Source organism: Streptomyces sp. V2I9, from assembly GCF_030817475.1.
In the GTDB taxonomy this organism is placed as follows: domain Bacteria; phylum Actinomycetota; class Actinomycetes; order Streptomycetales; family Streptomycetaceae; genus Streptomyces.
Genome location: NZ_JAUSZJ010000002.1, coordinates 2830001 through 2944997, shown reverse-complemented (window position 1 = coordinate 2944997; position 114997 = coordinate 2830001). Strand labels below are relative to the sequence as shown.

The 114997-nt window shown below is 73.2% G+C and carries 100 protein-coding genes and 2 pseudogenes (1 of these 102 only partly in view); 61 read left to right on the top strand and 41 right to left on the bottom strand.

From position 1 onward, the window contains the following. Both QFZ71_RS12830 and QFZ71_RS12825 read left to right on the top strand, forming a co-directional pair. Nucleotides 1-68: the end of an aminoglycoside phosphotransferase family protein gene (locus QFZ71_RS12830; RefSeq protein ID WP_373465193.1), read on the top strand. It extends 856 nt beyond the left edge of the window; only the last 68 of its 924 coding nucleotides appear in the window; its start codon lies beyond the left edge, outside the window; the stop codon is at nt 66-68. Between the two features lie 248 nt (nt 69-316). Next, nucleotides 317-4222 carry an FG-GAP-like repeat-containing protein gene (locus QFZ71_RS12825; RefSeq protein ID WP_307668365.1) on the top strand — a complete coding sequence of 1302 codons (3906 nt, stop codon included), beginning with the start codon at nt 317-319 and terminating at the stop codon, nt 4220-4222. Between the two features lie 178 nt (nt 4223-4400). Here QFZ71_RS12825 and QFZ71_RS12820 read toward each other — a convergent pair whose 3' ends face one another. Then, complete coding sequence (locus QFZ71_RS12820; protein ID WP_307668364.1) at nt 4401-5594, bottom strand: NAD(P)-binding protein; 1194 nt, start codon at nt 5592-5594, stop codon at nt 4401-4403. A 102-nt stretch (nt 5595-5696) separates the two neighbouring features. Between QFZ71_RS12820 and QFZ71_RS12815 the strand changes: the two genes are divergently transcribed. Continuing rightward, entirely contained in the window at nt 5697-6380 is a 684-nt protein-coding gene (locus QFZ71_RS12815) for a pentapeptide repeat-containing protein (protein WP_307668363.1), read from the top strand. Between the two features lie 55 nt (nt 6381-6435). On the opposite strand, the gene QFZ71_RS12810 is transcribed toward QFZ71_RS12815, so the two are convergent. The 5 genes from QFZ71_RS12810 to QFZ71_RS12790 form a co-directional block, all read right to left on the bottom strand. After that, nucleotides 6436-6933, bottom strand: coding sequence for a hypothetical protein (locus tag QFZ71_RS12810; RefSeq protein WP_307668362.1), 498 nt, complete (start codon nt 6931-6933; stop codon nt 6436-6438). Nucleotides 6934-7031: 98 nt separating this feature from the next. Continuing rightward, on the bottom strand, nt 7032-8090 hold the full coding sequence (locus tag QFZ71_RS12805) for a methyltransferase (RefSeq protein WP_307668361.1): 1059 nt from the start codon (nt 8088-8090) through the stop codon (nt 7032-7034). 69 nt (nt 8091-8159) lie between these two features. Next, nucleotides 8160-8987, bottom strand: coding sequence for a helix-turn-helix domain-containing protein (locus tag QFZ71_RS12800; protein ID WP_307668360.1), 828 nt, complete (start codon nt 8985-8987; stop codon nt 8160-8162). An 85-nt stretch (nt 8988-9072) separates the two neighbouring features. Next, nucleotides 9073-9735, bottom strand: a complete 663-nt coding sequence (locus QFZ71_RS12795; protein ID WP_307668359.1) for a response regulator transcription factor — start codon at nt 9733-9735, stop codon at nt 9073-9075. Further along, the gene (locus QFZ71_RS12790) at nt 9732-11069 is read right to left on the bottom strand and encodes a sensor histidine kinase (RefSeq protein ID WP_307668358.1); all 1338 of its coding nucleotides are present in this window, start codon (nt 11067-11069) and stop codon (nt 9732-9734) included. The genes QFZ71_RS12795 and QFZ71_RS12790 overlap by 4 nt, the downstream gene beginning before the upstream one ends. A 265-nt stretch (nt 11070-11334) precedes the next feature. Here QFZ71_RS12790 and QFZ71_RS12785 point away from each other — a divergent pair, with 265 nt between their 5' ends. The 4 genes from QFZ71_RS12785 (at nt 11335) to QFZ71_RS12770 (ending at nt 15396) form a co-directional block, all read left to right on the top strand. After that, complete coding sequence (locus QFZ71_RS12785; protein ID WP_307668357.1) at nt 11335-11892, top strand: heme-binding protein; 558 nt, start codon at nt 11335-11337, stop codon at nt 11890-11892. A gap of 38 nt (nt 11893-11930) precedes the next feature. Continuing rightward, nucleotides 11931-12527 (top strand): ankyrin repeat domain-containing protein, encoded by a 597-nt coding sequence (locus QFZ71_RS12780; RefSeq protein ID WP_307668356.1) that lies wholly within the window; start codon nt 11931-11933, stop codon nt 12525-12527. After that, nucleotides 12524-13786 carry a YncE family protein gene (locus tag QFZ71_RS12775; protein ID WP_307668355.1) on the top strand — a complete coding sequence of 421 codons (1263 nt, stop codon included), beginning with the start codon at nt 12524-12526 and terminating at the stop codon, nt 13784-13786. Before QFZ71_RS12780 ends, QFZ71_RS12775 begins: the two co-directional genes overlap by 4 nt. 209 nt (nt 13787-13995) lie before the next feature. After that, complete coding sequence (locus QFZ71_RS12770; protein ID WP_307668354.1) at nt 13996-15396, top strand: M1 family metallopeptidase; 1401 nt, start codon at nt 13996-13998, stop codon at nt 15394-15396. 193 nt (nt 15397-15589) lie between these two features. On the opposite strand, the gene QFZ71_RS12765 is transcribed toward QFZ71_RS12770, so the two are convergent. Further along, complete coding sequence (locus QFZ71_RS12765; protein ID WP_307668353.1) at nt 15590-16165, bottom strand: TerD family protein; 576 nt, start codon at nt 16163-16165, stop codon at nt 15590-15592. A 235-nt stretch (nt 16166-16400) separates the two neighbouring features. On the opposite strand from QFZ71_RS12765, the gene arfB reads away from it, so the two are divergent. Further along, nucleotides 16401-16835, top strand: a complete 435-nt coding sequence (gene arfB, locus QFZ71_RS12760) for an alternative ribosome rescue aminoacyl-tRNA hydrolase ArfB (protein ID WP_307668352.1) — start codon at nt 16401-16403, stop codon at nt 16833-16835. A 42-nt stretch (nt 16836-16877) separates the two neighbouring features. Here the strand turns inward: arfB and QFZ71_RS12755 are convergent, their stop codons facing one another. Next, nucleotides 16878-17384: a flavin reductase family protein gene (locus tag QFZ71_RS12755; RefSeq protein WP_307668351.1), complete on the bottom strand. Its 507-nt coding sequence runs from the start codon at nt 17382-17384 to the stop codon at nt 16878-16880. A gap of 424 nt (nt 17385-17808) precedes the next feature. Here QFZ71_RS12755 and cdgB point away from each other — a divergent pair, with 424 nt between their 5' ends. Beyond that, the gene (gene cdgB / locus QFZ71_RS12750) at nt 17809-19464 is read left to right on the top strand and encodes a diguanylate cyclase CdgB (RefSeq protein WP_307668350.1); all 1656 of its coding nucleotides are present in this window, start codon (nt 17809-17811) and stop codon (nt 19462-19464) included. 143 nt (nt 19465-19607) lie between these two features. Next, nucleotides 19608-20624, top strand: a complete 1017-nt coding sequence (locus QFZ71_RS12745) for a carbohydrate-binding protein (protein ID WP_307668349.1) — start codon at nt 19608-19610, stop codon at nt 20622-20624. A 42-nt stretch (nt 20625-20666) separates the two neighbouring features. Here QFZ71_RS12745 and QFZ71_RS12740 read toward each other — a convergent pair whose 3' ends face one another. The 3 genes from QFZ71_RS12740 to QFZ71_RS12730 all read right to left on the bottom strand — a co-directional run bounded on the left by QFZ71_RS12740 (nt 20667) and on the right by QFZ71_RS12730 (nt 23789). Next, nucleotides 20667-21593, bottom strand: a complete 927-nt coding sequence (locus tag QFZ71_RS12740; RefSeq protein WP_307668348.1) for a 1-phosphofructokinase family hexose kinase — start codon at nt 21591-21593, stop codon at nt 20667-20669. 145 nt (nt 21594-21738) lie between these two features. Further along, the gene (gene nagA / locus QFZ71_RS12735) at nt 21739-22896 is read right to left on the bottom strand and encodes an N-acetylglucosamine-6-phosphate deacetylase (RefSeq protein WP_307668347.1); all 1158 of its coding nucleotides are present in this window, start codon (nt 22894-22896) and stop codon (nt 21739-21741) included. Next, entirely contained in the window at nt 22896-23789 is an 894-nt protein-coding gene (locus QFZ71_RS12730) for an ROK family protein (RefSeq protein WP_373465192.1), read from the bottom strand. The genes nagA and QFZ71_RS12730 overlap by 1 nt, the downstream gene beginning before the upstream one ends. Before the next feature lie 430 nt (nt 23790-24219). Between QFZ71_RS12730 and QFZ71_RS12725 the strand changes: the two genes are divergently transcribed. After that, nucleotides 24220-25497 carry an extracellular solute-binding protein gene (locus QFZ71_RS12725; RefSeq protein ID WP_307668345.1) on the top strand — a complete coding sequence of 426 codons (1278 nt, stop codon included), beginning with the start codon at nt 24220-24222 and terminating at the stop codon, nt 25495-25497. Between the two features lie 213 nt (nt 25498-25710). Then, entirely contained in the window at nt 25711-25929 is a 219-nt protein-coding gene (locus QFZ71_RS12720; RefSeq protein ID WP_307671441.1) for a DUF3263 domain-containing protein, read from the top strand. Nucleotides 25930-26120: 191 nt separating this feature from the next. Here the strand turns inward: QFZ71_RS12720 and QFZ71_RS12715 are convergent, their stop codons facing one another. Beyond that, nucleotides 26121-26801 (bottom strand): phosphotransferase, encoded by a 681-nt coding sequence (locus QFZ71_RS12715; RefSeq protein ID WP_307668344.1) that lies wholly within the window; start codon nt 26799-26801, stop codon nt 26121-26123. A gap of 316 nt (nt 26802-27117) precedes the next feature. On the opposite strand from QFZ71_RS12715, the gene QFZ71_RS12710 reads away from it, so the two are divergent. Together QFZ71_RS12710 and QFZ71_RS12705 are read left to right on the top strand one after the other, a co-directional pair. After that, nucleotides 27118-28497, top strand: a complete 1380-nt coding sequence (locus QFZ71_RS12710) for a carbohydrate-binding protein (protein WP_307668343.1) — start codon at nt 27118-27120, stop codon at nt 28495-28497. 220 nt (nt 28498-28717) lie between these two features. Further along, on the top strand, nt 28718-29593 hold the full coding sequence (locus QFZ71_RS12705; protein WP_307668342.1) for a carbohydrate-binding protein: 876 nt from the start codon (nt 28718-28720) through the stop codon (nt 29591-29593). Between the two features lie 106 nt (nt 29594-29699). On the opposite strand, the gene QFZ71_RS12700 is transcribed toward QFZ71_RS12705, so the two are convergent. Further along, entirely contained in the window at nt 29700-31400 is a 1701-nt protein-coding gene (locus tag QFZ71_RS12700; protein WP_307668341.1) for a bifunctional 3'-5' exonuclease/DNA polymerase, read from the bottom strand. Between the two features lie 108 nt (nt 31401-31508). On the opposite strand from QFZ71_RS12700, the pseudogene QFZ71_RS12695 reads away from it, so the two are divergent. Both QFZ71_RS12695 and QFZ71_RS12690 read left to right on the top strand, forming a co-directional pair. Then, nucleotides 31509-32691 (top strand): annotated as a pseudogene (locus QFZ71_RS12695) (DUF2786 domain-containing protein). 36 nt (nt 32692-32727) lie between these two features. Then, on the top strand, nt 32728-34854 hold the full coding sequence (locus QFZ71_RS12690; protein WP_307668340.1) for an FUSC family protein: 2127 nt from the start codon (nt 32728-32730) through the stop codon (nt 34852-34854). 57 nt (nt 34855-34911) lie between these two features. Here the strand turns inward: QFZ71_RS12690 and QFZ71_RS12685 are convergent, their stop codons facing one another. Then, the gene (locus tag QFZ71_RS12685) at nt 34912-35436 is read right to left on the bottom strand and encodes a hypothetical protein (protein WP_307668339.1); all 525 of its coding nucleotides are present in this window, start codon (nt 35434-35436) and stop codon (nt 34912-34914) included. Nucleotides 35437-35691: 255 nt separating this feature from the next. Between QFZ71_RS12685 and QFZ71_RS12680 the strand changes: the two genes are divergently transcribed. After that, complete coding sequence (locus QFZ71_RS12680) at nt 35692-35934, top strand: DUF397 domain-containing protein (RefSeq protein ID WP_030114590.1); 243 nt, start codon at nt 35692-35694, stop codon at nt 35932-35934. A gap of 234 nt (nt 35935-36168) precedes the next feature. Here the strand turns inward: QFZ71_RS12680 and QFZ71_RS12675 are convergent, their stop codons facing one another. Beyond that, complete coding sequence (locus QFZ71_RS12675; protein WP_307668338.1) at nt 36169-36675, bottom strand: ATP-binding protein; 507 nt, start codon at nt 36673-36675, stop codon at nt 36169-36171. Between the two features lie 358 nt (nt 36676-37033). On the opposite strand from QFZ71_RS12675, the gene QFZ71_RS12670 reads away from it, so the two are divergent. The 6 genes from QFZ71_RS12670 (at nt 37034) to QFZ71_RS12645 (ending at nt 42691) form a co-directional block, all read left to right on the top strand. Then, nucleotides 37034-37897 (top strand): helix-turn-helix transcriptional regulator, encoded by an 864-nt coding sequence (locus QFZ71_RS12670; protein ID WP_307668337.1) that lies wholly within the window; start codon nt 37034-37036, stop codon nt 37895-37897. A gap of 58 nt (nt 37898-37955) precedes the next feature. Beyond that, nucleotides 37956-39413 (top strand): aldehyde dehydrogenase family protein, encoded by a 1458-nt coding sequence (locus tag QFZ71_RS12665; RefSeq protein WP_307668336.1) that lies wholly within the window; start codon nt 37956-37958, stop codon nt 39411-39413. A 218-nt stretch (nt 39414-39631) separates the two neighbouring features. Further along, on the top strand, nt 39632-40273 hold the full coding sequence (locus tag QFZ71_RS12660) for a PadR family transcriptional regulator (RefSeq protein WP_307668335.1): 642 nt from the start codon (nt 39632-39634) through the stop codon (nt 40271-40273). A 95-nt stretch (nt 40274-40368) separates the two neighbouring features. After that, nucleotides 40369-41367 carry an ATP-binding cassette domain-containing protein gene (locus QFZ71_RS12655; RefSeq protein WP_307668334.1) on the top strand — a complete coding sequence of 333 codons (999 nt, stop codon included), beginning with the start codon at nt 40369-40371 and terminating at the stop codon, nt 41365-41367. Beyond that, entirely contained in the window at nt 41364-42191 is an 828-nt protein-coding gene (locus QFZ71_RS12650) for an ABC transporter permease (RefSeq protein ID WP_307668333.1), read from the top strand. The genes QFZ71_RS12655 and QFZ71_RS12650 overlap by 4 nt, the downstream gene beginning before the upstream one ends. A gap of 149 nt (nt 42192-42340) precedes the next feature. Beyond that, on the top strand, nt 42341-42691 hold the full coding sequence (locus QFZ71_RS12645; RefSeq protein WP_307668332.1) for a hypothetical protein: 351 nt from the start codon (nt 42341-42343) through the stop codon (nt 42689-42691). Between the two features lie 123 nt (nt 42692-42814). On the opposite strand, the gene QFZ71_RS12640 is transcribed toward QFZ71_RS12645, so the two are convergent. Continuing rightward, on the bottom strand, nt 42815-44242 hold the full coding sequence (locus QFZ71_RS12640) for a glutamate decarboxylase (RefSeq protein ID WP_307668331.1): 1428 nt from the start codon (nt 44240-44242) through the stop codon (nt 42815-42817). A gap of 421 nt (nt 44243-44663) precedes the next feature. Between QFZ71_RS12640 and QFZ71_RS12635 the strand changes: the two genes are divergently transcribed. Further along, the gene (locus QFZ71_RS12635) at nt 44664-45380 is read left to right on the top strand and encodes a DedA family protein (RefSeq protein WP_307668330.1); all 717 of its coding nucleotides are present in this window, start codon (nt 44664-44666) and stop codon (nt 45378-45380) included. 121 nt (nt 45381-45501) lie between these two features. On the opposite strand, the gene QFZ71_RS12630 is transcribed toward QFZ71_RS12635, so the two are convergent. Together QFZ71_RS12630 and QFZ71_RS12625 are read right to left on the bottom strand one after the other, a co-directional pair. Then, nucleotides 45502-47205, bottom strand: coding sequence for a threonine/serine exporter ThrE family protein (locus tag QFZ71_RS12630; RefSeq protein ID WP_307668329.1), 1704 nt, complete (start codon nt 47203-47205; stop codon nt 45502-45504). 228 nt (nt 47206-47433) lie between these two features. Continuing rightward, complete coding sequence (locus tag QFZ71_RS12625; protein ID WP_003968257.1) at nt 47434-47928, bottom strand: inorganic diphosphatase; 495 nt, start codon at nt 47926-47928, stop codon at nt 47434-47436. Nucleotides 47929-48014: 86 nt separating this feature from the next. On the opposite strand from QFZ71_RS12625, the gene dacB reads away from it, so the two are divergent. The 6 genes from dacB to folE all read left to right on the top strand — a co-directional run bounded on the left by dacB (nt 48015) and on the right by folE (nt 55658). Next, on the top strand, nt 48015-49490 hold the full coding sequence (gene dacB / locus QFZ71_RS12620) for a D-alanyl-D-alanine carboxypeptidase/D-alanyl-D-alanine-endopeptidase (protein ID WP_307668328.1): 1476 nt from the start codon (nt 48015-48017) through the stop codon (nt 49488-49490). Between the two features lie 71 nt (nt 49491-49561). Further along, complete coding sequence (locus tag QFZ71_RS12615) at nt 49562-50695, top strand: zinc-dependent metalloprotease (RefSeq protein ID WP_307668327.1); 1134 nt, start codon at nt 49562-49564, stop codon at nt 50693-50695. A gap of 196 nt (nt 50696-50891) precedes the next feature. Next, nucleotides 50892-52004, top strand: coding sequence for a tRNA lysidine(34) synthetase TilS (gene tilS, locus QFZ71_RS12610; protein WP_307668326.1), 1113 nt, complete (start codon nt 50892-50894; stop codon nt 52002-52004). A gap of 108 nt (nt 52005-52112) precedes the next feature. Beyond that, entirely contained in the window at nt 52113-52652 is a 540-nt protein-coding gene (hpt, locus tag QFZ71_RS12605) for a hypoxanthine phosphoribosyltransferase (RefSeq protein WP_030194046.1), read from the top strand. Nucleotides 52653-52834: 182 nt separating this feature from the next. Continuing rightward, nucleotides 52835-54886, top strand: a complete 2052-nt coding sequence (ftsH, locus tag QFZ71_RS12600; protein ID WP_307668325.1) for an ATP-dependent zinc metalloprotease FtsH — start codon at nt 52835-52837, stop codon at nt 54884-54886. A 166-nt stretch (nt 54887-55052) separates the two neighbouring features. After that, complete coding sequence (gene folE, locus QFZ71_RS12595) at nt 55053-55658, top strand: GTP cyclohydrolase I FolE (RefSeq protein WP_307668324.1); 606 nt, start codon at nt 55053-55055, stop codon at nt 55656-55658. A gap of 68 nt (nt 55659-55726) precedes the next feature. Here folE and QFZ71_RS12590 read toward each other — a convergent pair whose 3' ends face one another. The 6 genes from QFZ71_RS12590 to QFZ71_RS12565 form a co-directional block, all read right to left on the bottom strand. Continuing rightward, nucleotides 55727-56212: a DUF3180 domain-containing protein gene (locus tag QFZ71_RS12590; RefSeq protein ID WP_307668323.1), complete on the bottom strand. Its 486-nt coding sequence runs from the start codon at nt 56210-56212 to the stop codon at nt 55727-55729. A 74-nt stretch (nt 56213-56286) separates the two neighbouring features. Then, nucleotides 56287-56898, bottom strand: a complete 612-nt coding sequence (gene folK / locus QFZ71_RS12585) for a 2-amino-4-hydroxy-6-hydroxymethyldihydropteridine diphosphokinase (RefSeq protein ID WP_307668322.1) — start codon at nt 56896-56898, stop codon at nt 56287-56289. Beyond that, the gene (folB, locus tag QFZ71_RS12580; protein ID WP_307668321.1) at nt 56895-57254 is read right to left on the bottom strand and encodes a dihydroneopterin aldolase; all 360 of its coding nucleotides are present in this window, start codon (nt 57252-57254) and stop codon (nt 56895-56897) included. The genes folK and folB overlap by 4 nt, the downstream gene beginning before the upstream one ends. A gap of 251 nt (nt 57255-57505) precedes the next feature. Beyond that, nucleotides 57506-57973: a nuclear transport factor 2 family protein gene (locus QFZ71_RS12575; protein WP_307668320.1), complete on the bottom strand. Its 468-nt coding sequence runs from the start codon at nt 57971-57973 to the stop codon at nt 57506-57508. After that, complete coding sequence (gene folP, locus QFZ71_RS12570; RefSeq protein ID WP_307671440.1) at nt 57970-58767, bottom strand: dihydropteroate synthase; 798 nt, start codon at nt 58765-58767, stop codon at nt 57970-57972. The genes QFZ71_RS12575 and folP overlap by 4 nt, the downstream gene beginning before the upstream one ends. A 103-nt stretch (nt 58768-58870) precedes the next feature. Then, on the bottom strand, nt 58871-60700 hold the full coding sequence (locus QFZ71_RS12565; protein WP_307668319.1) for a phosphatidylglycerol lysyltransferase domain-containing protein: 1830 nt from the start codon (nt 60698-60700) through the stop codon (nt 58871-58873). Nucleotides 60701-60952: 252 nt separating this feature from the next. Here QFZ71_RS12565 and QFZ71_RS12560 point away from each other — a divergent pair, with 252 nt between their 5' ends. Continuing rightward, on the top strand, nt 60953-62083 hold the full coding sequence (locus tag QFZ71_RS12560; protein WP_307668318.1) for an esterase family protein: 1131 nt from the start codon (nt 60953-60955) through the stop codon (nt 62081-62083). Nucleotides 62084-62292: 209 nt separating this feature from the next. Here the strand turns inward: QFZ71_RS12560 and QFZ71_RS12555 are convergent, their stop codons facing one another. Next, complete coding sequence (locus QFZ71_RS12555) at nt 62293-63474, bottom strand: ABC transporter ATP-binding protein (RefSeq protein WP_307668317.1); 1182 nt, start codon at nt 63472-63474, stop codon at nt 62293-62295. Nucleotides 63475-63697: 223 nt separating this feature from the next. Here QFZ71_RS12555 and QFZ71_RS12550 point away from each other — a divergent pair, with 223 nt between their 5' ends. The 4 genes from QFZ71_RS12550 (at nt 63698) to QFZ71_RS12535 (ending at nt 67420) form a co-directional block, all read left to right on the top strand. Continuing rightward, nucleotides 63698-64465, top strand: coding sequence for an ABC transporter permease (locus QFZ71_RS12550; RefSeq protein WP_307668316.1), 768 nt, complete (start codon nt 63698-63700; stop codon nt 64463-64465). Nucleotides 64466-64468: 3 nt separating this feature from the next. Beyond that, nucleotides 64469-65143 (top strand): ABC transporter permease, encoded by a 675-nt coding sequence (locus QFZ71_RS12545; protein ID WP_307668315.1) that lies wholly within the window; start codon nt 64469-64471, stop codon nt 65141-65143. A 68-nt stretch (nt 65144-65211) separates the two neighbouring features. Then, entirely contained in the window at nt 65212-66183 is a 972-nt protein-coding gene (locus tag QFZ71_RS12540) for an ABC transporter substrate-binding protein (protein ID WP_307668314.1), read from the top strand. Nucleotides 66184-66301: 118 nt separating this feature from the next. Continuing rightward, complete coding sequence (locus QFZ71_RS12535; protein ID WP_307668313.1) at nt 66302-67420, top strand: hypothetical protein; 1119 nt, start codon at nt 66302-66304, stop codon at nt 67418-67420. Between the two features lie 63 nt (nt 67421-67483). Here the strand turns inward: QFZ71_RS12535 and QFZ71_RS12530 are convergent, their stop codons facing one another. Next, a complete protein-coding gene (locus QFZ71_RS12530; RefSeq protein WP_307668312.1) occupies nt 67484-68626 on the bottom strand; it encodes an NADH-quinone oxidoreductase subunit D in 1143 nt (380 codons plus the stop codon). 106 nt (nt 68627-68732) lie between these two features. After that, complete coding sequence (locus tag QFZ71_RS12525) at nt 68733-69710, bottom strand: SAM-dependent methyltransferase (RefSeq protein ID WP_307671439.1); 978 nt, start codon at nt 69708-69710, stop codon at nt 68733-68735. A gap of 190 nt (nt 69711-69900) precedes the next feature. On the opposite strand from QFZ71_RS12525, the gene QFZ71_RS12520 reads away from it, so the two are divergent. Continuing rightward, on the top strand, nt 69901-71103 hold the full coding sequence (locus tag QFZ71_RS12520; protein WP_307668311.1) for a sensor histidine kinase: 1203 nt from the start codon (nt 69901-69903) through the stop codon (nt 71101-71103). A 60-nt stretch (nt 71104-71163) separates the two neighbouring features. Further along, on the top strand, nt 71164-71844 hold the full coding sequence (locus tag QFZ71_RS12515; protein ID WP_307668310.1) for a response regulator transcription factor: 681 nt from the start codon (nt 71164-71166) through the stop codon (nt 71842-71844). A gap of 68 nt (nt 71845-71912) precedes the next feature. On the opposite strand, the gene QFZ71_RS12510 is transcribed toward QFZ71_RS12515, so the two are convergent. Beyond that, on the bottom strand, nt 71913-73025 hold the full coding sequence (locus QFZ71_RS12510) for a DUF5937 family protein (protein ID WP_307671438.1): 1113 nt from the start codon (nt 73023-73025) through the stop codon (nt 71913-71915). Nucleotides 73026-73130: 105 nt separating this feature from the next. On the opposite strand from QFZ71_RS12510, the gene QFZ71_RS12505 reads away from it, so the two are divergent. Beyond that, nucleotides 73131-73274 carry a hypothetical protein gene (locus tag QFZ71_RS12505; protein WP_307668309.1) on the top strand — a complete coding sequence of 48 codons (144 nt, stop codon included), beginning with the start codon at nt 73131-73133 and terminating at the stop codon, nt 73272-73274. A gap of 136 nt (nt 73275-73410) precedes the next feature. Here the strand turns inward: QFZ71_RS12505 and QFZ71_RS12500 are convergent, their stop codons facing one another. Continuing rightward, entirely contained in the window at nt 73411-74562 is a 1152-nt protein-coding gene (locus tag QFZ71_RS12500; RefSeq protein ID WP_307668308.1) for a low specificity L-threonine aldolase, read from the bottom strand. 191 nt (nt 74563-74753) lie between these two features. Here QFZ71_RS12500 and QFZ71_RS12495 point away from each other — a divergent pair, with 191 nt between their 5' ends. The 10 genes from QFZ71_RS12495 (at nt 74754) to QFZ71_RS12450 (ending at nt 83308) form a co-directional block, all read left to right on the top strand. Beyond that, nucleotides 74754-75704, top strand: coding sequence for a Rossmann-like and DUF2520 domain-containing protein (locus QFZ71_RS12495; protein ID WP_307668307.1), 951 nt, complete (start codon nt 74754-74756; stop codon nt 75702-75704). A 290-nt stretch (nt 75705-75994) separates the two neighbouring features. After that, nucleotides 75995-76987: a pantoate--beta-alanine ligase gene (gene panC, locus QFZ71_RS12490; RefSeq protein WP_307671437.1), complete on the top strand. Its 993-nt coding sequence runs from the start codon at nt 75995-75997 to the stop codon at nt 76985-76987. After that, complete coding sequence (locus QFZ71_RS12485) at nt 76984-78666, top strand: L-aspartate oxidase (protein WP_307668306.1); 1683 nt, start codon at nt 76984-76986, stop codon at nt 78664-78666. Before panC ends, QFZ71_RS12485 begins: the two co-directional genes overlap by 4 nt. A gap of 137 nt (nt 78667-78803) precedes the next feature. Beyond that, on the top strand, nt 78804-79841 hold the full coding sequence (nadC, locus tag QFZ71_RS12480; RefSeq protein WP_373465191.1) for a carboxylating nicotinate-nucleotide diphosphorylase: 1038 nt from the start codon (nt 78804-78806) through the stop codon (nt 79839-79841). Further along, complete coding sequence (locus QFZ71_RS12475; RefSeq protein ID WP_228993013.1) at nt 79841-80638, top strand: type III pantothenate kinase; 798 nt, start codon at nt 79841-79843, stop codon at nt 80636-80638. Before nadC ends, QFZ71_RS12475 begins: the two co-directional genes overlap by 1 nt. A 160-nt stretch (nt 80639-80798) precedes the next feature. Further along, nucleotides 80799-81386, top strand: a complete 588-nt coding sequence (locus QFZ71_RS12470; protein ID WP_307671436.1) for a hypothetical protein — start codon at nt 80799-80801, stop codon at nt 81384-81386. A 95-nt stretch (nt 81387-81481) separates the two neighbouring features. Continuing rightward, a complete protein-coding gene (locus tag QFZ71_RS12465) occupies nt 81482-81661 on the top strand; it encodes a hypothetical protein (protein ID WP_307668304.1) in 180 nt (59 codons plus the stop codon). Between the two features lie 131 nt (nt 81662-81792). Next, nucleotides 81793-82251 carry a BlaI/MecI/CopY family transcriptional regulator gene (locus QFZ71_RS12460; RefSeq protein WP_307668303.1) on the top strand — a complete coding sequence of 153 codons (459 nt, stop codon included), beginning with the start codon at nt 81793-81795 and terminating at the stop codon, nt 82249-82251. A 9-nt stretch (nt 82252-82260) separates the two neighbouring features. Next, on the top strand, nt 82261-82830 hold the full coding sequence (locus tag QFZ71_RS12455) for an amino-acid N-acetyltransferase (RefSeq protein ID WP_373465111.1): 570 nt from the start codon (nt 82261-82263) through the stop codon (nt 82828-82830). 142 nt (nt 82831-82972) lie between these two features. Further along, nucleotides 82973-83308: an Lsr2 family protein gene (locus QFZ71_RS12450; protein ID WP_073771916.1), complete on the top strand. Its 336-nt coding sequence runs from the start codon at nt 82973-82975 to the stop codon at nt 83306-83308. Here QFZ71_RS12450 and QFZ71_RS12445 read toward each other — a convergent pair. Further along, nucleotides 83287-83889: an SCO3374 family protein gene (locus QFZ71_RS12445; RefSeq protein WP_307668302.1), complete on the bottom strand. Its 603-nt coding sequence runs from the start codon at nt 83887-83889 to the stop codon at nt 83287-83289. The genes QFZ71_RS12450 and QFZ71_RS12445 overlap by 22 nt on opposite strands. 471 nt (nt 83890-84360) lie before the next feature. On the opposite strand from QFZ71_RS12445, the gene QFZ71_RS12440 reads away from it, so the two are divergent. Beyond that, complete coding sequence (locus QFZ71_RS12440) at nt 84361-86889, top strand: ATP-dependent Clp protease ATP-binding subunit (RefSeq protein ID WP_307668301.1); 2529 nt, start codon at nt 84361-84363, stop codon at nt 86887-86889. Nucleotides 86890-86966: 77 nt separating this feature from the next. Here QFZ71_RS12440 and QFZ71_RS12435 read toward each other — a convergent pair whose 3' ends face one another. Together QFZ71_RS12435 and QFZ71_RS12430 are read right to left on the bottom strand one after the other, a co-directional pair. After that, nucleotides 86967-90263: a serine protease gene (locus tag QFZ71_RS12435; RefSeq protein ID WP_307668300.1), complete on the bottom strand. Its 3297-nt coding sequence runs from the start codon at nt 90261-90263 to the stop codon at nt 86967-86969. Nucleotides 90264-90352: 89 nt separating this feature from the next. Next, nucleotides 90353-90700 (bottom strand): annotated as a pseudogene (locus QFZ71_RS12430) (trypco2 family protein); the annotation flags it as partial. Nucleotides 90701-91155: 455 nt separating this feature from the next. Here QFZ71_RS12430 and QFZ71_RS12425 point away from each other — a divergent pair. Next, complete coding sequence (locus QFZ71_RS12425; protein WP_307668299.1) at nt 91156-91857, top strand: M23 family metallopeptidase; 702 nt, start codon at nt 91156-91158, stop codon at nt 91855-91857. A gap of 230 nt (nt 91858-92087) precedes the next feature. Here the strand turns inward: QFZ71_RS12425 and cseC are convergent, their stop codons facing one another. The 5 genes from cseC to QFZ71_RS12400 form a co-directional block, all read right to left on the bottom strand. Further along, complete coding sequence (gene cseC, locus QFZ71_RS12420) at nt 92088-93425, bottom strand: two-component system sensor histidine kinase CseC (protein ID WP_307668298.1); 1338 nt, start codon at nt 93423-93425, stop codon at nt 92088-92090. A 30-nt stretch (nt 93426-93455) separates the two neighbouring features. Further along, entirely contained in the window at nt 93456-94169 is a 714-nt protein-coding gene (cseB, locus tag QFZ71_RS12415; protein ID WP_307668297.1) for a two-component system response regulator CseB, read from the bottom strand. A 150-nt stretch (nt 94170-94319) separates the two neighbouring features. Then, entirely contained in the window at nt 94320-94988 is a 669-nt protein-coding gene (locus QFZ71_RS12410; RefSeq protein ID WP_307671434.1) for a hypothetical protein, read from the bottom strand. A gap of 152 nt (nt 94989-95140) precedes the next feature. Beyond that, on the bottom strand, nt 95141-95809 hold the full coding sequence (locus QFZ71_RS12405; RefSeq protein WP_307668296.1) for a SigE family RNA polymerase sigma factor: 669 nt from the start codon (nt 95807-95809) through the stop codon (nt 95141-95143). Between the two features lie 273 nt (nt 95810-96082). Beyond that, a complete protein-coding gene (locus QFZ71_RS12400) occupies nt 96083-97000 on the bottom strand; it encodes an A/G-specific adenine glycosylase (RefSeq protein WP_307668295.1) in 918 nt (305 codons plus the stop codon). Nucleotides 97001-97303: 303 nt separating this feature from the next. On the opposite strand from QFZ71_RS12400, the gene QFZ71_RS12395 reads away from it, so the two are divergent. Further along, nucleotides 97304-98032 (top strand): hypothetical protein, encoded by a 729-nt coding sequence (locus tag QFZ71_RS12395; RefSeq protein WP_307671433.1) that lies wholly within the window; start codon nt 97304-97306, stop codon nt 98030-98032. Between the two features lie 252 nt (nt 98033-98284). On the opposite strand, the gene disA is transcribed toward QFZ71_RS12395, so the two are convergent. Continuing rightward, nucleotides 98285-99409 (bottom strand): DNA integrity scanning diadenylate cyclase DisA, encoded by a 1125-nt coding sequence (gene disA, locus QFZ71_RS12390; protein WP_003968311.1) that lies wholly within the window; start codon nt 99407-99409, stop codon nt 98285-98287. A gap of 80 nt (nt 99410-99489) precedes the next feature. Then, entirely contained in the window at nt 99490-100902 is a 1413-nt protein-coding gene (radA, locus tag QFZ71_RS12385; protein ID WP_307668294.1) for a DNA repair protein RadA, read from the bottom strand. A gap of 212 nt (nt 100903-101114) precedes the next feature. Here radA and QFZ71_RS12380 point away from each other — a divergent pair, with 212 nt between their 5' ends. Further along, nucleotides 101115-102998, top strand: a complete 1884-nt coding sequence (locus QFZ71_RS12380; protein WP_307668293.1) for a hypothetical protein — start codon at nt 101115-101117, stop codon at nt 102996-102998. A gap of 138 nt (nt 102999-103136) precedes the next feature. On the opposite strand, the gene QFZ71_RS12375 is transcribed toward QFZ71_RS12380, so the two are convergent. Further along, nucleotides 103137-104000: a hypothetical protein gene (locus tag QFZ71_RS12375; RefSeq protein ID WP_307668292.1), complete on the bottom strand. Its 864-nt coding sequence runs from the start codon at nt 103998-104000 to the stop codon at nt 103137-103139. A 61-nt stretch (nt 104001-104061) separates the two neighbouring features. On the opposite strand from QFZ71_RS12375, the gene QFZ71_RS12370 reads away from it, so the two are divergent. The 4 genes from QFZ71_RS12370 (at nt 104062) to ilvD (ending at nt 108912) form a co-directional block, all read left to right on the top strand. After that, on the top strand, nt 104062-105012 hold the full coding sequence (locus QFZ71_RS12370; RefSeq protein ID WP_307668291.1) for a Ppx/GppA phosphatase family protein: 951 nt from the start codon (nt 104062-104064) through the stop codon (nt 105010-105012). 271 nt (nt 105013-105283) lie between these two features. After that, complete coding sequence (locus tag QFZ71_RS12365; RefSeq protein ID WP_307671432.1) at nt 105284-106138, top strand: sugar phosphate isomerase/epimerase; 855 nt, start codon at nt 105284-105286, stop codon at nt 106136-106138. Then, nucleotides 106135-106851, top strand: coding sequence for a TetR family transcriptional regulator (locus tag QFZ71_RS12360; RefSeq protein ID WP_307668290.1), 717 nt, complete (start codon nt 106135-106137; stop codon nt 106849-106851). Before QFZ71_RS12365 ends, QFZ71_RS12360 begins: the two co-directional genes overlap by 4 nt. Before the next feature lie 210 nt (nt 106852-107061). Continuing rightward, on the top strand, nt 107062-108912 hold the full coding sequence (ilvD, locus tag QFZ71_RS12355) for a dihydroxy-acid dehydratase (RefSeq protein ID WP_307668289.1): 1851 nt from the start codon (nt 107062-107064) through the stop codon (nt 108910-108912). 52 nt (nt 108913-108964) lie between these two features. On the opposite strand, the gene QFZ71_RS12350 is transcribed toward ilvD, so the two are convergent. Next, a complete protein-coding gene (locus QFZ71_RS12350) occupies nt 108965-111130 on the bottom strand; it encodes a PQQ-binding-like beta-propeller repeat protein (RefSeq protein WP_307668288.1) in 2166 nt (721 codons plus the stop codon). Between the two features lie 132 nt (nt 111131-111262). On the opposite strand from QFZ71_RS12350, the gene QFZ71_RS12345 reads away from it, so the two are divergent. From QFZ71_RS12345 to proC, 5 genes are all read left to right on the top strand, one after another. Continuing rightward, nucleotides 111263-111586, top strand: coding sequence for an SH3 domain-containing protein (locus QFZ71_RS12345; RefSeq protein ID WP_307668287.1), 324 nt, complete (start codon nt 111263-111265; stop codon nt 111584-111586). A 120-nt stretch (nt 111587-111706) separates the two neighbouring features. Then, nucleotides 111707-112249 carry a hypothetical protein gene (locus QFZ71_RS12340; protein ID WP_307668286.1) on the top strand — a complete coding sequence of 181 codons (543 nt, stop codon included), beginning with the start codon at nt 111707-111709 and terminating at the stop codon, nt 112247-112249. A gap of 117 nt (nt 112250-112366) precedes the next feature. Continuing rightward, on the top strand, nt 112367-113164 hold the full coding sequence (locus QFZ71_RS12335) for an ABC transporter ATP-binding protein (protein ID WP_307668285.1): 798 nt from the start codon (nt 112367-112369) through the stop codon (nt 113162-113164). Continuing rightward, nucleotides 113161-113883 (top strand): ABC transporter permease, encoded by a 723-nt coding sequence (locus tag QFZ71_RS12330; RefSeq protein ID WP_307668284.1) that lies wholly within the window; start codon nt 113161-113163, stop codon nt 113881-113883. Before QFZ71_RS12335 ends, QFZ71_RS12330 begins: the two co-directional genes overlap by 4 nt. Nucleotides 113884-113962: 79 nt before the next feature. Further along, nucleotides 113963-114772: a pyrroline-5-carboxylate reductase gene (proC, locus tag QFZ71_RS12325; protein WP_307668283.1), complete on the top strand. Its 810-nt coding sequence runs from the start codon at nt 113963-113965 to the stop codon at nt 114770-114772. Nucleotides 114773-114997: the final 225 nt, after the last annotated feature.

The window sequence follows — 114997 nt, the reverse complement described above, 5'->3', positions numbered from 1 at the left end:
CCGGGGGCGGGGAGGTCCGCGTCGCCCCGGACCACGCGGAGATCGCGCGGCGGCTGCTGGGGCGGTGAGAGGGGGACAGGTGCGTCGTCGTGGCGGCCGGGGCGTCCGGCCGCGTCACCGGGCGTCAGCGGAACATCAGTGAAACGGCAGCGCGGGGAGCGAAGCTTTGCTTGGCCACACCGATCGTCTTCCCCGTACGTGCCGTGCCCGCCGCCCGGGCGATTCCGGCCGTGGGACGGGCGAAGCCGCGCGGCGCGGCCGGCGGGACCCGATCCGACGGTGGCCGACAGCTGAACCGACCATCGAAGGAACGCACATGAGACGTCTTTCCGGCTACCGCCGAAGACGACCCCTCGACGCGGTGGGAGCGGAGGGCGACCGGCCCGCGACCCCCGCGCCCGCCCGCCGACGTGCCCGCCTCGGCGCGCGGCTGATCGCCGCCTCCCTCGCGGGAGCGCTGCTGGCCTCGGTCACGGCAGTGGTGGGGTCGTCCCCCGCCGTCGCGGCCCCGGGCGATCCGGCGGCCGGCCCGCCCGTCGACACGACCGTGGTCATCCAGAGCGTCGGAGACGACGTGGAGGGCGCGGGGGGCGGCGGTTACCAGATCTCCGGTACCGAGCTGCTCCACCGCGCCACGCCCCCCAAGGGCGACGAGGACAACCAGTGGTGGTACCTCCAGGCATCGGCAGGCGGCACGTACAAGGTCAGGAGCCGCACCCTGGACGACCGGTGCATGGGGCGGGACGCCGACGCCGAAGGCGCAGCGCGGCTGGCCTTCCGCGACTGTGCCGGCCCCGGCACGGACTGGGAGTTCCACCGGTACAAGGGGGATCAGTACAAGATCCGCCCGGTGGGACACGTGGAGTACCTGCAGACCCCGGCGAAGGTCGACAAGGAGGACCGGGAGAACGGGGGCGACGTGACGTTCGGCGCCTCCCTGGACGAGGGCGAGAAGCAACTCTGGTACGTCACCCGCGTGTCGCCCACGAAGCAGGCGATGCCTGCTGATCCGACGTTCGACCAGCGGACCTACCTCACCGCGCACAACGCCTTCTACAACCAGGACGACGCGGACGGCGCGGCGCCCATGCCGAACCAGTCCCACTCCATCCGGCAGCAGTTGGCCAACGGCGTACGCGGTCTGATGCTCGACGGCTACCAGCACAACGGCAGAGTCCGGATGTGCCACGAAGTGTGCATTCCGACCAGCCGGCCCATGTCCGACGTGTTCACCGACATCGCGGACTTCTTGAAGGACCCGGCCAACGGGAACGAGATCGTCACCGTCTTCCTGCAGGACGCCACCTCGTACGACGAGCTGAACGCTGAGATCGGGGACGACCTCGGGCCCGGTGGTCAGCTCGCCGGCATGGTGTTCAACCCGTCCTCGGAGACGATCCCCGGCTGGTCCTCGGACATCGCCTGGAACGTGAAGGCGAACGGGTGGCCCAAGGTCTCGGACATGGTCGAGCGCGGTAAACGGCTCGTCCTGTTCACCAGCGACGGCGAAACCGCCAAGGAAGACGAGAAGGACAGGCTCAAGCGGCACCGTCTCAGTTTCCAGCACGACAAGGACTGGACGGCCGAGAACTACTGGTCGATGGGTGCGGGCATCGGCAACTCGGACTGGAGTTGCCGCACTCGGTGGGACGAGATCCCGCTGGCGAAGGAAGAGCCGAAGTTCCGCCGGCTGTTCGTCATGAACCACTTCCGGGACGCCGCGTACGAGGACACGGCCCGGAACGACAACGCGAAGATCGTCAATCGGGCGCAGCGGTTCTGTTCACCCGCCGCCCGCAAGAAGCCGAACTTCATCGCGGTGGATCAGTACGACACCTCCTGGGCGCAGCCCGTACCGGAGAGCGACGCGTTGGCGGCCGTGAACGAGCTCAACACGTACACGTACCACGACGACACCCCCGGCCAGGGCGGGACGCCCGACGAGCTGGGTGTGGACTGGAAGGTCCCCCGCCTCACCGTCATGCCGCTCGGCGACTCCATCACCGAGGGGGCGGGCAGCTCCACCCGGTCCAGCTACCGGGCCGCCCTGTGGCCCCGGCTCGTACCGCGGGCGGGGACGCTGGACTTCGTCGGCTCGCTGAAACACGGCCAACTGCCCGACCTCGACCACGAGGGCCATTCGGGGTGGTTGATCGAGGGCCTGTCGGCCAACATCGACTCCTGGATGGACCAGGCCAAGCCGAACGTCGTGCTGCTGCACATCGGCACCAACGACATGGACCGTGACCACCAGGTCGCCACCGCCCCCGCCCGGCTGGCCGGGCTGATCGACCAGATGATCGCGGCGTCCCCGGACACCACGATCGTCGTCGCCTCCCTGGTCCCGTCCACCTCCCCGGCGGTCCAGGCGCGGATCAACGCGTACAACGCGGAGATCCCGAAGATCGTCGCCGAGCGGCAGGCCCAGAAGCACAAGGTCGCGTTCGTCAGCATGGCCTCCCTCACGCACGCCGACCTGAAGGACCGGCTCCACCCCAATGACCAGGGCTACGTGAAGATGGCCGACGTCTTCGCGGAGGGCATCTCGCAGGTCGCCCGGAAGGGGTGGATCAGCGAGCAGGTCGTCGTGAAGCCCGCTCCGGCCCGTACGGGCCTGGGCGACTACCAGGTGGACCTGAACGCCGACGGCCGCGCCGACTACCTCGTGGTCGACGCCAACGGGGCGGTAAGCGCCTGGCTGAACAAGGGCGGTGACGGCCGCGGCGGCTGGACCTCCGCCGGGCAGGTCGCCTCGGGTGTGGACCTGGCGGGAGGCCGGGTGCGGTTCGCCGATCTGAACGGCGACGGCTACGCCGACTACCTGGTGGTGGACGCCAACGGCGCGGTGCGGGCCTGGCTGAACAAGGGCGGCACCGGCGTCAGCGGCTGGACCGCCGCCGGACAGGTCGCCACCGGCGTGAACCTCGCCGGTGGCCAGGTGCGGTTCGCCGACCTGAACGCCGACCGGTTCACCGACTACCTCGTGGTCGACCCGAACGGCGCCGTGCGGGCGTGGCTCAACAAGGGCGGCACCGGCACGGCGGGCTGGACCGCCGCCGGGCAGATCGCCTCCGGGGTCGGCGTTCCGGCCGACCAGGTGCGGTTCGCCGACGTCAACGCCGACGGCTTCGCGGACTACCTGGCCGTGGCCGCCGACGGGGCCGTCCAGGCGTGGCTGAACCAGGGCGGCAGCGGCATCGGCGGCTGGACCGCCGCCGGGCAGATCGCCACCGGCACGGGTGCTCACGGCTCCTGGGTGCGCTTCGCGGACGTCAACGCCGACCGCAGGGCCGACTACCTCGTGGTGGACGCCAACGGCGCGGTACGGGCCTGGCTCAACGGCGGTGGCGACGGCGGCGGCGTGGGCGGAGGCGGCTGGACGCCCGTCGACCGCTTCGCGGCGGGCGCGGGCGCCCCGGCGGACCAGGTCCGCTTCGCCGACATCGACGCGGACCGCAGGGACGACTACCTCGTCGTCGCGCCGGACGGCTCGGTGCGTGCCTGGACCAACAACGGCGCCGCCGGGGGCTGGACCTCCGTCGGCCAGATCGCCGTGGGCGTGGGCGCCCCCGGCTCCTCGGTGCACTTCGCCGATCTGAACGCCGACGCCCGCGCCGACTATCTGGTCCTCGGCGCGGACGGCTCCGTACAGGCATGGCTGAACAACGGCGGTGACGGCAAGGGCGGTTGGACGGCCCTCGGTACGTACGCCGCCGGCGTCGGCGCCCCGGCCGCCCAGGTCCGGTTCGCCGATGTCAACGCGGACGGCCGGGCGGACTACCTCGCGGTGGCCGACGACGGTTCGGTGCGCGCGTGGCTCAACCAGGGGGGAGACGGCAGCGGCGGCTGGAGCGGTGTCATCCGTCTCTCCACCGGTGCCGGGGCCCCCGGAAGCCAGGTGCGGTTCGCGGACCTCGACGCCGACGGCCGGGCGGACTACCTGGTGGTCGCCGACGACGGTTCCGTGAAGGCGTGGCTGAACAAGGACGGCAACGGGAACTGGACGACGCTCGGTGTCTACGCCCCCGCCATGGGCGTCCCCGGCGCACAGGTGCGGTTCGCCGAGGCCAACGGCGACGGCCGGGCCGACTACGTCGCGGTCGCCCCGGACGGCTCGGCGCGTGCCTGGCTGAACAACGGCGGTGAGATCAAGGGTGGTTGGTCGGGTCTCGGCCTGATCGCCTCCGGTGCGGGAGCCCCGGCGTCCCAGGTCCACATCTGACCCGGATCGCGCACCACCGGGTACGTGACACCGGGCGCAGGACGCCTGACGTACCGGAAGCATCTGGTGCCTCACGTACCGGAAGAACGGGCCGCACGCTGTCACCCCATCGGTGGCAGCGTGCGGCCCTCCGTACGTGGTGGCGGTGGCGGTCTCGCCCGGCACCGCGGCCCGTACCTCACCTGCGCCGGCAGCCGGCCCCGGACCCGGTGCGCTGCCCTGCGGCCTTCACCGCGAGCATCGCGGCTTCGAGGCCGCTGGTGAAGGAGACCTCGCTGAGGAGTCCGGGGGCGGCGACCTGGTCGCCCGCCAGGAAGACCCCGTCGCCACGGACGACGGAGGGCCGGTCACGCCAGGTGGTGCCGGGGCGGTCGACGGCCCCGGTGCGGCCGTCGGCCAGTGCCTCGCCGCGCCAGGTCGTGCGCTCCCGCCAGCCGGGGAAGCCCAGGTCGAGCAGTTCCTCGGCGCGGGCGACGCCCTCCGCCCGGCGCGCGTCCGGGCCGATCGGGAACTGGCCCTGGAGCAGCTGTTCGCCCGCCGGGGCGAGACCGGGGTCCTGGGCGGTGAACCGTTCCAGCCAGCCGGGCGCGTCCAGGTCCGACACCACGAACGCGTCGCCGCGCCGGGTGCGTACCGCCAGGTCCACCAGGACGGTGCGGCCGCTCTCCCCGGTGAGGGACGCGTCGTCGAGCAGGGCGCGGGCGGCGGCGAGCGAGGTGGCGACGATCACCGGTCCGGTACGGGCCAGCTCGCCGAGCGTCCGGGTGTCGACGCGGGTGGCCGTCTCGACGGTGACCCCGAGACCGCGGGCGTGGGCGGCCATCCGCTCGACCAGCGTCCCCCAGCCGCCGACCGGGTAGCGGGCCTCGGGCGGCAGCGAGCCGAGCCGGTGCAGGCGCTCCTGGACGAACCGGGCCGAGAGCGCACCGGGGTCGTGGTGGAACAGCGCGGTGGCGGCGAAGTGCGCGGCCGCCCTGGCGCCCTCCGCGCCGACCCGGTCCGCCGCCCAGTCCAGGAAGCGGTCGTCCACCGGGGCGGTGTGCGGGGCCCGGCGGACGAGCCGCAGCAGGGCCGGGGGAGGCATCCGGCGGAGGGCCCCGGCACGGCGGAAGCGGAAGCGGAGCCCTTCGCGGGGCGGTACGGGGACGAGGGGGCCGAGCAGCCCGCGCCGGGCCAGCCAGGTGGCGTGCGGGCCGTGCCGGTACAGGGCGTGCGGGCCCTCGTTGGCGCGGTACGGCCCGTCGGCGGTCCTGGCCCGGCCGCCGAGCGCCCGGTGGCCTTCGTACAGGGTGACCCGTGCGCCCGACTCGGCCGCCGTGATCGCGGCGGTGAGCCCGGCGAGCCCGCCGCCGATGACGTGGATGTGCACCATGGCTGGATCTCCTTCGCGTCGTTGATGATGTGACGGATCGGGGGCGTCCGCACGTGACACGGTCGGCGGGGCGTTGTCCGTGGTGTGCGTCACGATGGGGGGATGGCAGTGAGCGGCGGGAAGAGGAGCACGGCGGGCGTGACGGCGGCACGGCGGCCGGAGGTGCGGCTGCCGCCTCTCGTCCCGTACGACGGCGAGGGCCTGGAGCCGGACGGGGACTACGACGGGCTCCGGTTCGGCGGGGCGGACCTGGCGGACGCGTCGGGCCGGGGGGCGAGGTTCCTGGACTGCGCCCTGGACGGCTGTGCCCTGGACCGCGCGGAGCTGGCGCGGGCCCGTTTCATCGACTCGGTCCTGACGGGCGTACGGGGTGTGGGCACGGACCTCGCGGAGGCGTCGCTGCGGGACGTGGAGGTGGTGGACGCCCGCCTCGGCGGGGTGCGGCTGCACGGTGCGGTGCTGGAGCGGGTGCTGGTGCGGGGCGGCAAGATCGACTACCTGAACCTGCGCGGGGCGCGGCTCAAGGACGTCGTCTTCGAGGGCTGCGTGCTGTCCGAACCGGACTTCGGGGACGCGCACCTGGTCCGCGTCGAGTTCCGCGACTGCGTGCTGCGGCGGGCGGACTTCAGCGGCGTCCGGATGGAGTCGGTGGACCTGCGCACGGTGGCCGAGCTGGACATCGCGCGGGGTGTGGAACGGCTGGCGGGCGCGGTGATCAGCCCGGTGCAGCTGATGGAGCTGGCCCCGGCGTTCGCGGCGCAGATCGGGGTGCGGGTGGAGGCGTGAGGGGCGCGCGCCGGGGGGCTGCGGGGGTGGGGAGGCCCCGGAGGTCGCGGAGGGCTCAGATCCGGGGGAAGCGGGCCTGGAGGTCCCAGATCACGGGGTTGTCGGCGAGGCCCTCGTGCAGGTCGGCCAGGTCGGCGATCAGGTCGTGCAGGAAGTCGCGGGCCTCGCGGCGCAGGAGGGAGTGGCTGAAGGTCAGCGGGGGTTCGTCGCCGGGCATCCAGTCCGCCTCGACGTCGACCCAGCCGAAGCGCCGCTCGAAGATCATGACGTCCGAGGACTCGGTGAAGTCCAGCTCCGCGTACTGCCTCCGGTGCGAGCGGTTGCCGCGCGGGTCCTGGTCGATCTGCTCGACGATGTCGCACAGAGCCCACGCGAAGTCGAGCACCGGCACCCATCCCCAGCCTGTGGACACCTCGCGGTCCGCCTTGGTGTCGGCGAGGTAGACGTCGCCGGAGAACAGATCGTGCCGCAGCGCCCGGACGTCCGCGCGGCGGTAGTCGGTCTGCGGGGGATCGGGGAAGCGGCGGGAGAGGGAGTAGCCGATGTCGAGCACGGTTCGATGGTGTCACGTCCGTCCGGGGCGGGCCGCCACGACCGGGTGGAGCGGTGCGGGCGGCCCCGTCCGCTGTGCGCGGGACCGCCCGGCGCGGGTCAGGCGGCCACGGCCTCGATGACGGCGAACGGCGCGGCCTCCGCGAGCGGGGTGACCGCCGTGAGGGTCAGGCCCGCTCGGCGGCACACCTCCGCGAAGTCCTCGCGGGTGCGCTCCCGGCCGCCCACGTTCACCAGCATGTTGAGGTCGCTCAGGTAGGTGACCCCGCCGTCGGTGACGTCGTCCCGGAGGTCGACCGCGTCGGGAAGCACGGGCTCCACGATCAGGACGAGGCCGCCGGGCGGCAGCACCTCGCGGCAGTGGCTCAGGATCGTGACCGCCCGGTCGTCCGTCCAGTCGTGCAGGACGCTCTTGATCAGGTAGAGATCCGAGCCCGCGGGCACCGCGTGGAAGAAGTCTCCGGCGATCAGGGAGCACCGGTCCTCCAGCCCGTGCCGCGCCATCGTGTCCGGCGTCGCCGCCAACCCCTCCGCCGTGTCGAGGACGACACCGGTGAGGCCGGGATGCGCGGAGAGCACACCGGCCAGGAGGGTCCCGTCGCCCCCGCCGACATCCGTGACCGTGGTGAACCGGCCGAAGTCGAAGGCGTGCGGCAGGGCGGCGGCGGTCTCCGCAGCGGCCTGGCTCATCGCCGCGTTGAACTCCGCGGACAGTTCGGGATGCCGGGCGAGGTGGCTGAAGAAGTCGGTGCCGAATATGCCGTCGAACGCGACCTCGCCGGTGCGGACGCTGTCGTCCAGGTGCTCCCAGGCGCGCACGATCACCGGTTCGGTGAACATCCTGACGAACGAGGCGAGCGAGTCGGGGCGGCCGGGGTGCAGCAGTGCGCCCGCGGGGGTCACCGAGAAGGATCCGGGGACGGGCTCCCGCAGCAGGCCGAGCCCGGCCAGGGCGCGCAGCAGCCGCTCCATGGGCTGAGGTTCGGCTCCGGCGTCGGCGGCCACCTCGACGGCCGGGCGCGCCCTGTCGCCCACCAGTTCCACCACCCTCAGCCGGGCTGCCGCGCGCAGGGTCTGCGCCGCCATGCTCCCGAACGCGAGCCGGACGATCAGATCGCGGCCGGCCGTCTCCGCGACCGTGACATCGGTGTTGGTCATGGGTGTGGTCCTCTCGACTGTGTGCGGTGGGATGCGCGGTGGGATGCGCGGTGGGTACGTGCGTGAAGGTCAGCCGGCGGACGTGGACCTGTCGGCCAGCGCGCGCGGCGTGCATCCGGCCAGGGCCGTGACGTCGCGGTGGAGGTGGGACTGGTCGGCGTATCCGCACGCGGCGGCGACGCTGTCCGCGTTCTCGCCCGCGCAGAGGGCCCGTGCGGCGTGGTCGAAGCGGACCAGCATGGCGGCGCGTTTGGGGGTGAGGCCGATCTGGTCGGTGAACCTGGACCACAGCCGCTTGCGGCTCCACCCGAGGGACGCGGCGAGACCGGCGACCCGGACCCGGCCCCGGCGGGCCACGATGGTGTCCCAGGCGGCGGCGACCTCGGGCGAGACCGGCGGTGTGGACGCGGCCCGCCGCGCGAGGAACGCGTCCGTCAGCATCAGGCGCTCCTGCCACGTCGTGGTGTCGGTCAGCTGCTCACGGAGGTGGCGGGCGTGCCGTCCCCACAGGTCTTCCAGCCCGTTGACCGACCCGTCCAGTTCGCGCGGGGAGACGCCCAGCACGGCGTGGGCGGCCAGGGGCGGCAGACACACTTCGACACATTCGACGTTCTCGCCCCGGATACGGGCCGGTCCGGGTGACAACGCGGCGACGAAGCTCCTCAGGGGCCGGTGAGCCGTGGCACTTTCCACGGTGAGGGGGTCGTCCCCGAGTCCGATGACGACGACCACGACGGGCTGGGGGAGCACCTGCATGTCCAGGCCGACGGAGGCGCGGTCACGGAAGCCGGCCATCCGGACCCCGTCGGGCGCTGTGCCGCCGAGGAGGCGGGCGACCTCCCAGCCGTTCTCGGAATCGCGGTCCCCGGGCGCGGGACCGCCGTGATGTCTGCGCATGCCCCTACGGTCGCCGACGTCGCCGCGCTTGTCTTGGACGAAAGTTCCGCGACCCCGCCCGGCCGGTCACGGCCCGCGCCCCCGCTCACGGCAGGAGGCGCTGCTCCTTGGCGACCGACACCGCTCCCGCGCGGGTGTCCACGCCCAGCTTGTCGTAGATCCGGCCCAGGTGGGTCTTGACCGTGGCCTCGCTGATGAACAGGGCACGGGCGATGTCGCGGTTGCCGAGGCCCTGGGAGAGCTGGGCCAGGATGTCGCGTTCGCGGTCGGTGAGGGTGGGGCGCGGGCTGCGCATCCGGGCCATCACCCGGCTGGCGACGGGGGCCGAGAGCGTGGTGCGGCCCTGGGCCGCGGACCGGATCGCCGCGAACAGTTCCTCGGGGCGTTCCGCCTTCAGCAGGTAGCCGGTGGCGCCCGCCTCGATGGCGCGGGTGATGTCGGCGTCGGTGTCGTAGGTGGTCAGCACCAGGACGTGGACCGTGCCGTCGGCCGCGATGCGGCGGGTGGCCTCGACGCCGTCGATGCCCTCGCCGAGCTGGAGGTCCATGAGGACGACGTCGGGGGTGAGGCGGGCGGCGAGCACCACCGCCTCCTCGCCGCTGCCGGCCTCGCCGACGACCTCGATGTCCGGTTCGCTGCCGAGGAGCGCGAGCAGTCCGGCCCGGACGACCACGTGGTCGTCGCAGAGCAGGATGCGTACGGGAGGCACCGGAGGTACGGGGGGCGTCTGCGGGCCTTGGCCGGTCATGCGGGGTCCTCCGGGGTGATGGGCGGGGCGGGCGCGAGCGGGATCTCTGCGGAGAGCACTGTGCCCTCGTCCGGGGCCGACTCGATGGTGAGCGACCCGCCGAGCTGGTGCACGCGGGCCCGGATCGCCGGGAGGCCGTGGCCGCGCACGGTGCCGGGGCCGCGCACCCCCGAGGGCTCCACGCCGAAGCCGCGGCCGTTGTCGCCGACGTCCAGGACCACCCGGTCGTCGAGGTGGGTCAGGGTCAGCCCGGCGGCGGTGGCCCCGGCGTGCTCCCGCACGTTGGCCAGGGCCCCCTGGGCGATGCGCAGCAGGGCCGACTGCACCCGGTCCGGCAGGGGCGCGGCCGGGGCGCCCTCCACATGGCAGTGGACGGTGAGCGCCCCCTCCGCCTGGGCGCTCTCGCGGGCCGCCAGCGCGTACAGGGCCGCTTCCAGGCCACCGCCCTCCGCCAGGTCGGCCGGGGCCAGGTCGTGGACGAAGCGGCGGGCCTCGGCGAGGTTGCGTTCCGCGATGGCGGTGGCCGTACGGACATGGCGGCGGGCCGCATCCGGGTCGGCGTTCCAGGTGCGGTCGGCCGCCTGGAGCAGCATCTGCTGGCTGGACAGGCCCTGCGCCAGGGTGTCGTGGATCTCCATGGAGAGCCGCTGGCGTTCGGCGAGGGTCCCCTCGCGCCGCTCGGTGGCGGCCAGCTCGCGCCGGGTGCGCAGCAGGTCGTCGATCAGCTCGTGCTGCCGGGCGGCCAGCTCCTGCTGGCGTACCGCCTGGCCCCGCATGTGGACGAAGACGGCGGTCGCCACGGCAGCGACGGCGGGCGGTGCGAGCACCAGGTTCGGGTCGAACCCGGTCGCCAGGCGCAGTTGCGCGGCGACGACGAACGCGGTCAGCAGGGCGACGAGCGCGAGCGCCGCGCGCGGCGGCAGGATGCGCAGCCCGGTGTAGAACAGCGGCACCGCGCACCACGCGAAGCTCGGCGCCAGGACGACCAGGACCATCCAGACGAGGACGAGCACGCCGAGCCAGACGACCCGGCGCGGGGTGGGGCGCGAACCGAGGACGGGCCCCAGCAGGTACAGCACCGCCAGGGTGATCGACAGGGCGATGATCCACGGGGTGCGGGCCTCGCCGGGGTGCCGGATCAGGAATCGGGTCAGCGAGGCCGCGAGCAGCAGGAAGAACGCGGCGTGCATGAAGAAGGCGAGCCGGCGGGTGTCGGGGTCGCCGCCGGGTCCCGAGGCGGGGCCGGGCCCGCCCGCGCCGGGGCCCGCACCGAGGGCCGCCCCGGCGGGGCCGACCCCGACGTCCGGGGTGCGCCGATCGCTCCGGTGGTCCACCTCGTACCTCGTGTTCCCTCTCGCCCGACCCCGCTGACCTGCGCGGATCTTCCATGGTGGCCCGATCCGACCACCCCCGCATCAACCGATCGGCCGACAGGGGCGTCGACCGACCCGCACGCCGCTTCCAGCCGGTACGCCGACCGTACGGGACGGGTTCTGCCGGGAGGATCGATACCAGAGCGAAACGCCCGGACCACTCCGGGCCGCTTCCCACCGAATCACCGGGCCGCCCCCGGGCCACCCGACAACTTACGGAGCCACCATGAAGAAGCTGTCGCTGCGCACCCGTGTCGCCACCGGCGCCGTCGTCGTCGCCGCCCTCGGAGCCGGCACGTTCGGCACGATGTCCGCGAGCGCCTCCTCCCCGGCCGCCGCCCCCGCCGCCGCGGTCACGGCCGACACGAGCAACCGCAACCTCCAGCAGACGACGCACCTGACCGTCGCCGCCGCCACCAAGGCCGCCCTGGCCACGCTCGACGCGGCGAAGAAGGAGAACCAGCGGATCTCCGTCGCGGTCGTCGACCGCAACGGCAACACCATCGTCTCCCTGCGCGGCGACGGTGCGGGCCCGCAGTCCCCCGAGTCCGCGGTGAAGAAGGCGTACACCGCCGTCTCCTGGAACGCTCCCACCTCCGAGCTGGTCAAGCGCCTGGAGCAGGCCCCGAACCTGAAGGACATCCCCGGCACCCTGTTCCTCGGGGGCGGCGCCCCGGTCCAGGCCAAGGGCGCCCCGGTGGCGGGCATCGGCGTGGCCGGCGCGCCCAGCGGCGACCTCGACGAGAAGTTCGCCCGGGCGGGCGTCGCCTCGCTCGCCCGGTAGTCACCATCCGCACACGCACAGCCGGGAACGGAGTACCCATGAACGCCCTCGATCACGACCTCCTCACCGCCGCACGCACCGGCGACACCGAAGGTGTGCGCACCGCGATCGAGGGCGGCGCCCGCATCGACGTCCGTGACGAGGAACTGCGCACACCGCTGCTCCTCGCCGCCCTCGGCGACCACGTGGAGGCGGCCCGGCTGCTCGTCGCCGCCGGGGCCGACCCGGACGCCCGGGACCGGCGCGAGGACTCCCCGTGGCTGGTCACCGGGGTCACCGGCAGCGTGGCGATGCTGCACGTGCTGCTGCCGGCCGGTCCGGACCTGACCCTGTGCAACCGGTTCGGCGGGGTCTCCCTCATCCCGGCGAGCGAACGCGGCCATGTCGCCTACGTACGGGAGGTGCTGCGGGTCACCGACATCGACGTCGACCACGTCAACCGGCTCGGCTGGACCGCCCTGCTGGAGGCGGTGATCCTCGGTGACGGCGGCCGCGCGCACCAGCGGATCGTTCAGCTGCTGCTCGCCGCCGGGGCGACGCGGGACCTGCCGGACGGAGACGGGGTGACGCCGCTGGCCCACGCCGAGCGGCGCGGCTTCACCGAGCTGGCCGCCCTGCTGCGGGCCACCGCATGACCGGGGAGCGCGGCCCCCGCGCCGCCCGCCGGGCCTCGCACCCCGGCCCCGGCTCCCCGGCCCTCGGCCCCCGCGCCGCCCTCCGGCCCCCCGGCCCCCGTACCCGCCGCCTCGCCCTCGGCCTCCTCGCCGCCGCCCTGCTCGCCGGGTGCGCGACCGGCACGACGGAGGCGGCCCCGGACCCCGCGGCCACCCCGCACGCGTCCGCCGCGACCGGCACCGTGGCGGCCCCCGACCCGTCCCGCGCCCCCGCCGGCCGCACCCCCGAGGGCACGCTCCTCGTCACGGACTTCGGCGGCGACACCGTGACCTTCGTCGACCCCGGCCGGGACGGTTCCGGCGCGGGCGGCGCCCCCATCGCCTCGGTGAAGGCCGGCACCGCGCCCTACGGACTCGTCGTCGGCGAGGACGGGCGCGCCTGGGTCGCCACCGCCGAGGGCGTCGCGGTCATCGACACACAGCGGCGGACCCGGCTCGCCCTCGTCCCGTACGCGACGGAGTCCGGGCCGGTCACCACCGGTGAGTACCGGGGCGGCGGCATGGGCATCGCCATGGCCCCGGACGGGAAGCACGTCTACGTCGGGGTCAACGTGCCCGGCGGCGACGGGGCGGTCGAGGTCATCGACACCACGACCCGTGAGGTCACCGGCACCGCCGCGGTCGGCCTGCGCCCCTTCGACGTGGACGTGTCGCCGGACGGCCGCGAGGTGTACGCCACCGACCACGACTCCTTCGACGTGACGGCGGTGGACGCCGACTCGCTGGAGACCCGGCGCATGGAGGTCGCCCCGTACGGCACGGAGGGCGGGCTCGGCTCCTGGCTGAAGCCGCACCACGCCGTCGTACGCCCCGAGGACGGCAAGCTGCTGCTGCCCTTCGAGGGGGAGCGGCTCGCGGTCCTCGATCCCCGCACCGGAGAGGTGGCCATCGAGCCGATGACCGCGAACACCCACCAGCACGGCGCGGCCCTGACCCCCGACGGCACCCTCCTCGTGGTGGGCACCGGCCCGATCGGCGCGGACGACGAGGACCCTTCGCTGACGGTCCGGGATCCCGGCGGAACGGAGCGGACCGTGCCCCTGGACGGTCCGCACGAGGACGTGGCGGTCTCGCCGGACGGCCGCACGGCCTACGTCACCGGCGGCTTCACCCGCGACGGCTACTGGAACGGGATCACGGTCGTCGACCTGGACGACGAGGGGAGTGCGCCGATCCGTCTGAAGGCGGGCAACCGGCCCCTCGACATCGCCGTCCTCTGAGCCGGGGCCGCCCGTCCCTCCCCCGAGACGGGCGGCCCCTCCCGCCCCCTGCCGCCGCGGCCCTCCCGCCGGAGCTGTTCGGCCGCCGCCGGAGCCGGGGCCCGAAGCCCATGCCCGAGCCCGGGCCCGACGACGTGCCGGGCCGCCGCCCGGGCCCCGGGCCCGACGACGTGCCGGGCCGCCGTCGCCCTCCGGCCTAGGATCGACCGGTGACCCCCCGCACCCCGGCCGCCGTCCCCCTCCTGCTCGCCCTGGCCCTCGCCCTCGTCGGCTCGGGATGTTCCGGCGGGGTCGAGGGGACCCCGGGCGCGACCGGGCTGCGCGACCCGTACTTTCCGGGGCTCGGCAACGGCGGCTACGACGTCACCCACTACGGCCTGAAGCTCGACGTCGATCCCGTCGCGGGCCACCTGCGCGGCACGGCCACCATCACCGCCCGCGCCACCCGGCACCTGAGCGCCTTCCATCTGGACCTCGCCGGGCTCCACGTGGAGAGCGCCTCCGTCGAGGGCCGGCCGGCCGCCGTGAACCGGGCCGGCAAGGAGCTGACGATCCGTCCGGACGCGGCGGTGGAGGACCGGCTGCGCGAGGGGCGCACGTTCACCACCGTCGTGCGGTACGCGGGCTCCCCGCAGGCCCTCACCGACGCGGACGGCGGGCAGGAGGGCTGGCTGCCGACGGCGGACGGGTCGGTGGCCCTCGGCGAGCCGACCGGGTCCATGGCCTGGTTCCCCGGCAACCACCACCCGAGCGACAAGGCCGCGTACGACATCGAGGTGACGGTCCCCGAGCCGCTGACGGCCGTCTCCAACGGGGAGCTGGTCTCCCGGCGTACGGTGAACGGCCGCACCGCCTTCCACTGGCGGACCGCCGAGCCGATGGCGACCTATCCGGCGACCGTCGCGGTGGGGGAGTTCACCGTCCGGCGGTCGCGCACACCCGACGGCATCCGGCTGTTGACCGCCGTGGACCCGGAGTCGGAGGCGGCGAGCGAGGACGTGCTGGCGGAGATCCCGGCGGTGCTGACGTGGGCGGCGGAGAAGTTCGGTCCGTACCCGTTCGCCTCCGCCGGGGCGATCGTCGAGCGTGAGGAGGACGCGGCGTACGCGCTGGAGACCCAGAACCGGCCCTTCTTCCCCGGCCCGCCCGACACCGCCCTCCTCGTCCACGAGCTGGCCCACCAGTGGTTCGGCGACTCCGTCACCCCGAAGAGCTGGCGGGACATGTGGCTGAACGAGGGCTTCGCCACGTACGCGGAGTGGCTCTGGGCCGCCGACCACGACGGCGTACCGGTCGAGGAGAGTTTCGCGGAGGCGTACGAGGACGAGGCCAACTGGGCCTTCCCGCCCACCGGACCGCCCTCGGCGTCCGACCTCTCCGACCCGCCGGTCTACGGGCGCGGGGCGATGGTCATGCACCGGATCCGGCGCACGATGGACGACGACGGGGCGTTCTTCGCCCTGGTCCGGGGGTGGACGGAGAAGTACCGGCACGGCAACGCCTCCACCGACGACTTCACCGCGTACGTGGAGGAGGAGACGGGACAGGACCTCACCGCCCTGTGGGACGCCTGGCTGTACGGCGGAGGCCGGCCGCCGGTGGAGGGGTGACCGGCCTTCGGAGGTCCCGTCCCGTGCGTCCTCGGACGACGGCGGTACGGCCGTCGTCGCCGGGCGTCGCCGGAGGTGGGTGGCGGGTGTGGGCGGCGCGCCCTCATCCACGCCGGAGCCCCCGGCCGCTGGTCGCGGTCGGGGGCTCCGGTGAAGCGAGGCCCGAGCGGCTGTGCGCTCCGGGGGCGATACGTCAGAGGTTGACGCCGAAGTCCTGGGCGATGCCGCGCAGACCGGAGGCGTAGCCCTGGCCCACCGCGCGGAACTTCCACTCGGCGCCGTTGCGGTAGAGCTCGCCGAAGACCATGGCGGTCTCGGTGGCGGCGTCCTCGCTCAGGTCGTAGCGGGCGATCTCGGTGCCGCCGGCCTGGTTGATGATGCGGATGAACGCGTTGCGGACCTGGCCGAAGTTCTGGTTGCGGGTCTCGGCGTCGTAGATGGAGACCGGGAAGACGATCTTGTCCACGTCGGCGGGGAGGCCCGCCAGGTTGACGTTGATCTGCTCGTCGTCGCCCTCGCCCGCACCCGTGACGTTGTCACCGGTGTGCACGATGGTCTGGTCCGGCGTCGACTTGTTGTTGAAGAAGACGAAGTGGCCGTCCGAGACGACCTTGCCCGCCGGGTTGACCGCGATGGCCGAGGCGTCGAGGTCGAAGTCGGTGCCGGTGGTGGTGCGGACGTCCCAGCCGAGGCCGACCGTGACGGCGGTCAGGCCCGGTGCCTCCTTGGTGAGCGAGACGTTGCCGCCCTTGGACAGGCTTACTGCCATGGGAAGTCCCTTTCCTCGTCGTGTGCGGGCTTCGTGCCATCACGAAAGCTACCGTCACCTGTCCTAACGCAGGCAGCGGACCACGAGGTTCCTGGTCCCTTTACTTTCTTTGCCGAAACGACGCTTCGGGGCGGCCCCGGACGCCGGAGAGGCGCGCGGGCTCCCCGCGTGCCCAAGAACCCGCGGGCTCCCCGCGCGCCAAAGAAGGTGACGGACCGGGGGTCGGGCAGGGACCATGGGTGTCATGTCCGGGCCCTATGTCATCCGCGGTTCGGTCTCCCTGCCGGAGGCCGAGCTCATGTGGCGTTTCTCGCGTTCCTCCGGCCCCGGCGGCCAGCACGTCAACACCAGCGACTCCCGGGTCGAGCTGCGTTTCGACCTGGCGGCCACCGACGCGCTGCCCGAGGTGTGGAAGGCGCGCGCCCTGGAACGGCTGGCGGACCGGCTCGTCGGCGGTGTGGTCTCCGTACGGGCCTCCGAGCACCGCTCGCAGTGGCGCAACCGCGAGACCGCCGCCGTGCGGCTCGCCGCCCTCCTCGCCGAGGCCACCGCCCCGCCGCCCAAGGCCCGGATCAAGCGGAAGATCCCGCGCGGGATCAACGAGCGGCGGCTGCGCGAGAAGAAGGCGCGCGGCGAGACCAAGCGCGGGCGCTCGGGCCGCGACTGGTAGACCGGACGGCGGACCGGTGCCTTCCGGGCGGGGCCCCGCCCGTCACCCCAGGTGACGGTAGCGGCCCTTGAAGTACGTCAGCGGGTCGCCCTCAGGGCTCGGCAGCTCCGCCGTGAGCACGCGGCCGATCACCAGGGTGTGGTCCCCGGCCACCACGCGCTGCTCGGTGCGGCACTCCAGCGTCGCCAGCGCTCCGCCGATCAGCGGTGCGTGCGCCGTTCCGCCCCGTACGTACGGGATGTCCTCGAACAGCAGCCGGTCGCTGATCCGGCCCTTCATCGCGAACCGGCCCGCGATGTGCCGCTGGCTCGCGGCCAGGAAGGAGACCGCCCACAGCGGCTGCTCCTCCAGCAGGTCGTCCATCCGGGAGCCGTTGCGCAGGCTCACCATCACCAGGGGCGGTTCCAGGGAGACGGACATGAAGGCGGTCGCCGTCATGCCGACGTCCTCGCCCCTGCCGTCCTCGTCGAGAGGCGGCTCCTGGGCGGTGACCAGCACCACGCCGGCGGCCAGCCGGGCGAGTGCGGCGCGGAACTCGTCGTTGCTCACTCCCTCAGCATGGGGGATGGGCACGGGGCGGGGGGTGGGGGGTTTCGTCCGGAGCACAGGGAGACGCTAACCGCGGAGGCCGGGCGTCCGCATCGGGCCGGAGGACCAGGCGGGTCCTAGGACCACCGGAGGACGGCGTCGCACGGCGGCTCCCGGCGACGGATGCGGACGCGTCCCCGGCCGTGGGGCGTACGCGGGCGCACTCCGTCCGGGGCCGGCCGTCCCGGTGGTCGCACAACGACCGTCGTTGCCCTGCGTCACCAGCACCCCCCGGACATCTGTTGTGACTTGAGTCACAGAGTCCATTTTCTGCTGACCCTGTGTACCGGGTGCACAGCTCACTGTGATTCAGTGGCCGTGACACTACGACAAGTACGTCGATATGAAACCTGGAGTTGCTGTCGAGGTCCCGGGGGTGCGAGCGATGGAGGCCGAGTCGGAGCCGTACGTCCGCCTGGCGACCATGCGGCAGCTGCATCAGGCCGTCGCCGACCTCAACACGGCCCGGAGCCTGGCGGACACCCTCCAGAGCGTGGCCGACGGCATCGTCGCGGGCCTCGGCTACGAGCTGGGCTGCGTCAACCTGGTCCGGCCCGACGGTGATCTCGTCATCGCCGCCTTCGCGGGCAACGCCGCGGCGGAGGCCCTGATCACCGGCCGCGTCGGCTCCCGCGCCTCCTGGGAGCGCCGGCTGTCGATGGGCGAGGCGTGGGACGAGCTCCGGTTCATCCCGCACACCGAGGGCTGGGTCCTCCTCGACGACGACGTGCCCCAGTGGCACACCGAGGGGCCCGAACCCCGGTTCGAGGACGAGTGGCACCCGCTGGACCGGCTCTACGCCCCGATGTACGCCTCCGGGGGTGGCCGGGACCTCCTCGGGGTCATATCCGTCGACCGGCCCCGCAATGGACGCCGCCCCGGCGCGTGGGGGCGCGAAGCGCTCCAGATGTACGCCTCCCAGGCCGCCATCGCCATCAGCAACGCCCGGCTGCGCGCCAACATGCAGCGCGCGCTGGTCCGGCTGGAGCGGGAGCAGCAGGCCCTGCGGGCCAGCGAGGAGTCCTTCCGGCAGGCGTTCGAGTACGCGCCCAGCGGCATGGCCATCGCGGAGATGGGCGGCGACCAGCACGGCCGGCTGCTGCGCACCAACGACGCCCTCTGCCGCCTCCTCGGCCGCCCCGCCTCCGTCCTGCGCCGCTACTCCTTCGCCGACCTGGTCCACCCCGAGGACATCGGCACCCTGCTGCGCACCTCCGCCGAGGGCGGCCGGGCCGAACTGCGGCTGAGCCGCCGCGACGGCACCTACCTCTGGGTCTCGCTCCGCAACTCGGTGGTCGCGGACGCCGCCGACGGGCCGCGGTTCCTGCTCACCCACGTCGAGGACATCGAGGAGCGCAAGCGGCACGAGCTGAACCTCGCCCACCGCGCCTCGCACGACGCGCTGACCGGACTGCCCAACAGCGCCGAGCTGAAGACGCGGCTCAGCGCCCGGATCTGCGAGCGGCCGCACACCCCGGCCGCCACCGCGATCGAGGCGCTGGACGCCGCGTACGGGGACGTCGAGTCGTCCCTGACCCACGGCTACCAGGCGGACGGGTACGAGGGGGACGCGGCCCCCGGCGGCGGGCCCTTCGACCACCATGTGCACGCGGAGGCCCCCGACCCGGAGCGCGACGACGGGACGAAGGGGCTCGCGGTCCTCTTCTGCGACCTCGACGGCTTCAAGTCCATCAACGACCGCTTCGGCCACCACACCGGGGACGCCGTGCTCATCGAGGTCGCCCGGCGGCTGAGCACCTGCGTACGGGACGGCGACACCGTCGCCCGGCTCGGAGGTGACGAATTCGTCGTCCTCGCGGACGGCCTCGGAGCGGCGGACGCCGCTGACCTGGCCGTTCGTCTGAGAAATGCCATCATTCCGCCCATAAGGGTCGATGGTCGCGCGGTCCGGGTCGGAGCGAGCTTCGGCATCGGCTGGGCGGAGTGCGGGATGAGCGTGGAAGAGGTTCTGCGCTCCGCCGACCAGCGGATGTACGTGGAGAAGCGGTCCCGTTCGAAGGTTCACCGCAGGGCGGGATGACGTTCACAGCCCGTTTCTCCCCTACCCCGTACCCGTTCCCCGCAGGTCGCCGGAGGTCATGAGCGCACGCCGGGGGCTGCTCCGTTCGGGGTAGGCTCGGCCGGTCGGCGACGGCTGGCGACATGGTGAGGAGTGACCCAGGGATGACGGCCGGAAACAACGGCGCGAGCAAGCCCGAGGACGACGATCCGTTCGGCTATCTGTACGCGGACGGGCAGGCGTCGGGCGCCCAGGCGCCCGGCCAGGGCGGCTACGGCTACCCGGGGCCGGCCGCGCAGCCCGGCGTGCCCAGAACGTCCTACAACCAGGTGCGCGCCGTCGGTGAACGCCAGTACGGGCAGCAGCAGGCCCCGCAGCAGCAGGGCGGGTACGGCTACCCGCCCCAGCAGAGCTACGGCCAGCCCGCGCCGCAGTACACCCGGCCGAACCCGCAGTACGCGGCCCCCGAGACCTACCCCGGCGGCGGCGCGCACCACGGGCAGCCCCCGGCCCGCGCCGGCCACGGCGGCGGTCCCGGACGCGGCGGCCCGAACACCAAGGCGCTCCTGATCGCGGCGGTCGCCGTGGTCGCGGTCGTCCTCATCGGCATCGGAGCCGCCCTGCTCACGGGCGACGACGGCGACAAGGACGACAAGAAGGACGAGGCGACCTCCTCGCAGGGGCCCGCCGGCGAGGTCGAGGAGTCGAAGAAGCCGGAGAAGGAGAAGCCGCAGGAGACGCCGAAGCCGGTCGAGCTGCCGAAGCAGGACGCGGCGACGCTGACGCTGGGCGGCACCGCGGCCCTGGACTCCTCGGTCAAGGGCGCCAAGGGCGCCAACGGCAACTACATCAACCTGAACGAGGTCGGCCGGTCGGCCACCTGGTCGGTGGAGGTGCCCGAGGCCGGCGCGTACACCCTGTACGTGACCTACGGCGTGCCCGGCAGGGACGCGAAGACGACCCTGACGGTCAACGACCAGGAGCCCCGCTCCATCAACATGAAGAACTTCGCGCAGGCTCCCGAGGGCGACCTGGAGAAGGGGTGGACGAACACGTTCGCGTACGTCCAGCTCGACAAGGGAGCCAACACCCTCAAGCTGTCCTGCGAGACGGGCGACCAGTGCGACGCCAATCTCGACCAGCTGGAGCTGAAGTCCGGCCACATCAAGAAGAGCGGCTGACCGCCACGTTCCGTACGGACGCCCTGATCACCGCCCGCGTGGTCAGGGCGTCGGCGTGTGCGGCTCCACCGTGACGCGCGGCAGCAGCTCCGCGTAGGCCGCCGCGTCGAACTCGCCGGCCGCCGGGGCCAGCACCGTCGCCGTCGACAGGGCCACCGCGCGGGCCAGCCGCTCCGGCCAGTCCAGGCCCTCGGCCAGGCCCGAGAGCAGTCCGGCCACCGCGGAATCGCCCGCGCCGGTCGGGTTGCCGCGCACCGGCGCGGGCGGGGCGGCCCGCCAGACGCCGTCCGGGGTGAGCGCGAGCACCCCGTCCGGGCCGAGCGAGGCGACCACCGCGTGGGCTCCGCGGCGGCGGGCGTCGCCGGCCGCGCGCAGGGGGTCGCGGGAGCCGGTCAGCCGGGCCAGCTCCTCCGCGTTCGGCTTGACCAGGTCGGGGCGGGCGGCGATGCCCCGGCGCAGCGGTTCGCCGCTGGTGTCCAGCAGGACGGGCACGGCGGCGGCACGGGCGATCCGGATCAGTTCCGCGTAGGCCCCGACGTGGATGCCGGGCGGCAGGGAGCCGCAGAGCGCGACCGCGTCGGCGTCGGCCAGCAGCTCCTCGTACGTCCGCAGGAAGGCGGCCCATTCGGCGGGGCCCACCTGCGGTCCGGGTTCGTTGAGCTGGGTGGTGTCGCCGGTCGAGCGGTCGGTGATCGCGAGCGTGCGACGGGTGTTCCCGGCGACCGGCACGAGGGCGTCGCGCGGCGGGAGCGGGGCGAGGAGGGAGCGCAGGACGTCCCCGGTCGGGCCGCCGGCGAAGCCGGTGACCACGCTGTCGTGGCCGAGGGCCCCCAGCACGCGGGCGACGTTGATCCCCTTGCCGCCGGGGCGTTCGGTGACCTCGCCGACCCGGTGGCTGCCGTGCGGGACGAGCGCGTCGACGGTGTACGTCACATCGAGCGCGGTGTTCAGGGTGACGGTCAGGATCACCTGCCGGTCCCTCCCTCGGTGCGTGGCCCAGCGGCGAGCGGACCGCCGACGGTCCGCAATTCCGATGATCATGTCAAAGCGAGGGCGGTCGGCCCAAGTCCCGCGGGCCGACCTCCATCGCTTCGTTACGTGCTCACCCGGCCGGCTACGCGGTCTTCGGCTCGACGATCCACTCGCCCCGCCGCATGACGCCCTTGAGGACGAAGTCCTCGTCGAGGACGACCAGGTCGGCGTCCTTGCCCGGTTCGAGCGAGCCGACGCGGTCATCGACGCCGAGCAGCCGGGCCGGGTTGGCGGAGATGGACCGCACGACGTCCTCGACGGGAATCCGGTCGAGCGTGACCGCCCGGCGGAACGCGGTGTCCAGGGTGAGGGTGGAGCCGGCGATCGAGCCGCCCTCCACCAGCCGGGCGACCCCCTCGCGGACCTCGACCGCGAGCGGGCCGAGCTGGTACTCCCCGTCACCGAAGCCTGCGGCGTCCATCGCGTCGGTGATCAGCGCGACGCGGCCCGCGCCCTTGTGGCGGTAGGCCAGCTCCAGGACGGCCGGGTGCAGATGCGTGCCGTCGTTGATCAGCTCGACGGTGATCCGCTCGTCCTCCAGCAGGGCGGCGATCGGGCCGGGCTCGCGGTGGGCCAGCGGCGGCATCGCGTTGAACAGGTGCGTGGCGACGGTCGCGCCCGCGTCGATGGCCTCCACCGTCTGCTCGTACGTGGCGTCCGTGTGGCCGATCGCGGCGATGACCCCCAGCTCGGCGAGGAGCCGTACCGAGTCGAGGCCGCCGGGCAGCTCGGTGGCGAGGGTGACCATCCGGGCGGCCCCGCGCGCGGCGTCCACCAGCTTGCGGACCTCGGCCGGGTCCGGGTAGCGCAGCAGCTGCTCGCTGTGGGCGCCCTTGCGGCACGGCGAGATGAACGGGCCCTCGAAGTGGATGCCGGCCAGGTCGCCCTGCTCGACCAGTTCGGACAGCTCACCCGCGCGCCGGGCGAGGAAGTCCATCTCCCCGGTGACCGTGGAGGCCACCATCGTGGTGGTGCCGTGCTCGCGGTGCGTACGGATGCCGGTCAGGACCTCGTCCGCGGTGCCGGAGGTGAAGGAGGCCCCGCCGCCGCCGTGGTTGTGCATGTCCACGAAGCCGGGGACCACCCAGTGGCCCGTGAGGTCCACGGTCCGGGCGTCCTCCGGGGCGGAGGCGGCGATCCGGGCGCCCTCGACGGCCACCCGGCCGTCCTCGACGGTACCGGTGGGGAGCACCACCCGGGCGCCGGAGAGAACCGTGCTGTCTGCTGCGCGTCCGGCCATCAGGCGGATACCTCCGTGGAGAGTAGATCCCAGGCGAGCAGCCCCGCGCCCAGGCATCCGGCGGTGTCCCCGAGGGCCGCCGGGACGATGTGGGGCAGCTTCTGGAACGTGACGCGTTCCTCGACGGCCGCACGCAGTGGTGTGAACAAGGTTTCCCCGGCTTCGGCGAGTCCGCCACCGATGACGAGCGTCCCGGGGTCGAGGAGGGTGAGCGCGGTGACCAGGCCGGCGGCGAGCGCGTCGATCGCGTCGCGCCAGACCGCGATCGCCGCCGGGTCGCCCGACTCGACCGCCTTCGCGCAGTCCGCGGCGTCCGCCTCGGGGTCCCCGGAGGCGGCGGCCCACGCCCGCGTCACCGCGGCGGCCGAGGCCAGCGTCTCCAGGCAGCCGCGCTGGCCGCAGCTGCAGTCGGGGCCGTCCGGGCGGACCACGATGTGGCCGATCTCGCCCGCGTTCCCGTGGGCCCCCGCCTCGATGGCGCCCGCGATGCCGATGGCGCCCGCGATCCCGGTGCCGAGCGGGACGAAGAGGAAGCGGTCCGTCCCGCGCCCCGCCCCGATGCGCCCCTCGGCGAGCCCGCCGGTGCGCACGTCGTGGCCGAGGGCGACCGGGAGGGAGCCCAGCCGCTCGGAGAGCAGGGCGCGCAGCGGTACGTCGCGCCAGCCCAGGTTCGCGGCGTACACCGCTATGCCCTTTCCGGAGTCGACGATGCCGGGCACGGCGACCCCGGCGGCGACGGCGCTCTCGCCGAGGTGCTCCTCGCCGTGGGCCCGCAGCTCCGCCGCGAACGCGAGGATGGTCTCGACGACCGCGTCGGCGCCACGCTCCCGGCCGGTGGCCCGCCGCGCCTCGTGGAGGAGGGTGCCGTCGGTCCCGACCAGGGCGGCCTTCATTCCGGTGCCGCCCACATCGAGGGCGATGACATGTCTCACGGGAGACAGTTTCGCCCGCCGGCCCCAAAAGGTCTAGTCCACTAGAGCGGTTTGTTACGCATCCATACAAAATGATGGGAGCGTGAAGGCGGAGCGTTTTCCGCCGAAAAGTCGCCCTGGAGGAACCCCGGCCGCCATGGGTCCGGCCTAAAGGTCTGGACCAAGATACGGGTCGGGTCCCCCGACTTCCAGTGTGCGCACGCCAGTTGTGGGCTCCGTGGCCGGTTTACGTTGCCGAAGCGATACTCCGGTGGTGTAGACCGCCGCCTCGGCGATGGGGGAAAATCGCAGTTCATCCGGACGGTGCGCGGCAGGGAAGCCCTGCCGCGGCCGAGCAGAGGCCGTCGGCCGAGATCGAGCGTTCCGTCCGGGAGCAAGGCGATCGACGAGGATGGGCGAGGCTGTGCAGCGGCGCTATACGGGTCTGACCGCGGCGGTGGCCGCGCTGGGAATGACAGCGGTCCTGGCAGGCTGCGGCGGTGACTCCGGCTCGGGCGACGTCACGCTCAAGCTGGTCGCCGCCGACTACGGGACCGGGCCGGAGAACAGCTCCGAGAAGTACTGGAGCGGGGTCGCGGCGGGCTTCGAGAAGAAGCACCCCGAGATCAAGGTCGACGTCACCGTCCTGCACTGGAAGGACGTCGGCCGCGAGGTCGCCGCGATGGTCAAGGCCGGCAACGCCCCGGACATCGCCCAGATCGGCTCGTACGCGGACTACGCCAAGGCGGGCAAGCTCTATTCCGCCGACGAGACGCTCGCGATCCGCACCTCGGCCAACTTCCTGCCGTCGCTCGCCGAGGCGGGCAAGGTCGACGGCACCCAGTACGGCCTGCCCTTCGTCGCCAGCACCCGGCTGCTCTTCTACAACAAGAAGCTCTTCGGCCAGGCCGGTCTGGACGCCCCCGAGACCTGGGACGACATCCGCAGTGACGCCGCCGCGCTCAAGGCGAAGGGGGTCGACTACCCCTTCGCCCTGCCGCTCGGTGAGGAGGAGGCCCAGTCCGAGACCCTGATGTGGCTGCTCAGCGGGGGCGGCGGCTACACGGACGACGTCGGCGCGTACGACATCGACTCGGCCGAGAACGTCACCACGTTCCGCTGGCTCCGGGACAACCTCGTCGGCAGGGGCCTCACCGGTCCGGTCGAGCCGGGCAAGCTGGACCGGGCGAAGGCGTTCGAGGCGTTCACCGCCGGCAAGGTCGGCATGCTCAACGGCCACCCCACCCTGATGGACGAGGCCGAGGCCAAGGGCATCGACGTCGGCATGGTGCCGCTGCCCGGCCCCGACGGGCCGACCGAGGGCTCCATGGGCGTCGCCGACTGGATGATGGGCTTCAAGGAGAACGGCAACCGGAAGGCGATCGGCAAGTTCTTCGACTTCGCCTACTCCGACGAGAACGTGCTGGAGTTCGCCGACGAGTACGACCTGCTCCCGGTCACCGGCAGCGCCTCCGCCACCATGGAGGCCGACAGCAAGCACAAGAAGCTGCGCCCGTTCCTCGCGGCCCTGCCCAACTCGACGCTCACCCCCTACGGCAAGACGTCGTGGGCCACGGTCAGCGAGACGATCAAGAAGAAGATCGGCGGCGCGGTGGCACCCGGCAGCAACCCCGAGAGCGTCCTCGGGTCGATATCCACCGAGGCGGCCCAGGCGGAGGCCGCGGAGTAGCCCGCCCGGACCGGGAGCGCGGATGCGGTGTCGGGGGCGGGCGTTAAGTTGGTCGATATGACCGCCCCCGGCCCCGAGCACCCCGGCCCCGAGAGCCGCGCCCCCGAGCATCCCGCGCCCGGGAGCCCCGAGCCGGAGAACCCCGGCCCCGGGCCCTCGCGCCCCGAGGGCTCCGGTGGCGAGGCCGCGCGGTCCGCGCCCGGCCCCGGTGAGCTGTCCGCACGGGACCGGGCGCTGCTGGCCCTGGAGCGTCGGTCCTGGGCGGGGCCCGGCGCCAAGGAGCGGGCGATCCGCGAGGAGCTGGGCATCTCGCCGGTCCGCTTCTACCAGCAGCTGAACGCGCTGATCGACGACGAGCGGGCGCTGCGGGAGGACCCGGTGACGGTGAACCGGCTGCGGCGGGTACGGGACGCGAGGCGGGGCCGGCGCTGAGAGGGGGCCGCCGTGGTCCCGGCGGCGGGCACGGCAGGAGCGTCCGGCGGACAAGGATCGCGGCACCCGGCCGGTGCACGTCGCGCGAACTCCGGCGCGGGGGCCGCGTCGACGGGGTCCGCCGGGAGGCCCCGGTCCACGCCGGGCGGGCGGGACGCCGCCGGGAACCCCGGCGCGGCGGACAGGGGCCGCTACGGCGTGCAGCTGATGACCAGGGCCACCGCCCGGCCCAGGGCGGACCGTTCCGCCTCCGTGAGGTGCGGGTTCGCCTCCTGGCGGGTGCGGGCCAGGGCCAGGTCCGCGGGTGGCGCACCGCCGTCGTCGGCCAGTTCGGTGAGGAGCGCCGCCAGCAGGGGCCGTACGCCGGCCCCGGCCGGGTGCGCCGGGTCGAGCGCGGTCCGCGCCAGCGCCAGCGCCGACATCGCCCGGTCGAGACCGGGCGGGCCCTCCGCGGCGGTGGACCAGTCGACGACCACCGCGCCGGCCTCCGTCAGCACCACGTTCTCCGGGCGCAGGTCCAGGTGGAGCACGCAGTCCTCCGGATCGGCCGAGACCCGCGGGGGTATCGCGTGGAGTTCGCGCAGCAGCCGGGCGAGCAGTGCCGCCGCCTCGGCCGCCCCCAGCCGCCCCGCCAGCAGCGCCTCGGCCAGGGTCGGCCCGTTCAGCCGCTGGAGCACCAGGTCCGTCGGGCGGGCCCCCTCGGCGGGCGGGCCGATGCGCGGTACGGGGAACCCGAAGGCGCCCACGTACGCCATCACGGCCAGCTCCTCCGTGGTGTCGGCGCGGTCCCGGTAACGGCGAAGGACCCAGGAGCCGTCGAGTGCGTACACGTCGGCGGTGCGTCCCGAGCCCAGAAGTTGGCCTGTGTGCATGAGGGCGAACCTACCCGGACGTCCCGCCGAACGGGAGACGGCTTCCCCCGTCCCCCGCCCGGCCCCCGGAATCGGCCGCGCACCCGTCGGCGCCGTGGCCGGAACCTGGCGGGCGTCCCCGCAGCGGTGGCCGGAAGCGCGTGCCGCGCGGCCCCATGACGCCGGGAAGCGCGCGCCGCGCGGCCCCATAACGCCGGGGGAGGGGGGTGAACGGGATCTCCTGCGCGGGGTGCCACCGCCGCTACGGTTTCGGCAATTCCCTGGTCCGGACCAACCCCCCGCCGGATCAGGACACCCCCTGAACAAGGAGAGTCACGTGGAGAGAACCACGCTCCGCAGACGCGCCCTCGTCGCCGGCACCGCCACGGTGGCCGTGGGCGCGCTCGCCCTCGCCGGGCTGACCGGCGTGGCGTCCGCAGGTCCCGCGGGCACCACCGCCCCGCCGGTGTCGGCCGACGGCCTGTCGCCCGGACTGCTGGCCGCCATGGAGCGCGACCTCGGCCTCGACGCGGACGACGCCCGGAGCCGGATAGCCGCCGAGCACCGGGCCGCCGCCGTCGCCGCCGGACTGGAGAAGTCCCTCGGCGCCAGCTTCGCCGGAGCACGGGTCAGCGGCGAGAAGGCGGCGCTGACCGTCTCCACCACCGACGCCTCCGAGGCCGCCCGCATCACCGACGCCGGGGCGCGCGCCGAGGTCGTCGGCCACAGCCTGGACCGGCTCGAAGGGGTCAAGGGCGCCCTCGACCGGGCCGCGCTCCGCACGGCCCCGAAGGACGTGCCCGTCTGGTACGTCGACGTCGCGGCCAACCGGGTCGTCGTGAACGCCGCGAGCACCGCGGCCGGAACGGCGTTCGTCAAGGCGGCGAAGGCCGACGGCTCCCTCGTCACGGTCGTCCGGTCCGCCGAACGGCCGCGCACCTTCGCGGACCTGCGGGGCGGCGACGCGTACTACATGAACGGCTCCGGCCGCTGTTCCATCGGCTTCCCGGTCAAGCGCGGCACGCAGAACGGCTTCGCCACGGCCGGCCACTGCGGCCGGGTCGGCACGACCACCAACGGCTTCAACCAGCAGGCCCAGGGCACCTTCCAGGGCTCCACGTTCCCCGGCCGCGACTACGCCTGGGTCGCCACCAACGCCAACTGGACCCCGCGTCCGCTGGTGAACGGCTACGGGCGGGGTGACGTCACCGTCACCGGCTCCACCGCGGCCGTCGTCGGCGCCTCGGTCTGCCGCTCCGGCTCCACCACGGGCTGGCACTGCGGCACCATCCAGCAGCTCAACACCAGCGTCACCTACCCGGAGGGCACCATCTCCGGCGTGACCCGCACCAGCGTCTGCGCCGAACCGGGCGACTCCGGGGGCTCGTACATCTCCGGCAGCCAGGCGCAGGGCGTCACCTCCGGCGGCTCGGGCAACTGCTCCTCCGGCGGCACGACGTACTTCCAGCCGCTCAACCCGCTGCTCCAGGCGTACGGGCTGACCCTGGTCACCAGCGGTACGCCGACGGACCCGCCCACCGACCCGCCGACCGACCCGCCCACCGACCCGCCGGGCGGCACCTGGGCGGCCGGCACCGCGTACGCCGCCGGAGCCACGGTGACGTACGGAGGCGCCACCTACCGCTGTCTCCAGGCGCACACGGCGCAGCCCGGCTGGACGCCGGACGCCGTTCCCGCGCTCTGGCAGCGGGTCTGACCGGCCCGAACGGTACGACCGGGAGCAGCCCGGACCGGGACCGGCACCGACCGGGACGGGTCCGGGGCGACCGGGCCCGACCAGGACCGACCGGGACCAGCCAGGACCGATCGGCACCGGCCGCGACCGGCACGGTCCGCCCGCCGGGCAGTGCCTCCTGAACCTCTCCGCCTCCCGCCTCCCCGCGCCGAGGCCCCCCGAGGACTCCGAGGAAACCGTCATGACCCCACGCAGGGACAACCACCCCGCCCCCCACGACCCGAGCGCCTCCGAGGAGGCGCCGGGAGACCGGCGGCAGATCAGCCGCAAGGGTCTCCTGAAGGCAGCGCTCGTCGCGAGCGCGGTCCCCCTCCTCGCCGGAGGAGGCGTCGCGCTCGCGCGGGACGCCGCCTCCACCGGGAACGGGCCCCTGGCCCTCACCCCGGAGTGCGACGACGGCGACGACCCGACGCCGCCGCAGATGGAGGGGCCGTACTTCAAGCCCAACTCACCCCGCCGCACCAGTCTGGTGACCCCGAACACCCCCGGCGTCCCGCTCACCGTGAGCGGCTACGTCTTCGGCCGGGCCTGCCGTCCCATCTCCGGGGCCCTGCTCGACTTCTGGCAGGCGGACACGAACGGGGCTTACGACATGGCCCAGTTCAACTTCCGGGGGCATCAACTCACCGGCGCGGACGGCTCGTTCAGCCTCACCACCATCGTGCCGGGTCTCTATCCGGGCCGTACGCGCCACATCCACGTGAAGGCGCAGGCGCCCGGCGGGCGCATCCTCACCACGCAGCTGTACTTCCCGAACGAGCCGCGCAACAACACCGACGCGCTGTTCGACCCGCGGCTGCTGATGAACGTCCGCAACGTCGGCAACGGACGCCAGGGCTCCTTCGACTTCGTCCTGGACGTCGCCCAGACGCCCAAGCCGACCGATCCGCCCACCGACCCACCCACCGAGCCGGGGACCAGCTGGGCCGCCGGCACCTCCTACCGCGCGGGCGACCGCGTGACCTACGGCGGGGTCGCCTACCGCTGTCTTCAGGCGCACCAGGCCATCTCGGGCTGGGAGCCGCCGAACGTCCCCGCGTTGTGGGAACGCGGGTAGACGAGGAGAGACAGCGAGCGCACCACCGCCCGCGCCCCGTTCACGCCGTCCGGCGCGTGAGCGGGGCGCTTCTCGCGCTCCCGGGCGCACCCCGCGTGCGGCCCGATCACTTCGCGTCCGCGTACCGCTCCACCACCGCCGTCGTGAAGGGGAACCGCACCGGCGTCCGCCCGAAGGCCGTCCGTCCGGCCAGTTCGCCCGCCGCGCGGATCGCCTCGACGACGGCGGGGCTCTCCTCGGCCGGGCAGTGGACGATCACCTCGTCGTGCTGGAAGAACACCAATCGGGCCCGCAACCCCTGCTCGTGGAGCGACCGGCGCAGAGCGGCCAGGAGCAGCAGCGCCCAGTCGGCCGCGCTGCCCTGCACCACGAAGTTACGGGTGAAGCGCCCCCGCGCCCGTGCCGTACCGCCCGCGGACCCGGACCCGGTCCCGGCGCCCCCGGCGTCCCCGGAGCCTTCGGGGTCCTCCTGGGGGATGCCCGCCTCCTCGTCCTGGCCCGCCGAGACGACCGGCGGGCTGGTGCGGCCGAGCCAGGTCCGCACGACGCGCCCCTCCTCGCCCGCCCGCGCCGCGTCGTCCACGTACGCGACGGCCAGCGGGAAGCGGCGGCGCAGCGCGGCCAGGTTCTTCAGCCCGTCCCCGGAGGTCTGGCCGTAGATCGCCCCGAGCAGCGCCAGCTTGGCGTGGTCGCGGTCGCCGGAGAACGCCCGGTCGGAGAGGGCCTTGTAGAGGTCGCCGTCGTGACCGGCCACCTCCATCAGCCCCCGGTCGCGGGAGATCGCCGCCAGCACACGGGGCTCCATCTGGTCGGCGTCGGCGACGACGAGCCGCCAGCCCTCGTCCGCGACGACGGCCTGCCGGATCACCTTGGGGATCTGGAGGGCCCCGCCGCCGTTGGTCGTCCAGCGGCCGCTGACCGTGCCGCCCGGCTGGTACTCCGGGCGGAAGCGGCCGTCGCGCACCCAGTCCTGGAGCCAGGACCAGCCGTGTGCGGTCCAGATCCGGTACAGCTTCTTGTACGCGATCAGCGGCTCGACCGCCGGATGGTCCAGCTCCGCCAGCTCCCACCGCCGGGTCGACCTCACCGGCATCCCGGCTTGCGCGAACGCCTTCACCACGTCGGCGGGCAGATCGGGGCGGACCCTCCTGCCGAAGGCCGCCGAGACCTGGTCCGCCAGCTCGGCCAGTCTGCGGGGCTCGCCGCCGCCCGCGTACCGCTCGCCCAGCAGCCCGTCCAGCACCTCCCGGTGCACGTCGGCGCGCCACGGCAGCCCGGCGCGGTGCATCTCGGCGGCCACCAGCATGCCCGCCGACTCCGACGCGGTGAGCAGCCGCATCCGGTCCGGGTGCTCCGCCGCGTCGTGCCGGCGCACCTGGTCCGCGTAGACCCGCAGGAGCCCGTCGAACGGCACCCCGGCCCCCGCCGGCGGTTCGAAGAGGGAGGACTGCGCGCCCGGTTCGGCGGACCGGGCGGGCGGGTCCGGCGGCACCGGCGCGGCGTCCAGCCGGGCCAGCGCGGCGGCGGCGGACCGGGGCTCCCCGAGCCGCCCGGCGTGCCCGAGCAGCAGCAGTTCGGCGCACTCGATGTCGTAGCACCGCTCGACCCGGACCCCGGCGGCCAGCAGCCGGGGGTAGATCTCGGCGGTCGAGCGCCACACCCACCGCACCACCTCGGGGCGGGAGCGCACCGCCTCGACCAGGTCGGGCTCGGCGACGACGGGGCCGGCGGGCGTGCCGTCCCCGGCCAGCGGCGCGAGCAGCGCCCCGCCCCCGTCCACGGCCGCCACCGCCCACCGTTCGGTCATGGGTGCGAGTCTGGCACCCGCCACTGACAACGCCCCGCGACCCGCCGCTCCCGCGAGCTGGCGGTGCGGCCCGACGACGGGCCCCGGCCGCCGCCTACCCTTGGCCGGATGGAATCCGTGACCGACCGGGCCTGCGCGGCGGCCCTCTACGCGGAGGGCGACGCCGCCCTCGACACCGGCGCGTCCCTCCTCGCCGCCGACCCCGACGCCGATGCGGAGGCGCACCGGCGCGGCGAGGAGTTCGTCCGCCGGGCGTGGGAGCGCGGCTGGCACCCCGCCGACCTGGTCCGGTACGTCCGCCGCGAGCTGGACGGGCGGCGGGCCGCGCTGGCCGCGACCCTGATCGCCGCCGAGACCGCCCGGTACGCGGAGCTGCCGCCCCGCTGGCGGCGACAGCTCGCCGAGCTGCCGCCGCCCGTGCCGCGCAACCGGCCCGACCGGTTCGGCTACGCCGCCGACCTGCTGGAGCTGTACCGGGTGCTGCTGCGCCTGCCCGCCATCGAACCCGCGGGGCCCCTGCCCGGAGCCGCCGCCGACCGGCTGCACCGGCCGCCCGCCGCCGACGAGCCCCGCATGCTCACCCGCATCCGGGCGCTGCTGGCGAAGGCGGAGGCGACCGGCTTCCCGGAGGAGGCCGAGGCGCTGACCACCAAGGCGCAGGAGCTGATGGCCCGGCACACCATCGACGAGGCCCTGCTCGCCGCCCGGACGCACAGCCGCGAGACGCCGGGCGCCTGCCGGATCGGGGTGGAGCCCCCGTACGAGAGCGCCAAGGCCGTCCTGCTCGACGCGGTCTCCTCCGCCAACCGCTGCCGGGCCGTGTGGAACGAGGACCTCGGCTTCTCCACGGTCGTCGGCTTCGAACCGGACCTGGAGGCCGTCGAGCTGCTGTTCACCTCCCTCCTGGTCCAGGGGACGACCGCGATGACCCGGTCGGAGGCCGGCCGGCGCGCCGGGGGCCGCAAGCGGACCAAGACCTTCCGGCAGGCGTTCTGGATGGGGTACGCGCAACGGCTCGGCGGACGGCTGGCCGCCGACGCCGAACGGGTCACGGCGGAGGCGGACACCGGTACGGACGGGGGCGGGCGGCCTGCTCCCCGTTCTGGCCGCGCGGGACGTCGCGGTCTCCGACACCGCCGAGCGGATGTTCCCGAGGACCACGACCACCCGGCTGCGCGGGGTCTCGGACCTGGACGGCTGGACCCGGGGCACCGAGGCCGCCGACCGGGCCCGCATGGGCGGCTCCGGGAGCGGCTCACCCGGCGGACGGGACGGCGAGATCATGGCGTAAGGCCGACTTGTCGCATTTTGCGGTTAGGCTCGGCCCATGAGCTGGCTCCGGGCGCTGAAGGAGACCGCCCGCTCGGGGCTGGAGATCGAGCGGCAGAGGCTGGAACCCCTCATCGCCCTGCGCGGTGCGGCCGGTCTCGCCCTCGTCGTCGGCACGAGCCTCGTGCTGTTCGGGCCGGAGATCGCGGCCAGCTCCGCGTTCGGCGCGTTCCAGGCCGCCATCGCCACCTTCCAGCGCAGCTGGCGGCCACGCCCCGTCCTCGCCCTGGTCTCCGGCGCCAGCCTCGCCGTCTCGACCTTCGTCGGCTACGTCAGCGGCGCGCACGTCGTGCTGTTCCTCTGCCTGCTCGGCGCGTGGACCTTCCTCGCCGGGCTCGCCTGGGCGGCGGGGCCCACGGCCGGCATGATCGCCGCGTCCAATGTCGCGATCATGCTGGTGACGATCACCCTGCCCACCTCCGTCGAGGACGCCGCGGCCCACGCGGGGATGATCGTCGTCGGCGGCCTCGTGCAGGCCGCACTCATCGTCCTCTTCCCGGTCCGCAGATGGGGCGCGCAGCGCGACGCGCTCGCCGACGCCCTGGCCGCCGAGGCCGACTACGCCCGCCGGCTGCGCCACGACCCGGTCGCCCCCTTCGATCCGCTGCCCCTGATGACCGCCCGCAGCGCCGCCGCCGTCACCCCGCGCCAGGCCCGCCGCCGCCCCGCCGAACTGCACGGGGCCAGGGGCGTGGCCGAGCGGCTGCGCCCGGTGCTGGCCTCGCTCGCGGACCCGGCGATGGGGGTGCCCGGCGACGGCCTGGAGCGGCTGTGGGTGAACGAGTTGCTGGGCGCGGCCGGATCGGTCCTGGACGCCGCAGCGCGGGCCGTCCGCTCCGGCGAACCGGTCCACCTCTCCGCCACCGACCTGGGCGTGCTGAAGACCCCCGACAACGACGTGATCCTCGTCGGACCCGCCCGCCGCGCCGCCGACCGGCTCGCCGCGCTGCTCGACGACGTCCTGGAGATCGCGGAGGGCACCGGCACCGACAGCGGCATCCCCACCGATCTCGCCCCGGACACCCGGCAGCGGCCCACCCTGCCGCAGCTCGTCCCGGTGGTGCTGGCCGCGATGCGCCGCGAGCTGCACCACGGCTCCCCGATCCTGCGGCACGCGATCCGGGTCGCGGTGGTCGCCGTCTCCGGGTACTTCGTCGGCGAGGCCGTCCCCCTCGGCCACGGCTACTGGGCCCCGATGACCGCCGTGATGGTGATGCGGCCCGAGTTCTCGCAGACGTACTCCCGTGCCGCCGGCCGGTTCGGCGGCACCCTGATCGGGGTCGGGCTGGCCACCGCGATCGTGCAGACCGCCCACCCCGGCGCCCGGCTCTCCGCGCTCCTCGCCGTCGTCTGCGCCGGGCTGATGTACCTGCTGATGCGCACCGGCTACGCGGTCGGCCAGGTCTGCGTCTCCGCCTACGTCGTCTTCCTGCTCGGCATGGCCGGGGGCGACTGGTCCCAGACGGTCACCGAGCGCATCGTGCTGACACTGGTCGGCGGGCTCCTCGCGATGTTCTCGTACGCCGTCTACCCGGCGTGGGAGACCCCCCGGCTGCGCACGCGGCTGGCCGAGTGGCTGGTGGCGGACGGCCGGTACGCGGCCGCGGTGGTCGACCGGTACGCGGACCCGGCCGCGCGGGAGGCCGAGGACGTCCGGGCCGCCCTGATCGCCACGCGCGAGGCCCGCGTGGCGTGGCAGGAGGCGCTGGCGACCGCCCAGCACGAACCCGTACGCCACCGGGGCATCTCCCGCGCCGCCGCCACGGACGCCCAGCACGCGCTGGCCCAGCTCGGCCGGTCCGCCATGGTCCTGGAGGCGCATCTGCCGTCCCGGTCGGCCGACCCCGTTCCGGGCGCGGCCCAGTTGGCCGAGGCGCTGCGCGGGGCGACGGAGAAGGCCGCCAGGGCGGTACGGGAGCGGCGGCTGCCCGACTGGCAGCCGGTGGCCGACGCGGTGGCCCACTGGGACATGCCCACGCCGACGGAGGACGGCACGACCCCGGTGGGCGACCCGGTCGTGCGCCGGGGCGCGGCGCTGCTGCTGGAGGCGCTGGAGGAGTTCACCCGCGCCCTCGACGAGAAGGGCGGCTCCACCCGCGTCAGCAGCACCCTCGCGGAGGGCTGAGCCGCGCCGGCCGGGCGCGCGGGCCGTGACCCGAGCCGCCCGGCGCCGGCGACGGCCCTACGGCGCGGGGATCTCGGGCAGGCCCGACATGCCGGGGAGCGAGGGCAGACCGCTCGGCAGCTTGCCCGCCTCGGCCTTGGTGAGGGAGTCCTTCGCACCGCTGTCCCACGAGACGACCAGCTTCTCGGCGTCGACCGACTCGATCGCGCCCATCGCGCGGTCAGTCCCGCCGTCCGTGCACGTCAGCGCGAGCATCGGCTTGCCGCCCATGTCCTTCACGTCGCCCTGGCACACGGACTGGTCGGCGACGAGGGCGACCTTGCCGGAGGCGATGGAGACGGTGACGTTCTTGCCCTCCGTCAGCCCCACCCAGGTGCCCTCCAGCGCGGCGGCGTCCGCCGCGCCGCCCCCGGCGGAGTCCCCGGAGTCGCTGCCGGGCGTCGGGCTCGCCGACGCGTCGGTGCCGGAGCCCTTCGCCCCGTCACCGCCGCCGTCACCGCCGCCCCCGCACGCGGTCAGCGCGAACGAGGCGGTCAGAGCGGCGAGCATCGTGATGGCGCCGGTGCGTAGAGACCTGGTCACGTGGAGTTCCCCCTTGGTGTTCTCCGGATGAAAGACCGCGCCACGTTACCAAGATCCGAGCGGTCCAACTCAGGTAAACGGGAGCGAATTAGGCGTGCTGTTCGTCTCTCGTCCCGGAGGGTCCGGCCGGTGACGGAAAGTAGGTAATCGAAACAACACCCGCCGTGCACGTGCATCTGCTCATGCAAAGGCATATGAACAGAGCTATGATCCGAGCTAGTTGACACCTGCACCTTGAATCTCGGGGAGCGTCCTGTGCACGACGTGTACAACGGCATGGCGGCCACAGAGCTTCGCGGAGTCGTCTGGCAGAAGAGCAGGCACAGCAACTCCCAGGGATCGTGCGTGGAGTTCGCGCGGCTGCCCGGAGGGGATGTGGCCATGCGGAACTCGCGTCACCCCGACGGGCCCGCGCTCGTCTATACGCCCGCGGAGATCGAGGCGCTGCTGCTGGGCGTCAAGGACGGCGAGTTCGACCACCTCGCCGCCGGCGCCTGACGCCCGGTCCGGCCTCCCGGGGCGTTTCCGAACGATTCCGCGCGGGCAGGTGATGCCCGGAACTCCCTCACCCGAGCTCCCGGCTCCGCCCGGGCAAGCCCCTTCTTCGCGGCGTTGCCGAAATGCCCTCGTAGCGGAGCTACCAGGGCATTCCGGCGTCGTGCGGCGCACCGCACCGGATGCCGCCCGCCGATCCGCGCGCAATCGTCGGACATCCCTCGCCCGGCCGGGATCTCACAGCGTCGGTTCCGGCTTTTTCGGAAGCCGGAAAAGGGCCCAGACCACTTTGCCGTACAGCGGCCCCGACGGCAGTTCTCCGCGCGGCACGGGCGACGGGTACCAGCCCCAGCTGTCGCTGACGCATTCCACCAGGAACAGCCCGCGGCCCGATTCGGCCGAATCCGCCGCCTCGCCCGCCACCGGGCTCTCCACGCTGGGGTCGCGCACCGCGCACACCAGTCGCGAGGCCCACCGCATCAGGTGCAGTCGCACCGGCGGGTCCTGGCTCTCCTGCGGCGCGTCGACGGGCAGCGCGTGGCGCAGGGCGTTGGTGACGAGTTCGGAGACCACCAGCGCGACGTCGTCGAAGCGGTCGCCCAGCTCCCACCGCTCCAGGGTCGACCGGGTGAACTTCCGTGCGCCGCCGACCGCTTCGAAACACGCGGGCAGAGCGCAGGACGCCGATCCGGCAACCCCCGAGGGGTCGGTGGGGGGAAGCCCCTGCCGTAACGGCTCGAGCATCGTCGATCCATTCGTCCCCATACGAGGCACTCCCGGGATTCGCGGCTGTAGCGGCACTGCCTGTAGCGGTACTGCGGGGGGTACAGCGGCACAACACGAGCACGCAGGTGCGCGATCGCCATCGTTCCGAATGCGCAGAGCAGATGCAAGGGCAGATGCACGTGCACGCGCCGGACCTGCCCGATACCGTGGTGGTTGCGGGGCATTTCTTCCCGAGGTCAGTTTCGGAGCTTTCCGGACGTCTTCCCATTTCCGTAACCGAATGAGTACGGGGTGAAGCGTTTTGGTGGCAGAATCCGGCACTCGGGGTTCCGGGGGGCCTCGGGTGCCAGGGAGATCGATGGGGAGGGCCGGGCCGGTGTCGGCAGGAGAGTCGAGTGGATCGGTGGTGCGACGCATCCTCCTGGGCTCTCAGCTCAGGAGACTGCGGGAGTCGCGCGGAATCACCCGTGAGGCGGCCGGCTACTCGATCCGGGCCTCCGAATCGAAGATCAGCCGCATGGAGTTGGGACGGGTGAGCTTCAAGGCCAGGGATGTCGAGGATCTGCTCACGCTCTACGGAGTCGCGGACGAGGCGGAGCGGGACTCCCTTCTCGGCCTGGCCCGCGAGGCCAACGTGGCGGGCTGGTGGCACAGTTACGGGGACGTGCTGCCCGGCTGGTTCCAGACGTACATCGGCCTGGAGGGTGCGGCCTCCGTCATCCGCATCTTCGAAGTCCAGTTCGTGCACGGTCTGTTGCAGACCGAGGCATACGCCCACGCCGTCGTCTCGCGCGGGCTGCGCGGCGCCTCGTCCGCCGAGATCGACCGCCGGGTGGCCCTGCGCCTGGAGCGCCAGAAGGCGCTCGTCTCCGAGCGTGCCCCCGCGTTCCACGCCGTGCTCGACGAGGCCGCCCTGCGCCGCCCGTACGGTGAACGCGAGGTGATGCGCGCCCAGTTGCGGCATCTGATCGATATGTCGGAGCGGCCGAACGTCACGCTCCAGGTCATGCCCTTCAGTCATGGCGGCCACGCCGGCGAGAGCGGTTCCTTCACGATGCTGCGTTTCCCGGAATCCGATCTGTCGGACATTGTCTATTTGGAGCAGCTGACAAGTGCGCTCTATCTGGACAAGCCCGAGGAAGTCGCGCAGTACGAAAAGGCCATGACGGGTCTCGTCCAGGACAGTCCGGGACCGGACGAGAGCCGGGATCTTCTGCGCGGTCTACTCCAACTGATCTGAATTGTCAGTACGATGACGTCTCATCAGGAGTCTGCGAACGCCTGCAGTAAGGGATTGCATGTCCTTCTTCCGTGAACTGGCCCACCAGTACATCGACGGCGAGTGGCTGACCGGCAGCGGCTCGTGGGACATCATCGATTTCAATCCCTACAACGGTGAGAAACTCGCCGCCGTCACCGTGGCCACCGCGCTGGAGGTCGACCGCGCCTACCGGGCCGCCGAACGCGCGCAGCGGGAGTGGGCCGCCGTCAATCCGTACGAGCGGCGTGCCGTTCTCGAACGGGCCCTGCGCATCACCCTCGACCGCGCGGACGAGATCGCCGAGGCGATCACCGACGAACTGGGCGGTACCCGGATCCGCTCCCGGTACGAGATCCGCGCCGCCGCCGAGTTCCTGCGCGAGGCGATCCGCCAGGCGCTGCGGCCCACCGGGCGGCTGCTGCCCGCCGTCGGGGACGGCCGGGAGAACCGGCTCTACCGCCTGCCCGTCGGCGTCATCGGCGTCATCAGCGCCTTCAACTTCCCGTTCCTGGTGGGGATGAAATCCGTCGCCCCCGCCCTCGCCCTGGGCAACGCGGTCGTCCTGAAGCCCCACCAGAACGCACCGGTGGTCGGCGGCGGGCTGATAGCGCGGATATTCGAGGACGCGGGGCTCCCGGCCGGGCTGCTCAGTGTGGTGATCACCGACAGCGCCGAGATCGGCGACGCGTTCATCGAGCACCCCGTCCCGCGGGTGATCTCCTTCACCGGCTCCGACCGGGTCGGCCGGCACATCGCCGCCACGGCCGCCGGCGGCTTCAAGCGCACCATCCTCGAACTGAGCGGGAACAGCGCCCTGGTGGTGCTGGAGGACGCCGACGTCGAGTACGCGGTACGAGCCGCCGTCTTCAGCCGGTTCCTGTACCAGGGGCAGGTCAGCATGGCGGCCAACCGGATTCTGGTGGACCGGTCGGTGGCGGCGGAGTTCACCGAGCGGTTCATCGCCGAGGTGGCCGCCCTCAGGGCCGGCGACCCGCGGGACCCGGAGACCCGGATCGGGCCGGTCATCAACGCCTTCCAGGCCGACGCGCTGGACGCCCTGGTGGACCGGGCGGTTGCGGACGGCGCGAAGGCCCTCGTGCGGGGCCGGACCGTGGGCAACGTGGTCGCCCCGACCGTCCTCACCGGCCTCGCGGAGGACTCCCCGCTGCTTCAGCAGGAGATCCTCGGCCCGGTGGCCCTGCTGATGACGTTCGACGGCGAGGAGGAGGCCGTGCGGATCGTCAACGAGGGCCCGTACGGACTCAGCGGCGCGGTGCACACCAGGGACGCGGAGCGCGGGGTGAGGTTCGCGCAGCGGATCGTCAGCGGGATGTTCCACGTCAACGACTCCACCGTGCAGGACGATCCGCAGGTCGCGTTCGGCGGTGAGAAGACGTCCGGCGTGGGGCGGCTGAACGGCGAGGCCGTGGTCGAGGCGTTCACCACCCAGCGGTGGATGTCGATCCAGCACGGCCGCTCGGTCTTCCCGTTCTGACCGGGGAACCGCTCCGGATTCCCGCGCGAGGCAGGGCCTTTCCCGTTCCCCGGCCCCCCGGCTCCCGGAACGAGGCGCGGCAGGCGCGTGGCGGGACGCCCGGCACCGCGGGGACGTGCGGCGGTGGACCTGCCGCCGTACCCGCCGAGGGCACACCTGGCGCTCGTGCGCAAGGGGGCAGGGCTACCCTAGTCAAAGTTGAATAGGAAGGGAGCGCCATGTCCGCGATCCGGCTGCTGGTCCTCGGCGCCGTGCGCATGCACGGCCGCGCGCACGGCTACCAGGTCCGCAACGACCTGGAGTACTGGGGCGCCCACGAATGGTCCAACGCCAAGCCCGGATCGATCTACCACGCCCTGAAGCAGATGGCGAAGCAGGGACTGCTCCTCGCCCACGAGACGGCCCCCTCCACGGCCGGCGGCCCGCCGCGCACCGAGTACGAGGTCACGGCCGAGGGGCTGGAGGAGTACCGGACCCTGCTGCGGGACGCCCTGCGCACCTACGACCAGAGCATGGACGTCCTCTCGGCCGCGGTCGGGTTCATCGTGGACCTGCCCCGCGAGGAGGCGGTCGCGTTGCTCAAGGAGCGGGTCGAGGCCATGAAGGGGTGGCGGAACGCGGTCACCGAGTACTACACGCCCGAGGAAGGCCCCCAGTCCCTGGGCCACATCGGCGAGATCATGAACCTGTGGGTGCACTCGGCCGACGCCGGCGCGGAGTGGACCCGCGGGCTGATCGAGCGGATCGAGGGGGGCGCGTACACCTTCGCGGGCGAGGGCGACCCGTTCGTCGGGGTGCTCGCCGACGACCAGGAGAATCCCTACGCGACCGGGGCCGCGGACCCCGGCGACGACGACTGATCAAGTTTGACCAATGCCTCTTCGGCGGTTACCTTCGAGCTGCTAGTCAACTTTGACTACGAACGCGGCGGACGCCGCGGAAGGGTGGCGGAAACGTGACCGAGGCGATCGTCATGGACGGCGTGCACAAGCGGTACGGGGAGAAACGCGCCCTCGACGGACTGGACCTGACCGTCGGCGGCGGCACCGTCCACGGGGTGCTCGGCCCCAACGGGGCGGGCAAGACCACCGCCGTACGGATCATGTCGACGCTGCTGCGCCACGACGCGGGCCGGGTGACCGTGGCCGGTCTCGACGTCCGTGAGCGGGCCGGCGAGGTACGGCGCAGGATCGGGCTGCTCGGGCAGCACGCGGCGCTCGACGAGAAGCTGGGCGGGCGGCAGAACCTGGAGATGTTCGGGCGCCTGTTCCACCTGGGCGCACGCCGGGCGGGCAGCCGGGCGGACGAGCTGCTGGAGCGGTTCGGCCTGGCCGACACCGGGCGCAAGCCGGTCCAGCGGTACAGCGGAGGCATGCGCAGACGGCTCGACCTGGCCGCGTCGCTGATCACCGATCCGGAGGTGCTGTTCCTGGACGAGCCGACCACCGGCCTCGACCCGCGCGGCCGGACCGAGGTGTGGGAAGCCGTGCGGTCCCTGGTCGGCGATGGCACCACGGTCCTGCTGACCACGCAGTACCTGGAGGAGGCGGACCAGCTGGCCGACCGGATCTCCGTGATCGACGGCGGCCGGGCGGTCGCCGAGGGCACCCCCGACGAGCTGAAGGCCCTGGTCGGCGGCGACCGGATCGACGTCGTCCTGCGCGACGCGGCCCGGCTGGCGGAGGCCGCCGCGCTGCTCGGCGGCGACGGCGTGACGCTCGACCCCGACCGGAGGCTGATCGGCGCGCCCGCCCCGGACCGGATGGCGGCCCTCACCCGGACGGTACGGGTGCTGGAGGAGGCGGGCGTCGTGGCGGAGGACATCGCGGTACGCCGGCCGACCCTGGACGAGGTGTTCCTGGCCCTGACCGGAGGGCCCGGTGAGGAACGGCGTACGGACCGGGGCGGCCGGGACCGTACGGAGCGGGCCGCCGCGGCGGAGGTGGCGGCATGAGCGCGGCGACGACGGCGGCCCCCGCGGCGGGCGGGGCGTCCTCACGGCTCGGCTGGGCGGTGGCCGACTCCTGGACGATGACCCGCCGCGAACTGGCGCACTGGGCCCGGCAGCCCGTCGCGGTCCTGGTCAACCTGGTCTTCCCGGTGATGCTGCTCCTGATGTTCACCTATCTGGTCGGCGGCGGCCGGGGCGTGGACGGCGACCCCACCGAGTACCTGGTCCCCGGCATGCTCGCCCTGACGATGGCCTTCGGCCTGGAGAGCACGATGCTCGCGGTCACCCAGGACCTCGGCAAGGGCGTCATCGACCGCTTCCGCTCGATGCCGATGGCGCCGGGGGCGGTGCTGGTCGGCCGCAGCGCGGCGGACATGCTCCAGTCGGTCGCCGCGCTCGCGGTGATGACCGGCGTCGGGTACGCGGTCGGCTGGCGCTGGCACCACGGCCCGGGCGCCGCGCTGGGCGCGATGGGGCTGCTGCTCCTGCTGCGGTTCGCAATGCTCTGGGTCGGCATCCACCTCGCCCTGGTGGCGGGGCGGCCGGAGATGGTCTCGGCGGTCCAGATCCTGGTCTGGCCGGTCGGCTTCCTCTCCAACGTGTTCGCGACCCCCGGGTCGATGCCGGCCTGGCTGGGCGCGGTCGTCGAGTGGAACCCGATGTCCGCGACGGCCACCGCCGTACGGGACCTGTTCGGCAACCCCGGCGGCGCGGCCGGCTCCTGGGCCGCCGAACACGCCGGACTCCTGGCGGTGCTCTGGCCGGTGGCGATCGTCGCGGTGTTCTTCCCCCTCGCGGTGCGGAGGTTCGCCCGGCTCGGCCGGTAGGGGTGCTGTCCGGGGAGGCCGGCGGCCGCGGCTCGCGGTCGCTGTTCCTCTCCCCGACGCGGAGGGGCCGTGTTCACCGTATGTTCAGCGGGCATGCTCCCGGCCTCGGGAGCATGGGACCGGCTCGGGAAGCGGGGACGGGGGCGGTCATGAGCGGCAGGAAACCGGACGTGGGCTGTCTGGCGGTCGGGGTGGTCTTCCTGCCCGTCGGACTGGGGCTCGGGTACGTGCTGGTGATGGCGGCCTGGCGGATCGGACACTTCCTCTGGAGCACCGGCGGGCCACGGCTCGCCGAGGGCGATCCGACGGCATGGGCCGCCGCCGGCGTGATCCTCTTCCTTCTCGCGGTGGTGGCTTTCATCTACTGGGACGCGGGCCGGGACGGCGGTCCGTCCCCCCGGCCCGGTCGCGCGGTCCACCAGGGAGAGGACTGGTACTGGCAGGTCGAGGACCCGCCGAAGCCCCGGAGGGACGGTTCGCGGGGCCCCTCTTCCCTCTGACCTGGCCGCCCGTACCTCGGGGGAGAGCTCGCCTCGGGCCTCGTCCGCGTCGCGGCATCTTCCTCCGGCCCGCACGACGATCCGGACGCAACGGCCCGGGGGCGTCGGGCGGGAGGGACCACCTCAGTGGTGGAACGCCGTCGGGACCGGCCGGTCCTGGCTCAACGGGTGGCGCTGCGCCCGCAGTTCGGGCAGCAGCAGCTTCAGGTCCTCGACCAGCAGGTCGGCCAGGTCCGAGGAGAACCCGTTGCGGCACACCACCCGCAGGACCGACAGGTCCTGGCGGTTGGCCGGGAACGTGTACGCGGGCACCAGCCAGCCCCGTTCGCGCAGCCTCCGGGACACGTCGAAGACGTCGTACGCGTGGACGTCGTCCTTCGTCGTGAAGGCGAACACCGGCAACTGGTCGCCCCTGGTGAGGAGCCGGAAGTCGCCCAGTCCTTCCACCGCGCGCGCCAGTCCGCAGGCCACCTCGCGGGACGCCTGCTGGACCGCCCGGTAGCCCTCGTGCCCGAGGCGCAGGAACGTGTAGTACTGCGCGACCACCTGCGCCCCGGGCCGCGAGAAGTTCAGCGCGAACGTGGGCATCTCCCCGCCCAGGTAGTTGACCCGGAAGACCAGCTCCTCCGGCAGCGCGTCCGCCGTACGCCACAGCACCCAGCCGACGCCCGGATAGACGAGGCCGTACTTGTGCCCCGACGTGTTGATCGACGCCACCCTCGGCAGCCGGAAGTCCCACTCCAGGTCCGGGTCGAGGAAGGGCGCCACCATCGCGCCGGACGCACCGTCCACGTGGACCGGGACGTCGAGGCCGGTGCGCTCCTGGAGGGCGTCCAGGGCCGCGCACAGCCCGGCGATCGGCTCGTAGGAGCCGTCGAAGGTGGAGCCGAGGATGCCGACCACCCCGATGGTGTTCTCGTCGCACAGGCCGGCGGCGGCCTTCGGGTCGAGGTGGAAGCGGTCACCGTCCATCGGGACCTGCCGGGCCTCCACCTCCCAGAAGGTGCAGAACTTCTCCCAGCAGACCTGGACGTTGATGCCCATCACCAGATTCGGCTTCGCCGTCGCCGGGTAGCGGTCCGTGTTCCGCCGGGTCCAGCGCCGCTTCAGGGCCAGCCCCGCGAGCATGCATGCCTCGCTGGACCCGGTGGTCGAACACCCCACGGCCCTCTCCGGATCGGGGGCGTTCCACAGATCGGCGAGCATCGCCACGCAGCGCCGCTCCAGCTCGGCGGTGCGCGGGTACTCGTCCTTGTCGATCATGTTCTTGTCCCGGCACTCGCTCATCAGGACGTCCGCCTGCGGCTCCATCCAGGTGGTGACGAACGTGGCCAGGTTGAGCCGCGCGTTGCCGTCGAGCATCAGCTCGTCGTGGACCACCCGGTACGCGGTGAGCGGGGGCAGCGGGCCGTCGGGCAGCCGGTGGCGCGGCGGAGCCGTGTGCATCGCGGCCGTCGGGTCGGCCTCCCCGTAGAACGGGTTCAGCGCGAGCCTGCGCCGCTCGTCGGAGGGCTCGTCCTGCTGCGGATGGGCACCGCGGTGGAGCGGCATGGTGGTGACCCTTCTCTGAGCCGGTGCGGGAGGGGGCGTGACGGCGGTACGCGCCGGTGGCGGGTGCCGCCCGGTCGCCGCCGTACGAGGGCGGGCGGCGGCGACCGGCCTTGAGCACGCGGGTGACCTTCACCGGCACAGGGGGCGCGGCTGTGGGCCACGACACAGAGCGCACGCATCAGACGATACGGACGTTCGGTGCGTACGGCGCGGCGAGCGGGTCCTGGCCGTGCCCGTGCCCGGCGGGGGGCGGGGTCGCGTCCGGGTCCGCGTACGACGGCGGGGACGGCCGGTCTCCGGCCGCTTCGTAGGATGCGCATGGCCGCTGCACGCCACTGGAACCACCGGTGCGCATCGGGCGTTGATAGCTTGGGGCGGCCACAGAGCCGCCATCGCACCCCTCATCCTGGAGCCCGGACCCTTGAATACGCTTGCGCTCGGACCGAGCTGGCTGGACCCGGACTATCTGCTCAACACGTTCGGGCTCCCCGGCCTGCTCCTCATCGTCTTCGCCGAGTCCGGACTCCTCATCGGGTTCTTCCTGCCCGGCGACTCACTGCTGTTCACCACGGGCCTGCTGGTGACCACGGGGCAGCTGAAGTACCCGCTCTGGCTGGTCTGCACGCTGATCGCGGTGGCCGCGATCGTCGGCGACCAGGTCGGCTATCTCTTCGGCCGCAAGGTCGGACCGGCCCTCTTCAAGCGTCCCGACTCCCGCCTCTTCAAGCAGGAGAACGTGGAGAAGGCCCACGAGTTCTTCGAGAAGCACGGCCCCAAGTCCCTGGTCCTGGCGCGGTTCGTGCCCATCGTGCGCACCTTCACGCCGATCATCGCGGGCGTCAGCCGGATGAACTACCGCTCCTTCATCACGTACAACGTGGTCGGCGCGATCCTCTGGGGCGTCGGCGTCACCGTGCTCGGAGCCCTGCTCGGCAAGATCGACTTCGTGCACGAGCACATCGAGATGATCCTCATCCTGATCGTGCTCATCTCCGTGGTGCCGATCGTGATCGAGGTCCTGCGCGCCCGCAGCCAGGGCAGGAAGGCCGCCGCCCTGGAGGACGACGACGCCGGCCGGCCCGCGACGGGCGGCAACGGCCCCTCCTCCGGCCAGCGCGGCCGTCACGCCAAGCGCTGACCCCGCCCCGTACGCGCCCGCGCGAGCACCCCGCGCCGCGTACCCGACCGGCGAAGACGCCCCTCCCCGGACGATCCGGGGAGGGGCGCCTCGCGTCGTACGGCCGCGGAGCCGGCCGTGCTCAGAACCCCCTGGTCCGCTTCGCCGCCCGGCGGCTCGCCCCGCCGACCGCCCCCGGCAGCCCCATGAAGAGCCGGGAGATCTCGCTCCCCAGGTTCACCCCGATAGCGATCGCCAGAGCCGTCGCGACGGCCGTGGACAGCGAGGCGAGCCCGGCGTCCAGCTCGTTCTGTGCCACACCCAGCAGACCGAAGTACGTCGCCGAACCGGGCAGCAGCGGCCCGATCGCCGCCGTGATGTACGGCAGCGACGAGGTGAACCGGTACCGCGAGAACAGCTGGCCGAACAGCCCCACCAGCCCGGCCGCCACCGCCGTCGCCGCGACCGCCGAGATGCCCCCGGTCCGCGCCATCGCCCCGAAGACGATCCAGGCCACGCCACCGTTCAGGGTGACCGCCAGCACCGTCGAGCGCTCCTGCTGGAGCAGCACCGCGAAGGCCAGACTCAGCGCCATCGACGCCAGGATCTGCACCACCGGCTCGTTGTACGGCGTGAACCGGGCCTCCGGATTGAGCTGCGCCCCCAGCTGGAGCCCCAGGTACAGGACGATCAGCACGCCCGCGACGATCCCGATGAAGAAGTACATGACTTCGAGGAGGCGGGCCGCGGCGGTGATGTAGTAGCCGGTCAGCCCGTCCTGCACCCCCGCCACCAGCGCCCGCCCCGGCAGCAGCGCGAACAGCCCACCGGTGATCACCGCGGAGGGGCGGATGTCCGTCGAATGGGTCAGCGTCAGCGCCACCCCCATCGCCGCGGGCGGCATCGCGGCCACCGTGAACTGGTAGAACTCCGGCAGCCCGCGCCCCGCGCACAGCCAGGCCAGCCGGTCGCCGAGCATCGCGCCCGCCGCCGCCACCAGGAACACCAGCACCCCACCGCCGACCAGCACCGAGGCCGACCCGGCCAGCAGCCCGGCCGCCGCCGTCAGCACCCAGCCGGGGTACGGGTGGCGGTTGCGGCGGATCTCCGCGAGCCGCCGGTACGCCTCCTCCAGCGACACCTCGGTGTCCGTACTGGTGATGTCGTCCACCAACCGGAACACGGCGGCCAGCCGGGTGTAGTCGGTGCCCCGGCGGCGTACCGTACGGCTCGCCGTCACCGGGTCGTCCACCAGCGACGGCTGGTGCGAGATGGACAGCAGCGTGAACGTGACCGTCGGCTCGCTGCGGTCGAGCCCGTAGGACCGGGTCACCGCGAACATCGCCGCCTCGACGTCCTCGGCCCCCTCACCGCCCGCCAGCAGCAGTTCGCCGATACGCAGCGTCAGGTCGAGCACGCGCGGCACGGCGGGGCCGGTCTCGTCGTCGGTGTGCTGGATCGACTCGGCGGCCGGCCGTTCGGTCACCGGCATGCGCAGCATCGTGCGCATCCGGTCCTGCCACGGGGCTTCCTTGGTCAGCTTGATCATCGGAATGCCCTGCGCCGGGGTGAACGCGGGCGGCGACTGCTGGGCCTGGTACGTGCTCGGCGGGGTGAAGGCTGAACTCAGCGTGTCGGAGTTCGAGCCGCCCCCCGCACCGCCGCCCGATCCGGCCGGGCCGTGCGGGTCCTGATGCACCCCGGTCGGAAGGGCGAATTCCGACGTCGGATGGTCCTCCTCGGGCGGCGACACCGGCTGCATCGTCCCCGCGGGCGGGGCGAAAGCGCTCCGCGCCTCGTCGGACTGGGGCTTCTGGTCCTCGGGACCGCCCGATTCCGCCACCACTCGACCTCGTTCCTGCTCGACTGCACGTCACTGGGGGTGCCCCGCCGCACGTGTGCCCAGTATGGCCACCGGCATGGCCCCGCACGCGCCGAGGTCACGCGTTCCGCGCGCGTCCCGTGACCCCCGCGCGCGGGGGAGCGGACAGCGGAACGGGCGGTACACCCGCGAGGGTGTACCGCCCGTTCGGAGACGGCCGTCCGGCTCAGCGACAGAACCGGAAGAGGGACGTCAGTGCGCGCCGCCCTGCGCCTCAAGACGCTTGTACGAGGCCTCGATCTCGGCCTCCGCCTCGGCGCGGCCGACCCAGTCGGCGCCCTCGACGGACTTGCCCGGCTCCAGGTCCTTGTAGACCTCGAAGAAGTGCTGGATCTCCAGGCGGTCGAACTCCGACACGTGGTGGATGTCGCGCAGGTGTTCCACGCGCGGGTCGGACGCCGGGACGCAGAGCAGCTTGTCGTCGCCACCCGCCTCGTCGGTCATCCGGAACATGCCGATGGCGCGGCACTTGATGAGGCAACCGGGGAAGGTCGGCTCGTCCAGGATGACCAGCGCGTCCAGCGGGTCGCCGTCCTCGCCGAGGGTGTTCTCGACGAAGCCGTAGTCGGCCGGGTAGCTGGTCGAGGTGAAGAGTCGACGGTCCAGGCGGATCCGACCGGTCTCGTGGTCCACCTCGTACTTGTTCCGCGAACCCTTCGGGATCTCGATGGTGACGTCGAACTCCACGGGTGGCTCCTCCATGATCAACACATACGACTGGTGGTTAAGTGTCCCCCACGCAGAAGTGTGCTCGCGAAAGGGGCTGGTCAGCGGTGGCCGAGCAGGTGGAAGAACCGGCGGTGCGCCCCTCGGACCCGCGGGGCGGGCCGAAGGTCCTGATGAGGAAGCGCGACGGGTCGTACACCTGGCAGGTGATCGCAGGCTCCGCGACGCTCGGCCTGGCCGTGGCCGCCGGCGCCGTCCTCGCCGCCGGCCCCTGGGACAACGGTCAGCGTAAGGCCGAGCGGGCCCTGGCGGTCGCCGCCGACCGCACAGGTGGCGCACATCACGGCCGCACCGCGCCCGGCGGCCCCCGCCCCGCCCCCAGCGCCGCCGCCGTCCTCCCCGCCCTCGGCACGTCCACCCGGGACGCCCCCCGGGACACCGCCGGGCTCCGGGACGCCCTCACCCCGCTGGTCCGCGCGCCCGGCCTCGGGAACAAGCTCGCCGCGTCCGTCGTCGACACCGCCACCGGCGAGCAGCTGTACGGACACGGCGCCACCACCCCGATGACCCCGGCCTCCACGATCAAGATCGCCACCACCGCCGCGGCCCTCTCCGTCCTCGGCCCCGACCACCGCATCGCCACCACCGCGGCGCTGTCCCCCGACTCCCGCACCCTCACCCTCGTCGGCGGCGGCGACCCCACGCTCACCGAGGCCGACCTGCGCCCGATGGCCACCGACGCCGCCGCCGCCCTGCGCGGGGAGGACAGGAAATCCGTACGCCTCGCCTACGACGTCTCCCGCTACACCGGCCCCGTGCTCCACCCGATCAGCCCCAACGACAACATCGCGCCCGTCACCGCCCTGATGGTGAACGAGGGCCGCCTCAACGGCTCGGACCGCGGCCACGCGCCCCGTACCGACGACCCGGCGGGCGACGCCGCCCGCGCCTTCGCCCGCGCCCTGGAGAAGGCGGGCGTCGAGGTCACCGGCGCCCCCCGCGAGGCGCGTGCGGCCGAGGGCGCCCGCACCGTCGCCACCCACCGCTCGGCCCCGCTCGCCGCCCTCGCCGAACGCACCCTCACCAACAGCGACAACGACATCGCCGAAGCCCTCGCCCGGCAGACCGCCATCGCCAAGGGCGAGAAGGCGTCCTTCGCCGGGGCCCGCCGCGCCGTCACCAACGAACTGAAGAAGCTCCAGGTCCCGGTCGCCGGCGCCCACTTCGCCGACGGCAGCGGCCTGGACCGCGAGGACCGGGTCACCCCGGCCCTCCTCACCGCACTCCTCGCCCGCGCCGCCGACCCGGACCGCCCCGGACTGCGCCACGTCCTCACCGGGCTCCCGATCGCCGGGTTCACCGGCACCCTCGACGGCCGCTACGGGCGGGACGCGGCGGGCACCGGCCTCGTCCGCGCCAAGACCGGCACCCTCCAGGGCGTCAACTCCCTCGCCGGGACCGTCGTCGACCGGCAGGGGCGGCTGCTCGCCTTCGCCTTCCTCGCCTCGGGCAGTGCGTCCGCGGCCGAGGCCGAACCCGCGCTCGACGCCCTGGCCACCGCCCTCGCCGGAACGGGCGGCTGAGGACGGGCCGTACCCGAAGAGACGCCGCCAAGACCCCACCACCGGGCGACAGGCTCACGTACGGTTGACGCATGACGAGCATCGGTGGTGCCCAGATGGTCGACTGGAATCTCGCGGTGGCGACCGCGACCCGGCTCGTACGGACCGGGCCCGACATCAGCCGCGAGGAGGCCCGCGCCGTCGTCGCGGAGCTCCGCCGCCACGCCAAGGCGTCCGAGGAGCACGTCCGGGAGTTCACCCGGATGATCCCCGAGGGGACCGAACCCGAGGACACCCCTGTCCTCGTCGTCGACCGCCCCGGCTGGATCAAGGCCAACGTCGCCGGCTTCCGCGAACTCCTGAAGCCCCTGCTCGACAAGATGGAGAGCCGCCGCTCCGGCGGCCCCGGCGGCGCCGTCCTCGGCGCGGTCGGCGGCAAGGTCACCGGCGTCGAACTGGGCATGCTGCTCTCGTTCCTCGCCTCGCGGGTGCTCGGCCAGTACGAGACCTTCGCCCCCGCCACCCGCGAGCTGCCCGCCTCCGCGAACGGCGGCGGCCGGCTCCTCCTCGTCGCCCCCAACATCGTCCACGTCGAACGGGAACTGGACGTCGACCCGCACGACTTCCGGCTCTGGGTCGCCCTCCACGAGGAGACGCACCGCACCCAGTTCACCGGCGTGCCCTGGCTCCGCGACCACCTCCGGGGCGAGATCCAGACGTTCCTCGACGAGACCGACGTCGACCCCATGACCTTCCTGGAACGCCTCCGCGAGGCCGCCCAGTCCCTCTCCGGCGGCCGGCCCGAGGGCGAACAGGGCGAGAGCGAGGGCCGCAGCCTCGTCGACATCGTCCAGACCCCCGCCCAGCGCGAGGTCCTCGGCCGCCTCACCGCCGTCATGTCCCTCCTCGAAGGCCACGCGGACTACGTCATGGACGGCGTCGGACCCGGCGTCGTCGGCTCCGTCTCCGAGATCCGGGAGAAGTTCCAGCAGCGCCGCGCCCAGGGCGCCGGCCGTCTCGACCAGGCCCTGCGCAAGCTCCTCGGCCTCGACGCCAAGCTGCGCCAGTACCGGGACGGCGAGAAGTTCGTACGATCGGTCGTCGACGAGGTCGGCATGGACGGCTTCAACCGCGTCTGGACCTCGCCCAACACCCTTCCGACCAAGGCCGAGATCGCCCGGCCCGCCGACTGGGTCGCGCGCGTGCACCGTAAGGCCGAATCCTGACCATCGGATGGCCCGGATACTCCCGAGGGGCCGATATTCGCCCACCAATCACCCATCCGAGGGACCATGGAGGCACGGGAAGGCGTGCAATGCTCGATGAACAGCTTGCCTCTGTCACCATCGACGCACTCTGAGTGACGGGACTCACGCGTTCCGGCGCTCGACGCACCCCCGAACTCCACGAAGGGCACCGGACATGGGTCCCCATCCTGCGGTCGCGGCGATACGCCTGGCGGTCCGCCGCGTACTCCACGACGTCCTCACCGATTTCCACCGGCACGCCGGTCACGACCGGCCGGCCGACGCCGCGAAGCGCACCGCGCACGCCGCCCGCACCCCTCACGCCGAGGCCGCCGCGGCGGGCAGCCCCCGCGGAACCCTCCCCGAACGGCCCGACGCCCCGCTCGTCCTCGTCGCCTGCTCCGGCGGCGCCGACTCCATGGCGCTCGCCTCCGCACTCGCCTTCGAGGCGCGCAAACTCGGCGTCCGGGCCGGCGGCATCACCGTCGACCACAACCTCCAGCAGGGTTCCGCGCTCCGCGCCGACGAGGTCGTCACCCGGCTCGCCGCCATGGACCTCGACCCCGTCGAGGCCGTCGCCGTGCACGTCGGACGCGAAGGCGGCCCCGAGGCCGCCGCCCGCGACGCCCGCTACGCCGCGCTGGACGCCGCCGCCGAACGCCACGGCGCCGCCGCCGTCCTGCTCGGCCACACCCGCGACGACCAGGCCGAGACCGTCCTCCTCGGCCTCGCCCGCGGCTCCGGCATCCGCTCGCTCTCCGGCATGGCCGCCGCCTCCGGGCCGGCCGGCCGCTACCGCCGCCCCTTCCTCCAGCTCGACCGGCAGACCGTCCGCAAGGCGTGCCTGGTCCAGTCGATCCCGGTCTGGGACGACCCGCACAACATCGATCCCGCCTACACCCGCTCCCGGCTGCGCCACGAAGGGCTGCCCGCGCTGGAGAAGGCGCTCGGCAAGGGCGTCGTCGAGGCCCTCGCCCGGACCGCCCAGCTCTCCCGCGACGACGCCGACGCCCTGGACGCCTGGGCGGCCGAGGCCGAGCTGTCCGTACGCGACGAGACCGGCGGCCTGGAGTGCGCCGCCCTCTACGCCCTGCCGTCCGCGGTGCGCCGCCGGGTGCTGCGCCGCGCCCTGATCGAGGCCGGGTCGCCCGCCGGCTCCCTCTTCGCCCGGCACCTGGAAGAAGTCGACCGCCTGATCACCGGCTGGCGGGGCCAGCGGGCCATCAACCTGCCCGGCCGCGTCGAGGCGACCCGGCAGGGTGGCAGACTGGTCATTCGGCAGAGCTGACGCGCGAGCGGCTGAAGCGCAGGCGAACGGCACGACGGTCCGGCGCACCCGGACCGGCGTGCCGGACCGTCGGCAGCACAGAAAGAGACGTGGGTGAACGAGAAGGACATGGGTACCGACCTTCAGTCGGTGCTCCTCACCAAGGAAGAGATCGACGCGAAGCTCGTCGAGCTGGCCGCGAAGATCGACGCGGAGTACGCGGGCAAGGACCTGCTCATCGTCGGCGTCCTCAAGGGCGCGGTGATGGTCATGGCGGACCTGGCGCGCGCCCTGTCGTCCCCCGTCACGATGGACTGGATGGCCGTCTCCTCGTACGGGGCGGGCACCCAGTCCTCCGGCGTCGTGCGGATCCTCAAGGACCTCGACACCGACATCAAGGGCAAGCACGTCCTGATCGTCGAGGACATCATCGACTCCGGTCTGACGCTGTCCTGGCTGCTGTCCAACCTGGGTTCGCGGGAGCCGGCCTCGCTGGAGGTCTGCACCCTGCTGCGCAAGCCGGATGCCGCAAAGGTCGCCATCGATGTGAAATGGATCGGTTTCGACATCCCCAACGAGTTCGTCGTCGGCTACGGGCTGGACTACGCGGAGAAGTACCGCAACCTGCCCTTCGTCGGCACGCTCGCCCCGCACGTCTACGGCGGCTGACCCCGACCCGCCCGCCGGGGAACCCTCACTGCCATCGGGCCGTTGAAGCTGCGAAAGCAGGTTTCTCCGCCGCACCCGGCGGTCGCGGGTGCCCATGCTGAGGTACCGTCCGAAGAACACTCTTTTCAAACAGCAGCATTTACCTACGGGCAGGAGGGACGGGGCGTCTTCGCTCCGTATGGATGGACGTGAAGCGATACTTCCGTGGGCCGGTCATGTGGATCGTGCTGGCCGTCCTCGCCGTGGTCGTGTTGATGCAGGTCGTCGGCTCGTCGGGCGGCTACAAGACGGTGGACACCGCCAAGGTGGTCCAGGCGATCAGCAAGGACCAGGTGGAGCAGGCCAAGCTGACCACCGGTGACGAACAAATCCTCAAGGTCGAGCTGAAGGACGGCCAGAAGCTCGAGGGCGAGTCCGGCAGCAAGTTCCAGGCGAGCTACATCGGCAACCAGGGCGTCGAGCTCGCCGACACGCTGCAGAAGAAGTTCGAGTCGGGTGACATCGAGAAGGGTTACACCGTCTCGCCGTCGAAGCAGTCCCCGTTCGTCTCGATCCTCCTCTCGCTGCTGCCCTTCGTCCTCATCGTGGTCGTCTTCCTGTTTCTGATGAACCAGATGCAGGGCGGCGGCTCCAAGGTCATGCAGTTCGGCAAGTCCAAGGCCAAGCTGATCACCAAGGACACCCCCAAGACGACCTTCGCCGATGTGGCGGGGTCCGACGAGGCGGTCGAGGAGCTCCACGAGATCAAGGAGTTCCTCCAGGAGCCGGCGAAGTTCCAGGCCGTCGGCGCCAAGATCCCCAAGGGCGTCCTGCTCTACGGGCCGCCCGGTACGGGCAAGACCCTGCTCGCCCGCGCCGTCGCCGGCGAGGCGGGCGTGCCGTTCTACTCGATCTCCGGCTCCGACTTCGTCGAGATGTTCGTCGGCGTCGGCGCCTCGCGGGTGCGCGACCTCTTCGAGCAGGCCAAGGCGAACGCCCCGGCGATCGTCTTCGTCGACGAGATCGACGCCGTCGGCCGCCACCGCGGCGCCGGCATGGGCGGCGGTCACGACGAGCGCGAGCAGACGCTCAACCAGCTGCTCGTGGAGATGGACGGGTTCGACGTGAAGGGCGGCGTCATCCTGATCGCCGCCACGAACCGCCCGGACATCCTCGACCCCGCGCTGCTGCGGCCGGGACGCTTCGACCGGCAGATCGCGGTCGACCGCCCGGACATGCAGGGCCGGCTGGAGATCCTCAAGGTGCACCAGAAGGGCAAGCCCGTCGCGGAGGACGTCGATCTCGGCGCCGTCGCCCGGCGCACGCCCGGCTTCACCGGCGCCGACCTGTCGAACGTGCTGAACGAGGCGGCGCTCCTGACGGCGCGCAGCGGCAAGAAGCTTATCGACAACGAGAGCCTCGACGAGGCGATCGACCGCGTGGTGGCGGGTCCGCAGAAGCGGACCCGGATCATGTCCGAGAAGGAGAAGAAGATCACCGCGTACCACGAGGGCGGACACGCCCTGGTCGCGGCGGCATCTCCCCAGTCGGACCCGGTCCACAAGATCACGATCCTCTCCCGCGGCCGCGCCCTCGGTTACACGATGGTGCTCCCGGAGGAGGACAAGTACTCCACGACCCGCAACGAGATGCTCGACCAGCTGGCGTACATGCTGGGCGGGCGCGCGGCCGAGGAGCTGGTCTTCCACGACCCGACCACCGGTGCGGCGAACGACATCGAGAAGGCCACGGCGACGGCCCGCGCGATGGTCACGCAGTACGGCATGACGGAGCGCCTCGGCGCGATCAAGTTCGGCGGCGACAACTCGGAGCCCTTCCTGGGCCGCGAGATGGGCCACCAGCGCGACTACTCGGAAGAGGTCGCGGCGCTGGTCGACGAGGAGGTCAAGAAACTCATCGAGACCGCCCACAACGACGCGTGGGAGATTCTCGTCGAGAACCGCGACATCCTCGACGCCCTGGTGCTCGAACTCCTGGAGAAGGAGACGCTGGGCAAGGACGAGATCGCGGAGATCTTCGCCCCGATCGTGAAGCGTCCCGCCCGCCCGGCGTGGACCGGGTCCTCCCGGCGCACCCCGTCGACGCGGCCCCCGGTGCTCTCGCCCAAGGAACTGGCCCTCACCAACGGCTCCGCCAACGGTTCGGCCACCCCGCCGGAGATCGCCCCGGCGGACCTGACGAAGGACATCGGCCCGTCCACCGAGCCGATCCCCGAGGACCGTCCCGACAGCTAGTCGCGTCCCGGACGCTCCGGTGAGACCCCCGTCACGGGGGCCGGACCGGGCCCGGAATGGATGCCGCGCCCCCCAGGTTCTAGCCTGTGGGGGCGCGGCTTTTCCGTAGGCCCGCGATGTCCGGTCGCGAACCCGCGCACGGACAGCACAGAGGAACGAGGCACAGATGACCGACCCGGTGACGCTGGACGGCCAGGGTCCGATCGGCGCATTCGACGAGAAGCGGGCCGAGGCGGCCGTGCGCGAGCTGCTGATCGCCGTCGGCGAGAACCCGGACCGCGAGGGTCTGCGGGAGACGCCGGGACGGGTGGCGCGGGCGTACCAGGAGATCCTGGCCGGGCTGCGGCAGGAACCCGAGGACGTGCTCACCACGACCTTCGACCTCGGACACGACGAGATGATCCTGGTGAAGGACATCGAGATCATGTCGCTCTGCGAGCACCACCTGCTGCCCTTCCACGGGGTCGCCCACGTCGGCTACATCCCGGCCGAGACGGGCAAGATCACCGGCCTGTCGAAGCTGGCCCGCCTGGTGGACGTCTTCGCCCGCAGGCCCCAGGTGCAGGAACGTCTCACCACCCAGGTGGCGGACTCGCTCATGCGCATCCTGGAGGCGCGGGGCGCGATCGTGGTGATCGAGGCCGAGCACATGTGCATGTCGGTCCGGGGCATCCGCAAGCCCGGTGCGAAGACCACCACGTCGGCCGTGCGCGGCCAGCTGCGTGACGCCTCGACCCGCGCCGAGGCGATGAGCCTGATACTGGCGCGCTGACGCCCCCGGAACACACCACGGGCCCGGTCCCGGCCGCGTCGTGCGGCCGGGACCGGGCCCGTGGTGTGTCACGCGGCCGCGGTGCCCGTGCCGTCGTCGTTGCCGTCCTCCGGGAGGCGGCAGACGCGCTCCAGGAAGAGGGCGGCGGCGACGACGGCGATGCCGGCGACCACCGCCGCGCCCGCGTAGATGGCCTGGTCGCGGCGGGGCGGGATGTCGAGGAAGCCGAGCAGGAAGACGCCGACGCCGCCGTACAGACCGGCGACCAGGGCGGCGACCAGGGCGCTGGCCTGGCCGAAGACGACCGCGCGGGCCGCGAACAGGGGCTCGACGCCCTTGGCGCCGGGGCGGCGCTCGCGCTGGGCGCGCAGGCGGGTGCGGGTGGACAGGGCGGTGGCGAGGAGGATCACCGCGATCACCGCCAGCACGATCGACGCGGCCAGCGGAACGCTCGGCAGGGTGCCGACGGAGTCCCAGAGGCGGGCCCCGCCCCAGGAGAGGACACCGGCGGCCGCGAAGAGGCCCGCCAGTACCCCGAGCCGTAGTTGCTTCACCGCGTGAGCCGCCCTTCGCGCCGCCTGTACCCGGTCCGGCCGTGCGCCGGACCGCCGTCCGTCGAGCCTAACGATTACTCCGGCAGACGCAGTTCCAGGTCGGCGCGGGGCAGCACACCGGCGCGGCCGATCCCGGCGAGCAGCTCGGCCACCGGTCCGGCGCCGGGCAGCTGGGCCTCGGGGTCCACGTCGTGCCAGGGGGCGAGGACGAAGGCCCGCTCGTGGGCGCGGGGGTGGGGGAGGGTGAGCACCGGGTCGTCGGAGAGGACGTCGGCGTACGCCACGATGTCCACGTCGATGGTGCGGGGGCCCCAGCGCTCCTCGCGGACCCGGTCGAACGCCTCCTCGACGGCCTGGCCGCGCTCCAGCAGGGAGGCGGGGGGCAGCGTCGTCTTCACGAGGATGACGGCGTTGAAGTAGGCGGGCTGGGAGTCCGCGTCGACGCCCCAGGGCTCCGTCTCGTACACCGGGGAGACCGCCTTGACCCGGAGGCCGGGAGTGTCCTCCAGGGCGTCGACGGCCCCCTGGAGGGTCTCCAGCCGGTTGCCCAGATTGGAGCCGAGGGCGATCACGGCCATCTTGGGGTTGGAGAGGGTGACGTCGGCGGCGTCCACCTGCCGGACGACGGCCGCCGGAACCGGCTGTACGGTCGGGTCGCTCTGGCCCTCGGTCGAGAACGCGGTCATGATCGGCTCCGGGTGATGGTGATGGTGACGTCGTCGAAGGGGACGGTGATCGGCGCGTCCGGCTTGTGCACCACGACCTCGACCTCCTGGACGCCTTCGTGCTTCAGGCACTGCTGGGCGATCCGCTCGGCGAGCGTCTCGATCAGATCCACCGGCTCGCCGGTCACCACGTCGACGACCTCCTCGGCCACCACGCCGTAGTGCACCGTGCGGGCCAGGTCGTCGGTGGCCGCCGCGGGCCGGGTGTCGAGACCGAGCACCAGGTCGACGATGAAGGTCTGGCCCTCCTCCCGCTCCCGGGGGAAGACACCGTGGTGCCCGCGGGCCTTGAGGCCGCGCAGCGCGACACGATCCACGCGAATCACTCCTGCTGTCGTTGGTCGGGGGGCGCCCCGGCCGCGTGCGGGCGGTGAGGTGCCGGCTGTCGAATCTACCTGCGAGCACCGGCGGTGCTCGCCCGTGGGGCCATGACCGCGCCCCGGCGGGCTGGTAGCCGCCCATACCCGGTGGCGCCGGGCGCAATCCCCATCGGACCCGTACCCACTCGTGCGGGTGTTTCCTCCTCGGGAGGGGGTTTCCCCCGGCCAAGGAGGAGGGCTTCCGCGCTTCAGGAGGCGGTCGCGTCGTCCTCGTCGGAGTCGGCCAGGACGGGCGATCCGTGGTGGGACCAGAGCTTCCAGCCGTCCGCCGTGTGCCGGAACACGTTGGTGGCGACGACGAGGCGGCCCACCAGCGGGCCCAGCGCGTCGCCCTCCTCGGCCGGACCGCCGCTGAGGATGTTCTCGGTGCAGGTGACCAGAGCGGTGTCGCCGGTCATCGCCACGTTGACGTCGGTGAGGAAGAACTGGATGTAGTCGGTGTTCGCCATGATCAGGGCGTAACTGCGCAGCACCTCACGGCGGCCCGTGAGCACCGGCCAGCCGGGGTGGACGCAGGAGACGGTCAGATCCTCGCCCGGCAGCCAGCCGGCGGAGAGCGCGTCGAGGTTGCCGCGCTCCAGCGCCTCGTAGAAGGCGGTGTTGGCCGCCTCGACCTCCGCGATGTCGGCGGCGGCCCGTGCGTGCTCCTCGTTCACGCGGCTCCCTCGACCGCGCGGGCGACGCGGACCGCGTCGGCGGTGGCCCGCACCTCGTGGACCCGGACCGCCCAGGCGCCGGCCGCCGCGGAGAGCGCGGAGACGGCCGCGGTCGCCGCGTCGCGTTCGCGGGCGGGCGGCGGGGCCGCGCCGTGGCCCGCCAGCACATGTCCGAGGAACCGTTTGCGGGAGGCGGCCACCAGCAGCGGGCGGCCCAGCGCGTGCAGCCCGGCCAGGTGCGCGACCAGCGCCAGGTCGTGGGCCGCGTCCTTGGCGAAGCCGAGGCCGGGGTCGATCACGAGGCGTTCCGGGGCGACCCCGCCCGCGACCACCGCGTCCATCCGCTGCCGCAGCTCGTCGAGGACCTCGGCGACGACGTCCCCGTACACCGCGCGGCTGTTCATCGACTCGCTGAATCCGCGCCAGTGCATCACCACGAACGGGACGTCCGCGTCGGCGACCGCCGGGATCATGTCCGGGTCCGCGAGACCGCCGCTGACGTCGTTGACCAGGACGGCCCCGGCGGCGACGGCCTGTTCCGCGACGCGGGCGCGCATGGTGTCCACGGAGACGGTGACGCCCTCGGAGGCCAGCCCCCGCACGACCGGGACGACCCGGCGCAGCTCCTCCGCCTCGTCGACCCGGCTGGCGCCCGGGCGGGTGGACTCGCCGCCCACGTCGACCAGGTCCGCGCCCTCGGACACCAGGTGCAGGCCGCGTTTGACGGCGGCCGTGGTGTCGAACCAGCGGCCGCCGTCGGAGAAGGAGTCGGGCGTCACGTTGACGACCCCCATGACCGCACAGCGGTCCCACTCCGGCAGCCCTCGGACCGTGCCCCGCGTGCGTGACGTACTCATACGACCAGACTAGAACCTGCCGCACCCGGCGGCGCCGCCGTCAGGCCGCGCTCACCTCGTGCTCGGCGGGCGTCCGTGCCGCGTGACCGCACGGGCGCGCGGTACGGGTGCGGAACGGGCGGGGCGGTGAGAGGTTCACGAACCCTTCCGCCCGCATCGCCGCGAGCCCGATGCGGGGCAGGTCGCGGCTGGTGCGGAAGACCACGAAGCGGGGCTCCCAGCGCGGCTGGAACTTGGCGTTGAACTTGTACAGCGACTCGATCTGGAACCAGCGTGACAGGAAGATCAGCAGCCCGCGCCAGCAGCGCAGCACCGGTCCGGCCCCGAGCCGCTCGCCGCGGGCGAGCGCGGAGCGGAACATGGCGAAGTTCAGCGAGACCCGCGCGACGCCGAGCTTCTCGGCGGCCTGGAGGGAGGCGACGATCAGGAGCTCGTTCATGCCGGGGTCGGCCGAGCGGTCGCGGCGCATCAGCTCCAGCGACATCCCGTCGCGCCCCCAGGGGACGAAGTGGAGGACTGCCTTCAGGTCGCCGTAGGGGGGCTCCTCCGTGCCGGAGCCGGGGAGGTGGGCGGTGGCGATCACGCAGTCGCCGTCGGCCGGGTCGCCGATCCGGCCCAGCGCCATGGAGAAGCCGCGCTCGGTGTCGGTGCCGCGCCAGTCGGCCGCGGCGCGCCGGATGCGGTCCAGCTCGGTGTCGCCGATGTCACGTGCCCGCCGGACCCGGGTCTCGTAACCGGCCCGCTCGATGCGCTTGACCATCTGGCGCACGTTCCGCATGGCCCGTCCGGCGAGGGAGAAATCCGCCGCGTCCACCACCGCCTCGCCCCCCAGCTCCAGGGCGGTGAGCCCGGTCTCGCGGGTCCAGACCTGTCCGCCGGTCTCGCTGCAGCCCATCACGGCGGGCGTCCAGGAGTGCGCCCGTGCCTCGTCCATGAAGCGCTCGATCGCGCCCGGCCACGCCTCCACGTCCCCGACCGGGTCGCCCCCGGCCAGCATCACCCCGGAGACGACCCGGTAGCAGACGGCGGCCTTGCCGCTGGGGGAGAAGACGACGGCCTTGTCGCGGCGGAGCGCGAAGTGGCCGAGCGAGTCCCGGCCGCCGTGCCGCTCCAGCAGGGCCCGCAGCCGCTCCTCGTCGTCCTCCGTGAGGCGGGCGGCCGGGTGTTCGGGGCGGAAGGCGAAGTAGACGGTGGTGACGGCGGTCAGCAGGCCGAGCGCCCCCAGGGAGTAGGCGACCGTCCAACCGGTCCGCCCGGTGTAGTCGACGGGCCCCTCGACGCCGAACAGGCCGTACAGCACGTGCTGGAGGCGGTCGGCGATGGACGGATCCCCGACGACCCGGCCGGGGTGGACGCTGACGATGATCAGCCCGAGCCCCAGCGAACCGGCCCCGAGCAGCACGAAGTTGATGAGGGCACGCCAGCGGCTGCGCGGGTCGGGCAGCGCCCGGAACTGGTCCCGGTGGCGCACCAGCAGCCAGCAGAGCACCAGCGGGACGAGCACCCCGACGATCGAGTGGCGGTACGCGAACTGGGCCGCGGCCCCCGCGGGCAGCAGGACCACCGCCGCCCGCCAGGCCCGCCGCTTGTGCCGCTTCAGCCCGTGCGCGAGCAGGAGCAGCAGCACGCCCGCGCTCAGCGAGAGCGCGGCGGCGAACGGGCCGAACGCTCCGGGGAGCACTTCGGCCAGGGAGTGCACCCGGCTGTGTCGGAAGCGGGGGAAGACCCCGGCGGCGACGTCGATCAGCCCGACGACCGTGCAGGCGGTGCCCACGATCGCCGGTACGGACGCGGGACGCGGCCCCTGGAGCAACCGGCGGACGCGCGGCGGAACCGATACCGACTTGTCCCCATCTAGCGTGACAGACATCGCTTCCCGTGGCTTCGCGTGAGATTCCCTGAGTCCGCCGGCCGGAGCCGCTCGGACGATGTGCGCCCTCTAGGACGGGGGCGGGGGAGCGGGGGTTCACCCACATTCCGGAAATTTCCCGCATCCGGCCTTCCTCCGGCCCTCGGCCGGTCCTGGTCCAGTTCCACGCCCGGCCCCTCGTCCTGTTCCCCGCCCAGTCCCTCGTCCAGTTCCACGTCCAGCCCGGTACGGAAGCACGGAGAAAGCACGCTCATGGGTCTCACCAGCACGGCAGTTCTGGCGGTCGTGGCGGCGGCTGCCGTCGCGCTGTTCGCCGCCACGGTCCGGTTCTGGCCACGGCTCGCCCGGCCCGGCGCGGCCGCCGTCTCGGGCCGGATCGGGCTGCTGCTGGCGACCCAGCTGACGCTGTTCGCCGCGGTGGGACTGGCGGCGAACAACGCCTTTCTCTTCTACGGCTCCTGGGCCGATCTCTTCGGGCAGAAGCAGGAGCTGGGGGTCGTCACCGACCACGGGAGCGGAGCGAAGGGCGCGGCCGGCTCCCGGCACCTGACGCGGATCGCCTCCCGGCACCCGGACGTGCCGGGCGGCCGGGTGCCCTCGGTCGGCGGGCGGATCGACCAGGTGGTGATCTCGGGGCGCACGTCGGGCATCGACTCGCCGGCGTACGTCTATCTGCCGCCCGAGTACTTCCGGGCGGCGTACGCCGGGCGCACGTTCCCGGCCGCCGTGGTCCTCACCGGCTATCCGGGCACGGCCGAGAACCTCCTGAAGGGTCTGCGCTACCCGCAGACGGCGCATGAGCGGGTGAGGGCGGGGAAGGCCCGCCCGATGATCCTGGTGATGCTCCGGCCGACCGTCGCGCCGCCGCGCGACACCGAGTGCGTGGACGTCCCGAAGGGCCCGCGGACGGAGACGTTCTTCGCGAAGGACCTTCCGGAGGCGGTCGCGGGGGCCTACCGGGTCGGGACGAAGGCCCGCAACTGGGGGATCATCGGCAACTCCACCGGCGGTTACTGCGCGTTGAAGCTCGGGATGCTCCACCCGGACCGGTACGCGGCGAGCGCCGGGCTCTCCGCGTACTACCGGGCGGCCGAGGACCCGACGACCGGCGACCTCTTCCAGGGGCGGCAGGAGCTGCGCGACCGGGCCGACCTGCTGTGGAACCTGGAGCACCGGCCGCCGTCGGGCGGGTCCTTCCTGGTGACGACGTCGAGGGAGGGCGAGGACAACCTCGGGAGCACGATGGAGTTCATCGAGAAGGTGAAGGCGCCCGCGCGGGTCTCCTCCATCGTGCTCGACAGCGGCGGGCACAATTTCACGACCTGGCGGCGCGAGATCCCGCCGGCCCTGGAGTGGCTGAGCGCCCGGCTCGGCGCGGACTGAACGCGCCAGGCCGGGGCGTTCGCCACGGGGCGGCGGGGCAGCGGAGCGGGGTGGCGGGGCGGAGCAGCGGGGCGGCCGGGGCATTTCGACGCACTCGACGCGTGAGCGCGCCCCCTCCGGACCGCGTCGCCGCGACGCCGTCGCACCCGCCGAACCGCGTGTCCCGCGCCCCCGCCGCGCCGCCGCGCCCGACCGCCGACCGTGCCCCGCTACGCCGTTGCGATGGTCGCCACCGTCTCCAGGGCGACCTCCGCCCGCGGTACGTCCTGGGCGTCCGCGTCGATCGAGCGGCGCAGGGCCTCGTGCAGCCGGGCCGGGGTCAGCACGCCGAGGAAGCGGCCCTCGCTCTCCTCGGCGATGACCGCGATCCAGCCCGCGTCGTGCTGGAGCATGGTGGCGAACGCCTGCTTGAGGGGCGCGCCCAGCGGAAGCCACGCCTCCATCCGGCGGGCGTGCTCGCGGACGGTCCCCCCGGCGGTCGCCCCCGCGGCGGCATCGGCGGGAATCCAGCCGTGGAGGTTGTCCCGGCCGTCCAGGACGACCGCCCACCGCGCACCTTCGGACCGGAGCCGTTCGGTGGCCGAGGCCAGCGGGTCGTCGAGGTGGACCACCGGCGGCTGGTCGAGGTCGCTCTCCTCGATGGGCGTCACCGACAGCCGCTTGAGGCCGCGGTCCGCACCGACGAAGTCGGCCACGTACGGGGTGGCGGGGGCTCCCAGCACGGTGGCGGGCGAGTCGAACTGCTCGATGCGGCCCTGCCCGTAGACGGCGATCCGGTCGCCGAGGCGGACGGCCTCCTCGATGTCGTGCGTGACGAACAGCACGGTCTTGCGGACCTGGGCCTGGAGTTTCAGGAATTCGTTCTGGAGGTGCTCGCGGACGACCGGATCGACCGCTCCGAAAGGCTCGTCCATCAGGAGGACGGGCGGGTCGGCGGCCAATGCCCGTGCCACGCCGACACGTTGGCGCTGACCGCCGGAAAGCTGTTCCGGATAACGGTCACCGTGAACGGAAGGGTCGAGTCCGACCAGGTCGAGGAGTTCGGCGGCGCGTTCGCGTCCCTTTCCGCGCTTCCAGCCCAGCAGATGGGGAACGGTCGCGGTGTTCTCCAGCACCGTCTTGTGCGGGAAGAGGCCGACCTGCTGGATCACGTAGCCGATTCTGCGGCGCAGTCGCACGGGATCGATGGCGGATATGTCGTCCCCGTCGAGGAATATCCGGCCCTCGGTCGGTTCGATCAGCCGGTTCACCATCTTCATGGTGGTCGTCTTGCCGCAACCGGACGGTCCGACGAGCGTGACCAGTTCACCCTCGGCGACCTCGAAGGAAAGGTCGTCGACGGCGGTCGTGCCGTCGGCGTACCGCTTGGTGACGTGCTCGAAACGGATCATGGTTCCCCATTGTGGAGGGCGTTTCGTGAAGGGCGTGTTGCCGGAATGCGACAGCCCTCCGCGATGGTCGGTGGTCGAGGATAGGCTCGCCAGTCATCAGTTCGATTCGGGAGATCCGGCGCGATCCGGGGGCCCGGGGAGAACGGGAGGGCCTCGGAGGGTGTTCCGGAAAGGGTCCGGGGCAGTGGTCCGGGTGGTGAGGGGAGCGGGAGGTGGAGGGCGGATGGCCGAGCAGAGCTGCCTGGTGACGAACGACTGGATCTGCGGGGAGTATCTGCGTTCCCGCAGCCAGGAGTTGACGGACGCGACCGTGCAGCACATCGGCATCACGGTCGCCTCGGTGCTGATCGGGCTCGCGGTGGCCTTTCCGCTGGCGCTGCTCGCCCGCCGGGGCCGGGGGTTCGCCGGGACGGTGCTCGGGCTGACGACCGTGCTCTACACCGTGCCCTCGCTGGCGATGTTCTCGCTGCTGCTGCCCCTGTTCGGGCTGTCGGCCGCCCTCGTCGTGACCGGGCTGGTGCTCTACTCGCTGACCATCCTCGTGCGCAACATCCTGGCCGGGCTCGAAGCGGTGCCGCAGGAGGCCAGGGAGGCCGCGCGCGGCATGGGGTACGGGCCGGCGAGGCTGCTGTGGGAGGTGGAGCTGCCGCTGGCGCTGCCGGCGGTGATGGCGGGTCTGCGGATAGCCACCGTGTCGACCGTCGCGCTGACCACGGTCGGCTCGCTCGTCGGCAAGGGCGGCCTCGGCAATCTCATCGAGGACGCGCTCCCCAGCTTCTTCAGGGCCCAGGTGCTCACCGCCTCGGTGCTGTGCGTGCTGCTCGCGGTGGCGGCGGATCTGCTGCTGCTCGGCCTCCAGCGGCTGTTGACGCCCTGGACGCGCCTCCCCGGAGCGGCCCGGCCGGCCGCGACGAGGACGGACACGGGGCCACCGGTCCCGGCGACGACGGACGCGGGGCCGCCCGCCCCGGCGAAGACGGAGGTGGGCTGATCCGTGGGAGTCATCGGCGACGCCTGGGCCTGGCTGACCACCGGGGCCAACTGGTCGGGGGACGGCGGGGCCGCCCACCGGCTCGGCGAGCACCTGTACGTGAGCGGGGTCGCCCTCGCGGCAGCCTGCGCGCTGGCCCTGCCGCTCGCCCTGTACCTGGGGCACATCGGCAGGGGAGGGCCGCTCGCGGTCAACATCTCCAACGTGGGGCGGGCCGTCCCGGTCTTCGCGGTCCTGGCCCTGTTCATGGTCACGCCCCTGCGCAACGCGGGGTACTGGCCCACCATCATCGCGCTGGTGCTGTTCGCGGTGCCGCCGCTGCTGACCAACGCCTATGTCGGCATGCGGGAGGTGGACCGGGCCGTGGTGGAGGCGGCGCGCGGCATGGGGATGTCGGGCGTCCAGCTCTTCGTCCGGGTCGAGCTGCCGCTCGCCCACCCGATGATCATGACCGGGCTGCGCTCCGCCGCCGTCCAGGTCGTGGCCACCGCCTCCATCGCCGCGATGGTCGGCCTCGGCGGTCTCGGCCGCATCATCACCGCCGGGTTCAACACCTACGACACCGCCCAGGTCTTCGCCGGGGCCGTCCTGGTCGCCGGGCTCGCCCTGGCGGTGGAGGGCGTGCTGGTGGGCCTGGACCGGCTGCTCTCCCCCCTCCGCCGGCGCAGGTCCGCATGAGCGCACAGCATGCTTCCGGCGTGCTTTCTTCTGATCACATTCCTCGGTTCGGACGGAGAACGACACATATGAGCAGGACCACGCGGATAGCCGGTGCGGTCGTCGGCATGGTGGCGCTGGCCGGGTCGCTCGCGGCCTGCGGCGGCGACAGCCTGGAGCAGGAGAAGGGCGGTTCGGGCTCCTCGGGCGGCGGTGGCGAGAAGGGCACGCTGGTCGTCGGCTCGGCCGCGTTCACCGAGTCCAAGGTGCTCGCCGAGCTGTACGCGCGAATCCTGGGCGACGCCGGATACAGCACCTCCGTCACCACGGTGAAGAACCGTGAGCTGTACGAGCCGTCGCTGGAGAAGGGCGAGATCGACGTCGTACCGGAGTACGCGGCCACGATCGCCGAATTCCTCAACGCCAAGGTCAACGGCGCCGACAAGGCGCAGGCCGAGCCGGTGGCCTCCGGCGACGTCGAGGCCACGGTCTCCGCGCTGAAGGGCCTCGCCGGACCGCTGGGCCTCACGGTCCTCCCGGCCGGAAAGGCCGTGGACCAGAACGCCTTCGCGGTCTCGAAGGAATTCGCCGAGAAGAACGACCTCACGACCCTTTCCGATCTGGGGAAGGCGAAGATCAAGGTCAAGATCGCGGCGGGCGACGAGTGCGAGGTACGGCCGTTCTGTGCGCCCGGCCTCAAGAAGACGTACGGCATCGACGTCACCGGTATCGACCCCAAGGGCGTCGGCAGCCCGCAGTCCAAGCAGGCGGTCCGCGACGGCAAGGCCCAACTGGTCCTGACGACCACGACGGACGCGGTGATGGACGGGCTCGTGTTCCTGGAGGACGACAAGAAGCTGCAGAACGCGGACAACGTCCTTCCGGTTCTGCATACGAAGGACGCGGGCGCGCCGGAGATCGCCGACGCGCTGGGCAAGCTGACCGCCACGCTCACGACCGAAGATCTCGCCGAGCTGAACCGGAAGGTCGACGCCGAGCGGGCCAAGCCCGCCGATGTCGCCCAGGAGTATCTGGAGTCGAAGAACCTGATCGGGAAGTAGCGCGCGGTCCGGGGAAAAGGGCCGGGAGGAGCGACTTCGGGGGCCGCGAGGTAACCGGCGGGGAACAGATTTCCGGGCGGCCCCCCAAGTGGCCCGTACACACGGTAAATTTCAGGCCATGCCACGTGGACGCCACCGCCATTCGCCGCCCCTCCACAGAATCCTGCCCCCCTCCGTGGTGGCGGGCGTGTCGGTCGTCGGTGCCGCCGGCGCCTGGCTGCTGTCCGAACCCCTGCTCCTGCGCGGCCTGGTGGCCGCTGTGGCGGCCGCCGCCGTCACCGGCGCGTACCTGATGCGGAGCTGGGACCGGGCCGCGGGACTGCGGGTCGCCGAGCTGACGCGCGCCCGCACCCGCGACGAATGGCGGGCCGAGGAGCGGATCGCCGAGCTGGAGCAGGACCTGGAGGAGTCGCGCGAGCTGCGCACCCGACTGGAGACCAAGCTCCGCCGCAAGCGCGTGGAGCTGGCGGGACTGCGCGGGGAGCACGCCGGACTGCTGCGTCGTTACGCCAATGCCGAGACCGAGCGGGCCAGCGCGCTGGAGGGCCGCAGGCAGCTCGCCATCGAGGCGTCCGCGCCCAGGGAGCTGCTGCCCGCACGGTCCACGCCGACGCCCGAGACGTACCGGCGCGCGGACGAGGCCCTGATGAACCTCACGCGCAACGCGAAAATCCAGGAGGCCCGCCGTACGGCGGAGTTGGTCCGGCGGCGCGCACTCGCCGGGCGCTCCCCGGCGACGGGCCCGAAGACCCCGGAAGCGGGAGCCCCGGAGACGGTGGGCCCGCGGGCTTCGGACGCCTCCGCGCTCGCGCCCGCGGCCGTGCCGCGCGCGACCCCGGCGGCCTCGTCCGTCGTCCCGTACGCGGCGCGCCGCCACCTGTCGCCGCAGGGCGCCTTCGACTACTTCGGCAACCAGGGCGCCCGCACCACCCCGAGCGCCCGCACGCCTCGGGGCGCCCGGAGCGCTCAGGACGGCGGAGGCGCCCGCAGCCCCCGCGAGGACTCGGGTCCCCAGGAGGATCCGGGTCCCCGGACGACCCCGGCCGCCCAGCAGGCGAACGCCGCGATCGAGTCCGTGCAGAACGAGGACCTCGCGGACGTCGTCGGCGAGGAGGCGCTCGCCGCCCACCGCACGGGGGCGGTGGAGCACCGCGCGGTCGGCAAGGTCATCGACCTCACCGCGCACGACGAGACCGAGCAGATCGACGTGGCGCGGCTGCGCGGCGCGGTGTCCTGACCGGACACCGCACGGCGTGATGCCCGCGGCCGGACACCGGCCGCGGGCGGGCCCGGTGGGGGGCTACTTGTCGATGTCCCCGACGACGAAGAACAGCGAGCCCAGGATCGCCACCATGTCGGCGACCAGCGTGCCCGGCAGCAGTTCGGTGAGCGCCTGGATGTTGTTGAACGAGGCCGAGCGCAGCTTCAGCCGGTAGGGCGTCTTCTCGCCCTTGGACACCAGGTAGTAGCCGTTGACCCCGAGCGGGTTCTCCGTCCAGGCGTAGGTGTGGCCCTCCGGCGCCTTGAGCACCTTGGGCAGCCGCTGGTTGATCGGGCCGGGCGCCAGGCCGGCCATCCGGTCCAGACAGGCGTCGGCCAGGTCCAGCGAGTTGAGCGTCTGCTCCAGCAGGCACTCGAAACGGGCCAGGCAGTCGCCCTCGGTCCGGGTGACGACCTCCAGGGTGTCCAGCAGCTCCCCGTACGCGAGGTACGGCTCGTCGCGCCGCAGGTCGAAGTCGACGCCCGAGGCGCGGGCGATCGGGCCGGACACCCCGTACGCGTGCACCGCCCCGGCGGACAGGACGCCCACGTCCCGCGTACGGCCCCGGAAGATCTCGTTGCCGAGGACCAGGTCCTCGTACACGTCCATCCGGGAGCGGACGGAGGCGACCGCGTCGCGGACCCGGCCGGTCCAGCCCGCCGGGATGTCCTCCTTGAGCCCGCCGACCCGGTTGAACATGTAGTGCATCCGCCCGCCGGAGACCTCCTCCATCACCGCCTGGAGCTCCTCGCGCTCCCGGAAGGCGTGGAAGACGGGGGTGATGCCGCCGAGTTCGAGGGGGTAGGAGCCGAGGAACATCAGGTGGTTGAGGACCCGGTTCAGCTCGGCCAGCAGCGTTCGCGTCCACACCGCGCGCTCGGGCACCTCCATGCCGAGCATCCGCTCGACGGCCATCACGACGCCCAGCTCGTTCGAGAACGCGGAGAGCCAGTCGTGGCGGTTGGCGAGCATGACGATCTGCCGGTAGTCGCGGGCCTCGAACAGCTTCTCCGCGCCCCGGTGCATGTACCCGACGACCGGCTCCGCGTGCTGGACGCGCTCGCCGTCCAGCACGATCCGCAGCCGGAGGACCCCGTGCGTCGAGGGGTGCTGGGGACCGATGTTCAGCACCATGTCGGTGCTCTCCGCCGCTCCGCCGATGCCGATCGTCGTCTCCGTCATGCGGGACAGTATTCCCCCTGCATTCCCCCTGCTGCGTTCCCCCTGATTCCGTCCGGCCCCGTCGCGCCGGGATTCCCCCCGGCCCGGTCGGGCCTGGGGCCGGTGGTCACCCGCGTTCCGGCAGGCCCACCCGGTGCAGCAGCCAGCCGAAGTCGCCGAGACCGCCGCGTGCGGTCAGCTCCGCCGCCTCGCCGGCCGCCGCCAGCGCGCGCACGTACCCCGCCGGATCGGTGGCGGCCAGGTGCAGCGGCGGCCGGTCGCCGCCCACGCCGAGGCGGTGCAGCGCGGTCCGCTGGTCGGTCAGTTCGGCGCTCGCGTACGGGACCGCCGCCGCGCAGGCGTCCAGCGCCACGTGCGCGGTCAGATCGTGGGAGCCGTCCGGCACGGGCCGCACCTCGCGCCCGCCCCGGAAGCCGGTCAGCGTCCCGAAGGGCGGCCGGGCGCCCCGTACATGGGCGTAGTCCACCGCCACCGCGAGTCCGGCGGCCAGGCACCCCACCGCCCCCGCCCAGGCCGCGTCGCGGGGCCGCCCGATCTCCGCCCGCTCGCCCGGTGCGGACAGTGGCCACCAGCGCTCCAGCCACGCCGCGTCCGCCCCGGCCACCGGCTCGCCCAGCCGCTCCGCCCCGTCGGAGGTCCGCACCTCGACGTACCGGGGGACGCCGTCCGCGTCCGCCTCCGCCACCTCCGCCGGAACGTTGTCCAGCCACTCGTTGGCGAACAGCAGCCCCGTGACCCCGGCCGGCGGCTCCGCGCACCACACGATCCGGGGGTCCAGGCCCGGCGGCCGGGCGGCGATCTCGACGGCGTACGGGGTCACCTCCAGCCCCTCCGGCAGCGCGGCCAGCACTCCGGTCAGCAGCTCGCCCCGCCCCGCGCCCATGTCCACCAGCGCGATCGTGCCGGTGCCCAGCTCCCGTGCGATCCCGGTCAGCAGCCGGGCCACCGCCCCCGCGAAGAGGGGCGAGGCGTGCACCGACGTACGGAAATGCCCCGCGGGCCCCTCCGGTCCGCAGTAGAAGCCCTCGTCCCCGTACAGGGCGGTCCGCGCCGCCTCCCGCCAACCGCGCCACTCGTCCGTCACGTCCGTCACCCGGCCCAGTCTCCCGCCCCGGGGCCCGCGTGCGGGTCCCGGGGGCGCTCGGGGGCCCGGCGCGGACGGGTCTCCACCTCGGGAAGCCGGGCCGCCCTCCACCTTGGGGAGTACGGGCCCGGAGCCGGATCGGCCCTCCGGTTGACCCGGGCACCGATCGGCTGTCCTTACGCTTGGTCACGTGCAGCGCCTCTACGACTTCATCCGCAGACACCCGACGGGCGTCGACGTCTTCTGGGCCGTCTTCCTCCTCGGGCTCTCCGGCCTGTCGCTGGTGTCGGGCACGTACGACGCGGGGCGCGAGGCGATCGTCGCGGTCCCGGTCGCGCTCGGTCTCTCCACGGTCGTGGCGCTGCGCCGCAGGGCCCCCGAGAAGATGCTGCTGCTCACGATCCTGGTGGGCGTCGTGCAGCTGGTGTTCGACGTCCGGCCGGGCGTCGGGGACTTCGCGATGCTGGTGATCACGTACACCGTGGCCACGATCGGGGAGCGCTGGGCGTCCCGGCTCGCCCTGGTCTGCAGCCTGAGCGCGGCGGCCCTGTCCCAGCTGCGGTGGGAGGCCGAGCCGGGCGGGTCCTGGGCGCAGGTGATCTTCGTGACGATCATCATGACCGTGCCGTTCGTCCTGGCCTGGGTGCTCGGGGACTCGCTGCGGACCCGGCGCGCCTACTTCGACCAGCTGGAGGAGCGGGCCGCCCGGCTGGAGCGGGAACGCGAGGCGCAGTCCAAGGTCGCGGTCGCCGCCGAACGGGCCCGGATCGCCCGCGAACTGCACGACGTCGTCGCGCACAACGTGTCCGTGATGGTCGTCCAGGCCGACGGCGCCGCGTATGTCATGGACGCCGCCCCCGACCAGGCCCGCCAGGCGCTGGAGACCATCTCCAGCACCGGCCGCCAGGCGCTGGCGGAGATGCGGCGGCTGCTGGGCGTGCTGCGGACCGGTGACGGCCCGGAGAGCGGGGAGTACGTTCCCCAGCCCGACGTGCGGCAGATCGAGGACCTGGTCGAGCAGGTCCGGCAGACCGGTCTGGAGGTCGACTTCAAGGTCGAGGGCACGCCCCGCCCGCTGCCCAGCGGTGTGGAGCTGACCGCGTACCGGGTCGTCCAGGAGGCCCTGACGAACACCCGCAAGCACGGCGGCCCCGATGCCGGGGCGAGCGTCCGGCTGGTCTACTTCGACGACGGCCTCGGCCTGCTGATCGAGGACGACGGCCGGGGAGCCGCGCACGAGCTGTACGAGGACGGCGGCGCGGACGGCGCCGGGCACGGGATGATCGGGATGCGGGAGCGGGTCGGCATGGTCGGCGGCACGCTGGACGCCGGGCCCCGGCCCGGCGGCGGTTTCCGGATCAGCGCCCTGCTGCCGCTCAAGCCGCCGAGCTGACCGGCCGCACGACCGACCGCTCCGACCCCGAGACCCGACCCAGGACAGGACACGATCCCCATGACCACGGCCATCCGCGTGATGCTCGTCGACGACCAGGTGCTGCTGCGGACCGGTTTCCGGATGGTGCTCGCGGCCCAACCCGACATGGAGGTCGTGGCCGAGGCCGGGGACGGGGCGGAGGCGATCGAGCTGCTGCGGTCCACCCCCGTCGACGTGGTGCTGATGGACGTCCGCATGCCCCGGCTGGACGGCGTCGAGGCGACCCGCCGCATCTGCGCGCAGCAGGACCCGCCGAAGGTGCTCATCCTGACCACGTTCGACCTCGACGAGTACGCCTTCTCCGGGCTGAAGGCGGGGGCCAGCGGCTTCATGCTCAAGGACGTGCCGCCCGCCGAACTCCTCGCCGCGATCCGCTCGGTGCACAGCGGGGACGCGGTCGTCGCCCCCTCCACCACCCGCCGGCTGCTCGACCGCTTCTCGCCGATGCTGCCCAGCGGCGGCAAGGAGCCCGTGAACAAGCACGTCGGCAAGCTCACCGAACGCGAACGGGAAGTCACGCTCCTGGTCGCCCAGGGCCTCTCCAACGGGGAGATCGCCGCCCGCCTCGTCCTCTCCGAGGCCACGGTCAAGACGCACGTCGGCCGCATCCTCACCAAGCTGAACCTCCGCGACCGGGTCCAGGTCGTCGTCCTCGCCTACGAGACCGGCCTGGTCCGGGCCGGCGGCGGCGCGGGCTGACGCGGGACGGCCGGACAGCCGGACCGCGCGGCCGGGCCTTCCACGGCATCCCCCCGCACAGGCTCCGCTCAGCGCAGGACGCCCTCCAGGAAGTCGCTGCCGAGCCGGGCGACGACCGTCAGGTCCAGCTGGTGCAGGACGTAGCGGCCGCGACGCCGCGTGGTGACCAGCCCCGCCTTCTTGAGCACGGAGAGGTGGCGGGAGACCTCGGGGGAGGTGATGCCGTTGGAGTCGGCCAGCTCGCCCGTGGTGTACGGGGAGCGGGCCAGGTTGCGGCAGAGGCGCATCCGCAGCGGGTGGGCCAGCGCCTCCAGACGGAGCTGGAGCAGCTCCACGGAGGCGGGCGCGGGAAGGTCGGGCAGGTGGACCGGGTAGTGGATGACCGGCCGCCAGCCCGGTGCGTGCAGCACCATCAGGTGGGGCCGGCCGAAGCTGGTGGGGATGAGCGTCAGGCCCCGGCCGACGCCGGCGTCCACGGCGGTGGTCCGGCCCTCGGACAGCTTGTCGACGCTGATCCGGCCGGCCTCCTCGTCCAGCGTCACGGCGGCGGAGACCGCCCCGACCGCGTCGGCCAGCCCCTTGCGCCGCAGGAGCTGCGTCTTGTGCCGGGCGTCCGCGACCAGCTGTACGGAGACCCGCCGCCAGGTGTCCGCGAAGAACGCCTGGTCGCAGTCCTCGAACAGCCTCCGTACCCAGCCGCGTACGGAGGCGGGGTCGGCCAGCAGCCGGCGGGTGAAGTCCATCTGCTGCGGGCCGCGCGCCGCCGCCAGGTCCAGGGCGCGCACCCGCATCGCCTCGTTCCCCAGCGGGGACGGCGACCCGGCCCCGTAATGGCTGGCGCAGGTGAATTCCAGGGCCGCGGCGACGAACCGTTCGTCGTCCAGCTTGTCCAGCAGGTCCAGGTCCTCCGCGAGAGTGGCCCCGGTCCTGCCGTCGCCGCCCCGGATGCCGGAGAACGGCATGAACACGTCGGAGAAGGTGTTCCGCCACAGGAACTCCGCCTCCAGCATCCGGTCCGCGAGGTCGGGCTCCAGGGCCGCCGCGGTCGCGGTCGCCCAGCCGTGCAGCCCCGGATGGTGGCCGGGCTCGGAGAGCGCGTGCAGGGCCAGGCCCAGCTCGGCCAGCGGAGAGGTCGCGAAGACGACCTGGTCGGTGGGGAGTCCCGCGATGTCTATGTGCACGCTCACCCCTCCATGGTGGGGGACCGGAGGGCGGGCCGTCGCCCCGTTTGACGGGGGTCGTCAATCCACGGGCGGCGGACGGCCCGGCCTCCGCAGGCTGGTCCCATGAGCGCACTTCAGCAGCACCTGCTCGACACCTACCGCGCCGCCCGGCTCACCCGGACCGCGCCTCCGCCCCCCGGCCGCCACGACCGCTCGGTCCTGCGCGACCTGTACGAGCGCGTCCGGCCCGGCCCGCAGGGCGTCTGAGGCCGGAGCCCCCGGACCGGGGGCGAAGCGACAGCGCCCACACCCCGGACCGGGGGCGAAGCGACAGCACCCGCACATCCGGACCGCCCGCGCGCCCGGACCGGCGTGACCGGCAGCGGGGCCGGGCCGCCCCGGCCTACCGCACGTACCCCATGAACCCCTCCACCGCCCGCCGTACGTCCTCCGCCGTCCACTCCAGCCCGTCCGCCGCCACCGTCACCTCGGTGAAGGAGACGCCGGGCGGCAGCCCCGCCCCGGCTGCCCCCGTGAACCAGCGCCGGAAGAGGCAGACGCCGGTCTCCTCGGCCTGCCGCACCGATGCCTCGTCCAGCACGTCCGCCCCGTACGGAAGCCAGACCTGGAACTGGTGCGTGTGCGGCGGCTCGGGATGCACCCGGAACCACGGCGCCCCCGACGCCGCGAACCCCTCCGCCAGCGCCCCCGCCACCACCTTCGCGTGTGCCACGTACGACGGCAGGCGGGGCAGTTCCCGTTCCAGGCCCAGCAGGGCGGAGAGCGCCGCCGGGAACTGCTGGAAGACCTGGCCCCCGTACCGGTGGCGCCAGACCCGCGCCTCCTCCACCAGCGTCTCCGCCCCCGCGAGCACCGCCCCGGAGAGCCCGTCCAGTGACTTGTAGAACGAGACGTACACGCTGTCCGCCAGCGCCGCGATCTCCGCCGGCTCCCGCCCGAAGTGCGGCCCGCACTCCCACAGCCGGGCCCCGTCGAGGTGGACCACCGCGTCCCGCTCACGGGCCGCCTCCACCACCGCCGTCAGCTCCGCCCAGGACGGCAGCACGAACCCGGCGTCCCGCAGCGGCAGTTCCAGCATCAGCGTCCCGAACGGCTCGGGGAACTCCCGTACCTCGTCCGCGTCCGGCAGCCTCGGCTCCGACGTCGGGTGCACCGTCCGCAGCCCGCTCACCGCACCCAGCGCCCCGCCCTCGTGCAGCTCCGGGTGGGAGAGGGGATGGAGCGCCACGGTCGCGTTCCCCGTACGCCCCGCCCAGCACCGCAGCGCGACCTGCTGGGCCATCGTCCCGGTCGGGAAGAACGCCGCGGCCTCCATCCCCAGCAGCCCGGCCACCCGCCGCTCCAGGTCCGTGACGACCCCGCCCCCGTACACATCGGTCCAGTCGTCCGGGTCGTGCACCGAGGAGGCGTCGGCCGCCAGCGCCGTCAGCCGCTCGCCCAGCGTGCCGTCCGCACCCATCCGGGCCAGCACCTTCGCCCCCCGCCACGCGGCCAGTCTGCGCCGTCGCCGTTCCCGCTCGTCCGTCGTCGTCATGGGACGATCATCGCCCGGAGACCGAGCGGCGCGCCTGCGGGTTTCCGGGCGCCCGACCCGACCGAGGGTGGCAGGTCCGAAAAGTTATCCACAGGCTGTGGGCAGCAGATGAGGTCCCCCGAAACGCTGGCGTAGCATGCAGAGAAATCGTCCGGTACCCCCTGCGGACTGGAACGGAAGGCCACCGCCCCGTGAACGCATCAGTTTCCAAGGAACCCCTCGACGCGAGGGACCGCCCCGCCCGGCTCACGGTCGGCGTCGTCGGCGCGGGCCGGGTCGGGCCCGCCCTCGCGGCGTCCCTCCAGCTCGCCGGGCACCGCCCGGTCGCCGTGTCCGGCGTCTCCGACGCCTCGCGCCGCCGCGCCGCGACCCTGCTCCCCGACGTGCCCCTGGTGGAGCCCGCCGAGGTGCTGGCCCGCGCCGAGCTGGTGCTGCTGACCGTCCCCGACGACGTCCTGCCCACGCTGGTCGAGGGCCTGGCCGAGACCGGTGCCGTACGGCCGGGCCAGCTGCTGGTCCACACCTCCGGGCGGTACGGGGCACGGGTGCTGGACCCCGCGCTGCGGGCCGGGGCGCTGCCCCTCGCGCTGCACCCCGCGATGACGTTCACCGGGACCGCCGTGGACGTCCAGCGGCTGGCGGGCTGCTCGTTCGGCGTCACCGCCCCCGAGGAGCTGCGGCTCGCCGCCGAGGCCCTGGTGATCGAGATGGGCGGCGAGCCCGAGTGGATCGCGGAGGAGTCCCGCCCGCTCTACCACGCGGCCCTCGCCCTCGGCGCGAACCACCTGGTCACCCTGGTCGCCCAGTCGATGGAGCTGCTGGCGAAGGCGGGGGTCTCCGCCCCCGACCGGATGCTCGGCCCGCTGCTCGGCGCCGCCCTGGACAACGCCCTGCGCTCCGGCGACGCGGCGCTGACCGGCCCGGTCGCCCGCGGGGACGCGGGCACGGTCGCCGCCCACATCCACGAACTGCGCGCCCACGCCCCGCAGGCGGTGGCCGGCTATGTCGAGATGGCCCGCACCACGGCCGACCGGGCGCTCGCCCACGGCCTGCTCAAGGCGGAGCTGGCCGAGGACCTCCTCGGGGTCCTGGCCGACCAGGAACGCCGCCCCGGCGGCCCCGGAGCGGGGGAGACCCGATGACCACCACCGGCCGTACGGGAGACGAGGGCGCCACCCCGGCCCCGACCCCCGAGGCACCGGCCCCGACCTCCAACGCCCCGGCCCCGACCTCCAACGCCCCGGCCCCGACCCCCGAGGCACCGGCCCCGACCTCCAACGCCCCGGCCCCGACCTCCAACGCCCCGGCCCCGACCCCCGAGGCACCGGCCCCGACCTCCAACGCCCCGGCCCCGACCGCTCCGGGCCTCCGTGCTCTCCCGGAACCGCCCCCGCCCCCCCGCGCTCCGGGGCCGGCCGCCCGGCCCGTCCTCCTGCGCACCGCCGCCGAGCTGGACGCGCTGGAGCGGCCCGCCGGGGCCGAGCGGGCCGTCGTCATGACGATGGGCGCGCTCCACGAGGGCCACGCCTCCCTGATCCGGGCCGCCCGCGCGGCGGCCGGGCCGGACGGCCAGGTCGTGGTCACCGTCTTCGTCAACCCGCTGCAGTTCGGCGAGGCCGCCGACCTGGACCGCTACCCGCGCACCCTGGACGCCGACCTGGAGATCGCCGCCGCGGCCGGGGCCGACGCGGTCTTCGCCCCCGGCGTCGACGAGGTCTACCCCGGCGGCGAGCCGCAGGTCCGGATCACCGCGGGCCCGATGGGCGAGCGCCTCGAAGGAGCGGCCCGGCCCGGTCACTTCGACGGGATGCTCACCGTCGTCGCCAAGCTCCTCCACCTCACCCGCCCCGACGAGGCGTTCTACGGGCAGAAGGACGCCCAGCAGCTCGCCCTGATCCGCCGCATGGTCCGCGACCTGAACTTCGGCGTCCGGATCACCGGCGTCCCCACCGTCCGGGACCCGGACGGCCTCGCCCTCTCCAGCCGCAACCGCTTCCTCTCCGCCCGGGAGCGGCACACCGCGCTCGCGCTGCCCCGCGCCCTGTTCGCGGCCCGCGACCGGCTCGCCGCCCAGCAGGCCCTGCACGAGCGGGCGCGGGCCACCGCGCCCGGCGGCGACCGGGCCGCCGGGCTCAACCGGCTCGGCGAGGTCCGCGCCGCCGCCGACGCCCAGGCCGTGGCGCTGGCCCGGCCCCATGGGGCGCCCGCCGCCGTCCGCGCCGCCGCCCGGCTGGTCCTGGACGAGGCGGCCGAACGGGGCCGGCCGGCCCTCCACGTGGACTACCTGGCCCTGGTCGACCCGGCGGACTTCACCGAGATCCCGGACGACCGCGAGAGCGGGGAGGCGATCCTCGCCGTCGCGGCCCGGGTCGGGGACACCCGCCTCATCGACAACATCCCCCTCACCTTCGGAGCCCTGACGTGACCGGAATACGGCTGACCGCCCCCGCCCCCGGCTGGGCCATCGACGCGGACGTCGTGGTGGTCGGCTCCGGTGTGGCCGGGCTCACCGCGGCCCTGCGCTGCGCCGCCGCCGGTCTGGACACCGTCGTCGTCACGAAGGCCCGCCTGGACGACGGCTCGACCCGCTGGGCCCAGGGCGGCATCGCCGCCGCGCTCGGCGAGGGCGACACCCCGGAGCAGCACCTCGACGACACCCTCGTCGCGGGCGCGGGCCTCTGCGACGAGGAGGCCGTGCGCACCCTGGTCACCGAGGGCCCCGACGCCGTACGCCGGCTGATCGACACCGGCGCGCACTTCGACACCACCGACAGCGGCGACATCGCGCTGACCCGCGAAGGCGGCCACCACCGCCGCCGCATCGCCCACGCGGGCGGCGACGCGACCGGCGCGGAGATCTCCCGCGCCCTGGTGGAAGCGGTCCGCGAGGCCGCCCTGCACACCATCGAGAACGCCCTCGTCCTCGACCTGCTCACCGACGCCGAAGGCCGTACGGCGGGCGTCTCGCTGCACGTCATGGGGGAGGGGCAGCACGACGGCGTCGGCGCGGTCCGGGCCCCCTCGGTGGTCCTCGCCACCGGCGGCATGGGCCAGGTCTTCTCGGCCACCACCAATCCCTCCGTCTCCACCGGCGACGGGGTGGCGCTCGCGCTGCGGGCCGGGGCGGAGGTCTCCGACCTGGAGTTCGTCCAGTTCCACCCCACCGTCCTGTTCCTCGGCGCGGACTCGGAGGGCCAGCAGCCGCTGGTCTCCGAAGCCGTACGCGGCGAGGGCGCCCACCTCGTCGACGGCGACGGCGTCCGCTTCATGGCCGGGCAGCACGAGCTGGCCGAGCTGGCCCCCCGCGACATCGTCGCCAAGGGCATCACGCGCCGGATGCACGAGAAGGGCGCCGAGCACATGTACCTGGACGCCCGGCACTTCGGGGCGGCCATGTGGGAGCAGCGCTTCCCCACCATCCTGGCCGCCTGCCGGGCCCACGGCATCGACCCGGTGACCGAGCCGGTCCCGGTCGCCCCGGCCGCGCACTACGCCTCCGGCGGCGTCCGCACCGACCTGCGGGGCCGCACCACCGTCCCCGGTCTGTACGCCTGCGGCGAGGTCGCCTGCACCGGGGTGCACGGGGCCAACCGCCTCGCGTCCAACTCCCTCCTGGAGGGGCTGGTCTTCGCCGAGCGCATCGCCGCCGACATCGCGGAGGCCCGCCCGCCCCGCACCGGGCCGGCCGCTGCCCCGGAGGCCGGTGAGCCCGTCGCGCTGCCGGCCCCCGAGTCCCGTACGGCGATCCAGCGCACCATGAGCCGGGGAGCCGGGGTGCTGCGCTCCGCCGCCAGCCTGGCCGCCGCCGCCGAGGAGCTGGATGCCCTGGACAGCGGGGCCGCCACCGGCACGGACGGGGCCAAGGCGGTCGTCCCCGGAGTCGATGCCTGGGAGGTCGCCAACCTGCTCCTGGTCTCGCGGGTCCTGGTCGCCGCCGCCCGCGACCGCGAGGAGACCCGTGGCTGCCACTGGCGCGAGGACCGGCCCGACCGCGACGACGTCCACGGCCGCCGCCACCTGGTCGTCCGCATCGCGCCGGACGGCACCCCGGTCGTCCACCGCACGGAGACCGCCGCATTCCCGCCCGTACGCCCGTCCGATTGAGCAGACTGCTGGAAGCACCCGCTCCGCCGCACCGGGCGGGGAGGCCCACGCACCGCACGTTCCACCCGCACCACCCGCCACACCCCCGAGGAGCCGTCACCGTGAGCACGCCCGAAGAGAATCCGCGCCCCACACCCGTGGACGTTCCGCTGATCCGGGTCGGCGCGCCCGCAGCGTCCGCACCGGCGGGAGGCGGCTGCGGCGACGGCTGCGGCTGCGGCGGTGACGACGGGTTCGACGCCGAGGCCCTGGAGTGCGGGCTCGACCCCGCGCTCGCCCTGCTGCTGGCCCGGGCGGGGCTCGACCCCGTCCAGGTCGAGGACGTCGCCCATGTGGCGATCGAGGAGGACCTCGACGGCGGGGTGGACGTCACGACCGTGGCGACCGTCCCCGAGGACGCCGTGACCACCGGCGACTTCACCGCCCGCGAGGCGGGCGTGGTCGCCGGACTCCGGGTCGCGGAGGCGGTCCTGTCGATCGTCTGCACCGAGGAGTTCGAGGTCGAGCGGCACGTCGAGGACGGCGACCGGGTCGCCCCCGGCCAGAAGCTGCTGACCGTCACCACCCGCACCCGCGACCTGCTGACCGGCGAGCGCAGCGCGCTGAACCTGCTCTGCCGCCTCTCCGGCATCGCCACGGCCACCCGCGCCTGGGCGGACGTGCTGGAGGGATCGAAGGCGAAGGTCCGCGACACCCGCAAGACGACGGCGGGCCTGCGGGCGCTGGAGAAGTACGCGGTGCGCTGCGGCGGCGGCGTCAACCACCGGATGTCGCTCTCCGACGCGGCCCTGGTCAAGGACAACCACGTGATCGCGGCGGGCGGTGTGGCGGAGGCGTTCAAGCGGGTCCGCGACACCTTCCCCGACCTGCCCATCGAGGTCGAGGTCGACACGATGGAGCAGGTCCGCGAGGTGCTGGACGCGGGCGTCGACCTGATCCTGCTGGACAACTTCACCCCGGCCGAGACCGCCGAGGCGGTCGCTCTGGTCGACGGCCGGGCGATCCTGGAGTCCTCCGGCCGCCTCACGCTCGACTCGGCCCGCGCCTACGCCGACGCGGGCGTCGACTACCTCGCGGTGGGGGCGCTCACCCACTCCTCGCCGATCCTCGACATCGGCCTGGACTTCCGCGACGCGGACGCGTCCCCCTCGGCCGGGGACGGGGCCGACGCCTGATGCTGCTCACCATCGACGTCGGCAACACGCACACGGTCCTCGGCCTCTTCGACGGCGAGGAGATCGTCGAGCACTGGCGGATCTCCACCGACCCCCGCCGCACCGCCGACGAGCTGGCCGTCCTGCTCCAGGGCCTGATGGGGATGCACCCGCTGCTCGGCATGGAGCTGGGCGACGGCATCGAGGGCATCGCGATCTGCGCCACGGTCCCCTCGGTCCTGCACGAGCTGCGCGAGGTCACCCGCCGCTACTACGGCGACGTCCCCGCCGTCCTGGTGGAGCCCGGCGTGAAGACGGGCGTCCCGATCCTGATGGACAACCCCAAGGAGGTCGGCGCGGACCGCATCATCAACGCGGTCGCCGCCGTCGAGCTCTACGGGGGCCCGGCGATCGTCGTCGACTTCGGCACCGCCACCACCTTCGACGCGGTCTCCCCGCGCGGCGAGTACACGGGCGGGGTGATCGCCCCCGGCATCGAGATCTCCGTCGAGGCGCTCGGCGTCCGGGGCGCCCAGCTCCGCAAGATCGAGCTGGCCAGGCCGCGCAGCGTCATCGGCAAGAACACCGTCGAGGCCATGCAGTCCGGCATCATCTACGGTTTCGCCGGCCAGGTCGACGGGGTGGTGGCGCGGATGAAGCGGGAGCTGGCCGCCGACCCGGACGACGTCACCGTGATCGCCACGGGCGGCCTTGCTCCGATGGTGTTGGGGGAGTCCTCCGTCATCGACGAGCACGAGCCCTGGCTGACGCTCATCGGACTGCGCCTGGTGTACGAGCGGAACATGTCCCGCTCCTAGCGCAGGGCCCGGAAGCCCGGCCGTACCTGCGGGAACGGCCGGGACCGGGGCCCGGCCTGGCGTTCCGGCCCGCCGCGACACCGACGACCAGTTAAACGGATTTTGTCCATTTAGCACGTATTGTCGCGCTATGCCCACGCCCTACGGTTCACGAGGCGGCATGGCGTTCAGCGCGGACGAGCTGCGGGTGCTCCGACGTGCCCTCGCCATCGCCCTCCACCCCATGCCCCTGTCCGACGAGGACGTCCAGGACTGCCTGCGGCTCGCGGGTTCCGTGGACGAGGCGGTCGGTGAGGCGGGTCGGCTGCGAGCGTTCCTCCTCGCCGACCTCGCCCGCTACCGCAACGCCCTCCCCGGCTCCGCCACCGGCTACCTGGAGCTGCTCCAGGACGCGCTCGCGGCCGGATACGACCCCCGGCCGGACGATCTCGCCGCCCTGCGGGCCCTGCGCGGCGGACCGCTCGCCGCGGCCCTCCTGGAACGCTGCCAGGTGCTCGCCGAGCGCTCGGTGCGCGCCCGGCTGGCCGGTCGTACCGGCGGGGCGGCGGCGCCCGGCCCCCGCGGCCGGCTGCTCGCCCTGCCGGGCGGCAGGGCCGCCGCCGGCCGTGAGGCGGACCGGCCGGGAACCCCGGCCGGACCGGGCCGCCCGCAGAAGCCCGGCGACCGTCCGATGCCCAAGCCGTCGGAGGTCTTCCCGCCGCGCCGCCGTCCCGCCCCGCCCCCGTCCGAGGAACGCGCGGCCGGCTGACCCCCCTTCACGCCCTTCGCACCGGTGTCCGACGCGGCGGCCTCCATCGGGAGGTCGCCGCGTCCGGCCGTCCGGGGCTCGCTACTCTGGACGGCATGGACTACGTATCCGCGCTCGTGCCCCCCGTGGTGATGGCCGTCTTCTTCGTCTCCCTGATCGTGATCATCGTCAAGAGCCAGGGCGGCCCGAACAAGACCAAGGAGGACGCCGCGGTCGACGCGGCGCTCGCCCGCGCGGAATCCGCAAAGCAGACCGCTCGTCCGGAGAATGTCTGATCACGGCGGAAGCCCGCCCCCTCCCGCCGGCCTTCCGGAGCGGGTCCCGAGCGCACGACTCATCCGAGCCGTGCGCTTTTTTGCTGCGCAAATGACAGAACATTCGGGACATAGGGCACTAAAGTGAACTCGTGCCCCGCCAATTGGGAGACCTCGAAGACGCCGTGATGACGCGCGTCTGGCAATGGAACCGACCGGTCACGGTGCGGGAAGTCCTTGAGGACCTTCAGCAGGAACGGTCCATCGCCTACACGACCGTGATGACGGTAATGGACAATCTCCATCAGAAGGGCTGGGTGCGCAGGGAAGTCGACGGCCGCGCCTATCGATATACGGCCGTCTCCACCAGGGCCGCCTACTCGGCCGCACTGATGAACGAAGCCTGGTCACGCAGCGACAACCCCGCCGCGGCGCTTGTCGCGTTCTTCGGCATGATGTCGCCCGAGCAGCGCGAAGCGCTCCGTGACGCCGTCCGCATGGTTTCCCCCGAACTCACCGAAATCGCCCCCGGCGACCCCGTGGAACCGGCCGCCGGGCCAGCCGAGGGCGGCGACCCGGCCGATGGCACGGCCCGGCGGGGCAGGCGATAGCGTCGGGGCATGTCCTCAGAGCAGCCGCAAAACGATCCGGATACCGAACTCCATACCGACCCGTCGGTAAATATGCCCGCCATCACCGTGAGGCGGGCCAGGACGAGTGATGTCGCATCCGTACGCGCACTCCTCGACGGGTACGTGTCCAGCGGCATCCTGCTCGACAAAGCGACCGTCACCCTTTACGAGGACATCCAGGAGTTCTGGGTCGCGGAACGCGACGAGGACGCGACAGTCATCGGCTGCGGCGCACTTCATGTGATGTGGGAAGACCTGGCGGAAGTCCGGACCCTCGCCGTGGACCCCCGGATCAAGGGCGCCGGGGTCGGACACCGGGTACTGGACAAGCTCTTGCGGACCGCCCGTTGGCTCGGCGTCCGCCGGGTCTTCTGCCTCACCTTCGAAGTCGACTTCTTCGCGAAGCACGGCTTCGTGGAGATCGGAGAGGCGCCCGTCGACACCGATGTCTACAGCGAGCTGCTGCGTTCCTACGACGAGGGCGTCGCGGAGTTCCTCGGTCTCGAACGAGTGAAGCCGAACACCTTGGGCAACAGCCGGATGCTTCTGCACCTGTGATGCGGAAGGACCTGCAACCCTATGTCCGAATCGCGTACGTTTCCTGTCCTCTCGGTCTGCTGAACCTCTCCCGAGGGTTTGTGTTTTCGAGAGAAAAGCGGTTTCCTTTCCGCGTACTCCATTTCCGATGAAAGGAAATCCCGTGGCACAGAAGGTTCAGGTCCTTCTTGTCGATGACCTCGACGGTGTCGAGGCCGATGAGACGGTCACGTTCGCCCTTGACGGCAAGACGTACGAGATCGACCTCACCACGGCCAACGCGGACAAGCTCCGTAGCCTTCTCGAGCCCTACACCAAGGGCGGGCGCCGCACCGGCGGCCGCGCTGCCACGGGGCGTGGCAAGGGCCGTGCCGTGTCCGGCGGTAACAAGGACACCGCGGAAATCCGCCGGTGGGCCCGCGAGAACGGCCACAACGTGAATGACCGCGGCCGCGTCCCCGCCGAGATCCGTGAGGCTTACGAGAAGGCCAACGGCTGATCCGCCGAATCCCTTGTCAGTGGCCCGGAACGGGCGCGTGACAACCGGACCCGATGGCATTCGGTAGCCGCCGCGTCCACCAGGCGTACGAGATCGGGGGCGTCTCCCCCACCGCTCCCGAAGCCGGCGAGGGCCGGCAGCGCCGGCTCGGGCACACGCCTCGGCTCTGGGGGCCGCAGCCACGCAGCGGCCCCCGGCGAGTCCCCGGAAGCGCCCGGAAGAGGCGGGGCCGCGACCCGGCCGCCCGCCCCCACGGCGGTCAGGTCCGGTGCGAGAGGGCCCCACTCCAGCCAGTCGAGCAGTCCCGGCAGCTCATCGGCGCCGCCCGCGGCGACCAGCAGCCCCACCCGGCCCCCGGACAGCAGCACGGGGCCGGTGCGCACCCCGCGCCGCAGTACGGCGTGACCCGCCTCGGCGGGCAGTTCCAGCACATCGAAGTCCACCCCCGTGAGCAGGCACAGCGGAGCGCGTCCCGCGGTGGCCCAGCCCAGCTCGCTCGCGTATCGCAGGGCGAGTGCGGCGTCGGCGGGGACCGGACCGGCATCGGGCGACGAACGGGGCTGCGGGACGGCGGAATTCATGTCCCGTGAACCGCCGAACCGCCGTCGTGGTTACGCGGAACCCCTCCGGCGTTACTCAGGGTTCGACGATCGTGACGTTCCGTGCCGCTCGCGGGGGCGCTCGGGGGTGTGCGGCAGCGCAAGGATGTTCGCCCGTAGCTGAGGGAACCGGGTCGCGCCGCATGGACTGTCAGTGATTGCGGGTAAGACTTTCCTAGTGGGAAGGGGCGACACGCCGGCCGAGACGTCTCACGTTCGCCATCGGCGTACTGGCGAAAGGGGTATCTGCCTGGCCTGCGGGAACATCGTCTCGCACCATCGGGTTGGAGCAGTTGTCAGCTGTTCGGCAGTAAGAATCCCCGCCGGTGCGGGGGTGATCCGGACGGATGTCGGCAGTTGGAATGAGCTGTCCCGTCCTGCGGGACTAGCATGCGGAAGGACTGGGAGGGGACCGACCCCTCACTGACCGACCGCTCTGAGGAGCGATTAACGATGTTCGAGAGGTTCACCGACCGCGCGCGGCGGGTTGTCGTCCTGGCTCAGGAAGAAGCCCGGATGCTCAACCACAACTACATCGGCACCGAGCACATCCTCCTGGGCCTGATCCACGAGGGTGAGGGTGTCGCCGCTAAGGCCCTGGAGAGCCTCGGGATTTCGCTCGAGGCGGTCCGCCAGCAGGTGGAGGAGATCATCGGGCAGGGGCAGCAGGCTCCTTCCGGGCACATCCCCTTCACCCCGCGAGCCAAGAAGGTCCTGGAGCTGTCGCTCCGCGAGGCCCTTCAGCTGGGCCACAACTACATCGGCACCGAGCACATCCTGCTCGGCCTGATCCGCGAGGGCGAGGGCGTCGCCGCCCAGGTCCTCGTGAAGCTGGGCGCCGACCTGAACCGGGTCCGGCAGCAGGTCATCCAGCTGCTCTCCGGGTACTCGGGCAGCAAGGAGGCGGCCACCGCCGGCGGCCCCGCCGAGGGCACGCCCTCCACGTCCCTGGTGCTCGACCAGTTCGGCCGCAATCTCACCCAGGCCGCTCGTGAGTCCAAGCTCGACCCGGTCATCGGGCGCGAGAAGGAGATCGAGCGGGTCATGCAGGTGCTGTCCCGCCGGACCAAGAACAACCCGGTCCTCATCGGCGAGCCCGGCGTCGGCAAGACGGCGGTCGTCGAGGGCCTGGCCCAGGCGATCGTCAAGGGCGAGGTCCCCGAGACCCTCAAGGACAAGCACCTCTACACCCTGGACCTCGGCGCCCTCGTCGCCGGTTCGCGGTACCGGGGTGACTTCGAGGAGCGGCTGAAGAAGGTCCTCAAGGAGATCCGCACCCGCGGCGACATCATCCTGTTCATCGACGAGCTCCACACGCTGGTCGGTGCGGGCGCCGCCGAAGGCGCGATCGACGCGGCGAGCATCCTCAAGCCCATGCTGGCGCGAGGCGAGCTCCAGACCATCGGCGCCACCACGCTCGACGAGTACCGCAAGCACCTGGAGAAGGACGCGGCCCTCGAACGCCGCTTCCAGCCCATCCAGGTCGCGGAGCCGTCGCTGCCGCACACCATCGAGATCCTCAAGGGCCTGCGCGACCGCTACGAGGCCCACCACCGGGTCTCCATCACGGACGAGGCCCTCGTCCAGGCCGCGACCCTGGCCGACCGGTACATCTCGGACCGCTTCCTGCCGGACAAGGCGATCGACCTGATCGACGAGGCCGGATCCAGGATGCGCATCCGCCGGATGACCGCGCCGCCGGACCTCCGCGAGTTCGACGAGAAGATCGCGGGCGTCCGCCGCGACAAGGAGTCGGCCATCGACTCCCAGGACTTCGAGAAGGCGGCTTCCCTCCGTGACAAGGAGAAGCAGCTGCTGGCGGCGAAGGCCAAGCGCGAGAAGGAGTGGAAGGCCGGCGACATGGACGTCGTCGCCGAGGTCGACGGCGAGCTCATCGCCGAGGTCCTGGCCACGGCCACCGGCATTCCGGTCTTCAAGCTGACGGAGGAGGAGTCCTCCCGTCTGCTGCGCATGGAGGACGAGCTCCACAAGCGCGTCATCGGGCAGAAGGACGCCATCAAGGCCCTTTCGCAGGCGATCCGCCGTACGCGGGCCGGCCTGAAGGACCCGAAGCGCCCCGGTGGCTCGTTCATCTTCGCCGGCCCGTCCGGTGTCGGTAAGACGGAGCTGTCCAAGACGCTCGCCGAATTCCTCTTCGGCGACGAGGACGCGCTGATCTCCCTCGACATGTCGGAGTTCAGCGAGAAGCACACGGTGTCCCGCCTCTTCGGTTCGCCCCCCGGCTACGTGGGCTACGAGGAGGGCGGCCAGCTCACCGAGAAGGTGCGCCGGAAGCCGTTCTCCGTCGTCCTCTTCGACGAGGTCGAGAAGGCCCACCCCGATATCTTCAATTCTCTGCTCCAGATTCTGGAGGACGGTCGCCTGACCGACTCCCAGGGCCGGGTCGTGGACTTCAAGAACACGGTCATCATCATGACGACCAACCTCGGGACGCGGGACATCTCGAAGGGCTTCAACCTGGGCTTCGCCGCCCAGGGCGACGTCAAGACGAACTACGAGCGGATGAAGATCAAGGTCAACGAAGAGCTCAAGCAGCACTTCCGGCCGGAATTCCTCAACCGTGTCGACGACACGGTGGTCTTCCACCAGCTGACCGAGGAAGACATCATCCAGATCGTCGACCTCATGATCGCCAAGGTCGATGAGCGTCTCAAGGACCGCGACATGGGCATCGAGCTCAGCGGCGAGGCCAAGACGCTGCTCGCGAAGAAGGGCTACGACCCCGTGATGGGCGCCCGGCCGCTGCGCCGGACGATCCAGCGGCAGATCGAGGACATCCTCTCCGAGAAGATCCTCTTCGGTGAGCTGCGTCCCGGTCACATCGTGGTCGTGGGCACCGAGGGCGAGGGCGACGACAAGACGTTCACCTTCCGTGGCGAGGAGAAGTCGGCACTGCCCGACGTCCCCCCGATCGAGCAGGCGGCAGGCGGCGCCGGCCCGAACCTGACGAAGGACGCGTGACGCGCCCGTAGCGCACAGCTGAGGGGCTGCCCCGGACCGGTATCCGTACCGGTCCGGGGCAGCCCCTTTTCCTGTGCTCACGTCAGGGGCAGGACCGTGAGCCGGTCGCCCAGTTCCTCCGCCCCGGTGAGCAGGAACCGCTCGTCCTTGTGGACCGTCACCGTGATCCCGGCCCAGTCGTGGAGCGGCGAGAGGTCCAGTGCCCCGTGGCCGGCGGCGGCCCTGATGACCAGGCGTTCCACCTGCGGAAAGAGATCGCGCAGCAGAGCCGGGCTCCGGCCGTCCTCGGGCGGTTGCACCGTCAGGTCCTCGACGGACGGGACCGCCGGCGTGCCGCTGAAATCGGCGCGCCAGGGAAACGCGCCGAACGCGAGAGCGGTGATCCCCGCGTGGGCGCGCACCTCACCGAGCGCGGCATCGAAGTCGCCGAGCTCGAAGACCTCCAGCCTCTTCAGGGACCGCCAGGCGCCCAGCCCGTCCAGGGTGAGGGGACACCGGCTGTCCAGCAGCAGCTGGGTGAGACCGGTATGGGGGGAGATGTCGCTGAGCCGGTCCAGCGTCAGGTTCTCCAGCCACAGGAAGTCCAGGCTGTCGGGGAGGTCGCCGACGGTCCCCAGGGAGGAGGACAGCCCGGCGGCGTCCAGGAAGAGGGCCCCCAGGGTGGTGAAGTCCTTCAGCGGCCCCAGGTCCCGTACGTCCGGGCACTCGTCCAGGGACAGCATCTTCAGCGAGGCGCGTGCGGGGCGCAGGCAGGAGAGGTCGGTGAGGAGCCGATTGCCCCGGATGAAGAGGTTCTGGAGCTGCGGGGTCTTCTCCAGGGCCTCTGCGATCTCCCGCTCGGGCAGATCCGTACTCAGGGAGACGTCTTCGAGCAGGGGGATGTGGCGCAGGGCCCTGAGCCGGTCGCGGTCGCTGATCATCCACAGGACCGAGGAGGGGTCGCAGTGCGCGAGGACCTGGGTGGCGTACTCCTCCGCAGGGAAGTTCTGCCAGTCGTAGACGAACGACCTGATCAGGCCGGGGTGGGCGAGGAGCCAGGCCCGGGCATGAGGGACGGCCTCCCTCCCTCCGACCGCGGTGATCAGGTCGGCCACGTGTTCGGCGGACGGGTGCTCCGTCGCCATGGTGTCCGGTCGGGGCAGGAGGCCGAGCACTGCCGCGCCCAGTCGGGCCAGTGAGCCCACCTGGACGCTGCCCATGGGGGGAAGCAGGCCGGCGAGGGAGGTGCGGACCCGCTCCCGCACCGTGCCGTCCAGCCAGGAGGCGTACTGGGCGCACAGAGCGGCCAGGACATGCAGGTCGGTGCGGTGGGTCGACTTCTTCCCGTGCCGCTCGCCCGCGTCCAGCAACCCCTCGATGAGCAGCGCCAGTTGGCGGCGTCCGCAGTGCCCCGCCGCCAGCAGGATCACGTCCTGCCAGGTCTCCTCGTCCGCGTGCCGGAGCAGTTCGCCCAGGTGGTCGTCCTCGACGAGTTCCTTGGCGGCCAGGTAGTCCTGGAAGGTGCGGTGGATGAACTGGTAGACGTCGTCGCCGTGTTCCTGGAGCAGGCCGCTGCGGTTGAGCAGGTGGGTGAGGATCTGCTCGGGCAGCCCCTGGGCGCTCACCCGGTCCATTCCCGTCAGCGCGCGGCCGAGCTGGCGCAGCGCCTGGTCGCGGGTGAACTCCGACTGGCCCTCCCGGACCAGCCAGACGGCGATCCTCTGGAGGAGCTGGGTGGCGTCCTCGACGTCCAGGTCGATGCCCTCGGGGCCCCCGATCCGGCGGCGCCGGTCGCGGTTGCCGAGCAGCATCTCCAGGGCCGAGCGGTACAGCTTCCACCGGGTCTCCGGGAGGAAGCCGTCGCGTTGGCGGTGCAGGGCGCAGATCACCGCGCAGAGCAGCGGCGTACGGGCCAGGTCACGGAGCGCGGGGTTCTGCTCGAACTGGCGGGAGAGGTCCCGCTCCAGTTCGTCCAGCCGTTCGGCGTCGTCCTGCTCGGTGGGCCGGGCGGCCCGGTGCCAGCAGGCCACGAACGTCTGGATGTCCGCGTTCCGCATCGGCAGCAGCCGCAGTTCCGCGAAGTCCTCGGAGCGCAGCCAGTCCGCCTCGACGGCGAGCGGGCGTACGGTGGCGATGCACCGGGTGCCCGGATAGCGGGCCAGCAACTGCGAGAGCCAGGTGTGCGCCTGCTCGCGGTCCTCCGGCGGCACCTCGTCCAGGCCGTCCACGAGCAGCAGCGCCCGCCCGGACTCCAGGACCCGGCCCGCCCAGCCATCCGGGGCCGCGTCGACCACCAGCCCGGCCGCGCCGTGCAGCTCCGCGGGGCCCGGGAACGTCACCCCGCGGGCCCGCAGGGTGCGCAGGGGGACGACGAAGGGGATCAGACCGTTCAGCGGGGCCAGCGCGTCGCCGAGGGTGCGGGCCGACGCATGGGCGGCCAGCCACCACAGCAGCGTCGTCTTGCCCGCGCCGGCCTCGCCGCGCAGCAGGACCCGCGGGCGGTCGGTGAGGAGGTCGTCGATGCGCTGGGGGAGGGGCGGGGCGAGCTTGGAAGCCGGATCCGGGGGCTGCGCCTGCGCCTGTGCCTCCAGGCTGAGGTACGCCGTGTCCAGGTCCCATTCGGAGTCGTGGCGGCTCAGCTCGTCGAGGCCGAAGATCTTGGTGCGCCGGTACGCGACGCCGAGCGCCTGCGCGTACTCCGCCTCGTACCGCAGATCCCTCGGGAAACTGCCGTGCACGCGTTCCTCGCGCAGGTCCACCCCGGTCCGTCGGTAGACGAGGCGGAAGGGCTTCGCGGCGAGGACCGGGCCGAGCGGGACGCATTCGACCCGGCGCCCCTCGCGCTGCCTCGGGACCTGCCGGGCGACGCCCAGCAGGACGTCCCCCATGAAGACCGGGCCGCCGGAGATCCCGGCCAGGGCCGCCGACTCGTCGTCCGGGTGGGCGGCGGGCGAGCCGTCCAGGTCGCAGACCAGCAGTTCGCGGACCCGGCCCGCCAGGGGCAGCACCGTCGCCGTGTACTGGTCCGCCTCCAGCCGCCGGTCGGGGCCGTAGCGCTGGACGCGCGGGAAGCCGGTGATCTCGCAGCCGGGTATCGCCTGGCGGGTGTCGACCACGCCGAGGCGTACGGGAGGGACGGGCCGCACGGGTTCGACGGCCTGGAGGAGCGCCACGTCCAGGCGGTAGTCGATCCAGGCGACCGTGGCGCGGGTGCGGTCCGGGCTGTCCGGGTGGGCCACGTGGACGGACCCGGTCTTGACCACGTGGGCGCAGGTCAGGATCAGCAGGTCGGTGAGGAGGACGCCGCTGCCCTGGCGGGCCCCGGTGACGACCACGGTGCGGTCTGCGGGGTGGGTCGGGGCGGTGTGGGGCGGGACCGTCGTGGACTCCTTCACGGCCGGCCGGGCCCGTCACCGAACCCGGCCGTGGGGCCGTCGCCCTCCGCCGCGCTTCCGTTGAACCACGGCGTGGGGCCGTCGCCCTCCGCCGCGCTGCCGCCGAATCCCGCCGTGGACCCGTCGTCGTCGGTTCCCACCTCCCACGCCTCGCCCGTCGCGGCGTTGCGCGGGGTCAGGGTGAAGGCGACCTTGTGCGTGCGGCCCGTGGTGCGGGCGGCGTCCGCACCCGCCTCCACCACCCATGCCTTCACCTTGCCGCCCGCCTTCGCCTCCCGGCGCAGTTCGAGGGTGAACTCCATCTGGATGTCGCCGACCGCGAAGGCGACCGGGTGGTCCGTGGCGCGGGTCGCCGCGTCGATGAGCTGGTTGCGGATGGACGCGACGGCATCGGCGAGCTCGATGCCGTCCAGCGCATGGGTGTTCTCCGCCGTCATGGGTCCCCCTGGGTGCGGTGCGGCTTTCCCGTCAGCGTAGTGAAGGAGCGTGCCGGAGGTCCCGAAACGGAAGGACCAAGGTCCCACCGGCGGTGACAAGGCGCACAGGCCGAAACGGGCCTACTACGCGGGCTAGGAGAAGGGGCCGGAAGAGGCCGTGGGACCTCCGGCCCCGCACCGGCAGGCCGTTTCGAGGTTTCACCCGATACGAACGTTTAGCGGTGCAATGTCCGGAAAGAGGCTCGTGGAAGAGGCGTCGAACCGCCTCCGCGCGAGGGATTTCGTGGCCCGCGCGACCACCTCATAACGGGACAACCTCATCCCATTCCCGCGGCCTCTTCTACGGCTTTTCTTCGTAGATGGGGTGTTTGAGCAGCGGCGGGGGTGCGGGTTACCAAGGTTGAGCAAGCCCGGACAGCACGCCGGGTCCACTCACCTTCGGAGGACTTCCCCGTATGAAGCGCGCAACGAACCAGCACACCATCCGCCCGTCCGCCTTCCGCGTCCGTGGCGCCGTCCTGGCCGCCGGCCTGGGGGCGTCCGTGGTGCTGGGTGCCGGTACGGCGTTCGCCTCCGGCGGCACCGAGGCCGCCGCCCCCCTCGCCGCGAGCACCACCGCCGACGCGGTCGCCGCCCAGGCCGCCGCGCAGGGCAAGGCCGCCGACGCGGTCACGAAGAAGGCGTCCGACGCGAAGAAGAAGGCCGAGGACAAGAAGAAGGCGGCGAAGAAGAACGCCGCCTCCTGGAAGGCCCCGGTCAAGAAGTACACGCTGACCGCCAGCTACGGCACCGGCGGCGCCCGCTGGGCCGCCAAGCACTCCGGCCAGGACTTCGCCGTGCCGGTCGGCACCAAGGTCACGGCCGCCCACACCGGCACCGTCGTGAAGGCCGGCCCGAACGGTGCCGGCGACGGCCCCGCGTACGGCAACGCCGTCGTGATCAAGCACTCCAACGGCAAGTACTCGCAGTACGCGCACCTGTCGAAGGTCAACGTGAAGATCGGCCAGCACGTGAAGACGGGCCAGAAGATCGCCCTGTCCGGCAACACCGGCAACTCCAGCGGCCCGCACCTGCACTTCGAGATCCGCACCACCCCGAACTACGGCTCGGCGCTGAACCCGGCCGCGTTCCTCCGCTCGGTGCACGTCTCCATCTGATCCGGCCGGCGTAACCGCGCGGCCCCACGGCACCCGCCGGCGCCCTGCGCCCGGCACCGCCGGCGCCGCGCAGCACAACCGAAGAAGCGTTCAGTGGACCCGTTACACCCCGGTACCCGGGGCGTGCGCGCCGGGTCACCCGACCGACGGCGACGTCGAGGACAGCCTCACGGCTCACTCCTCGGGGTCGCCGTCGGCGTTCCTCCGCGATCCCGGCGCACGCGTGCCGCTCAGCCCGACGGCCGGGACCGGTCCGCGTCCCGCAGCACCGGGAAGCTCCCGGTCACCGTCGGCGCGTGCTCCGGCAGCCACAGCACCGCGATCGCCCCGCCCGTGCCCTTCGCCGCACCCGAGGGGGCCGCGTTGCGGAAGGTCAGCCGGGCCCCCAGCACCCGTGCCTGGCCCGCCGCGATCGTCAGCCCGAGGCCGTGCCCGTGCCCGGCCCGGTCCATGCTCCCCGTACGGAACCGGCTCGGCCCGTCCCGCAGCAGCTCCTCCGGGAACCCCGGACCGTGGTCGCGGACCCGTACCACCCGGCCCTCGACGGTCACCTCCACCGGGGTCGAACCGTGCTTGGCGGCGTTCCCGAGCAGATTGCCGAGGATGCGCTCCAGGCGGCGCGGATCGGTGGAGACCCACGACTCGTGCACCACCTGCACGGTCACGTCGGGGTCCAGCAGCCCGATCCGCCGGCTGACGAACTCGCCCAGCGGCAGCATCTGGAGCTCCGCCCGCTCCGAAGCACTGTCCAGGCGGGCCACCTCCAGCACGTCCTCGACCAGCGTGCGCATCGCCTGCGCCCGGTCCCGTACCAGTTCGGTGGGGCGGCCTGGCGGCAGCAGTTCGGCCGCCGTGAGCAGCCCGGTCACGGGGGTACGCAGCTCATGGGCGATGTCCGCGGTGACCCGCCGCTCCGCCTCGATCCGCTCGTTCAGCGCGTCGGTCAGCGCGTCGACCGCCCGCGCCAGCTCGTCCGTCTCGTCGCGGACGACCCCGCCGACGGCCTCCCTGACCCGTACGTCCGTCTCCCCCTGGGCGACCCGGCCCGCCGCGGTCGCCGCCTTGCGCAGCCGCCGCGAGAGCTGGCCGCCGATGAGCACCCCGAGAGCGCAGCCGCCGAAGACCACGGTGACCGAACCGATGATCAGGGCCCGGTCCAGATCGTCCATGATCGTGGCGGAGCGGTCCGCGAACCGGGTGTGCAGCGAGAGCACGTCCCCGTTGGCCAGCGGCACAGCCGCCCAGACCTCGGGGACCCCGTCGGTGCCCTGCTCGACGTGGGTGGCCCGGCGGTTCCCGCGGACCTCGTCGCGCAGGCCCGGCGGCAGCGTCGGGTCGTTGAGCTTCGCCCCGAACTTCGGCCCGCCCTTCTGCATGCTCGTCGCCTCGTAGAAGCGCTGGGCGCCCAGCAGCCGCTCCAGCTGCACCTCACGGGCGTTGTCGATCATCGAGACGCGGGCCGCGTTGTGCACCACCAGGCTCAGCGCCACCGCGATGAGCGCGCCGACCGCCGCGATGGCGATGCTGATCTTCCAGCGGACGCCCGTCCGCAGGGCCAGCCGCTTCATCCGTGCCTCACCAGCCGCTCCACGCCCGCGTCAGCCGCGCAGCTTGTAGCCGAAGCCGCGGACCGTGTCGATCCGGTCCTGGCCGATCTTGGCGCGCAGCCGCTGGACATGGACGTCCACGACGCGGGTGTCGCCGCCCCACCCGTAGTCCCAGACCCGTTCCAGGAGCCGGTCGCGGGACAGGACGGTGCCCGGAGCGGCGGAGAACTCCAGCAGCAGCCGCATCTCGGTGGGCGTCAGCGCCACCTGCTCACCGGCGCGCCGCACCTCCATGCCGTCGGTGTCGACCTCCAGGTCGCCGAAGACCAGCACCCCGCCCAGCCCCTCGGAGCCGTCCTCCGCACCGCCCTGGCCCGGCCCGTCCGGCCCGGCCGCGTGGCCGAAGCGGCGCAGCACCGCCCGGATGCGGGCGACCAGGACCGCGCCGTCGAAGGGCTTGGTGACGTAGTCGTCGGCCCCGGCCTCCAGGCCGAGCACCACGTCGATGGCGTCGGCCCGCGCGGAGAGCATGATGACCGGCACGGTCGACTCGTCCCGGATGCGGCGGCAGAGGCTGACCCCGTCCAGGCCGGGCACCATCACGTCGAGCAGCGCGATGTCCGGCCGGTCGGCGCGGAACGCCTCCAGGCCCAGGAGCCCGTCGGGCATCGCGGTCACCGTGAAGCCGACCCGCTCCAGGGCGAGCTGGGTGGCCTCCCGGATGACGTCGTCGTCCTCGACGAAGAGGACGTGGGTCTCGGCCATGGGGCTGTTCTCTCGCTTTCCGTTCCCGCCCGGTCGCACCGGCACGCGTCACTTCACTTCTGCCGGAGCCGTCCTCGGCTCGCGGCTTCCGGGCGCCGCTCCCGGCCCTCGGCCGGTCCGGCCCCTCCGGACGTGGTCCCCGGCCCCGTCTCAGTTCCGGTCCGGCTCCACCGGCTCGTCCCGCGGGGCCGGTTCCACCGGCTCCGACTGCACGGGCAGGTCGCCGTCCGTGCCCTCGACGGCCCGGCTGAATTCGTTGTGCACCCGGTCGTGCTCGGTGAAGCGGTCGCTCGCCCAACGGTAGGTGACCACCTCCGAGCCGGACGGGTAGGCCAGCGAATCCTTCGACCCGTAGACCTGGGTCGTCACCACCAGATCGCCCCGGTCGATCGTTCCGTAGACGGCGGGGACCTCGACCGCGAAGACGTTCTCGTAGTCGCCCTTCTCGTCCGCCCGGTACACATACGTCCCGACGCTCACCGAGTCGGCGCAGCTCATCACGTTGACCACCACGTCGGCGGAGCGACCGCCGGTCATCGACCCGTAGGAGGTGTCGATCGGGTACGCACTGCCCGCGCAGGGCCTGAGTCCCTCCCTGACCCGCTCGCCCACCTTGGGGTCGTTCTTGAGCAGCTTCACGGCGTCGACCCGCCGCACGGGCGTGGCCGTGCCGGACGGGTCGGCCCGCGGGGTGGCCCGGGCGACCGGCTGACTGCCCGCGGGGCCCTCGTCCCGCGTGCCGGTGCCTCCGGTGGAGCAGCCGACGGTGAACAGCCCGAAGGCGACGAGTCCGGCCAAGGCCGTGCCACTCGCCGCCACACCCGTCCGGAAGCCCCAGCTCCGGTTCCGGTCCGGTCTGTCCGGGGCACCGTCGTCCGATGCCCCGTGGCCGTCCGGGGAGGACGTGCCGTTCCCGGCGGGGCCGCCGGGGAAACCGTCCCCGGAACCGCCCCCGCCGACGCTGCTGCCGTTCAGGCCGCGCACCGCTCCATCCCCCGCTCGTCGTGACGCCCGCCGCGCTGCGCCGGTGTGTGCGCCCCCGCCCCCGGCACCGTGGTGAGCGGCGACCGCTGGGCGGGGACCCGGCCGGAGGCGGCCGGCGTGCTCCGGTGGCCGCCGTGCTCCCGCGCGACCGCCTCGCGGCTGTCCAGCTCGCGGTTCTCCAGCTCCTGGCGCAGCCGCGCCAGGGCCCGGTGCAGCGTGCTCTTGACCGTACCGGCCGACATGCCGAGCGCCGCGGCCGTCTCCTCCGTGCTCATCTGCTCCCAGTGTCGCAGCACGACGACGCTGCGCTGCTTGGGAGCCAGAATGCCCAGGATGTCCATCAGCAGGGCGCGGTCGGCACGCTGCTCGCTGCCGTCGTCGACGCTCGCGTCGGGCAGCTGCTCGGTCGGGACCTCTTCGAGCTTGCGCGCCCGCCACCACTCCGTACGGGTGTTGATCATGACGCGGCGCAGGTAGGCGTCGGCCAGCGACTTGTCGGCGATGCCGTCCCAGCGGCCGTACGTGCGCACCAGGGCGGTCTGCAGCAGGTCCTGGGCGTCCACGGGGTCGGGGACCAGACGGCGTGCGCTGCGCAGCAACGCGTCCTGCCGTGTGCGTACGTACTCCTCGAACGCGAGCACCTCGCCCTGCGCCATGACCACCGCCTCCGTCCCCGGACGTCCCCGTGCACCGCCGGGCCGCGGAGGTATCCGCGGTCCCGGCCGCCTGCCGTACTGCTGTCGCAGACGCTACGGAGGCGTTGTCACGGCGATGTGCGGAGCAGCCGTAGACCGGTGCACGGCTGCCCATCGGTTGTGTAACAGCCAAGGCGGGAGTCTCCGCGCGGGCGGGGGCCCGCCGGGTGTGCATCAAGACACGCGCCCTGTGTAGCGATGGTGTTCTTCCGCTCCCCCCTCCCGGCCGGCGGATCAGGTCATCGGCAGCCGGTACCGCCCGTCGGCCAGCGGTTCGACGAGCCCGTCGGCGACCAGCCCGTCCAGCGCCCTGGCCCGCTGCACCGGCTCCTCCCACACCGCGTCCAGCGCGGCCTGCGGTACGGGGGCCACCGCCTCCCGCAACACCGCCAGCAACCGCCCGCGCACCTGGCGGTCGGTCCCGGCGTACGTCTGGCCCTTGCGCGGCGGCCCCTGGTGCGCGGGCTTCCCCGCCAGCCGCCAGGAACACCGCGAGGCGATGGGGCACCGGTCGCAGTCCTCGTTGCGCGCGGTGCACACGAGGGCGCCCAGCTCCATGGTGGCCGCCGCCCACTTCGCCGCCCGCTCGTCCTCCTCGGGCAGCAGCGCCCGCGCGAGCTTGCGCTCGGCGGCCGTGGTCGCGCTCGGCGGGTACTGCACCCCGGTCGCGGCGCGGGCGAACACCCGGCGGACGTTCGTGTCGAGCACCGCGTGCCGCTGCCCGTACGCGAACGAGGCCACGGCCGCCGCCGTGTACTCGCCGATGCCGGGCAGTGCCAGCAGCTGGGCGTGGTCGCTCGGCACATCGCCGCCGTGCCGTTCCGTTATCGCCTGCGCGGCCCCGTGCAGGCGCAGGGCGCGGCGCGGGTAGCCGAGCCGGCCCCAGGCGCGGACCGCCTCGCCGGGCGCCTCGGCGGCCAGGTCGGCGGGGCGCGGCCAGCGGGCGATCCACTGCTCGTACACCGGGAGGACCCGGTTGACCGGGGTCTGCTGGAGCATGAACTCGCTGACCATCACACCCCAGGCGCCCGCTTCGGGGCGGCGCCAGGGCAGGTCGCGGGCGTGCTGCTCGAACCATCCGATGACGGGCGTGTGGAGGGAGGAGGCGGCGGCGGGGGGCGTCTGGGCTGAGGGCGAAGTCATGGCAGTCATGGCACTGACGATCCTGGCACGGAAGGCGGGGCGGGTGTCACGGGCGGCGGGGGTGTCGGCCCGCGCGGCGGCTCACGGGGGGCAACGCCACCCGTTCTGTCCCCTGTGACCGGCTCGTGACGCCGTTCCCGTGATGATGATCGGCAAAACTTGTGGGTGGAGCGGCGGGTGGGGCCGGAGACGGCCCGGATCTCTCGTAGAGTTCGGAGCGTGGGATCTCTGCGCAATCCGGTCGGTCCGCTTCCCTCCAGCATCTACTGGCGACGAAGGGCGGTAGCGGGACTTCTGGTTGCGCTGCTCGCGGTGTTGGTCGCCTGGGCCGTGATGTCCGCCGGCGGTGGGGGAAGCCGGGACGACGGCAAGCCGGGCGGCTCCGACCCGGTCGAGTCGATCACCCCCGGCCCCGGTAGCTCCGGTCCCGCGATCAGCCAACAGCCGGGCGGGCGCGACGAGTCGGGTGACGAGGACGGCCCGGCCGGCACCGGCGGCTCCTCCGACGCCGGGAGCGACGGCGGTTCGTCCGACGGATCGTCAACAGGCGCTACGGGTACGGGCGGTGCGGACGCGTCCGGCGCGGGTACGGGCGGCGACGGTGCGGGCGGGCAGGTCCCGGCCGGCTCCCCGCTCCCCGAATGCAAGCCCGCCGAGGTGCGGTTGAGCCTGCGCACGAAGGTCAGTTACGGCCCCGAGGACAAGCCGAGGTTCGAACTGATCGCGAAGAACACCTCGTCGACCACGTGCAAGGCCGACTTCGGGCCGAAGAACGCGGTGCTCACGGTGACGGAGGCCGGGGGCGAGGACGACGAGCCGATCTGGTCCTCGAAGGACTGCCCCGCGGCGGCGGGCCCGCTCTTCCTGAAGGTCCCGGCGGGGGCGACGGTGATCCACACCGTGGACTGGAACCGGACGCTGTCCGCCCCGCGCTGCGCGACACCGCCGGCCGGCAAGGCGGGGCCGGGAACGTATCTCCTGGAGGCCAAGGCACCGGGCATCCCGGTGCAGCGGGCGTCCTTCGTCCTGGCGAAGGACTGACCCGCGCCACCGGGCCCGCGGGCGGCGCTCCGGCCGGTCCACCGTCTGAGGCCGGAGCCGTCTGAGGTCGGAACCGTTCGCGTGGCCGGGCGTGGGACGCGCGGTCCGGAGCGGGTCGGGCGATCCCCGGCCCGTCCGGCGTTCGAGGACGGAACCGTCGACGGGGACGGGCCCGGCCACCACGGGAAGGCGCGGGTACGCCCGCGATTCCCGCGCGGGGCGGGACGCGGCGCCGTACACGCCGCGTGAGCCTCAGACGTACCGCTCCAGGATCGACGACTCCGCCAGCCGCGACAGCCCCTCCCGCACGCTGCGCGCCCGCGCCTCGCCGACACCGTCCACCGTCTGGAGGTCGTCCACGCTCGCGGCCAGCAGCTTCTGGAGGCCGCCGAAGTGCTCCACCAGCCGCTCGATGATCGCGCCCGGCAGCCGCGGCACCTTCGCCAGCAGCCGGAAGCCCCGCGGCGACACCGCCGAGTCCAGCGTCTCGGGCGAGCCGCTGTACCCCAGCGCCCGCGCCACCACCGGCAGCTCCAGCAGCTCCGTGTGGCTCAGCGCGTCCAGCTCCGTCAGCGCCTCGGCCACCGTGCGCGACCGCTTCGCCGTCGGCTCGGGGACGTAGTCGCGGACGACCAGCTCCCGCTCCGGCTCCACGCCCGCGATCAGTTCGTCGAGCTGGAGCGACAGGAGGCGTCCGTCGGTGCCGAGCTCGACCACGTACTCCGCGATCTCCGTCGCGATCCGCCGCACCATCTCCAGCCGCTGCGCCACCGCCGTCACGTCCCGGACGGTGACCAGGTCCTCGATCTCCAGGGCGGACAGCGTGCCCGCCACCTCGTCGAGGCGCAGCTTGTACCGCTCCAGCGTGGCGAGTGCCTGGTTGGCCCGCGACAGGATCGCGGAGGACTCCTCCAGGACCCGCCGCTCCCCGTCCACGTACAGCGCGATCAGCCGCATCGACTGGGAGACCGAGACGACGGGGAAGCCGCACGCCTTGGAGACCCGGTCCGCCGTGCGGTGACGGGTGCCGGTCTCCTCCGTGTGGATCGAGGCGTCCGGGACCAGCTGCACGCCGGCCCGCAGGATCTTCGTCATGTCCTTGTCGAGGATCAGCGCCCCGTCGAGCTTGCACAGCTCGCGCAGGCGCGTCGCCGTGAACTCGACGTCCAGCACGAAGCCGCCGGTACACATCGACTCGACGGTCTTGTCCATGCCCAGCACGATCAGACCACCGGTATTGCCGCGGAGAATGCGCTCCAGGCCGTCCCGCAGGGCCATACCGGGCGCGACCGCGCTCAACGAGGCACGCATCAGCGCCTCGTTGCCGGTGCCTTGGCCGGACTTTCCGGGCGTCGTCGCCCGGTCGTTGGCTGCCACTGCACTCCTCCGGTCACAGGTTTGCGGTGCTCTCGCGTCCGCCGTGCCGTGTCCACGGGCGGGCGAGACCAGGGCAAAGTCTACCGGCGTGCGCCGTCGTCCTGTGGTGCCTCCTGGCGAGCCCGGCGCGGGAGGACCCGCAGAGCGTCGCCCATGTCGGCGACTTCCGTCACCTTCATGCCGGCCGGGACCTTCCCCGGGTCCGTCGGAACGAGGGCGTGGGTGAAGCCCAGACGGTGTGCCTCGGCCAGCCTCCGCTGCACCCCGGTGACCCGCCTGACCTCGCCCGCGAGCCCCACCTCGCCGATGGCGACCAGGTTCTTGGGGAGGGGGGTGTCACTGGCCGCGCTGGCCAGCGCGAGCGCGATCGCCAGGTCGGCGGCGGGCTCGGTGAGCTTCACACCGCCCACCGTCGCGCTGTAGATGTCCCGCTTGCCGAGCGCGCTGATCCGGCCGCGCTGCTCCAGCACGGCGAGCATCATCGAGACGCGGGAGGTCTCCAGGCCGGAGGTGGTGCGCCGGGGCGAGGGGATCTGCGAGTCGACGGTCAGCGCCTGCACCTCGGCGACCAGCGGCCGCTTGCCCTCCAGCGTCACCGTCAGACAGGTGCCCGGCACCGCCACGTCGCGGCGGGTCAGGAAGAGGCCCGAGGGGTCGGCGAGCCCGATGATGCCCTCGTCGTGCAACTCGAAGCAGCCGACCTCGTCGGTCGCCCCGTAACGGTTCTTGACGCCGCGCACCAGCCGCAGCCGGGCGTGCCGGTCGCCCTCGAAGGAGAGCACCACGTCCACCAGGTGCTCCAGCAGCCGGGGCCCGGCGATCGCCCCGTCCTTGGTGACGTGGCCGACCAGCAGCGTGGCCATCCCGCGCTCCTTGGAGGCCCGGATCAGCGCCCCCGCGACCTCCCGCACCTGGGCCATCCCGCCGGGCGCGCCGTCGATCTCGGGCGAGGCGACCGTCTGCACCGAGTCCAGGATCAGCAGCGAGGGCTTCACCGCGTCCAGATGGCCGAGGACCGCCGACAGATCGGTCTCCGCCGCGAGGTAGAGGTGGTCGTTGATCGCCTTGATCCGGTCGGCCCGCAGCCGGACCTGGCTCGCGGACTCCTCGGCGGTCACGTAGAGCGTGCGGTGGTCGTCGCTCGCCGCCTTCGCCGCCACGTCCAGCAGCAGCGTCGACTTGCCGACGCCCGGCTCGCCCGCCAGCAGCACGACCGCGCCCGGCACGAGGCCGCCGCCGAGCACCCGGTCCAGCTCGCCGACGCCCGTCGAGCGGGCGGTCGCCGTCCGGCTGTCGACCTGGCCGATCGGGAGCGCGGCCGTGGAGACCCGGCCGGCGGCGGTGGTGCGCACGGCGGGGGCGCCGCCGAACTCCTCGACCGTCCCCCACGCCTGGCACTCGGGGCAGCGGCCGAGCCACTTGGCGGTGGTCCAGCCGCATTCGGTGCAGCGGTAGGACGGACGGTCCTTCGCGGATTTCGTACGGGCAGCCATGGCGTCACCGTATCGGTGGGGTACGACAACGCCGTCCGCGCGGTCGAGGGGCGCACCGTCCCGCCGCGCGCAGGGCGCACGGAAGCACTCCGGGCGCACCCGTCCGATTCCCCGCTCTCTGTCCTCTTTCGAGGGATACCTTCACCCAGAAGGATGAAATGTGCTCAGGGGGACCCTGGGGTGTGCGCTCCTCTGCCTACGGTCGCCGGGTGATGAGCAGCAGGCTGGAGCCCCCGACGCACACCACCGGCGCACACCGGGCGCATCGCCGAACAGCCCGCCCCACCGCCCAGCGTCCGCCCGCACGCTACGAGCCGTATCTCGACGGACTCTTCACCTACTGCCTCTCCGTGCTCTGCGACCACGACGCGGCCACCGACGCGCTCGGCACGGTCCTGGCGATCGCGGACCGGCAGGACGGCCGGGGCCCCGCCGCCGAGGCGGAACGCCAGTCCTGGCTGTACGCGCTGGCCCGGTGGGCCTGTCTGCGCACTCTCGCCGAGCGTGCGCAGGGCCGCCGGGCCCACCGCCGCCCCTCCGGCCCGGCCGAGCCGCCCCGTACGGCCACGGCGTCCGGCCCTTCGCACCACCGGGGGGCGCGCACCGCCCGGCGCACGCCGGAGCACACATCGCCCGCCGCCACCCTCGCGTATCCCGCCCCCGCCGCCCACCCGGCCGCCGGACACCCGGCCCCCGCCACCCCCGAGGACGCCGCCACCCCCGCCCCCGCCGAGTCGCCGGCCGCCGAGGCCCGCCGCCGGGAGCTCGCCACGCTCGCCTGGCCCGAGGCCGCCGGCACCACCCCGGAGCAGCGCGAGGCCCTCGAACTGGCCGTACGCCACCGGCTCGCCCCGGTCGCCGTCGCCGCCGTCCTCGGTCTGGAACCGGCCGCCGCGCGGGAGCTGCTGGCCGGGGCGGCCTGCGAGGTGGAGCGCACCCGCGCGGCCCTCGCCGTCGTCGAGACCGGCGGCTGCCCCACCGTCGCCCGGCTCACCGGCGACCACCGGGTGCTGCTCTCCGCCGCCCTGCGCCGCGAGCTGGTCCGGCACGTCGACGACTGCCCCCGCTGCCGTCGCGCCGCCGAACGTGCGGACGCCGCCGGGCCCTGGCCCGGAGCGGCCCCGGTCGCCGCCCTGCCGCTGGTCGAGGCCCCGCGCCCCTCCGTGTACGTCGCCCTGGCGCAGGCCCAGCGCGCCCGCGCGGCCGGGCCGCGCTTCGACCGGGACGGGTTCCCGCTCGACCCCAAGGACCAGGCCGCCCGCCGGGACCGCCTGCGCGCGCGGGTGGTGACGACGACGGTCGTCGCCACGGTGGTCGCCGCCCCCGTGATCGCCCTGTGGGCCGCGTACCGGGGAGCACCGCAGACCGGCGAGGGCCATGACGGCACGACGGTCACCGCCACCGAGGTGGACGGCGCGAGCGGGATGAACGGCGACCCCTCCGAGAACGGTGACAGCCCGCCCGGCGACCGCTTCGGCGCGCGGGTCCCCGACGTCTCCGCCGAGGTCGTCAGCGTCGGCGGCACACGCCACGGCGACGCCGGGCTGACGGTGACGGCCCGTACCTCGGGGGCCGTCACGACGCTCACGCTGACCGCCGCCGGAGGGGAGCCGGTCAGCTGGTCGGCGGCGACGGACGCGCACTGGATGCGCCTGAGCCGTACGTCGGGCACGCTCGCGGCCGGACGGTCCACCACGGTCACGGTCGCGGTGATCCGGCACGCGCAGCCGGCCGGGCCGTGGCGGGCCCGGATCTCGCTGACGCCCTCGGGCTCCGCCGTGCTCATCGACGGCCACGGGGGCACGGTCCCGGCGCCGGGCGGCCGCCCCACCCGCCCCGGCACGCACCCGCCGCGCCCCACGGACCCGGTGCCCACGGACCCCGGCCCGACCGGTCCGGGCCCCACCGATCCCGGCCCGACCGACCCCGGCCCCACGGATCCGGGCCCCGGTCCGACCGACCCCACGGACCCGCCGGACCCGACCGGCCCGCCGGACCCCACGGACCCGCCCGAACCGACCCCGGCCCCCACCGGCCCGACGGACCCGGCCCCGACCGATCCCGGCCCGACCGACCCGGACCCGGCCACGGGATGAGGCCCACGTGGCCCCGACACCCGTGGTCGGCGCGCCGTCACCCCCTCGGCCCGGGCGGGCCGGGGCGCCCCTCCTGAAGACCTCGAAGCCCCTGAAGCCGCTGAGGACTCCAAACCCCTGAAGACTCCGCAGGGTCTGTCAGCGCTTCTTCGCCTGCGCGGGAAGCGGCGGGTCCGCCGGGTGCGGGGCCATCGGCAGCAGGGCCGACAGCCGCTCCTCGCACAGCTCGACCAGCCGGTCGTACCCCTTCTTGCCCATCAGCTCGATCAGCTCCGGGCGGTAGGAGACGTACACCGGCTCACCCGCTCCGTGCGCCGAGGTCGCCGAGGTGCACCACCAGTGCAGGTCGTGGCCGCCCGGCCCCCAGCCCCGGCGGTCGTACTCCCCGATCGTCACCTGGAGGACGCGGGTGTCGTCCGGCCGGTCGATCCAGTCGTACGTCCGCCGTACCGGCAGCTGCCAGCACACGTCCGGCTTGGTCTCCAGCGGCTCCTTGCCCTCCCGCAGCGCCAGGATGTGCAGCGAGCAGCCGGCCCCGGCGGGGAACCCCGGCCGGTTCTGGAAGATGCAGGAGCCCTCCCACCGGCGCGTCTGGCGTTCGCCGTCGTCGTCGACGCCGACCCAGCCCGTCTCCGTGCCGACGTCGTGGAACTGCCACAGCTCGGGGGTGAGCCGGGCCACGTGCCCCGCGACCCGCTTCTCGTCGTCCTCGTCGGAGAAGTGCGCGCCCAGCGTGCAGCAGCCGTCGTCCGCGCGGCCCGCCTGGATGCCCTGGCAGCCGCTGCCGAAGACGCAGGTCCACCGGGAGGTCAGCCAGGTCAGGTCGCAGCGGAAGACCTGTTCGTCGTCGGCCGGGTCGGGGAATTCCACCCAGGCCCGCGCGAAGTCGACGCCCTTCTCGTCGGAGGGGTCCGGTCCGTTCGCCTCCGGTCGTGGCGCCTGCTTGTTCGACTTCTGCTTCTTCGTGGCTTTGTCCGGCTTAGCCTTTTTCGTCTTTGGCACGCGCCCAGCGTAAGTCCGACCGGCGCACGGAAGACCCCCGGCGGCGCAGTAGCGTTCCCGTATGAGACTCGGAGTCCTCGATGTCGGATCGAACACGGTCCACCTGCTGATGGTCGACGCCCATCCCGGCGCCCGCCCGCTGCCCGCGCACTCGCACAAGGCCGAGCTGCGGCTCGCCGAACTCCTCGACGAGGACGGTGCGATCGGCCCGCTCGGCGTGGACCGGCTGGTGGCGACCGTCACCGAGGCGGTCCAGGCGGCCGAGGACAAGGGGTGCGAGGAGGTCCTGCCGTTCGCCACCTCCGCCGTGCGCGAGGCGACCAACGCGGACCAGGTGCTGGAGCGCGTACGGATCGAGACCGGCGTCGGCCTCGCCGTCCTCAGCGGGGAGGAGGAGGCCCGGCTGACCTTCCTGGCCGCCCGCCGCTGGTTCGGCTGGTCGGCGGGGAAACTGCTGGTCCTGGACATCGGCGGCGGCTCCCTGGAGATCGCGGTCGGCATCGACGAGGAACCCGACATCGCCGTCTCCCTGCCGCTGGGCGCGGGCCGCCTCACCGGGGCCTGGCTGCCGGACGACCCGGCACAGCCCGAGCAGGTCAGGGCGTTGCGCCGGCATGTGCGGGCCAGCATCGCGCGGACCGTGGGGGAGTTCAGCCGGTCCGGCCGCCCCGACCACGTCGTCGCCACCTCCAAGACCTTCAAGCAGCTCGCCCGCATAGCCGGGGCCGCCCGTTCCGCCGATGGCCTGTACGTCCAGCGCTCGCTGAGCCGCAAGGCGCTGGAGGAGTGGGTGCCGAAGCTCGCGGCGATGACCGTCGAGGAGCGCGGCCGGCTCCCCGGCGTCTCCGAGGGCCGGGCCGCCCAACTGCTCGCCGGAGCCCTGGTGGCCGAGGGGGCGATGGACCTCTTCGGCGTCGAGGAGCTGGAGATCTGCCCCTGGGCCCTGCGCGAAGGCGTCATCCTGCGCCGCCTCGACCACCTCCCGACGGAACGCCCCGCGCTGCCGGGGTGACCGGCGTACGGCACGGGGGCGGGCGGGAACGTTCCGTCCCCGTGCCGCGGTGACCGGGCCACGGCCGGGAGACGAACAGCCGGACCGTTTCTCCCCGCGCCGCCCGGAGCGCTGTCGACCGAAAAGGCGGCGGGGCACCGGAGCGGGCCGCCGCGACATTCCGCCCCACCCGTGTGACGTACGGTGACCGCCCCATGGCCCTGATCACTTTCCGCCAGGAGCCCTCGGTCCCGCGCACGGCTGCCCGTACCCTGTCCAGGTGGCAGAACCAGTGGTGCGCGTCCCCGATGCGAAGGTCGCCCTGTCTACGGCCTCGGTCTACCCCGAGTCCACCGCGACGGCCTTCGAGATCGCCGCGCGCCTCGGGTACGACGGCGTCGAGGTCATGGTCTGGACCGACCCCGTCAGCCAGGACATCGAGGCCCTGCGCCGCCTCTCCGACTACCACCGGGTGCCGATCCTCGCGGTGCACGCCCCCTGCCTCCTGATCACCCAGCGCGTCTGGTCCACCGACCCCTGGGTCAAGCTCCAGCGGGCGAAGGCCGCCGCCGAGAAGCTCGGCGCCTCCACCGTCGTGGTGCACCCGCCGTTCCGGTGGCAGCGCACCTACGCCCGCGACTTCGTGAACGGGATCTGGCGGATGGCCGGCGAGACCGACGTCCGGTTCGCCGTCGAGAACATGTACCCGTGGCGCTACCGGGACCGCGAGATGCTCGCGTACGCCCCCGACTGGGACGTCACCAACGACGACTACCGGCACTTCACGGTCGACCTCTCGCACACCGCGACCGCCCGCACCGAGGCGCTCGCCATGGTGGACCGGATGGGCGACCGGCTCGCCCACGTCCACCTCGCGGACGGCAAGGGCTCGGCCAAGGACGAGCACCTGGTGCCCGGCCGGGGCGACCAGCCGTGCGCGGAGCTGCTGGAGCGGCTGGCCCGGACGGGCTTCGACGGACACGTCGTCATCGAGGTCAACACGCGCCGCGCCATGTCCTCCGCCGAACGCGAGGCCGACCTCGCCGAGGCGCTGGCCTTCACCCGCCTCCACCTGGCCGCCTCCGCCTGCGCCGGCCCGTCTTCCGACCCGTCTTCCGGCCCGTCCTCCGACCTCCGCCGCCCGTGACCGGGGACGCCGGCGCCCGGCCCGGGGACGAGGGGGCCCGGCCGCCGAACGGGACCGGGAAGGCGGGCTCCGGTAGCGCCGGTTCCGGGAAGGCCGGTTCCGGGGACGCCCCCGCCCCGCGCCGCCGGGGCCGTCCCTCCCGCAAGGCCGCGGCCGAAGGCCCCGACGCCCGTACGCGCATCCTGGAGGCGGCCCGTACGGAGTTCGCCGAGCGCGGCTACGACAAGACGTCGATCCGGGGCATCGCCAAGGCCGCCGGGGTCGACGCGGCCCTCGTCCACCACTACTTCGGCACCAAGGACGAGGTCTTCGCCGCCGCCGTCGAGGTGAGCTTCGAGCCCGCCCTGGTCCTCCCTGCCGTACTGGGCGGCCCGCCGGAGGGGCTGGGGGAGCGGCTGGCCGCCTTCTTCCTCTCCGTGTGGGAGGACCCCGCCACCCGTACGCCCCTGCTGGCGATCCTGCGGTCCGCGGTCACCCACGAGGCGGCGGCGAACGTTCTGCGCGACTTCGTGCTGCGGCGGCTGCTGGAGCGGATCGCGGCCGAGCTGGACGTGCCGGACCCGACCCTCCGCGCCGAGCTGGCCGCCTCGCAGATGCTCGGCATCGTGATGCTGCGGTACGTGGTCCGCGCCGAACCGCTCGCCTCGGCGGCCCCGGCGGACATCGTCGCGATGGTGGCGCCCACGCTCCAGCGATACTTGGGCGAGCGCTGAGGGACGGCCGCCGCCCCCGGCCCGCCGCCCCACTGCCCGGCCGGCCGGCACGGTCCGCCGTCGCCCTCCGGTACGGCCGGGTGACCACCCACCGACCCCCATGTCCCGCATTCCGGACAGTCTGTCCAGATCTTGGATTCGGGGCGTACGCTCGAAGGCAGCCTTTCTTCACTGTCGTAGGCAGTCCCCCTGCCGAAGGAGCGAGCGACGATGCCGCAGCTGAGGTCCCGCACGGTCACCCACGGACGCAACATGGCGGGCGCGCGCGCCCTTATGCGCGCGTCGGGCGTAGCGAGCGCGGACATCGGCAAGCCGATCATCGCCGTCGCCAACTCCTTCACCGAGTTCGTCCCCGGCCACACCCACCTCGCCCCGGTCGGCCGGATCGTCTCCGAGGCGATCTCCGCGGCGGGCGCGGTCCCGCGCGAGTTCAACACCATCGCCGTGGACGACGGCATCGCCATGGGCCACGGCGGCATGCTCTACAGTCTGCCCTCCCGCGACCTGATCGCCGACTCCGTGGAGTACATGGTCGAGGCGCACTGCGCCGACGCCCTGATCTGCATCTCCAACTGCGACAAGATCACCCCGGGCATGCTGATGGCCGCCATGCGCCTCAACATCCCGACCGTCTTCGTCTCCGGCGGGCCGATGGAGGCCGGCAAGGCCACCCTGGTCGACGGCACGGTTCGCAAGCTCGACCTGGTCAACGCGATCAGCGACGCGGTCGACGAGACCGTCTCCGACGAGGACATCCTCCGCATCGAGGAGAACGCCTGCCCCACCTGCGGCAGCTGTTCCGGCATGTTCACCGCCAACTCGATGAACTGCCTGACCGAGGTCCTCGGCCTCTCCCTCCCCGGCAACGGCTCGGTCCTCGCCACCCACACCGCCCGCCGGGCGCTGTACGAGGCCGCCGGCCGCACGGTCGTCGAGATCACCGAGCGGTACTACGAGCAGGACGACGCGACGGTCCTGCCGCGCTCCATCGGCACCCGCGCCGCGTTCGACAACGCGATGGCGCTGGACATCGCCATGGGCGGCTCGACCAACACGATCCTGCACCTGCTGGCCGCCGCCCAGGAGGCGGAGCTGGCGTACGACCTCGACGACATCAACGAGGTCTCGCGCCGCGTCCCCTGCCTCTCCAAGGTCGCCCCCAACGTCGCCCCCGGCGGCACGTACTACATGGAGGACGTCCACCGCGCCGGCGGCATCCCCGCCCTCCTCGGCGAACTGCACCGCGGCGGCCTGCTCAACGAGGACGTCCACTCGGTGCACTCCGACACCCTCGCCGAGTGGCTGAAGAACTGGGACGTCCGCGGCGGCTCCCCGTCGCCCGAGGCCGTCGAGCTGTGGCACGCCGCCCCCGGCTGCGTCCGCTCCGCGACCGCCTTCTCGCAGTCCGAGCGGTGGGACACCCTCGACCTGGACGCGGCGGGCGGCTGCATCCGCGACGTCGAGCACGCGTACTCGAAGGACGGCGGCCTCGCCGTCCTCAAGGGCAACCTCGCCGAGGACGGCTGCGTCGTGAAGACGGCCGGCGTCGACGAGTCGATCTGGACCTTCGAGGGCCCGGCCGTCGTCTGCGAATCGCAGGACGAGGCCGTCGACAAGATCCTCCGCAAGGAGATCCAGCCGGGCGACGTCGTCGTCATCCGCTACGAGGGCCCGCGCGGCGGCCCCGGCATGCAGGAGATGCTCTACCCCACCTCCTTCCTCAAGGGCCGGGGCCTGGGCAAGGTCTGCGCGCTGGTCACCGACGGCCGCTTCTCCGGCGGCACCTCGGGCCTCTCCATCGGCCACGCCTCGCCCGAGGCGGCCTCCGGCGGCACCATCGCGCTCGTCGAGGACGGCGACCGGATCCGCATCGACATCCCGAACCGCTCCATCGAGCTGCTCGTCGACGACGCCGAACTGGCCACCCGCCGCGCGGCGTTGAACGGCGTGTACGCGCCGAAGAACCGGGACCGCAAGGTCTCGGCCGCGCTGCGCGCCTACGCGGCGATGGCGACGAGCGCCGACCGGGGCGCGGTCCGCGACGTCACCAAGCTGGGCTGAGCCCACGGGGTACGGGACCCCGGACCGGCAGCGCGCGGACCCGGGCGGCCTTTCACCAGGCCCCCGGGTCCGCCCCGTCCAGGGCGAAGACCGAGCCGTCCGGCGCGCTGCCCACCACCAGCCGCCCCGCCGTCACCGGCGCGGGCAGGTCGGAGGCGTGGGCGAGCTTCCCGCCGCTCAGCCGGGCCCGTGTCTGCCCCACCAGCGTGCCCCGCTCCGTGTCGACGGCCAGCAGCCGCCCGTCGGCGGCGGAGAAGTACAGCCGGCCGCCCTCCCCGAGCACCGGGGCGGACGCCCGCCCGACCCCCGTCTCCAGCCGCCACACCTCCGCCTCCGCACCGCCGGCCGCGGTGTCGACGGCGAGCAGCGAACCGCCCCGCGCCAGCAGGTACGCCACCTCCCCGGCCATCACCACCTGTGGCCCGTCCAGGGCGAAGGGCAGCGCGACCCGGCCGGACGTGCCGGTCGCCGGGGCGTACCGGACCAGCTCCCCGGTGTCCGAGTTCTCGTCCATCGCGGTCAGCACCAGTTCCCCGGCCCCGGCCGTGGCGACCGGGGTGAGCACCCCCTCCAGCTGCCGCCGCCAGGCGGCCCGGCCGCTCGCGGCGTCCACCGCCGTGACCAGGGTCGAGGCGCCGGACGCCGTGTGCTCGAAGGCGTAGGCGAGCCCGGACTCCCGGTCGTACAGCGCGAAATCGGGCCGCACGTGCCCCGCCAGCGGCTTCTTCCAGCGGGTCGCCCCGCTCGCCCCGTCCAGCGCCGTCACCGCACCGTCGTCCGCGACGGACAGCAGGGTGTCGCCCGCCGGGAACACCGCCCCCGGCCGCGAGGACAGCACGGTGTCCCGTACGGCGGTCCCCTTCACCGGGTCGAGGGCGCGCAGCCTCCCGTCCCGCCCGGCGGACAGCACGACCGGGCCCGACACGACCGGAGCCCGGACCTCCGGCGACGAGGAGGAGGGGGCCGACCACAGCACGCGCCCGTCCGCCGGATCGATCCTGACCGTGCCGGTCCCGGCCACCGAGCAGTACAGCGCCCGCGAACCGGCGGCCGTGCACACGGGCGTGCCGCCCCCGCCCCCGGTCCGCAGCGCGGTACGCCACGGGGTGACCGCGGCCTCGCCGGCCCCGCCCGCGCCCGGCCGGCCCTCCGCCTCCGGGCGGACCGGTTCCGCTCCGCCGCCCCACACCGCGTACGCCCCCGCTCCGGCGCTCGCCACCAGCAGCAGGAGCGCCGCCGCCACGATCAGCCGGACGCGCGGCAACCGGCGGCGGGACGCGGGCGCGGAGCGCACATGCGTGTCCTCCTCCGAACCGTCCCGCTCCCCGCCCGGCACCGCCGCGACCACCCCCGGCCGCCGCCGCTGCGCCGGTACGAACGCCTCCGCCTCGTACGAGGGGGGAAGCAGCGCCCCCATCACCTCGTCCGGCGTCGGCCGGTCCGCCGGGTCCTTCGCCAGGCACCGGGCGACCAGCGGGGCCAGCTCCCCGGGCACTCCGCCCAGATCCGGCTGGTCGTGCACCACCTGGTACGCCACGATGTACGGGCTGTCCGAGTCGAACGGGCCCCGGCCCGTCGCCGCGTGGACGATCACCGCCCCCAGCGCGAACACGTCGGCCGGCGGCCCGACCTCGCGCGGCCGCTGGAACTGCTCGGGGGCCATGTAGGGCGGCGAGCCGATGAGCTTCCCGGTCTCGGTGCGCAGATCGCTGTCGTACGGGCGGGAGATCCCGAAGTCGATGACCTTCGGGCCCCCGTCGGTCAGCAGCACGTTGCTCGGCTTGAGGTCGCGGTGGATCACGCCCGCCCGGTGGATGTCCCGCAGCGCCTCGGCCAGCCCGGCGGTCAGCCGGCGCAGCGCGGCGGGGGACAGCGGGCCGTTCCGCTTCACCTGCTCGGAGAGCGTCGGGCCGGGCACGTAGAGGGTGGCCATCCAGGGCCGGTCGGCCTCCGGATCGGCGTCCACCACGGGAGCGGTGAACGCCCCGCTGACCCGCCGCGCGGCCGCGACCTCCTGCCGGAACCGCGCCCTGAACTCGGCATCGGCCGCGTACGGCGCGTGCACCACCTTCACCGCGAGCTGCATCCCCGAGGCCGAGCGCGCCAGATGCACGACCCCCATGCCGCCCGAGCCGAGACGGGCTTCGAGACGGTAGGCGCCGGCGTACTGCGGAAACTCCGCTTCCGGATGCGTTCCGGACTCTCGCAGCGGCGGCATCCGCCCACCCCCGTGTGTTCGTGCGCATGCGACGCACGGAGCCTAATGGATGGTGCGTCCGGGAAGCACGGGGCTTGCTAGCCTGCGCGTCGTACGCGTCGGCGTACGCGATTCTCAACGGGGGACACACACATGAGCGTTGAAGAGAACACGTCCGAACCGGCCGCGGCGGAAGCGGCCGTGGCCATGGCGGAGGACGGCACGACCGGCACCCGCTACCCGATCGCGCCGGGCTACCGGGTCAACGTCCGTACCGGCCCCGGCACCAGCTACCGCATCGTCAGGACCATGCCGTACGGGCAGAAGATCCCGATCTACTGCCAGAAGCCGGGTGAGTGGGTCACCGGCCCGTACGGCACGTCGAACCTCTGGGACAACATCGCCAACGGCCAGTTCGTCGCGGACGCCTACGTCAACACGGGGCGCGACGGCTACGTCGCGCCGCGCTGCGACTGACGGCTCCGCCCGCCCCGGGACATCCGGGGCCGGGGGGCGTTCCGGCGGGCCTCGGCCGGGTCCGCGACGCCGGACGCGACCTCGATCCGCCGGACGCCTCCCGCGGGGATAATCGACCCCGTGAGCGAGAACAGCGCAGCCCCCGGCACCCCGCCTGCCGGAGGAACACCCTCCGGCGGCGCCCCCACCCCCTCCGGCCCGCAACCCGAGCCGATCCGCTTCTTCGGCACGACCTGGGTCGACCACGACGGCGGTTACGGGCTGCGCCGCGCCGGGGTCAGCGCCGGTTCGCTGGCCGCGGCCGTGGCCGCCTGCTTCGTCCTGCGCTTCGCCTACGAGGGGCTGGAGATCGCGGACGTCGGCGGATTCGTGGGCGTGCTGGTCATCGCGATGTTCTCCATCTGCAGCGCCATCGCCTTCCGCAAGACCTGGGAGGGGTTCGGCGCCCGGCCGAAGGATCCGTCCCGCGAGGACGCCCTGCGCGGACTGAAGTCGATCGGGTTCATCGGCTCCCTGCTCGCCTACTTCGTCCGCTCGCTCACCGAGGCCCCGGGCGAGAAGCTGCGCCGCGCCGAGTACGAGACGGCCCGCGCCCGGTTCGAGAAGCGCCGCTCGACCCGTACGGGGAATCCGGCGGCCCGCAGACGCCCGAAGCGCCGCTGACCCCACCGCGCCCCCTCTCCCCTCACCAGCCCGCCGGCACCGCGCCGGCGGGCTGAGCCGTTTCCCGGACCTCTCCACCCCTTGACGCGCGGGCTCACCACGAGAAGAATTCATCACATGATGAATTACGAACGGGCGCTTCCGCCCCCTCCGCCCCCCGATCCGGCGATCGAGGCACGCGGCCTCACCGTCGTCCGGGGCGACCGCACCGTCCTGCACGCCCTCGACCTCACCGTCCGCCCCGGCCGCATCACCGGCCTCCTCGGCCCCTCGGGCTGCGGAAAGACGACGCTCATGCGCGCGGTGGTCGGCACCCAGGCCAAGGTCACCGGCACCCTCGACGTCCTGGGCCGACCCGCCGGGGACCCGGCCCTGCGCCCCCGCGTCGGCTACGTCACCCAGGCGCCCTCCGTCTACACCGACCTCACCGTCCGCCAGAACCTCGAATACTTCGCCGCCGTCCTGCGCCCCGGCCGCGCCCACCGGGACGCCCGCCGTGCCGCCGTCGCCCGCGCCATCGGGGACGTCGACCTCACGAGCCGCGCCGATGCCCGCGCCGGCGCGCTCTCCGGCGGCCAGCGCAGCCGCGTCTCCCTGGCGGTCGCCCTCCTCTTCACCCCGGACCTGCTGGTCCTGGACGAACCGACCGTCGGGCTCGACCCCGTACTCCGCCGGGACCTCTGGGACCTCTTCCACCGCCTGGCCGCCGACCGGGGCACCGCGCTGCTCATCTCCTCGCACGTCATGGACGAGGCCGAACGCTGCCACCGCCTCCTCCTCATGCGGGAGGGCCGCATCCTCGCCGAGGGCACCCCCGAAGCCCTGCGCCGCCGCACCGGTACGGAGAGCGTCGAGGACGCGTTCCTCCACCTGGTCGACGACGCCGCACACCGCACCGAGGAGGCCCCCCGATGACCGCCACCGCCGGCCGTGTCCTGCGCCAGCTGACCCACGACCCCCGCACGATCGCGCTCCTGGTGCTCGTCCCGGTCCTGCTGATCACCCTGCTCCGGTACGTCTTCGACGGCGCGGCCGGGACCTTCGACTCCACCGGGGCCTCCCTCCTCGGGATCTTCCCGCTGATCACGATGTTCCTGGTGACCTCGATCGCCACCCTGCGCGAGAGGACCTCGGGCACCCTCGAACGCCTTCTGTCCCTGCCGCTCGGCAAGGGCGGCCTGATCGGGGGGTACGCCCTCGCGTTCGGCGCGGTCGCCGTGGTCCAGTCGGCCTTCGCCACGGCGGTCTCCCTCTGGCTGCTGGGCCTGGACGTCGCCGGCTCGCCCTGGCTGCTGCTCCTGGTCGCCCTTCTCGACGCCCTGCTCGGTACCGCGCTGGGCCTGTTCGTCTCCGCGTTCGCCGCCTCCGAGTTCCAGGCGGTCCAGTTCATGCCGGCGGTGATCTTCCCCCAGCTCCTGCTGTGCGGCCTGTTCACCCCGCGGGCGGCGATGCACCCGGTCCTGGAGGCGATCTCGGACGTCCTGCCCATGTCGTACGCCGTCGACGGCATGAACCAGGTCCTCCACCACACCGGGATCACCGGCGACTTCGTCCGCGACATCGCCGTGGTCGCGGGCAGTGCCCTCCTCGTCCTCTGCCTCGGCGCGATCACCCTCCGCCGCCGGACACCGTGAACACCCCGGTGCGAGGATGACGGGGAAGCAGCACGGTCCGGCCCAGAGCACAGCCCAGTACCGCCCGGAGGGTGAACGCATGACCCAGACAGTCGCAGTCCTCGGCACCGGCAAGATCGGCGAGGCCCTGCTCAGCGGGATGATCCGGGCCGGCTGGCGACCGGCCCACCTCCTGGTGACCACCCGCCGCGACGACCGGGCCCGCGAACTGCACACGCGGTACGGGGTCGAGTCCGTCACCAACGCGGAGGCGGCCAGGAACGCCGACGTCCTCATCCTGGCGGTCAAGCCGCAGGACATGGGCAAGCTCCTGGACGAGCTCGCCCCGCACATCACCGCCGACCGGCTGGTCATCAGCGCCGCCGCCGGCATCACCACCACGTTCATCGAGGACCGGCTCACCGCCGGTACCCCGGTCGTCCGGGTCATGCCGAACACCCCGGTCCTCGTCGACGAGGGCATGTCCGTCATCTCCGCCGGCAGCCACGCCACCGGCGCGCATCTCGCCACCGCGGAGGAGATCTTCGGCGGCGTCGGCAAGACGCTGCGGGTTCCGGAGTCCCAGCAGGACGCGGCCACCGCGCTCTCCGGCTCCGGCCCCGCCTACTTCTACTTCCTGGTCGAGGCCATGACCGACGCGGGCATCCTGCTCGGGCTGCCCCGCGCCCAGGCCCACGACCTCATCGTCCAGGCCGCCATCGGCGCGGCCGTCATGCTCCGGGACAGCGGCGAGCACCCGGTCAAACTCCGCGAGGCCGTCACCAGCCCGGCCGGCACGACGATCAGCGCCATCCGCGAACTGGAGAACCACGGCGTGCGCGCGGCGCTCATCGCAGCCCTGGAGGCGGCCCGCGACCGCAGCCGCGAACTGGCCTCCGGCAACGGCTGACGTCACGCTCAGCCCGCCGCCGACCCCCGGCCACCCGCGCCCCCGGCCGGGGGTTGACACACCCCGGACACATCCGTAGTGTGCTCCGAGTTGTCCGACGTGAGCGCCGACCCCGGTCGGTCCCCGGACAACCATTCCGCGGTAACCACGACAGACACACGACTTCGGGTCGTATGCCTTTTCGTGCGCCCGCGCGAATTGAGGAATCCGCGTTCGAAGGAACGC

Excerpts from the sequence above, each read along its gene's own strand:
- QFZ71_RS12825 (WP_307668365.1), top strand. The coding sequence starts at position 317 with ATGAGACGTCTTTCCGGCTACCGCCGAAGACGACCCCTCGACGCGGTG.
- QFZ71_RS12820 (WP_307668364.1), bottom strand. The coding sequence starts at position 5,594 with ATGGTGCACATCCACGTCATCGGCGGCGGGCTCGCCGGGCTCACCGCC.
- QFZ71_RS12815 (WP_307668363.1), top strand. The coding sequence starts at position 5,697 with ATGGCAGTGAGCGGCGGGAAGAGGAGCACGGCGGGCGTGACGGCGGCA.
- QFZ71_RS12805 (WP_307668361.1), bottom strand. The coding sequence starts at position 8,090 with ATGACCAACACCGATGTCACGGTCGCGGAGACGGCCGGCCGCGATCTG.
- QFZ71_RS12800 (WP_307668360.1), bottom strand. The coding sequence starts at position 8,987 with ATGCGCAGACATCACGGCGGTCCCGCGCCCGGGGACCGCGATTCCGAG.
- QFZ71_RS12795 (WP_307668359.1), bottom strand. The coding sequence starts at position 9,735 with ATGACCGGCCAAGGCCCGCAGACGCCCCCCGTACCTCCGGTGCCTCCC.
- QFZ71_RS12785 (WP_307668357.1), top strand. The coding sequence starts at position 11,335 with ATGAAGAAGCTGTCGCTGCGCACCCGTGTCGCCACCGGCGCCGTCGTC.
- QFZ71_RS12780 (WP_307668356.1), top strand. The coding sequence starts at position 11,931 with ATGAACGCCCTCGATCACGACCTCCTCACCGCCGCACGCACCGGCGAC.
- QFZ71_RS12775 (WP_307668355.1), top strand. The coding sequence starts at position 12,524 with ATGACCGGGGAGCGCGGCCCCCGCGCCGCCCGCCGGGCCTCGCACCCC.
- QFZ71_RS12765 (WP_307668353.1), bottom strand. The coding sequence starts at position 16,165 with ATGGCAGTAAGCCTGTCCAAGGGCGGCAACGTCTCGCTCACCAAGGAG.
- arfB (WP_307668352.1), top strand. The coding sequence starts at position 16,401 with ATGGGTGTCATGTCCGGGCCCTATGTCATCCGCGGTTCGGTCTCCCTG.
- cdgB (WP_307668350.1), top strand. The coding sequence starts at position 17,809 with ATGGAGGCCGAGTCGGAGCCGTACGTCCGCCTGGCGACCATGCGGCAG.
- QFZ71_RS12745 (WP_307668349.1), top strand. The coding sequence starts at position 19,608 with ATGACGGCCGGAAACAACGGCGCGAGCAAGCCCGAGGACGACGATCCG.
- nagA (WP_307668347.1), bottom strand. The coding sequence starts at position 22,896 with ATGGCCGGACGCGCAGCAGACAGCACGGTTCTCTCCGGCGCCCGGGTG.
- QFZ71_RS12730 (WP_373465192.1), bottom strand. The coding sequence starts at position 23,789 with ATGAAGGCCGCCCTGGTCGGGACCGACGGCACCCTCCTCCACGAGGCG.
- QFZ71_RS12725 (WP_307668345.1), top strand. The coding sequence starts at position 24,220 with ATGGGCGAGGCTGTGCAGCGGCGCTATACGGGTCTGACCGCGGCGGTG.
- QFZ71_RS12715 (WP_307668344.1), bottom strand. The coding sequence starts at position 26,801 with ATGCACACAGGCCAACTTCTGGGCTCGGGACGCACCGCCGACGTGTAC.
- QFZ71_RS12705 (WP_307668342.1), top strand. The coding sequence starts at position 28,718 with ATGACCCCACGCAGGGACAACCACCCCGCCCCCCACGACCCGAGCGCC.
- QFZ71_RS12700 (WP_307668341.1), bottom strand. The coding sequence starts at position 31,400 with ATGACCGAACGGTGGGCGGTGGCGGCCGTGGACGGGGGCGGGGCGCTG.
- QFZ71_RS12690 (WP_307668340.1), top strand. The coding sequence starts at position 32,728 with ATGAGCTGGCTCCGGGCGCTGAAGGAGACCGCCCGCTCGGGGCTGGAG.
- QFZ71_RS12675 (WP_307668338.1), bottom strand. The coding sequence starts at position 36,675 with ATGCTCGAGCCGTTACGGCAGGGGCTTCCCCCCACCGACCCCTCGGGG.
- QFZ71_RS12665 (WP_307668336.1), top strand. The coding sequence starts at position 37,956 with ATGTCCTTCTTCCGTGAACTGGCCCACCAGTACATCGACGGCGAGTGG.
- QFZ71_RS12660 (WP_307668335.1), top strand. The coding sequence starts at position 39,632 with ATGTCCGCGATCCGGCTGCTGGTCCTCGGCGCCGTGCGCATGCACGGC.
- QFZ71_RS12650 (WP_307668333.1), top strand. The coding sequence starts at position 41,364 with ATGAGCGCGGCGACGACGGCGGCCCCCGCGGCGGGCGGGGCGTCCTCA.
- QFZ71_RS12645 (WP_307668332.1), top strand. The coding sequence starts at position 42,341 with ATGAGCGGCAGGAAACCGGACGTGGGCTGTCTGGCGGTCGGGGTGGTC.
- QFZ71_RS12640 (WP_307668331.1), bottom strand. The coding sequence starts at position 44,242 with ATGCCGCTCCACCGCGGTGCCCATCCGCAGCAGGACGAGCCCTCCGAC.
- QFZ71_RS12615 (WP_307668327.1), top strand. The coding sequence starts at position 49,562 with ATGACGAGCATCGGTGGTGCCCAGATGGTCGACTGGAATCTCGCGGTG.
- tilS (WP_307668326.1), top strand. The coding sequence starts at position 50,892 with ATGGGTCCCCATCCTGCGGTCGCGGCGATACGCCTGGCGGTCCGCCGC.
- hpt (WP_030194046.1), top strand. The coding sequence starts at position 52,113 with ATGGGTACCGACCTTCAGTCGGTGCTCCTCACCAAGGAAGAGATCGAC.
- ftsH (WP_307668325.1), top strand. The coding sequence starts at position 52,835 with ATGGACGTGAAGCGATACTTCCGTGGGCCGGTCATGTGGATCGTGCTG.
- folE (WP_307668324.1), top strand. The coding sequence starts at position 55,053 with ATGACCGACCCGGTGACGCTGGACGGCCAGGGTCCGATCGGCGCATTC.
- folK (WP_307668322.1), bottom strand. The coding sequence starts at position 56,898 with ATGACCGCGTTCTCGACCGAGGGCCAGAGCGACCCGACCGTACAGCCG.
- folP (WP_307671440.1), bottom strand. The coding sequence starts at position 58,767 with ATGGGGGTCGTCAACGTGACGCCCGACTCCTTCTCCGACGGCGGCCGC.
- QFZ71_RS12565 (WP_307668319.1), bottom strand. The coding sequence starts at position 60,700 with ATGTCTGTCACGCTAGATGGGGACAAGTCGGTATCGGTTCCGCCGCGC.
- QFZ71_RS12560 (WP_307668318.1), top strand. The coding sequence starts at position 60,953 with ATGGGTCTCACCAGCACGGCAGTTCTGGCGGTCGTGGCGGCGGCTGCC.
- QFZ71_RS12555 (WP_307668317.1), bottom strand. The coding sequence starts at position 63,474 with ATGATCCGTTTCGAGCACGTCACCAAGCGGTACGCCGACGGCACGACC.
- QFZ71_RS12550 (WP_307668316.1), top strand. The coding sequence starts at position 63,698 with ATGGCCGAGCAGAGCTGCCTGGTGACGAACGACTGGATCTGCGGGGAG.
- QFZ71_RS12540 (WP_307668314.1), top strand. The coding sequence starts at position 65,212 with ATGAGCAGGACCACGCGGATAGCCGGTGCGGTCGTCGGCATGGTGGCG.
- QFZ71_RS12535 (WP_307668313.1), top strand. The coding sequence starts at position 66,302 with ATGCCACGTGGACGCCACCGCCATTCGCCGCCCCTCCACAGAATCCTG.
- QFZ71_RS12530 (WP_307668312.1), bottom strand. The coding sequence starts at position 68,626 with ATGACGGAGACGACGATCGGCATCGGCGGAGCGGCGGAGAGCACCGAC.
- QFZ71_RS12515 (WP_307668310.1), top strand. The coding sequence starts at position 71,164 with ATGACCACGGCCATCCGCGTGATGCTCGTCGACGACCAGGTGCTGCTG.
- QFZ71_RS12505 (WP_307668309.1), top strand. The coding sequence starts at position 73,131 with ATGAGCGCACTTCAGCAGCACCTGCTCGACACCTACCGCGCCGCCCGG.
- QFZ71_RS12500 (WP_307668308.1), bottom strand. The coding sequence starts at position 74,562 with ATGACGACGACGGACGAGCGGGAACGGCGACGGCGCAGACTGGCCGCG.
- QFZ71_RS12475 (WP_228993013.1), top strand. The coding sequence starts at position 79,841 with ATGCTGCTCACCATCGACGTCGGCAACACGCACACGGTCCTCGGCCTC.
- QFZ71_RS12470 (WP_307671436.1), top strand. The coding sequence starts at position 80,799 with ATGGCGTTCAGCGCGGACGAGCTGCGGGTGCTCCGACGTGCCCTCGCC.
- QFZ71_RS12465 (WP_307668304.1), top strand. The coding sequence starts at position 81,482 with ATGGACTACGTATCCGCGCTCGTGCCCCCCGTGGTGATGGCCGTCTTC.
- QFZ71_RS12455 (WP_373465111.1), top strand. The coding sequence starts at position 82,261 with ATGTCCTCAGAGCAGCCGCAAAACGATCCGGATACCGAACTCCATACC.
- QFZ71_RS12445 (WP_307668302.1), bottom strand. The coding sequence starts at position 83,889 with ATGAATTCCGCCGTCCCGCAGCCCCGTTCGTCGCCCGATGCCGGTCCG.
- QFZ71_RS12440 (WP_307668301.1), top strand. The coding sequence starts at position 84,361 with ATGTTCGAGAGGTTCACCGACCGCGCGCGGCGGGTTGTCGTCCTGGCT.
- QFZ71_RS12425 (WP_307668299.1), top strand. The coding sequence starts at position 91,156 with ATGAAGCGCGCAACGAACCAGCACACCATCCGCCCGTCCGCCTTCCGC.
- cseC (WP_307668298.1), bottom strand. The coding sequence starts at position 93,425 with ATGAAGCGGCTGGCCCTGCGGACGGGCGTCCGCTGGAAGATCAGCATC.
- cseB (WP_307668297.1), bottom strand. The coding sequence starts at position 94,169 with ATGGCCGAGACCCACGTCCTCTTCGTCGAGGACGACGACGTCATCCGG.
- QFZ71_RS12405 (WP_307668296.1), bottom strand. The coding sequence starts at position 95,809 with ATGGCGCAGGGCGAGGTGCTCGCGTTCGAGGAGTACGTACGCACACGG.
- QFZ71_RS12400 (WP_307668295.1), bottom strand. The coding sequence starts at position 97,000 with ATGACTGCCATGACTTCGCCCTCAGCCCAGACGCCCCCCGCCGCCGCC.
- radA (WP_307668294.1), bottom strand. The coding sequence starts at position 100,902 with ATGGCTGCCCGTACGAAATCCGCGAAGGACCGTCCGTCCTACCGCTGC.
- QFZ71_RS12380 (WP_307668293.1), top strand. The coding sequence starts at position 101,115 with ATGAGCAGCAGGCTGGAGCCCCCGACGCACACCACCGGCGCACACCGG.
- QFZ71_RS12370 (WP_307668291.1), top strand. The coding sequence starts at position 104,062 with ATGAGACTCGGAGTCCTCGATGTCGGATCGAACACGGTCCACCTGCTG.
- ilvD (WP_307668289.1), top strand. The coding sequence starts at position 107,062 with ATGCCGCAGCTGAGGTCCCGCACGGTCACCCACGGACGCAACATGGCG.
- QFZ71_RS12350 (WP_307668288.1), bottom strand. The coding sequence starts at position 111,130 with ATGCCGCCGCTGCGAGAGTCCGGAACGCATCCGGAAGCGGAGTTTCCG.
- QFZ71_RS12345 (WP_307668287.1), top strand. The coding sequence starts at position 111,263 with ATGAGCGTTGAAGAGAACACGTCCGAACCGGCCGCGGCGGAAGCGGCC.
- QFZ71_RS12335 (WP_307668285.1), top strand. The coding sequence starts at position 112,367 with ATGATGAATTACGAACGGGCGCTTCCGCCCCCTCCGCCCCCCGATCCG.
- QFZ71_RS12330 (WP_307668284.1), top strand. The coding sequence starts at position 113,161 with ATGACCGCCACCGCCGGCCGTGTCCTGCGCCAGCTGACCCACGACCCC.
- proC (WP_307668283.1), top strand. The coding sequence starts at position 113,963 with ATGACCCAGACAGTCGCAGTCCTCGGCACCGGCAAGATCGGCGAGGCC.